The sequence below is a fragment of the Microbulbifer mixtoriginis (SeqCode) genome (genome assembly GCF_052467515.1).
The window spans coordinates 2,130,415-2,245,757 of record NZ_CP174314.1; the positions used below are offsets into that span (position 1 = coordinate 2,130,415).

Genomic DNA, 115,343 nt, shown 5'->3' on the forward strand with positions numbered 1-115,343 from the left:
TTTTGCCGATATGCGGATTGTAGAAGAACACGCATCCTTTGGAATGACCTGTCGTCGTTGGAATATTGGCTTAGCTGATGGTGGTACTCAGCGTTTGCCGCGTATTGTTGGTATGGGACGAGCGCTGGAGTTAATCATCACGGGAAAAGTTATTAATGCTGAAGAAGCTTATCGCATTGGATTGGCCAACGAAGTGGTGCCAAAGGGAGCCGCATTAGGTCGTGCCGTTGAGTTAGCACAGTATATCTCTACCCTTCCCCAGCCAGCGATTCACTCTGATAAAGAAGCCGCCATTCGTGGTTATGGAAAGGATCTTGATGAAGGTCTACGAATTGAGGCTGAGTGCTTTAACCGATTATTCAGCGACTCTGAATCCAAAGCAGAGCTGTCCGAAGGCTTGAGGCGCTTTAACGAGCGCGATCATCCTGACCGAGTGCGAGGACAAGCCAAAACGCCCGGCATTATTCGTAGCGAAATGGAGTAATTGTGATAAGCCAAAAGAAGGCTGTATTCAAGAGGATATATTGTTTAGGGGCTTAGATACCACGAATATATCTCGGATAAAGTAATGAGGCCCATAGTGGCTATATGGGCCTCATTACTTTGGTGAATCAGTGGGGTTCTTATCGTCACTTTTATGATCTGGACAGGTGCCCTCTTCCTAAGGCCCAGTTTTTATTAGACGCATGAATCGGATACTTGTTGTTTATTTGCTTTTACGCTCAACCATTCGAATCCATATCCTTACTCCAAGCCATTGGCAAAAAAGCATCATCGAGACTGACATTCAGATTGTGGGTAGAGTAATTCGAGAGTACTTTTAGGCTAGTTCCAACTATCACCTCTAGAACCGTCTCTTTCGTATAACCTGCTGCAAGAAACGCCTCAACTTCCTCTTCTGTAGCCCATCCACGTTTCTCATTGATAATGACACTGAATGCTCGGAGCGCTTCGAGTTTAGGGTCATCGAGTGTTTTACCGCTACGCAGCGCCTTGATTACATTTTCATCTACACCGGCCATTTTGCAAACGGCGGTATGCGCAGCCATACAGTAGGTGCAACCGTTTAGGCGGCTGTTTGTCATCAGGATTATCTCTCGCTCCGTTTCGCTCAAGCGAGATTTATCAAATATTCCCATAAGTGTAAGGTAGCTCTCTACCATTACAGGTGATTCGGCCATGGTTGCCATTAGATTGGGTACAAATCCCATTTTCTTTTTAGCGGCTTCTAGAGTTTGCTTAGAGGCTTCTGGTGCGGTTTCAATTGTGTAACGTGTAAAATTGACCATGAGTCTTACCATATAAGTTGGGTTTTACGGTGCTCGATATCGATTTACATTGAGTGCTTCCACCTCTTTGGCACTAGTCAGCGCTAAAGAGGTGGAGGTGTTTACATACTATGCAGTTGTAGACTGACTCAGCTTTTCAAGTACGGGAAATAAGTCGCTGGGTTCGGGGCGACGCGTATAGTCAGGATTCACCTCCGCATATGCGATTGTTCCATCGGTATCTATGACATATCTTGCTGGCATAGGTAAGTTCCACGCGCCGTCACGATGGATGGTCGGGAGTTCGACTTTGAACACCTTGTGGAACTCAATTACATAAGGTTGTAGTGTCCAGCGGATACCAAACTTTTCAGCAAGCTTTCCACTTTGATCAGTCAGAATTGGGAAGCTTAGCTTGTTATCTCTCTGAGATTTGCGGCTTTCAGCGGGTCCTTGCATGGAAATAGCAACCAGGGTTGCGCCACGCGCTTTGATCTCTGCAGCAACTTCTTCTAACGCTTGCAGCTCAATATTGCAGTAAGGGCACCACACGCCTCGATAGAACGTTAGAATAACGGGCCCTTTAGCAAGGAGTTCTTCCAGGACAACGTCATTACCTTCTGAATCTGGCAGTGTAAAGTATGGGACTTTCTCCCCTACTTTAATCGAAAGTTCAACTTGGCCACTAGCAGCCAATTCCTTGGATGATCTGGCAAAGGCTTCAAATGCTCCTTCTGGGGCCTGTTGCTTAAATACTTCTTTGAAAGCATCTAGTTTGTCTTGAAGGGACATAACCTATTCCTCTAATGGTTTAAAGTTTGGAAGCGCGAGCTTTGGGTAAGCCTTCGGTGGGCCAAAAGGCGACTTGCCTAACTCTCTAATTGGCCTCTATGCAGGTACTTACGCCAAACTACTATTGGGAAGATTAGTTACTTTGATTTGCGCTATAAACATGCTATTTTGAAACTCATTGTATCCATTAGGGACACAATCTGTGTTTCAACAAGCCCATTTGAACGAAATAGTCGTATTTATTGCCGTAGCCGAACACGGCAGCTTTACAAAAGCGGCGGCATCATTGAACTCAACCAAATCAGGCACCGGTAAGGCAGTTAAGAAGCTTGAGGAGGAATTGGGTCTTAAGCTATTCAACAGAACCACACGAAGTATCAGGCTTACAGAAGAAGGCAAAATATTTCTAGATGCCGCAAAACATGCGTTAGAAACAATCAATGAGGCCAGGCTTTTGCTGCATGCCAGGAAGGATGAGCCTGCCGGACGATTGCGTATCAATTTGCCAATAGGCATAGGCCGAAATATTGTCAGTGCTTTGAAGGGGTTCACGCAGTTGCATCCCAAGGTTACGGTCGAGGTCTCTCTTTCAGATAGCCTGGAGGACGCTATTAAAGGTGAATGGGATGTCGTTGTTAGAATTGGCGAACTAGAGGATAGTTCTTTTATTGCAAAAACATTATGCGGATCTAGACGTATCTTGTGTGCTTCGCCTGAATATCTTTCACAGAAAGGTAAACCTAAGACTTTGGAAGAACTGAGAGAGCATGATGCTCTTGTTTTCAGAGCGCCTACTGGAAAAGTAAGAGCTTGGTCATTTCGAGAAAATGATGACTCAATTACTGAGTTCTCCCCTTCCCCGCTGGCAATTTTCAGAGATGGGCGAACACTGATAGATGCAGTAGTCGCTGGTATGGGTATTGCTCAGGTATATGATACTGCTCTCGGTTCTTCTATTCAGACTGGCGAAGTTATTGAGTTGTTTCCTGGGAAAGTAGTACCCGGTCCACCGGTTAGTGCACTGATTCCCAGTGGTAGAGCGATGCCTGCGAAAACGAGAGTTTTTATCGAATTTCTACAAAGTGTGCTGAATTAGGCTTTAGGGTGTCAGGTGAAATTGCAGGAAATTTTCATCGAGAGAACCCCCTATCTAGTTCTAGAAAGGGGGAGATTGGTTGAGGAAAACCTTCTGCTTGTTAAGTCTAGGCCTTTCGCTAGGCTATGCTTTTAAGAGTTGGTTTGTCCTTTTCTAGCTGTGGTGCTGAGTCTGCAAAAACATGCAGGAAAGTCGTAGGATTTGGGCGTCTGCGATAATTGTCGGTCTCGTCTCCGAATAGAACCTTGCCACCTTCATCCAATGCTATCACCGTGGCCATAACGGTATCCTCAGGGTACCCAGGCATTCCTGCAGGGGAACCGCCAATATCTTCAATGCCTAGAGCTTTAGCACCCATTAGGTTGTCATCTTGAAGAATTTCAAAATGACCAGGAAGGTCAAGCTTGTCGGCTAACTTCCTTGAGTTATCGTAGCCTTGGTTAGAGATAAACTTCACCTTCACATCATATTGCTTAAGTGCCTCAGCATATTTCTTCACTTCTTTTAACTGGTTCATACAAAATGGGCACCAGTTGGCTCTAAAGAACACTAATAGTGTTTTAGATTCGTCAAAAGAAGTGGAGGACACACCCGATTTATCTAATCGATTAAAGTTCATTTCAGGCAGTTTTTGGCCTTTTGATATGGCTTTGCTCTTTTTACGGTTGTAGACGGAGAATGACCAGATATACCAGTGAAGGGATAGGAAGCCCAGAGCAGCAGCTGCAATAGGAATGTATAGAGACAAGGACATTGGAGCCTGGTTCGAATAAGTTGAATAAGCAACCAATGCAACTCCTATAAAGTTAACGGCTTGAATAACTGGTAATCTTTCTGACGTTCTTGAAATGCTGAACACATTTGTCAAGACCATCAAGAAAAATGGTAAAGGCAAGGTCGCTAAAAGTGCGCCGACCCAAACCGGATCGCCGCCAGACATATAGATCATGATGCCGGACCCTACTCCGCCAAGCATGTTTAATAGAATCATTGGTAAAATAAGTTTTGCTTTCATTTCAAGCTCCTGAAGTGTTGGGTTAATGTCCAAAACTTGCGATCTATCCTAGTACATCACATTGACTCAATAATTAGTTCAAATAGAGAAACAATGTTGCGAAAATGGATACAATCGGATTTATTTTATCGATCTATTAGTAGTGGCTGACATGAGTAACTTACACCCAGTTCTAGCAGGAATTTAGTATTTCTTAACAAATAAGGGAGCGAATAAGCTGGAGGAAGGTGTAAAGATGTGGACTAAATCAGACCAAATCTGACAGATCGTCTTGAATAAGAAGGGTTTACCGGTTTTGATGAAAGTGCCTAAAGCTAAAAGCAAAACCAAGGATAAACCCCATGATCCATACTAATGATCGCATCATCAAACATTAACTGCTAGGTGATTTCGATTGCAATACCACTCCAAACGTAACTATGCGCCCCACCGTTTTGATAACGCAACGTTCGCCATCCAACATCATTTCTCCAAACTGGTTGAGCTTCATTCGGGTTATAATATTTGACTGTGGTCCCATCCTTGGCAACCAGGATATTATGGAAACCTATTTCTGCAGTAGACACAGGGGAAGGGCCTTGAAACATCATAAAAGCGCAATTGTAATAGGTGTCGGTAAGTAAGTTTCTCGGCATTACCCCATCACTATTTGGCTGAATGAGATTTGTAAACAACGCATTATAATCAGCTGTATTGGTCGCCTGTGCGAGTTGAAGGCATACGTTTTTCTGCTGTGCGTCATATAGAATCCGACTATTTCGTCCAGGGCACTGGTTATTCACATAGGCTCGCACACGCATCGGCGAGCTATTGTTGTCCGCCACTAAGGGATGGTCACCACCGTTTGGCATAGGAGGTAGGTCCGCATTCTGCCATTTGATGGCGGGCCACAGAGTGTCTTCCACAAAACTCTGTGGCCTTGGCGCACGGATATCAAATCCTGATACTGCGATCTCGGTGCAGTGAGCGGCGCAAGAATTGCCGTTCTGACTCGGTAAAGTTTTAAGATTCAACATCAAAATTTCCTTTTTTGTTGTGTCTGATGGTGAGAGTAGTGAATCCAGTGTACCAATTTGATAGGCATAATATATATAACGGAGTGGAAAAGAATAATACGAGTTATTACGTAATCCTCTCCTCGATAATGCTGATTGGCTGTAACAAAATTGAATTGATTACGGCGATGCTGATCGTTGTAACAGCTAACGAATTTCTGTGCTCAGGCCCTGGCATTTCGTACATTTTTGCTTGTAGTGCATTACCTGCATTACCCGGCAGAGCAACCTCACTTGAAAGCTGCCTTGCTGAACCTTAATAATGCTGTACTTTATTTCATTTGTTTCACAAAGAAAGCGCCGGCCTTTTTTAAGATTTCCTTCTCTATCCGTAACTGCTTACTTTCTCGTCGTAATCGATATAATTTCGAAAATTTCACTCAGAGTGCAGTCAAACTAAAGTAACTCATTCTTGAGTAAGTAGCGGCTGCGATGGATTGAGGCGATGATTCCTTGCGGAAGATCTATGTTTACAAAACAAGGGTTTTCATCGTTATTTTGAAAAATGAGCTTAATTAAGCTTCTGGATGTTTAATGTAATAAGGGAGCAATCCAAAGGCCATCTGGTGCTGGCTATGTTGTTTGATCCAAAGGTTCCTGGAAGTCAGTAAAGCTCAGTTATACAACTTAATCCTTAACAGACGAGTCTATATTTTTATTGGATTCTAAGCTTCAACATTATTCTCTATTATATGTCGTATTAACTAATATATCGTTGAGCCCAGGCTCCAATAACATTGCCGACATATTCAGCATCTGATTTCTTCATAAGTAAGTGATCGGCTTTATCTAAGGAAATAAAACTTTTTGGATGGTGCGCAGCGCTAAATATTTTTGCAGCATGATCAATGGAAACAGTGCTGTCTAGTGGTGAATGCATAACTAGTAAAGCTTTCCTTAATTCCTTAAGGTTAACCAAGATGTCTGCTTCATTTATATCGTCGATAAACTGCTTTTTAAGTGTAAACTCTCGGCCAGCAAGCACCACTTTTGCCTGTCCTGTTTTATTGATGTTATCGAGCTCATCTTTAAACATATGTTGGATATGTTTAACATCACTTGGAGCGGCTATAGTAACAACAGCTTTAGCTGTCTTTAGCATACCAGCGGCTTTTAATACGGCAGCACCACCAAAACTATGCCCAATTAGCAATTTTGGTGCTTCAAAGCGGTTTTCAATTTCATTGTAAGCACTAAGCAAGTCTTCAACATTAGATGAAAAGTTAGTATTGGAAAAATCTCCATCACTGTTACCTAACCCAGTGAAATCAAATCTTAATACTGATATTCCTTTGCTAGTCAATGATTTGCTAATAGCGCTCGCAGCAATGATATCTTTTGAGCATGTGAAACAATGTGCAAAAATTGCATAGGCCTTTGGGTTCCCGGTGGAATTCTCTAATTTACCCTTTAATTCTACATCGTCACGATTTTGGAAATTAAATTCCATAATATTATCCAATATATATTGATGGATCACTTCAACTTTTCAGCACACTTCTTCACTTCTTTTAACTGGTTCATATTGAGGTAAAGACGCCCCATTGTCCGCTCCAGTTACTTCAACCATTGCATGGACCTACAAAGCCGCATTCGACTTTGCCAAAGTAATTAATGCTCGTATCGCCTTCTATCCGAATCAAGTGGTAACCGAAAAGGTTGAGGCCGTATCATGACATTATAAAAATTGGTGATTACACCGGTATAAGATAGATGGCTATTTGAACTATATCAATCAATCCATATGACTGCTTGAATATAGGAATTCCACGGATTTCCGTGAAGGCCTAATGCCCTTAAAGAAAATAGAAACTTTGCGATTTGTTATACTTCTCCACCTTTCTGCAAGCACTTGTAGCGAAGGATCACCCCGCCCGATTTAAGGGCGTCCGCCCGCATGAGTTCGAAATTCTTCTGGATGGCGTCAGCTTTGAAGAGAGGTGAGCCTGCTCCAAGCACGATGGGTGCAAGGCATATCCTGTATTCGTCTACCAAGCCCCTTGCGAGCAGAGTATCTACAAGGTCTGCGCTTCCGAAAACGAAGATATCTCTCTTCCCTGTCTCCCTCTTCAGCGCGCGAACATGTTCGCCGGCCTCGCCTTTTAAAAGGCGAGTGTTTGACCAATCGGCGCTTTCAAGTGTGCGCGTGATGACAGCTTTCTCAAGTGAGTTCATCATGTCCGCAACCGCCCCCGTTTCATTCCTCCAATGACTGGCCATCCCCTCATAGGTGCAGCGTCCAAACAACAAGGTGCCGATTTCATCGCCCTGCTGAAGAGAGAAAGCTTCTAACTCGTCGCCCCACACTGTTCCGTGATGGTCCAACGCCCAGGGCGCAGTGCCTTCAAAGTACCCGTCCAACGTCATCACATTCCAAACAACTAAACGCCTCATATCCTGTTTCTCCTAAACAAGCGATTGAGTAGATGAATTCTTCCCTTTGTAGCTGGATGATGTGTGGCAGGCACCCGTATTAGCCATATTCGTTGTGTCTACGCCACCAATGATATGGCTGTGTCTGCTGAGTGCCGTCGGGAGCCGCTTCCCAGTTTTCCTGGCGGCCGAGCGGTGTGATATCCAAAAGAGTCCACACCGTGCCAAGTGTTTCGACACCTCGACCGTTAGTGAAATAGGTTCGATAGAGGTCCTCTCCATCGCGATAGAAAACGTTGATGCCAAATCCGGTAGCCACATCGAAATCAGCGTTGAAGCTGTCCTTGGTTTCATACCAGGGGATGGCCCAACCCATACGTTTCTGGAATGCCTCTATCTCAACGATCGGCGCTTTTGACACAAAGACGAGAGAGGTGTCTCGGGCATGTAGATGGGCAAGATGAGGAATCTGATCGGCGACCATGCAGCAGCCTTCGCACGGGCTGGGATCAGCGGGCTTCAACATATGGTGGTAAACGATGAGTTGTGAATGGTCATCGAACAAGTCAGCCAGAGTCGCAGTGCCTCCTGGACCCGTAAAGGCATAATTTTGTTCGATCTTCACCCAACCCGAATACCGTCGTTTCTCTGCCAGCCGGTCGTGCGCTCGGGTCAGCTCCTTTTCTGCTTTGCGGAGTTCAGCGAGTTCATCCTTCCAGGCCTCCGGTGACAGGATCTGCCGGACTACTCCGGAGATCTCCTTAGTTTTCCTGCTCTGAATTAAAGCCATAATCAGCTCCAGATTTTGAGTTAAGTTGAGGAGAGTAATTCCCCATGAACTCATACTTCCTCGGCGGCTGCCTCTATCGTGGCGATATCGATCTTACTCATGGACATCATCGCCCTAAAGGCACGCTTCGCTTTGTCACGATCAGAGTTCGTTGTCAGATCCAGAAGCTGTCTTGGTGTAATTTGCCACGAGTGGCCCCAGTGATCCTTGCACCAACCACAGGCGCTTTCTTGTCCACCATTACTGATGATCGCCTCCCAGTAGCGGTCGGTTTCTTCCTGATTCTCGGTGACAACCATGAAACTAACGGATTCATTTGGCCTGAAACTCGGGCCTCCGTTCACGCCAATAAACTTGCGCCCGAGTACGGTAAATTCGACAGTCAGTTCACTGCCTTCCTGACCGCCAGGGTAGTCGGTCACCGCTTGATTGACTCGATCGACATGACTATCTGGAAAAGTTGCGGCGTAGAATTCCGCCGCCTTCTTTGCTTCGCCATAGTCAAACCACAGGCAGTTTACGAGTTCGGTCATATGTATTCTCCTATGCATTGGACAGTATGCGGTCTCTTCACCGTCAGCTTTGAAGGTTGCTGCAATGCGCTCCATATCGTAACTGCGCCCTGGTTCAGGTTCGATAAAGACCCCTGCCCCTTCGGTATTTGTGATGAATGGCGGTCTCGGTACCCTCTCGAGGAGGATGTTCTGTTACCTCACTCAGCATGATAAATATCGTCTAGAACTGCTTAGCCAAGTCTGCGCTATGCCAAAGGTTGCTCTGGATCGATGCGAGTTGTTCATCGATACTTCGTTTTTTATCGCTCCATAGCGCCTTTGCCTGAAATTATTTTGCTGCGGAACTTGGCTATTCTCGAAACCCGTGTAGCCGGTTTCTTGGCTGAATTTAAGTTGAAGGCATAGCTTCGCTGGCGCCCTGGTGTTAATGCATGAAACGCTTCTGCAAGCTCGGGGTCGGCATCCATGGCTTTAACCAGTTCATCTGGGAGCTTGATATCGCGTTCTGTTTTTGGGGGCTTAATGCCGGCTTTGGCATATCCCTTCGCTTCCTCGATGTAAGCCCGTATAACTGATTCGAGCTTTGTCACTTGGTCGTTGGATTTCAGGGGGATCATATGTGGGTGTTGGGTATTCTCACCAAGCTTTTGAAGTAAGCCTTTGGGGTCTTTCAATAACGCCGCATCCATAAAGCTAATGAGGAATTTCTCTCGAAACGCTCCAAGGATGACAATATTTCGACCGGCGAATGTGTAGCAAGGCTGCCCCCATTTTACGTGCTCTTCCAGATCCATGCTCTGGCATATCCGGCGCAACTCATTAAGGCCGGATTTCCATTTCTGGGTCGAGCAATCAGGCGTTGCAAAGCGTTCACAACGTCCACAACCTTTCGAAAAATAATCTGCGATATCTGAAATCATTGCCATAACCGGTTGTCCCGTACGAGCAAAGTCCCTGCCACTATCAAACTATCATTTTTCCGGAGTTAGATTTTGATGTCCCCTCCCCTACGGCTTCTGCCTTTGGACCCTCGTAATTTAGCAACTATGGCGTTCCATATTTATCTGTGAGTTTTGATCAGCGTCATAATATGCCAGTTTGCGATTGGGCTGCCGGCGTTAATCTTGTTGAAGCGAGAAGTCTCCAGTGGTGATACTTCCATCCCGCATGTAAGTTACGCAAATAGCGCCACTATCTGTCGTCGTAGATTGCTGTACATGGAACCCCAAAGGGGTCACACCAGCACCGAAGAGGCGCTTTCCTTTGCCCAGAACCAAGGGAAAAATCAGCAGTTTAAACTGATCTACCAGGTCTGCTTTAAGTAGAGTCTGAATAAAATTGGCACTGCCCGGAACCAGCAAGTCAGGACCATTGATAGCCTTGATTTCACGAAGTCGTGCGACCGGATCATCGCCCAGCCATTCGCTGCCTTCCCAGGTAAATTCAGGTTTCGTGCGCGAGGCCACATACCGTATTGTACTGTCAATTTTTTGGGCCATCTGGATTTCGCCATCATCAACACCCTCAGGTGGAGGATCAACAGCTACTTTTGGCCAATGGGCAGCAAAAATTTCGTAAGTCCGATGGCCAAGCAGGAGTTCGAATGGGGCTGCGAAGACATCCCCCATAAATTTACCTACACCTTCATCGAAATAAGGTAGCACCCATCCACCATGCTCAAAGCCGCCTGAAGTGTCCTCCTCTGGATCACCGGGAGCCTGCATCACGCCATCCAGACTAACAAATGTGTTTACAATTATTTTTCGCACACAGTTCTTCCTTGGTGATTTTGTTGATCAAAATGGCGTCGCGAGTTGTGCTTAGGCTATTGCTTTCAATCACCATTGAGACTTGAAGAGATAGGTTATTGATCTTCTTTATTCGACTTCCACCCTTGTTGCCTCCAGGTAAGCGGCGAGATTAGAAAGAGCGCACTGCCATCCATTGCGTGTTCCGTCGATCATTCCCAAACCGACCAGTGAGGTGATCTGTATCGTCACCTGGAGTTCAGTCGCGCGCTTATTTTGGCTAATCGCTACTGTGATCAAAGAGGCACTCAATAAAGAGTCGTCGGTATACACACGCTCGGTAAAAAGCAGGCGATGCGGCTTACTGATGTCGTAGTAGTGTGTTTCGACTCGGAATTGCAGATCATTCTTTTGGCCGCACCGATGTACGTCAAGGCCTCCGACGCGAAAGTCGTTTTCAATAAACTCGACTGCCTCATCCTTAGAAGGTGCCCCCCATATTGAGCGGGCTTTTGGGTTTTCCCATGCTGAAAAAACCTGTTCTGCTGGTGCTTTGATTGTTTTACTGATGGATATGGTGTCGTGCGATAACTGTTGGCTCATGCTAGTCCCTTTGCTTAATGGCAGTTCCCAGGCTACCGACTAATAGTTAGCTGATTGGATAACTATAAAAAGCAATAATAGTTAGGTCAATGGATAACTTACTAGTGGCGCAAAAGAGTAAGAGAATTGACCTCTATCTGCTTAAAGTGAGGTGCAATGACATAACAACAATGATCGGCAATGTCATAAGGGGGTGAGGTAGGTGAGCCGATCACGCCCTCCAGTTTTTTAACAGAAGATCAAGTAGTCGGCTATTGGAATGGAGGGGGGACCTACAGGGTTTGTAATATGGCACCCTGTGTCTCTATCGTACTCAGTCATCCTGTCCTTCAGCGCCAAGTGCTTCGACAAAGCTCGCCATTCTTGCCATCCGGCCTTCCCACTGGGCCGTCTGTGTATTAATCCAAGTTTCTGCAGCTGTCAGTTGCTTCGGCTTGATCTCGCAGGTTCGTACGCGGCCAATTTTCTTGGAGCGGATCAAGCCCGCATCCTCCAGCACACCTATGTGCTTCATGAATGAAGGTAGTGCCATTTCAAACGGTTTAGCGAGCTCGGTGATTGATGCCGGTCCGCTGGTCAGGTGCTGAATGACAGCGCGGCGCGTTGGATCTGCTAAGGCTTGGAAGACTGTATTCAGATTTTCGTGATTGTTACCCATTTGACTAAGTATATAGGTGTAAAATCGTTAGGCAATGGCCGCGGTTTGCTAATGCCCGTAAAAAACACCCTAACAAAAGTGCTTCATCTCCTCCCTAAAAGATATGTTTTAGTGTTAACAGAAAGCAGGAAACCTCCTGATAAAAAGAACAAGGTGCAATAGTGATCGATTTTTCCTATCAAGCGGACGTTCAAACCAAGCCTATCTCCTACACCGTCAGGGCAACACCGGAAGAAGTCTTTACAGCCTGGGTTACGCCGAGCATGGTTGCAAAATGGTGGGGGCCTGACGGTTTCACTACGCGTGTGCTCAATCTCACGGCAGAGGTTGGCAGGAGCTTTGCTTTTGAGATGACAGCTCCAGACGGCAGCTCTTGCGTAATGTCTGGAGTATATCGTCGTGTCGACAGACCGAAGTTCCTAAGTTTTGAGGTCCATAAACATTGCAATCTCAGCTTGCCAAACGGCACCGAACCGCAAAAGAATTCGTCATTGGTCGAAGTTGTGTTCAAAAGCAGTGAACTTGGCACTGTTGTTTCGCTTACGCATACACTTCTAAACCCTGACTACGCAGAGCTGGCGGCGATTAGTTGGGCCCAATCACTTCGATGTATGGATGATCTATTTTCTGGATCGGCAAATCTGATCTGAGGGTGATTGATTAAAGTCGTGATTTTAATCTCACTGGTTAAGAATGTTTATTTCAGGAGCCTCAGGTCTTGGATCCTTGGCACAACAGTTTGGGGGGCATGATCCCTGGTCAACTGAGCGCAAGCTCAGCTGTGTCGGCCTCGCTTTCCGAATCGATGCCGGCTGGGTCGTTCTCGGTTGGATCAAAACTGTCGGCACGTGCCATACGCCAGGCCCGGGCATAGAAGCCCCCCTCGTTATGCGCCCTGAGCAATTCGCCAGGCTTGAGGTAGACGTGGATTTGCGAAAATAGCTGAACTTCTGTGCCACCGGTACGACGTACTAGGTGTTTTCCTTCTAGCTGTGATGGATGCTCTAATCCGGCGGCGGCTAACATCTCGGCCAGGGTACTAAGGGTGTTGTGGTGGAAATTATGTACCCTGTCGGCTTTCTCTGGCACCACCAGGGCTCGCTGTCGCAGCTTGTCTTGGGTGGCCACGCCCGTGGGGCACTGGTTAGTGTGGCAGGATTGGGATTGGATACAGCCGATTGCAAACATAAAGCCGCGTGCCGAGTTGGCCCAGTCGGCCCCTATAGCCAGCACGCTGGCAATATCGAACGCCGAGATTATCTTGCCGCTGGCACCTATCTTGATCTTGTCTCGCAGGTTCAGGCCGACCAGGGTATTGTGGATAAACAGTAGGCCTTCGCGCAGGGGCACGCCGATATGATTGGTGAATTCCAACGGTGCTGCTCCAGTACCCCCTTCCTTGCCATCTACCACGATAAAATCTGGCAATATGTCACTTTGGAGCATGGCCTTTGCGATGCCCATAAATTCCCAGGGGTGTCCGAGGGCCAGCTTAAAACCCACTGGTTTACCGCCGCTAAGTTCCCTCAGTTGTTTGATAAAAGCCAGCAACTCAAGGGGGGTAGAAAAGCTGCTGTGGCTCGAAGGTGAGATGCAGTCCTCGCCCTCAGGTACGCCGCGGGTGGATGCTATCTCCGCAGTCACTTTGTGCCCGGGTAGGATGCCGCCATGGCCGGGCTTGGCGCCCTGGCTGAGTTTTAGCTCAATCATTTTAATTTGCGGGTTACAAGCCTGTGCCTTGAAGCGGTCTGGATCGAAGCTGCCGTCCTGGGCTCGACAACCAAAGTAACCCGAGCCTATTTCCCAAATCAGATCGCCGCCGAACTCGCGATGATAGGGGCTGATGCTGCCCTCCCCTGTATCATGGGCAAAGTCCCCCAGCTTGGCGCCCTTGTTCAGGGCCCTGATGGCGTTGGCACTAAGGGACCCAAAGCTCATGGCGGAGATATTGAAGATCGAGGCCGAATAAGGCTGGCTGCACTGAGGTCCCCCTATGAGCACCCTGAAGCTCTTGTGCTCTCTGACCTCCTTGGGGCGTATGGAGTGATTGATAAACTCAAAACCAGGTTCGTAGACGTCAATCAAGGTACCAAAGGGTTTGGATGCATTCTCATTCTTGGCCCGGGCATAGACCAGGGAGCGTTGGGCCCGGGAAAAAGGCAGCTCGTCTTCTTCTCCTTCTAACAGGTATTGGCGTAGCTCTGGGCGAACACGTTCCATGAGATAGCGAATATTGCCCAATATGGGGTAGTTACGGCGCACCGCATGGGTTTTTTGAATCAGATCGTAAATTCCTAGGAGACTCAGAAGGCTGCTGATTGCGGCAATAGGCCAGAGCCAGGAGTAAGAGTCCAACAGAGGCAGGCTGACGATAGTCGTGAGAACACAACAGCCAAAAAACGTATAGCGATTGAGCAGGAATAGTTTCATCATTGTATTTCGTACAGGCTATTGCTGTTTTCTCTCCTTGAAGGATGTATTTTCTACCAGCTCGGGGTCAATCGCATTTACGTGGATATTCTATGTAGTTACTTCACTAACTCACGTCTTGATCAATCTCGCCAAGAAAAAGCTAGTGTATCAATTAATACATAACCATCAATAAACTGCATATCATCGATATAAAAAGTCTCACAATAAGTTTCAGTTTTGGGGGTTATATATAATCCACTACGTCAAAAGACTGCCCAGTTTCATTGGTTAAAACTGCATGACGATACGCTTTTGCAGTGTCCGACGCTGAGGTGCCGCTAGAACTATCCATACCCATCATATCCATGGTTTCTTTCACAAAATGTGGACTAACAGCATTCAAACGAAGCTTATGGTCGAGCTCTAACGCTGTGGCTTTCACAAAGGATTCAATGGCCCCATTTACCAGGCTGAGTGCAGAACCGCCCCGCATAGGATGTTGAGCCAAAACACCTGAAGTTAAAGTGATACTGCCACCCTCTCGAATATAGTCACGGCCAATCTGGAAAATACTAATTTGCCCTAACAACTTACTGTTGATAGCTGCTTTAATTTGATCAAATGTCAGTTCCTCAACTGGCGCAAAAACTGCATTTCCTGTGGCTGAAACTACGGCGTCAACTTGGCCGACTTCCTCAAACATGGCCTTGATAGATGCCCTGTCCTCAATATCAACTCTGTAGTCGCCTTTGCTGTGACCTACTTTTACAACTTCATGGTCATTAAGTTCAGCCACAACTGATTTACCAATGGTTCCGTTAGCGCCAATCACTACAATTTTCATACTTCTATTCCCAAAACGATTCCTCAATAGCTAAGTATGGTAGCTGTGAATAGTTGAGCTAAATATCATTTCATTTGTGAGAGGTTCTTTATGAGTAAGAGAATGCTTGTGGGAGATTAAGTTTAGCTAAACTACGAACTATCAAATTTATAATGGGCAGAGCCCGCTCGCTTATTCTTCGTCTAGATGAGGTTACTAATGGCTACTGTACGAGCCACAATTAAGGGCCAATTAATACCCTGCTAAGGCTTGTGCAATTTTGCGTCCTTCAAGATAATCCTACGAAGCATTTATACCTTCAAATAGACTGGTAACGGCAAACTCGGCTGCTTGCTTTGTGCTGATTTTCCTCTGGCTGATCAGCCACCAAGCCGAGTAAATCTGGGCATCAATCATTGAGGTTATCCACTCCACTGGCAGATCTTTACGAATATCTCCATCTCCCTGTGCTTGTCGTATTAGAGCCGATAGATCTTCCATCTGCTGACCATAATATGCCAGCACCCCCGGATCATTTTCGGCAATATTCCACAGGGATAGGAGAAAGTGATAACTGTCAGCCAAGGGCATCAAGGCCACAACCCCTTGGTGGATCTTTTCTCGCGCTGAGAGCTGTGGATCTGTATGAATTGGTTCCAGAGCCTGGCTGGTCAGCATAAAGCACTCTCTGGCTATTACTAGGATCAACTCCTCCCGGGTTTCAAAATGACGATATAGCGTTGCCCTTCCCACACCGGCTATCGCCGCAACTTCTTTAAGGCTGGCTTTTGGGTTGTTCACCAGTAGTTCCTTTCCAGCTTCAATGAGGCTGGTTCTGGAGCGAGTAGCTCTAGAGTCAGTGGTATTCATAGTTCTCCGCTTAAATGAGACACTCTTGTCTCACTGTCAAAATGCCCATATGATACATACATGTCTCACAAAAATGCCAGTAATGAGAATAGTCGTATGAATACTCATGAGAGAGATCTGTTATCTGACTATCAACGAACGGCTGAATCCCAGCTCCCCGATGCTCGTTGCCTGCCCTTCGGGGCTTATACAAGCGAGGCCATCTTTCAGCGAGAAATGGAGCAAATCTTTGAGGACGGTTGGGTTTTTATTACAGCTGAATCCAGTCTGGCCAAACAAGGTGATTACTTTGCCTTAAATATCGGTCGTACCCCCGTAGCTCTAGTCCGTGGTGCTGATGGACAATTACGCGCTCTATCTAATACTTGTCGACACAGAGGCACGCCATTATTAGATGCTGGTTTTGGCAATGCTAGCAAACGGCTAGTCTGCCCATATCATGCCTGGAGCTACAGCTTGGAGGGTTCTTTGCAGGGGGCACCGTTCACCGGCAAGGAGGAGGTAGATAAAGCTAAGCACTGTCTACCGGTTTATCGGCTAGAAATCTGGTGTGGCCTGGTGTTTGTTGATATCAGTGGTCAAGCGCCTCCTCTTTCAATGCAACTTGCGGGCTTACCGGATTATTTACCAGCCAATCAGATTAATGTCTTTGATGAATTCGAGCCTGGGAAAACTGAGCGCTGGGCCGCCAACTGGAAGGTTGTGATGGAAAACGCAATGGAGAGTTATCACCTGTTTAAAGTTCACCGGAAAACCCTGGAAACGGTTACGCCAACTAAAGATGCTTATTACTCTGCCGGCTGCCTTAGGTGGACACTGACCGGAGGTGCAATTAAATCCTACCTTGGCTTCGGTAAGTCAGAACACTATCAATTATTGATGCTACCCCCTAATTTTACCGCCATTATCGACTCAGGCTCTTTAAGCTGGCTGGCTGTTATACCCTGCCATGCCGGTGAAACAGAAGTGTTATCCGGTTCGCTAGTTTACAGAGGTTATGGCAGCAACCGTTCTGCACGGAAATTCGCTGATAAATTTTTTGCAGAGGACCAATGGATTTGTGAGCGGGTTCAACGAGGTATGAACTCACCCTCTGGAAAAGGCGGTACACTGGTTGAAGCGGAGCGTATCATTGTTAATTTTCATCATTTCCTGGCTTCACGTTTATTTGATCGCAATGACAGAGCTAAAACTCAAAATGCTGTAAAGCAAGGAGAATGAAAATTGAAACTTAGATATGCCTTATTACTGTCGGGTGTTATTACGGGTACAGTAACTTTCCTGGCTTGGGCCCAACCATTGGCTCCACAGGCGAGAGCTCCCATAGCAAATGAGGCCACTGCACCTTCAATTACGTCAAAACCTATAGTTAAGTCTGTAACGCAAACACAAACACAAACGGAGGTGTTGCCAGAGAAAATCTACGGTATGACCCGTACAGCGGCCTTGGAGGAGTCTGGTAATCTAGTAGAGGTATTGTTGCAGAACAAGGATATTCTCAATCGGCTGAAACCGGGTTCACATAAGGTATTTATTATTTATCGGGGGTTCTCAGAGAATTATCAAGAGGCTCAAATAACGGTAGGACTGCCAAAGGAAAGTTTCTTTCTGTACGATGGTGCTAGTGAGGCGATGCCAGCAGGTGAAGTTATCCGTATTGGAGGTGGCACGGACATTACCTCGACTGGGTTAGAAGAACATTGGAAGAAGGTTTCTTTTGGTTCAACCCTGCAAGCTGTCGTAGAGAGATATACCCTGTCGGAAGTTGGGGCAGTTCAATTTGTCGATGTTTATCAGATAAACCGAGAAATAATAAAGTGAGCTTTCTAACAACAGTTTTTACACAAGAAGAAATTAATTATTTTGAAAGCTGGGTGAATGAGGGGTTCTTTCTGCTGGCCATGGGTTTGTTTGTGTTGGAAATGGTGCGCTATGCGTTTAAGCGTAAATTAACTCTAAGTATGCTGGGTGATTCAGTTAGCAACTTTATCACCCTATTCGCTTTTATAGTAATCACTTCATTAATTGCTGCAGTGTTTTATGTGGCAACATTTTTCTATGTTTTTGAAAATTTTAGTATTGTCCAAATACCTATTACAGGTTGGAGCATATTGGCCTGCCTTATCTTGGCGGATTTGGCATATTACTGGGAGCATCGCTTTGCTCATAGTGTCAATATAGCTTGGGCTTCCCATACTGTACACCATAGCTCGCCCTACTTTAACATTTCTGTGGCCTATCGATTTGGGCCTTTAGATGGACTATTCCCGTTATTTTTCTACTTACCATTAGCTATGCTTGGTTTTGATCCGTTCCTTATCTTCTTCTGTGAAGTAGTCGTACAGGTTTACCAAACACTACTTCATACAGAATCTGTGAAAAAACTGCCGAGGCCAATCGAATGGATTATGAATACCCCATCTCACCATAGAGTACATCACGCTACCAATCGTGAATACTTGGATAAAAATTATGCAGGCATTCTAATTATCTGGGACCGTATGTTTGGTACCTTTGCAGAGGAGAAAGCAACTGTGCGCTATGGAGTTTTTCCCCGTATTAAGAGTTTTAACCCTATCATTATCTTCTGTCATGGTTATGTCAAATTGACCCAGCAAATCTGGCGGGCTGATGGGTGGAAGGAGCGTTGGCAGCTACTGATAAAGCCTCCTGGATGGCTGTGGGAGCGTAATCAGAAGCATGGAAGATGACAAGTTAGCCTTTGCTAAATTTTCAGTGAAATTATGTTAGGTTTTAGGATGGGGAGACTTTAATAATTCAGGGAGGAGTTTCTTGTTAAGAGTAAAATAGTCCAGCTAGAAATAACAAACGGAGCGGTTAAAATAATAAGGTCAATACCCATGAGAGCTATTGCGATAGGAACAGTTAATACACTTCCTGAAAGTGGAACAAACCATAGCTTACTTCTACTTGTTAAGGCAATAGCACAAAGTGATGCATTGTAGCCAAAGATTCCGGCAAGAATGAGTGTTGTCGATAAAGATATAAGCTCAGCCAATAATGTAGCAAATAGCCCACCAATGATGCCCCAAAGGGCATGTAACTTATTGGAAATGAAAATCCCAAGCAAAAAACAAGCCCCCGTAATGGCATTATTTTGGAAGATAATCTGTCCTATACCTTCGAATATCCCCCAAGTTGAGATTTTTTCACTCATCGATGTTGTAGCTGGCTCTAGATTGAGTGCCGGAGCCATGGCCCAGATAACCCATATCACCATAATGTATGGTGCGGTATAAGCAGGAAGAGGAAAGTGAATCATCATTAAGCGCATTATTAAAACGGTTAGAGCGCTTCCAGCAATAATTAAGAAAACGGTGAGTGATGATGGTGCATATAAAGAGAAAATGACTACACCAATCAATGCGCCATTGTACCCAAATAGCCCCTCTTCAATATCATTCACCGGGTAATGTTTAATATGTGCAAAAATTGTTGAGGAGATAACACCAACTAGGACTCCAATAGCCATAGTGATGGAGTTAACTGCCACACCAAACAAAAAAAAAGCTCCACTCAATGCGTTCTTCTGTAGGATGACTTGGCTAATTCCCCTGAGTAGGCTGACAAGGAAACAACAGACCTTTGTGGATATCGATTTCTTCATAAGTCGCTCAATCTAATTCACTCCTTTGTACTCATTGACAATATGACGAATGAAATACTGAAACTTCTGTAGATATTGGTAGTCGATACTCTTTCAGCAATTTGATTGTTTTAAATTAACTATTGGTTAGGTATTGTAAACGTATATTGATTTTCCTGACTGACTTCTTCAATAGGTACTGATCGCCATGGATCGACGTGATTTTTCTAAAGTTTTTTTGGGGGCTGCCATCGCATATACCCTGCCCCAGCCACTCTTTGCGTTAGACGCTTTATCAAATAATACAGCGAAAGGTGTAGACGAGCTTCAACGTCTTGTACGTCATCGTATTCTTAAGCAGCATGGGGCACATGCCGCGGTTACAGGCACCCTGAAGCCCTCTGGTCGTCGCATCATTACCGTTCGGGACCCTGAAGCCAAGGATGACTACCAGCTAGGCGGTGATACCATTTTTGAAGTTGCCTCGCTAACTAAGATTTTTACCGCCCTGCTATTAGCTGTTGAAGTCGTACATAAGCGCGTAAGGCTCGACGACCCACTTCAGGATTACGTACCAGACGGAGTAAAGGCTCCAACTTTTAAAGGACGACAAATCACCCTCACCGACCTGGCTACACATGGTGCTGCATTGCCGCTTAGGCCTAACAACCTTGCTACATCGGTACCCGATGCGCCGAATAAATATGCAGGTTATTCCTTTGAACAGCTCTATGGCAGCTTACCAAGCTACCATCTGCAAACTAGTCCAGGCTCTCAATTTAACTATTCAAACCTGGCTTTTGGACTTTTAGGCCAGGGCATTGCTTTGAAGTCAGGCCGCTCTTTTGCAGAGATACTGCGAGAGCGTGTAACAGAGCCACTGGGGTTGAGTGACACTACTTTAGAGGATGACCCGAGAAAGGCAGCTCGACGCGCTCAAGGCCATGACTTTTACCTCAGCCCGATTGGCCCCACTAGTGATGGTGTGCTCGCACCGGCTGGTGGTTTGCGCTCTACTGCCAACGATCTCCTCACTCTTCTCGACTTGTTCACCAACGGCCAGGGCCCTAAGGATTTGGTGGCTGCCTCACGTTTGATGTTGTCGGTCGATAGGCCTGGAGGCAATGATATCACTCGTATGGCCCTGGGTTGGCGCAGAACGACGACTCATGGAGAAACCTATTATTGGTCTAACGGCAGCAGCGATGGATCACGCACATTTATGGGCTTTAACCCAGCACGGAGAGCCGGTGTTGTTGCCTTGGCAGATGCTGCGAGTGGCGAAGGATTAGACGATATCGGCCACCATTTTTTGAACCCCCAGCATACGGTATCTACTAAGATCGTCCCTACCCCAGATTTCATTACTTTACCTGAGAAAATTCTTTTAAGGGGGATCGGACGCTATGAGCAGGCTAAGGACGATGTCATCGAGATTAGTCGTGGCTATACGGGCCTTATTGTTTCAGCGGGATACGGAGAGTTCGTCATTCGACCGCAATCATCCACACTATATGCATCTAAGATGGTACCAGGGCTAACTATCGAATTTGAGGGAGCCGATGTGGGCCCTGTTGTTTCGCTGACTCTCCGCCAAGATGATAAAACCTATATCTACAAGCGTGTACCTTAACTTGGAAGTCCAGAGAAGAGCTCAAACTCTTCTCTCTTCTCTTTATTATTAAGAAGGCCCCTACCCACTCAACGTACAGTAAGAACACATAGTTTTTATACTTCGTGACTGGGATGGAATTGACAAGAACGAATTACATAGCGGCCGGCGATCACCAATTGTTAACATAATCCAACATTAGCAAAAGACAGTTCAAGTTTTTGTGGTTTCAGCGGGCCACATGGGAAATAGTTGAAAACCCCAGCGCAAAATCATCTGGGCTCAATTTAGGGGGTAAGTTTATCTCTTAAAATGGGTAACTTGGTGTTTTCATTTTGATCTTAGAAATTTAATTAGATCAATACCTCCTGGTGAGATGCATGCTGAATCGATTGAATTTATTTATGTATACGCTTGGGGTTTCTCAATAAGTTTTGAGGGGTATTTCTGAGAGGTTTTTCCGCCTTTGTGTTGAGATTACTTGCAGAAATTCATTTCTCTACTAATTACATACCTTATCCCTACGTCGTTAAGGATGCTCAGAATTTACTCATTATTGGGGATTTTGATAATAATTTCGATACTAATTTTGGAGAGTTTATATGAAGATGTCCTACCGGTGGCTTAAATATACCCTCGCCACACTTGTCAGTTTCACAGCGGCTTCACAGATGGTAATTGCGGGCAATAAAGATAATCTAATTACTAATCCGGCGGCACTTGAAGCCATGGGTTTTGATAGGGCGGCGTCTAATGTATATGTAGCTGAAGGGCTTGACCCAGAAAGTCCATTTGATTTTTCCTTATATGCATCGGGTAATCCTGATTCCCAAGAGGGGCTATTCCCCACAGGGAGCACAGACTATTCACCAATTATGCCGAAGTCATTTATTGGGCGGCAGGATACTACTGGGTCGGAATGGTTATATTCCGTAGGAGGTGGCACTGAGCTGAGCCGGCTTGGCACTGAGCGGTTTGCCGATGCCCAATTTTGGGATCTACCTAATGGTGGAACCTTGGAGTTTTTTCGGTGGTGGTGGTCTGATAATGACCCCAATTCTGCGATGGCAGCTATGCTATTTGAGGTTTGTCAACCGGCCTTCGGCGCTGGTGCAATAACATTCACACTTGTAGTCAATAGTACGAGCACTGATGCAGCTAATGGATCAACCGCAATTAACATCCCTAGCCGCCCGATTAATACACAAAGCTGTTATTACCTTGCAAGGGTAAGGTTTGATGCTGCTACCAACCTTCTAAGACTGCAAAAAGTTCGGCTCCAATTTATTCACCCATGAGACTGCTCAAACGCTAGTTGGTATTCTTATGTGAGGTCTCCTCTGTATGGACGAGGCCTTGCTCATACTATTCATCACAATTGATTGTGGGTCTAAGGTATACCATATTTTTCAGCGAGGCGATCAATATCCGCTTGGGATCTAGAGTTCTTGGGGCATTTGGCTCTAAACCAGGGGTTCAGATCGCTATCACTGCCAGCCGGTAAATCTTTCAGGTTAAAGCATTTACCGCTGAGTTGAACAAAGGTTCCTGTCGCTGTTGTGTAGAGGGTATCTTTTGTTTGAAGCTGGCGAACTTTGTTGTTCTCTCGATCCAAAGCTCTCTTTAACCTCGGATCAAAAACCACCGCTTTGCTTTTTGCTCCAGATTCAGCGGGAACCGTTAAAGTAACAGCTTTTTGAGACGATAAGTTTTCGGGCTGAGTAGTATTTGCTAGGTCTCTATGTTCACTGGTTGTCACTCTAATCGGGGCTTCATGTTTTTGCTGAATTCCTGATGAGGGCGGTTTTGCAGTAGCTGAAGCTGCAGGCAATACTTCATTCTGCCCTACTTTCGGTTTTGTAGTGGTTACAGACCTTTTGGGCCTACCTGCACTGTCTGGGCTGTTTATTGGCGAGCTCGCAGTCGGTTTTTTATGTTTTAAGATAAACCTAATTGTAGATTGTTTGTTCAACTGATTATCTGGTGGCACGGAAACTGGAATTGTCAATAAAACCATATGCAAACTCAGTGCTATCGCCAGGGAAACCCAAAGGCGCCATGAAATTGATGTTTCGTTATCTTTATATACTAAGGGGGGAGGCTGGAGTTCCATCTGACTTAAATACCACTTCCGTAGAATGCCTCGGCAAGCACCCAAAAAGAAAAGATCTGACCTGTTGGCTTGCGAGGTTCCAGATCTGACTAGATTTCAGCCAAAAAGTTCTTTGTAAGTAATCCCCTGGTTTATATGGCGAAGTCCAACCCATGCTTTAAATATGAAGAGCTACCTAGATTGCTAACATAAGTGACACACGTCTGCTCGCCAAAAAAACCAGCGGACTCAAGTAATTTAACACCTTCCTTGGGCGAGTATTGATTCGGAACACTGGATCATCAATGCGTCTTTTGGGTATCTTGCCAATTTCTAAACTCGCAAGGAAAGAAAAATCACTACTGAGGAGATTGGCGCTTCATCATGACACTAAGAGCATGAGTGGTATTCAGACAGCGAAGTTCAGTAAATTTTCAAAGAAAGGCTTGGTGCTACCAATGAAAAAGCGAAAACCGCTAGACCCGGTCAGAACTGGGATAAGTTCAATAATGCTTTCTTTTCAATGGGGGCAATCATAATAATCCCATGATGGTTGCGAAAAGCCACCCTTTCCCAAAATATCTGGCCTCCCCTTGTACATGGAGTAGACTTTTAGAATTTGCTGAAAAGCTACATATACATAGTCGGGAGATTTAATAAACCTATCTTCCCTGAGGCTCCAATAATACATGGCATCACTATTATAAATAGCAAAGTGGTAATTTCGTTTTCTTGCGCTGGCTAATCCACTTCCAACTTCCTGTGAAGGCAAGTATAACTTGAAGTATACAGCCTGCTTTATAACCTCCTTCAAATTTACATGTTTAAAGTTGGTGATAAAATATGCAGCCTCCGATCTTTTATGTGGGGCAATAATACAGTAGTTAGCTATTCCCAGAAGTCGGTCCGCATCAGATTTTGCCCTGTTTGAGAAATCACTACCAATAAACCAGTAAATCACTGTCGTTATTATGGTGGGGGTAACCAAAATAAGTAGAACGCTAAAAGCTATCGTGAGAAAAAATTTTGTATTGATCGTATTTGAAGCCATATAAGGCAACCTGCTGACCACACTGAAAAATTTAATAGTGAAGTATTTCGTTGTTATTTGGGGGGATTAAAAACAGGCTTGAATACTAAAGCTACCTGATGCTCCTGGCCGCTGTCTTTTAACGGAATGACTCCTGAAGTGAGTCTTTCTCCATCCAGCGTCAGTGATTCAATCTCTCGCGGACAGCCACCGCAATTACTGATGTCAATTTCATAACGACTGCTGCCAAAGCGCAATGATAAGTGGTAGTTATGCCAGTTTTGCGGTAGGCAGGGTTCGATCACCAAGTGATCGCCATCAAGAATTTTTGCCCCGAGCAATGCCTCTAGTGCACTGCGATACAGCCAGCCGGACGCTCCGGAATACCACGTCCAGCCACCGCGCCCCACATGGGGGGCCACGCCGTAGACATCGCCGGCTAATACATAGGGCTCTGTGCGATAGCGCTTTACGCCTTCAAGGGTATCGGTGTGGGTAATTGGGTTTAACAAATTAAAGTAATGCCAAGCCCGCTCGCTCTGGCCGAGTCCGGCGGCGGCCCAGACGGCCCATGTGGCGGCGTGGGTGTATTGGCCACCGTTTTCACGAATTCCCGGTGGATAACCTTTGATATAGCCGGGGTCCTTCTTGGTTTTGTTAAACGGTGGCTTAAGCAACAGTATTTGCCGAGCGCACTCGTTTACCAGGTGCTGGTCGGCCGATTCCATCGCTTTGCGGGATCGCTCAGTGGGTTCCTGCTGGGATAGCACCGACCAGGTTTGTGCAATCAGGTCAATTTTGCATTCATCGCTGTCCTTAGAACCAATCGGCGTGCCGTCATCGTAATAAGCGCGCCGATACCAGGCACCGTCCCAGCCGCTGTCTTCTACCTGTTGACGGAAATTTTCTCCCAGCTGACGGTAATATTCCGCCAGTGCAGAATCGCCGATGTAGTCGCACAGGGGCGCCATATCCCGACAAACTTGCAGCAAAAACCAGCCCATCCACACACTCTCACCGCGGCCGGTGGTACTGATACGGCTGAAACCGTCGTTCCAGTCGCCGTTGCCGATTACTGGTAACCCATGAGGCCCTACGGCGCCGGCGCGCTCAATTGCGCGGCAGCAGTGCTCGTAAAGAGACCCGGATTCATCGCTGCTTTCAAACTCGGCGTAGCGCTCATGCTCATCTTTGCCCAGTGGTGCCCCAGCAAGATAGCTGACCGGTTCATCCAGAATTTGGTAATCACCCGTGGTGCGAATGTATTGGGCCGTGACAAATGGCAGCCACAGTAAGTCGTCGGAGCAGCGGGTGCGCACACCGCGTAAGGGATTTTCATGCCACCAGTGCAGTACATCTCCATCCTGGAACTGGCGTGAGGCAGTGCGCAAAATATGTTGGCGGGTCCAATCGGGGTGGGTCCACAGCAGTGCCTGTACATCCTGAAGCTGATCACGGAAACCAAAGGCACCACTGGATTGATAGAAGCCGCTGCGGCCCCAGAGGCGGCAGGCCAGGGTTTGATAAGGTAGCCAGCGGTTTACCATCAGCTCGGTGGCCTTATCGGGCACTCGCACCTGAACAGAGCCCAGATAATTCTCCCAAAACTGTTCGAACTCGGCCTGGGAGTTTGCGGCTCGTTGTGGATCCCGGAATTCACCGGCCAAATCCAATGCCTGGGCACGATCAATCCCCTCCCCCATCACAAAATAAATGTGTTGGGTTTCGCCGATAGCCAGATCAATATGAACTTGATAAGCGGCGCAAGGGTCGCCGCCAGACTGCACCCTCCCGGAGAGGCCAATCCGAAACAGTGCCTCCGGTGCCTGTGGGCTCCCGGTACTGCCAATAAACTCATGCCGATCTGTGGTCAGACCGTGAGGTGGCAGGCTGGCAGTCAGGAAGGCGACACCGGGTTTGGCATCCGGGACAAAGGCGTTGCGGGCCAATAACGTATTGCTTTCTGGTATGAACTCGCTGACCTGATGAGCCCAACTGTTGCCGCGGGTCAGTCCCATTACCCACTCCACGTAGTAGGTGGCCGTTAAGCGGCGTGGCCTGTTCCAGCCATTTTTCAATGTCAGCCGGCCAATTTTCACCGGAGCAGTGCGATCGACCGTGATACGCCAGGACTGCTCAAGGCCGTGGCTGTTATGGCGATACTCGGTGTAACCTGCCCCGTGTCTTACCTGATAGTCGGTCTCAGCGGGCCGCGGGGCCGGGGTTGGCGACCAAACCTGGGCGCTCTCTTCATCGCGTAGGTAAAGGGTTTCACCACTGGGGTCGCGGACCGGATCGTTATTCCAGGCGGTCAGCCGGTGTTCACCACTGTTGCCGCTCCAGGTACAGCAGGAGCCCCCTTCGGATACCAGACAACCGAAGTTGGGATTAGCGATGATATTTACCCAGGGTGCTGGAGGGCGCTGGCCTGGTTCTTCCGTCTTGCCTGCTTGTAGATGCAGGATGTACTCGCGCCCATCCGCTGAAAAACCGCCCAGGCCATTATCAAATATAAGATCATTTGGGCGTTGCAGGGCTGGTGTTGGTAACTGGACATAACCTGCAGATTGCACCGGTACAAAAGGAGGCAGTGGCTGCATCTGAGCCTGTAGTGCGGTGGCACTATTCTCCAGCTGTGTGGCCACTGGCCCTGCTGAGGAATCGAGTAATACCCGTGCTGCAGCCAAAAGGCCCATACGATCAGACTCTGGCAGCTCCTGGCCTGGCACCATCACCACAGAGCCGTTTAGTTTGCGCATAGTACGACCGCGAATATCGGCGATCATCTCCTGTAACCTGTCACGGGTCTGCTGGGAATAACCGGCGGAATCCTCATCAACAATAACCAGGTCTATAGCCAGGCCGCGGCCGCTCCAGAGAGTGTGGGCTTGCAGAATGGGCTCGGCAAAATCAATGCCCTGCTCACTGCGCACCTGCAGTAACAGGATTGGGTTATCTCCGGAGATGCCACGGCTCCACAGGCAACGCTGAATATGATGACTGCGGGCCAATACTCGGGAAGAGGCGCGCAGCCCGCCGGAGGGAGCTAGCACAGCGGAGAGCAACTCCATCATCCAGTAGACGTCTGCCGCGGGGATACGCAGGTTGTGTAATTCCTGTTCAGACTGCATTCGCGCCAGGTCGTATACCCAACGTGCCTTGGGCCGCGAGCGATAAGAGCGCAATACAGCCAACAACTCCCGGCGTGATTTACTGGCGCCAGTCAGGTAGATCACTTCGACTTCAGAATGAGGCGAAATAGAAATTTCTTGGGCTGAGGCAATTACCGGGTCTAATACAGGGCCAGTGGTTCCCGTGAAGCCTTCCAGGCCTCGTTGCAGAGCCAGAGGCCTTGCCGGGGACCCGCCGCGGCCGAGGAAACGTACCCGATCGGTTTCCCAGCCCTGCTGGTGACTTACATCGGCAGAAACCAATGCGCAGTGGGCTAGATATATCGGTTTTTCCTCGCCGCTGCGAGGCCGCCTTCGATAGAGCATCACCTGCTCATCGGGCAGGTACTGGCTCTCCACAAACAGTTTGGCAAAGGCGGGATGACGCTGGTAATCGCGTTCTGGCGCTAGCACCACCTCGGCATAATCCGCCAGCAGCAGGTGGCGGCTGCGATTGCTCTCATTTTTGATTACCAGTCGGCGAGCTTCTAAGTCATGCTGGGAACTGAGGGCAATGTGTAAGCGGCAGAATAACTCCGCTTCACGGCGCTGGAACTCTACTTCCTGTGGTGAGAAGTTGGCCATACAGTGGCCGGAGTCTCCGCCACAGGGGGCCAGCCCCACAGAAAATAGTTCGCCGCTATCCAGATCGCGGACATAATTCCAGTGCCCGCCCTGGTGTTGGGTCGGATCTGGCTGCCAGCGTGTCAGGGCAAGATTGTGCCAATAGCTGCCACCTGAACCATCTGCTCCCAGCAGCAGGGTGTGGTGGCCGTTAGAGAGCAGGTTGTATTGCGGATAGGGTCTCCCCGGAAGAGCAGACCAGCTCTGCAGGGCTCCCTCTGCGTGGAAACTGCGCTGTAACCCCGGCTGCTGCCAGGGTCTTAGGGCCGGCCGCGCGGTGGGCAGGCGCTCGTGCAGTAGCGGCGTCAGGCCGGCAATGCGCACATCGCTGTGGAAGCGTTGTTGCATTATGTCGTCGTGGAGGTAGTTATTAATGGCCAGCAGGATCATGCCCTGGTGGTGGCTCATATAGGAGCGCACAGTGCGTGCGCGTCGAGGTATAGCTTTGGCCGTACGGCCGTAGTCAATCGCTTCATACAAACCGAACTGGCCGTAACCACCTTCGGCGCGAAGCTGGCGCAGGTTCTCCATAACCCCTGCGGCATCGAATGGTAGTGCCATCATGGAAGCATAAGGCGCTATAACCAGGCGTTCACCGAGGTCGCGACGAAAACCGATGCCGGGCACTCCAAAGGCACGGTATTGGTAGTGCAATTGGCTGTCCAGTTCGTAGTAACCGGATTCGGCGATACCCCAGGGCAGTTCGAAACGGCCGGTAAACTTGCGATGCACTTCAATGGCATTGCGACAGGCCCGCCCTATCAAACTGTGCTCTGGCGTTTCCATAAACAGCCGCGGCATTAAATATTCAAACAGGGTCGCACTCCAAGACATCAACACCACCCGGCGATGAAGGTGCCGAAATGGTCGCTCAAGGTGGCGCCAGTGGCGCGCCGGTACATCGCCTTTGGCAATAGCGAGGAAGCCGGTCAGGCGCGATTCTGAGGCGAGTAAATCGTAGTGGTTGGCGTCTAGTGCAGCATCGGTAATGTTGTAACCGATATGAAATAGATGCTGATCGCGATCGTAGAGGAAGGCGAAATCCATCTCTTCCACCCAGTTGAGTGCCCTGGTGGAAAGGCTGGTAATGTCTCGGCAATAACTGGCGGCATTTTCCCGTGCGCTTTCCAGTGCGTTGTGCATTTTTTCACACCAAGAGGCGGCTTCATCGTGCCCTTGTGGTTCTGCAGCGAGGTGATTTTGCAGTTGCAGCAGTTGTTGTTCCGCGGCATCGCAAAAGTCTGGCATGGTCGATAGGGAAACCGGGATTTTCAAAGTGTCTGCGAGGGAGAGGTAAGCTTTTCTGACATGCTCCACACCCTCCCGGCAGACTTTGGGTGGTACCTGCATAAGTCGCAGCCAGGGTTCGAGCGCCTCCTGATAGCGCCTCGCTGCCACCGCATGGCGGTGCAGTTCATCGAGCCATTGGCGTAGTCGACCGAGATCCTCTGCGCTGAAATTTTTTTCGTCACCCTCGATCAGCGCCAGCATCTGCTTCTGTAGCCAGGGTACATCTCTCTCATAGATATCGTCGATGGTTTGCCACCAGCGATTGTGCTCCGCGCCGGCTTGTAAACGTTGGCGAAACTGCGCTAGCTGCGCGTTGATCTCACGGATTTCATTGGGGGCGGAGTCCGTATCGACCGGCTGCAGGGTTTCTGCCATGGCATCGAGGGTATCGGTGATGCCCAGTACCAGCTGGCGTCCACTCAGTGGTTCAGTTTTCAGGGATTCCAGGCCGGAGGCCAGGGTTAGTAGGCTGCCGGCCAGGTTGCCGCTATCCACGGTGGAGACATAGCGGGGGTTGAGCGGGTGTAGTTCGCGGGTTTCATACCAGTTGAGGAAGTGTCCGCGATAGCGCTCCAGTCCGCGCATACGGTCGAAGCTGTTGTTGAGTCGAGCTAATAGCAGGCTGAGATCAACGTAACCAAAATCGTAGGCGCTGAGAATAGAGAGCAAGCCCAGCCCGATATTGGTGGGGGATGTACGCCGGGCCAGGACCGCCAGGGGTTCTTCCTGATAATTATCTGGCGGCAGCCAGTGATCGTCAGGCCCCATAAAGTGTTCGAAGAAAAACCAGGTTCGCCGGCTTAGCAAACGCAACTCGCGCTTGTCCTCTTCTGATAGAACTGATGGCTCCAGCTCTCGCGGTAAATTGATATGGTGAAGAAGTTGGGGTGCAAAGAGCCAGGCCAACAAAAACGGTGCTGCAGGTAAGAGACTGGCGGGAACCCAATAAGCCAAGCCTGCAGTTACCAATAGAGCGATCAGTGGGGAAACCCACATCGCACGCCAACTGCCAAACGCAGTCAGTGCACTGCTGACAGAGCGATTCACATGTGCCGCTGATGTCCATTGCAACAAATGGCGGTGGGAAACGCGCAGCCGATAGAGTGTGCGTACGATCGCATCCAACGCGTTAATCGCTTGCACCGGGAGCAGAACCAGCGATAGCAGCCAGTGTAAAAAGCGCTGCTGTAGAACCGCCGGCCCTCCTCGGAAATGAAGATGGGCGCGGCTGGGATCAGCGATGCTGCGCCAGACCATTGATAGTAATTCCTGCCATACCGATGCGGAAGACAACAAAAGTAGCGCCGAAGTCCAAGCCCAGGCATGGCCTGGTAGCCAACCGCTCCAGGACAGCAGAAAAAGTGCCAACAGGCAGGGGGCCTCCAGGCTGCGTCGCAGATTATCGACGATTTGCCAGCGCTGAATTGTCGGTAAAGGGTTGTCGACTCGTTCACCGCTATCGACCGGTACACGTTTGCCCAGCCAGGAAAGTATCTGCCAATCACCGCGAATCCAGCGGTGCGAGCGGCGCAGCATGGCGAAAACATTAGGTGGGTATTGTTCATAGAAGACTGCATCCGACAGCAGCCCTACACCACCGATGGCACCTTCGATTAAATCGTGGCTGAGGATGGCATTTTCTGGAAGATGCCCGGCCAGGGTCTGGGAGAAAACCTCCGGATCGTAAATTCCTTTACCGGTAAATATCGCCTCGCCGAACAGGTCCTGGTAGGCATCCGAGACGGCGTGGGTGTAGAGGTCTACGGTGCGATCACCGGCAAAAATCTGGCTGAATAGGGTTCCATCAGAGCTAGCCGGGTCGGTTTCCACCCGGGGCTGTAAAAATCCATAACCTGCTACCACTCTTTGTGTGCTGCTGTTGACCACTGCGCGATTGAGTGGGTGCGCTATGGCACCAACGAGGCGTCGTGCGGTGTCTGGTGGCATCTGGCTGTCGGCATCGAGAGTGATGACATAGCGAATGCCTTGCAGCTGTTTGTGATCGCCAAAACAAGTGGTAAAACTGTGCTCCTCATTACCCGACAATAGTCGGTTGAATTCGATCAATTTGCCGCGCTTGCGCTCCCAGCCCATCCAGCAGTTTTCCAACGTATTCCAGCGACGCTCACGGTGTAATAGTAAAAACGGTGATCTGCCCTCATCGACCCTGTGGCGTTCGTTCAGGGCTTCAATAGATGCTTTGGCGATTTCTAATAGCGCTGTGTCCTCACTGGTACTTTGCGTATCGGCGTCTGCAAAATCACTTAAAACTGCGTAAACAAGATTCTCATCTCCGTTGTTGAGGAAATTGATTTCCAGGCACTCGAGAATCCTTTGCATATCCTCCGCATCGGCAAACAGTACCGGCATAACCACAACCGTGCGGTATTCACTGGATATGCCCTTATCAAAATCCAGTTTTGCCAGCAGGCGCGGGGGCAAGCAGTGGGTAATCAAGCCGTTGACCAGAGTCAGGGCCATACCGACCACTGGCACTGCGGTAACCAGCAGTACCAATAACGTCAAAATGATAGAAGCACCGCTCCAGAGTAGATAAACAGCTAGGGCAAGTAGCGGTGGAATCGAGAAAAGTGCCAATCCGGAAAAGAATATCCTGGATGCCTTGTGCAATAGCTGCCAATGAAGGCGTTGCAGAAAGCCTGGGCGATATTCCAGCAGGGTTTCCAGCTGTGGACGCCCTTCATCTATCAGGTAGTATCCCACATGCCGGGTGCGCTTATCGGTTTCTTGCTCACCGCTCAGTTCCACCACACACTGGGCAACCTGCTGTTCAGTTTTGCCACTGCCACGCGCCAGCTTTTCTATCACATCCCGGTATCTATCGCGGGTTTCAAAATCCATTCGGCGGTAGGCGCCTGCAGGGTCTTTCCGCAATATATGTTCTACACGGCTGAGGGACTCAACAAAATCCCGCCAGTTACAACTGCGCAGTTCTCGCAGGCTAATGATACCGCTGGCAATGCCAACGCTGAGTTCCTCTTCTGTAGCGGTATGTCCTCCCAAGGCATCCTCGGCCAGCTGCGCCAAGTGCTCCAATAGGCAAAGGCGTAAAAGTGCGGGCAGTGCCCAGAGTTCGCCGGTGGTTAAAACAGCATCCTCCTGGTAGTGCTCAACCAACAGGTGAATGGATTGAATATCTACGGGTTGGGAGAAGTCGGTGATCAATGCATCGGCAAGGACATGCAAACGCAGGTCGACACTGCCGTCTTCAGCAGAAACTTGTGGCAACTGCTTTAAGTAGTTCACCGGCAGGGACTCACATACCAACTGCAGGGCTTCCTGGACCACATGGCGGTTATCTAGTAGCCACTCTTCACTGCGAGTACTTTTTTCGCCCGCCTCTACCCGAGTGGCGAGATGTCGATAGATTTTCTCGAAATGTTTTTCTAACTGGCGCAAGTGCAGTCGCAAGCGGTAGCCACCACCGGTACCGACAGGGTTTGCGTGGTGCTTGGCCAGCGCGGCTATGTCTTCCAGGCGCTGCTGTTCATTATCCCGGTTCGAATTGTTACCAATCCCGTGGGCGGTACTCCCAGATTGAGTACCGCTTTGCTCGGACTTTGCATGTACAAAGAACTTGTACCCCTGGCGAGCGCCCTGCTTTTTCCAAAACCGCAATTTCATCGATGCGCTTCATTTCTTACCGGAAGAGTTGAGTGGCGAATTTGGCAGGCTATGTTGTCAGCGCGCAGAGCCTGTAATTGGGATTCCTGCAAATCCTGGAATACCAGAACCGGCAGGTTACTGTGGGATATAACGGAGTGGCAGACGGTACCCGTTACGTGTTGCTCACCGGTTTGCCAGTCGTGCGCGCTCATGGCAATCAGATCGACATCCTCTTCCGCAGCAGTGGCATAAATACACTCGGCGACATTCTGTGCAACCAGCAGCAAGGGCCGCACTTTGATGCCGTTTTCCAATTGGCGAGCCATCTCCTCCAAGTAGACTTCACCCGCGCGTCGATTGCATTCGACAAACTTTTCCCGTGTGGCGTGTTCTTCGCGGGTGATCGGCATTTTGCGGGGCATATCTGGCACAGCAATCACTTGCAGCAGAATCATTTCCATCTCTTGCCCACGCATCATTGATGCCGCCTGGCAAGCAACCCACTCGGAATGAGAGGAACCATCCATGGAAACCAAGATACGGCGGTAAGCCATATTTTCCTGGGCCGGAGGTTTTAAACCCGGGTGCACTATGATGAAGGACCGCCCAGAGCCACTAAAAATCTTTTGGGCGGTGCTGCCGAAGTCGAAACGGCTGACGCCACCCTTGCCGTATGCAGTGAGTACAATCAGATCGATATCGACCTCATCGCAGTACTCTACAATCTGCTCTGCTGGGCGTCCCTCCACCACAGACTGGCTTACAGTAATACCCTGCTCCGAAATGGGCTCAGCCAAACGGTTGAGGTAGCTACGCAGCTCTACTCTGCGCAGCCGCCAGTCCACCGGATCTATGCTCTGCTCTTCAGAATTTTGTACATGAAGAAGGTGTATTTTTGCACCGCTGTTCTGGGCCAGCATAACTCCATGGGCGATGGCCTCTTCAGCGATAGCTGAGCCATCAAGAGGAAGTAGGATTTGTTTAAACGGCATCTCATCACTCCCTACCGGGGCCCGGCCTGGATCTTCACTAAATGTCATAAGGTTTTTTGGCGGAAAGTTTTACTTGCTCGCTACACTGCTGTTCCGGGTTTTAACCTTGTGTTAAACGCGATCCCTGAAAAGCTCTCTAGCACGGTTAAGCTCAAGAGTATTGCAAAGTGTCTATGACGGTGTTGCCCCTGCTGCCAACCTGCAAAAATGTACTCTATGTCACTGAAAGTTTCAGTTTTGGTAGAGATGCGCTGGCTTTCAACACACATTGAGAGCATCTGATCACTAGTAATAAGAATAAACCCATAAAGAGGCAGCAAATTGCGAGCCAATTAAAGCGGGGCTTAGGCTGTAGGGTTGGTCAGGCTGAGAACAGGTCAAGGTACGGAATTAAGAATTTTCCCTGGCAGTGAAGCTTTGTGTCTGGCGGGAAAGGCGTATACGCATCTGTTTTTCGATCTCGATAATGGCAAACAGCGCTACGCCAATCGTAACAATCAGAATGCCATCAAAAAGTGGCACTGCCTCAGTAGCAAAGACTTCCTGCAGGAGTGGGACATAGGTAATGGCAAATTGCCCCAAAGTGACCATGATGACTGCCATCCACACCACTTTGGTGCCGCGCACTGCCTTCCAGGTGAGAGAGGTGCCATACATATTGCGAATAAAAAACAGGTGGAAAATTTCCATTACCACCAATGTATTCATGGCCATGGTTCGCGCCAATTCCAATGAGTAGTGCTGCTGAATGGCGTAGGTATATATTCCGAATACGCCACACAGGAATAAGGTACTAACTAATGTGATATGCCATACCAGTACACTGGTAAGGAGCGGTTGGTCGCGCAACCGGGGTGGGCGATGCATGGTATTTTCTTCTGTGGGCTCAAAGGCGAGCGCAATACCGAGCGTAACAGCGGTAATCAGGTTTACCCAAAGTATTTGGATCGGTGTTATCGGCAGTACCATACCAAAGAGCAGCGCCACAATAATGGTTGAGGCTTCCCCTGCGTTGGTAGGCAGCGTCCAGCTAATCACTTTCTTTATATTGTCATAAACCGTGCGCCCCTCACGGACCGCAGCGCCGATGGAAGCGAAATTATCATCGGCTAGAACCAGCTCGGAGGCCTCTTTGGCTGCCTCTGTCCCCCCCCGGCCCATGGCAATACCCACATCGGCGCGTTTTAAAGCGGGGGCATCGTTTACGCCATCGCCAGTCATTGCCACAGTCATATCGTGGGCCTGCAATGCGGTTACCAGCCGCAATTTATGCTCAGGCCTGTTGCGGGCGAAGATATCCACCTTCAGGACTTCTGCCGCTAATGCCGCGTCATTCAGGTTGTCGATGTCCACTCCCGTTAGGGCTTTGTTAGGCCGCTGCAAGCCTATCTGTTGACCGATGGCTTTTGCGGTCGCGACATGATCGCCGGTAATCATCTTCACTCGAATACCCGCGCCCCTACACTCCGCAACTGAGGTTATAGCCTCTTGACGGGGTGGATCGATCAATCCCACCAAGCCGAGAAGAGTCATAGTTCCCTTCACGTCTGAGTGCTCCAGCACCGTGTGCTCTGGCTTTACCTCTTTTGTGGCGAGCGCCAAGACACGCTGTCCCAATGCCGCCACCTCCTCGGTCTTTTGTCGCCAGTAAGTCTCCATCAGCGGTTCGCAGCCTCCATCCTCGCTGCGATAGGTTTTGCACATTGCCAAAACCTGTTCCGGCGCCCCTTTAACGGCGATCAGTGCATGATTCTCATGGTTGTGGTTTAGGCTGGCCATAAACTTATGCTGGGCATCAAAGGGGATAATATCGGTACGGGTCCACTGCTTGCGCACCTCCCCGCTATTCATTCCCGCCTTTGCTGCGAAGGCCAGTAAGGCCCCCTCCATGGGATCACCCTCGACGAGCCAGTTGTCATCCTCTTTTCTGAGCTCGGCGTCATTGCAAAGAACCGCGACACGGGCTAACTCCTGCAATGGGTATGGGGCTGACATCGCTACCGGCGCGCCGCCGAGCATGACTTCACCCCGCGGTTCATAGCCTTCACCCTTTACTTCATAACGTTGTGCACCTGTAACTACTGTGGCGACGCACATCTCGTTGCGGGTGAGCGTCCCGGTTTTATCGGTACAGATTACCGATACTGATCCCAGGGTTTCGATAGACGGCAGGCGCCTGACAATGGCGTTGCGCCGCGCCATCGCCTGGGCTCCGACCGCTAATGTGATGGTTAGAACTGCCGGTAAGCCCGCGGGAATGGCCGCTACCGAAAGTCCAACAATGGCCATAAACAGTTCATTAAAATTGTGCTGCAATACAAACAGCCCAAAGGCAAAGATCAACGCAGCAACGGCCAGAATAAAAAGGGCCAGCCATTTGGCGAAGAAACCCATCTGTTCAACCAACGGAGTGGTTAAAGTTTCAACACTGGCGAGCATGCCACTGATATGACCGATCTCAGTCTCTGCTGCGGTGGCCACTACTACCCCCACTCCCTGCCCATTGGTGACAGTGGTTCCGCTATAGGCTAAGCAACTACGGTCCCCCAAGGGGGTATCGGTGTTAACCGGATCGGTATGTTTTTCTACCGGGATGGATTCCCCGGTCAGGATGGCCTCTTGTACCTGCAGACCGTGCGTTTTTAACAGCCGCAAATCGGCAGGCACTTTGTCGCCGGCCTCAATGAGCACAATATCGCCGGGTACCAGCTTCTCTCCTTCCACAGTGAGCCGCTGATTGTTGCGGAGGACTGCGGCACGTGGAGCCAGCATATGGCGGATAGCATCCATGGCCCTTTCCGCTTTACCCTCCTGAGCAAAGCCGATAATCGCATTGACGATAACCACCGCCAGGATGACCCCGGTATCTACCCAGTGTTGTAGTAGGCCTGTGATAAGCGCCGCCCCGAGCAGGACGTAGATCAGGAGGTTGTTGAAATGGGAGAAGAAGCGCCGCAGAAACCCTTTGCGAGCTGGTGCTGGCAGGCAGTTAGGCCCGTAGGTTCGCAGTCTTAGCGCAGCTTCGTCCTCACTGATTCCGGCCATACTGGTCTTCAGCTCGGAGAACACAGTATCTGCGGACATTGAGTGCCAGTTTTTCTCAGGCCTTGTCTGAAGCACGGTTCACCTTTATCGGATTACCTTTCACAGTTTTCGACTGAGCTTAGCAATGAATAGTCATGCATTTAGACTGGGAAGCTTAGTAAAAATGAAGCCAGCCGCTTGCTGTGACAAAACGCCACTGCCAACTTATAGCGCTCTAGCACTTAGTTTAATTGGAACCTTACCCGATACTGCGGAGCGGGAATCAGGGCGATGCATGACATTAAAATGAACAAGGCCAGGGAGGTTGAGGCTGCTATCAATGTTTCGGCAGGATGTTTATAAATTCTATTGGCTAACAAATTCTTGGCAATTGTTCTCCTGGCAAGCGCTGTAACAGGCGATCACACCCCAGACTGTTTTTCAGAATAACCTGGACACTGGGCTTGCCAGTGACTTTCCCAATAATTGCACAGGATGCCCCTACCCGTTCCTCTCTTAGGATAGCGCTGGCCTGATCTGCGCACTCTGCGGGAATAACAGCAACGAAACGCCCCTCGTTGGCCACGTAAAGGGGATCTAGGCCCAGCATTTCGCAGGCTCCGTAGACTGATTCGCAGACTGGGATCTGCGCTTCATCCAGTTCGAAGGCCTGCCCACTGGTTTCGGCCAGTTCCACCAGGGCCGTCGCGAGACCACCGCGAGTGAGATCCCGCAAACAGTGAAGCGGAATACCGCCCTGGAGCAATGCTGAAACTGCGGCATTGAGCGGGGCGCAGTCACTGGTGAGTGCAGTTTCGAATTCCAATCCCTCACGGCTTGCCATAACGGTAATGCCGTGTCGGCCAATATCCCCGGACAATAGAATTCTGTCACCGGGGCGGATATAACTGGGGTCTATTGGATGATTACTCAGTAAGCTACCCACTCCACTGGTATTGATATAAATACCATCGCCCTTGCCTCTCTCCACGACCTTGGTGTCCCCGGTAACCAGCTTTACACCGGTTTCCTCGGCTGCGGCAGCCATGGATTGCAGCACTCTTATTAATGTGTTGAACGGCAACCCTTCTTCCAGTATCAAGCTGCAACTCAAGAATTTTGCCTCAGCACCGCCCATGGCCAAGTCATTGACGGTTCCGTAAACGGCCAATTTGCCGATATCCCCACCGGGGAAAAACAATGGGGTAATTACGAATGAGTCGGTGGTGAACACCAGACGATCAGAATCCCAAGGCAAGGTAGCGCTGTCATGGGCTTGATCGATCCAGGTATTGTTAAACAACGGTTGGATAAACTCCTTCAGAAGCTGTTGTGTCATCTCGCCACCACTGCCATGCCCCAGGCGGATGCTGCCCTTATTGGTTGTTGGGAGAGGACATTGAAGATTCACGGGTTTTTACCTGTTGGCTATAGCGGTGGTAGGCGGAGCAGGCACCCTCGGAGGAAACCATGGGGGCGCCCAGGGGGTGGTCTGGGCGGCAGGTTGTGCCGAAATGGGGACAGTCGCCAGGCTTTTTAAGGCCGAGCATAATGGCACCACTAATACACTGGTGTTGCTCTCGGGGTTTGATCTCTGGTAATGCAAATTTCTTTGTTGCATCGAGATCTGAAAACTCTTCAGCAAGTGCCAAGCCACTCGCTGGAATTTCACCCAGGCCCCGCCAACACTGAGCAGAAACGCTAAATACATTGTTCATTAACACTTGTGCCGGGCGGTTGCCGGTTCGCTCTACCGCTCTTAGATACTGGTTTTCCACCTGATAACTGCCCTGCTCTAATTGGCGCAGGCACATCAACAAACCTTCAAGAATATCCAGGGGTTCAAAGCCGGTAACGACAATCGGCACCTGATACTTTTCGGCAAGGGGCAGATAGCTTTCGTAACCGGTTATTGAGCACACATGACCAGCGGCAAGAAATCCCTGCACACGCGTATCCTTGGCGGCGCATATAGAAGCGATGGCTGGTGTCACCAAAAACTGGGAAACCAACAGGGAAAAATTCTTAAGCGACTTTTGTTTGGCTTGGGTGGCAGCCATGGCATTCGCGGCTGCGGTTGTTTCAAATCCTACAGCAAAAAAGACCACCTGCTTTGTGGGGTGGTCCTCGGCAATCTTTACCGCCTGCAGGGGGGAATAGATAATGCGAATGTCGCCACCATTGGCTTTCACATCGAGCAGGCTGTGTTCTGACCCGGGTACTCGCAACATATCGCCAAAGGAACAGAAAATCACTCCCGGTAATGCAGCGATGGCAATGGCCCGATCAATGGTCTCCAGGGGGGTCACACAAACCGGGCAGCCTGGTCCATGAACCAACTCTATTGCTTGCGGTAGTAACTGGTCGAGGCGATTCTTAACGATGGCGTGAGTCTGCCCACCGCACACTTCCATAATCGTCCAGGGGCGCGTGGTTTCTTTGCGAATTTCTGTGGCTATCTTTTGGATAGTTTCGCTCTGGCGGTATTCATTGACAAATTTCACGGCATCACTCCTGGCCGCTCGGCCCGCTCAGGGATTCCAGGTCGCGAAAAACACGTTCGGCTTCTTCTTCCCGTATCTGACTGATGGCGATACCCACATGGACTACCACATAATCGCCAACGCTGGCATCTGGCACCAGGGATAAGTTGACTTGCCGGGCTATGCCGCCAAAACGTACCTTGCCCAGGCGTTCCAGGGGGGAATTGTCTGTGATCTCTTCAATAAGGCCGGGAATACCTAAGCACATGCCCACTTAATCCCCCGCAAGTTGTCCGGCTGCAGCCATGCAGTGGGCATAGTGGAGTTGCCCAAGGGCGATGCCGCCATCGTTGGGGGGAACCTGGCTGTGGCAATGCACGGTAAATCCCCGCTCACGCAGCAGTGTCGCGGTGCGTTCCGTTAGTCTTCGGTTTTGGAAAACACCGCCGGAGAGAAAGACCTGACGCTCCCCGATCTCACTGACCACTGCCAGAATCATATTTGCCAAGGTATTGTGGAAAGCCGCAGCCCGCTGCGGCAGGGACTTACCTTCATCGTGTATCAAGGCGCTAATACAGGGGGCCCAATCCAGCTCCCACTTGCTTTGACGCTGATACAGGTCGAATGGATAGCTGTCACTGCTCTGAATTCCTCGGGCACTATGTTCCAGCACCATGGCGGCCTGCCCCTCATAGCTCGACTGGCTACACAGCCCCAATAGTGCGGCCACTGCATCAAACAGGCGCCCGGCACTGCTGCATAGAGGGCTGTTGACCTCACCTTCGAGCATGGTGACCAGGTTACGGCGTTCACTGCGGGTAAAGCAGCGCTTGAGCAGCTGGTGTTGCAGTGCCATGTATCCTGAAATTTCATATAGCAGGCCCGCCGCAGCCCGCCGTGGTTCGCGCACAGCCTTTTCACCACCTGGCAGGGGAAATGTGCGCAGGCTGGCGACGTGTTCTACTTGCGATTTACCGTCCCAGAGGAGGAACTCCCCGCCCCTCACTATGCCGCTGCTGTCATAGCCAGTGCCGTCCCAGCAGACGCCGAGTGCGGCACCACTGTGACCGTGTTCGGCCATACAGGAAAATAGATGGGCAACATGGTGTTGTACCCCCAAGCGTGGTGCCTGCTGTTGCATTGCCCAGCGGTGAGAGCTATAGCCTGGGTGCTGGTCGTGGATCAGCGTTTGTGGTCGGCGCTGTTGTAAGCCAGTGAGGTCCGCAATTGTGCGGTCAAAGTGCTCAATTGCGGTGGCGCTACTCAGATCGCCAATATGTTGGCTCTGATAAATCCAACCATTGTGGGACAACGCCACGGAATTTTTTAAATCTGCCCCCAGGGCTAAATAGGATTGCGTGAGTGCCTGTTGTGACAGTTTTGCCTGGGTAATGGGTAGTGGGGCATAGCCGCGAGCACGGCGTAACATCAAGGGGCGGTCTTCTACTACCCGCAGTACTGAGTCATCCAATGGCCTCACTATGCGGCGGTTATGCAGTAAAAAAAAATCGGCAATTTTGCCAAGGCGCCGCAAAGCCTCCGTATTTTCAATGCAAATTGGCTCTTCAGCCAAATTGCCGCTGGTGGCGACAAGGGGGGCCGCATACTCTTCGGCAAGTAGTAGGTGCAGTGGTGAGGCTGGCAACATCACCCCCAGATCTGGTGAACCCAGCGCTACCAGCTCGTGTACCCTGGCATTCGCTTCCGGTTTTGCTTCCAGTAGTACGATGGGGCGTGCCGGTGAAGTAAGCAGTTTTGCCTCCAACTCAGAAATCCGGCAATCACGTCGCGCTGCCGATAAAGAGCTATACAACAGGGCAAAAGGTTTGTGTGGGCGCTGCTTGCGTTTGCGTAATGTCTGTAATGCCTGGCTATTGCCGGCATCTACCAATAGTTGGAACCCCCCTACACCTTTCAACGCAACAACTTTTCCACTGGCCAGGTTGGCGAACGTCTCATTCAAGGCTGCCAGGCCGGTGAGAAGCACCTTGCCTTTGCTATCACAGAGCTGCAGCTGTGGGCCACATTCTGGACAGGCATTGGGTTCGGCGTGAAAACGGCGGTCTTCGGGATTGGTGTATTCAGCTTGGCATTTGGCGCATTGAGGAAACTGCTGCATTGCAGTGTTGGCGCGATCATAGGGCATCTTATCAATGATGCTGAAGCGCGGGCCGCAGTGCGTGCAGTTGATGAATGGGTATTTGTGCCGGCGGTTACGGGAATCCTGCAACTCGGCCTGGCAGGAGTTACAGGGAGCTATATCTGGCAGCACCAGGGTAGATTGTGCGGCGGCAACGGTGCTTTCTCGAATCTCAAAATCGCTGTCACCCTCGGCAGGAATTACCTCACTATCAATACTGAGTATCAGGCTGTGCGGCGGCTTTTCCAGAGGCAAACGCTGCAGGAATTTCTCGATGCCTGTGCTTTTTCCCTCAACCTCCAACTGTAATCCACCACTATGGTTGGCAACCCAGCCGGTCAGTTGGCAATCCCGCGCTAAGCGATAAATATAGGGTCGAAACCCTACGCCCTGTACCAGGCCTTTAATCGATAGCCGGCGGCGCTCATTGTCCATCACTGGCCTCAAATTGCAGATTTTCCAGGATAATGTCCTGGGCTTCGGCATGGTGAATATCGGTGAGCTCTTCAATTTCCAGTTGCAATCCTTCCAGGCTGGTTCCGAAGGTTGCCTGTTCGAAGTGTTCCCTTAGATGTGGGGCGGATATATGAGCCAGGGCACCTAGGCGCAGCTTGGCACCCACTACCCTGGCGCCTTCGTTCTCGGCAAGCTGCTGTATTTTTTCGATCAGATTGCTGATCAAGGACTGTTCATGCATCACTGGTCTCCGTTGTCAGCTTTGTCCGTTATCGCCTTGTAGAAATGCAAGTAGCTCCTGCTCGGCACGCTCCGCGCCTAACTTCACTGCGGCAGTGAGACGATCACAGGAGCTGATGTTCTCGGCACAGATGGAAAAAATTTCCAGCCTGCGAGGCAATGCTCCCAGCACTCTGCCCAAGTCGATCGCTTCTCTGAGGTTAAAGCCGTGGCTGGAAGTCGTGCAGTTACTGGGCGCGATAATATCGGCCAGACCATCAGCTCGGATTAGTTCGCCCGATTTTCGCTCATCGGACAAAATCGCATCTACCAAGCAGACCTGACGATCTTTCCAATGCCCCACAAGGGTTACCATGTCGTTGCCGCTCTCCAGAAAATCTGCGCTTCCTTTTAATTGGCTGCGCAGCTTGTCGAGCAGATAGGGCCCCACACCATCGTCTCCCCGGAAGCGATTGCCAAGGCTGACCAACAGCCAGCGCTCAGGAGATTCTTTTTGGCTCATGTTGCAAATGTAGCTGCAGGAAATGGGTTGAGCAGGAAATACAGGGGTCATAATTGCGAATGGCGCGCTCACATAAACCCTGTAATTGTCGCTCGGGCAGGTGCATGAATTTTGGCAGCATCAGGCGTAGATCATCTTCGATAGTTTTTTGATTTTGAGAGGTGGGAGCGACGATCTTGGCAAAAGTAATTTTGCCTTGCTCATTCATGGCGTAGCGGTGATAGAGCAGTCCGCGGGGGGCCTCGGTAGCGGCACAGCCACTAGCCGCTCTAGGTTCTACAGCCAGGTAGGGCTCATCGGGGGGTTGAAACGCATCGATAAGGCGCAGTGCCTCCTCCAGGGCGTAGAGTACTTCCAGGCAGCGCACCACAATACTTTTGAAGGGATTATTGCAGGGGGCTCGGAAACCCAACGCCTCGGCAAGGCTTCTCACTTCTCCTGAGAGTTGGGAGTAGTTGAGGTTGTAGCGCGCCATGGGCCCAACAAGGTAGGCGCCCCGCTCGATCAATAGACTGTGCAATGCCGTACTGTGCGGTACCTGCTGTTCGCGAAAATGTTTTTCGTAGTCCTTTACCGAAATATCCAGCCCGCGATTGGAAACAATACGCCCCTCATTCATGGGGTATTCACTGGGGTTGGACAGGGCGACGCATTCATAGGATTGCTCACAATGGGGAAATGGCAGACCCGCCGCCCAACGCGTCATGAGTTCTGCCAGGGTATGGGCTTCTAACAATTGGGGGCGCAGTGCTTGAAAGGACTCCAAGCCGGGCACTCGATAAAAGCCCCCTACGCGCACGTTGATTGGGTGGACCTCCCTACCCCCAAGCAGACGCACCAACGCATTTCCAGTTTTTTTGATTTCCAACGCTCGCTGTACAACCTCTGGGTGGTCTTTGGCCATGGCCACGGCATTGGGATAGCCGAGAAAGTCCGGTGCATGCAACATGCTGATATGCAGCATATGGCTTTCGATCCACTCTCCACAGTAGAGCAAGCGACGCAGATTTCTCAGGGGTTCAGTAGGAACCAGACCCAGCGCGTTCTCCATGGCGTGCAGCGCGCTCATTTGATAGGCCACTGGGCAAATGCCGCAAATACGGGCGGTGATATCCGGTGCTTCTGTGTAATCGCGCCCCCGCAAAAAGGCTTCAAAGAAGCGTGGGGGCTCAAAGATCTTTAACTGCACTTCGTGCACGCCATGATCGTCGTAGCGTATATAGAGCGCACCCTCGCCTTCAACGCGTGCCAAATAATCGACTTTGATGGTTTTACTTTTACCGGCCATTAGTTGCTCTACCCGTTAGGATTTTCCCTTTTGGCGATGCTCTCTATCTTGACTAATTTCTTTAAAATGAGGTGATAAGCTATTGAAATTACGTAGATTTTCAATGACGGTTGATCTGTCTGCTCCTAAATTTTGTTCCCACCAGTAACACAGGGATTCACCATTAGGGTTCTCCTTCGGGCCATAGCAGGCATAGCAACCGCGGTTGTAACTAGGGCAAAGCGCGCCACAACCAGCGTGGGTTACCGGTCCCATGCAGGGGGTGCCATGAGCCACCCACACACAGACATTGTTCTTAAGTTTGCATTCGATACACACTGAATGGCTGGAAACCTGAGGTGCACGAGAGTTCAGGAAAGCACTGATGACCTCTAACAGTTGCAGTTTGTTGATCGGGCAGCCCTGCAGCTCGAAGTCCACTGGCACATGGGCGGCAATGGGGGTGGACTCTTTTAGGGTATGGATATAAGAGGGCTCGGCGTAAACCACAGAAGTAAACTCGACGACATCGGCAAAATTACGCAGTGCCTGGATACCGCCGGCAGTGGCACAGGCGCCAATACTTACCAGGAACTTTGACTGACGCCGCACCTCCTGAATTCTCAACAGGTCAGCGGGTGTCGTAATGGAGCCCTCCACCAGGGAGATATCGTAGGGCCCCTCCTCTACCTTGCTGGAGGCCTCCATAAAATAGGCGATCTCCACTTCCTGCCCCAACAGTAACAGCTCATCCTCACAGTCCAACAAGCTAAGTTGGCAGCCATCACAGGAGGTGAATTTCCAGACCGCCAGTTTGGGTTTGTGGGGCTGCCGGCTTATAAGCTGCGAATCTGCAGCCATGGGCGAATATCCTCATAGCAAAAAACAGGGCCATCTTTACAAATAAAGTTTGGACCCCACTGGCAGTGTCCGCAGAGACCGATGGCGCATTTCATATTGCGCTCCATCGAAAGATAGATAGAGGACTCTGGTACACCTTTGCGCACCAAAACCTGGATACAAAAGCGCATCATAATTTCAGGGCCGCACAGAAACGCCACCGAGTTGGCGCCATCTATTTGTGCGGCATGCAGAGGATCGGTAATCACACCAATATGCCCAGGCCAGGAGCCATCACCGTGATCTACCGAAGTCTCAAGCTTGAGCTGGGTGCTCCACTGAGCTAGCTCCTCTCTATAAAGCAATTCACTTGGGCGTCTGGCACCATAAAAGAGACGCACCTCGCGTGCGGTAAGTCGCTCCCGCCGCGCCGCATAGATTACTGGGCGCAACGGCGCCAGGCCGAGACCGCCGGCAATAATCAAAAGATCTTTGCCGGCGGCAGTATCTAGAGGCCAGCCGATGCCGAAAGGCCCCCTTACCCCTAAAGTGTCTCCCTCCTGTAGGCGCTCTAGGGCCCGGGTGACATTCCCCTGGGCGCGAATGGTATGGATGAGCTTGCCGTCCTCGCTCCCCAGCCCACTAAAGGAAATGGCGGATTCTCCGGTACCAAAGGCGTACAACATATTGAACTGACCGGGAGCAAAATTCATCGGTGGCTTATCCGGCCTACCGTTCTTAGCTTCCAGCTGTAATGTGAAAGTCCCCGGATATTCCACGCGCCGCTGGCACACCCGGTAAACGGAGGGAATCATGCTGGCTGGCCCCGGTGATCTGGGCCGTAAATGTCCAGCAACTGAATACGTGCGGACTGCAGCCGTTCAGTAGCAATTCGCGCAAAGCGCTTCATCAGCTCAAAACCCAGTTTAGGTTCCTGTTCGCATTTATTGCGCAAGCATTCCCCGCCCAAACGCAGGCTGCGAACATCTTCCATGGCGCGGGCATCAAAAGCAGAGATATAGGGAGGAAACAGCCAGGACCACCCGAAAATATCACCGCCATGGAGTGTGAGCAGACACAGGGGGCCGCGATTGGGAACAAAAGTCTCTACTGCTACCCGGCCACTGCGAATCAGGAAAAAGTGGTTTGCCTGACTATTTTCCCGCGCCAGGTAGTCGCCCTTGTGATAAATGCAGTTCTCACCGCAGGAAGCCAGAAACTGCAGATCACCCTCTGCCAAACCTTGAAAGAAAGGGTGCTCGTGAAGAAGATCGGCGATGGTCTTCATGGTGACTCCTGGCTGGGCGCCTGTTTTTGATCCAGGGCTCGGATATTTCGGACCTCTTCGGTGAGGTCGATACCCACAGGGCACCAGGTGATGCAGCGACCACAGCCCACACAACCAGAGCTGTCAAATTGGTCGTGCCAGCTGGCCAGTTTGTGAGTCATCCATTGCCGGTAGCGTGACCGGGTATCGGCGCGTACTGAGCCGCCGGTAATATGACTGAGATCTGCAGTAAAGCAGGAATCCCAGCGCTCCCAGCGCTCCCAGCGCTCAGCATGTTCGCCACTGAGATCGGTGGTGTCCTCAACGGTGGAGCAAAAACAGGTTGGACAGGCCATGGTACAGTTGGCACAAGATAGACAGCGATCAGCGACCTTATCCCAGTTGGGGCTATCCAGGTTTCTATAGAGCAGCTCTTTCAGATCTGAGCTATCGAAGTGGCGTGGTCCACGCCGCATTTCCCCCTCAAGGCGCTTCACCTTACCTTTAGCCAGTTTACGTTCCCCCTCACTTGCTGGAAGCAAGGGGAGTTGCTCCATAATTTCCTTACCGGCATCCGAGCCACTGCTGATCAGAAAAAAGTGCTCCCCGGCTTCAATCACCTCTGTCAAGGTGAGATCACTGGGCAAAGTGACTTCTGGACCGGTATTCATCGAAGTACAAAAGCAGGTATCCGCTGCCGAGGTGCAATTCACCGCAACGGTAAACAACTGTGTCCGTCTTTGGTGGTAACTCTCACTGGGATATTCCCCCTGGCACAGGATGCGATCCTGGATAGCAATGGCGTGCAGCTCACAACTTCGTACTCCCAGGAATGCCTGCTTTGGGGCTGACTCCTGAGTCTCAACGATTTCTATGGTTTGATGCTGCTTGGAGACCTTCCATATGGGCCGGCGGGGTAATTGCAGATATTTCTTCCAGGAGTGAGGCCCTACGGCATAGCCAAAGTAAGCTTCATCTTCCCGGCGCTTAACTCGGTACTGCCCAGCTTGCTGCTCATCGGTCCAGCCCTGAGGCAGATTTGAGAGTGAGTGAACTTCACCGAATGTGATGGCTCCATCGGTCAATCTGGGCCCGTACAGCAGGAATCCTCTATCGCGGATTGCTTGTATAAGGCACTCCAGATCGGGCGCTTGTAGCCGATAATCCATAGTGCTTAATGCTCAATATTAAAACATGCAGATTGGTAGCCGAGAGCGGCTTTGTTAATCAGTGTAGTGTTAAAGCAGAAGAGTTTTTCAACACTGGGTTACAGGCATAAGGGAAGAAAGTCGTATTGTTATTTTCTTCTGCTTAAGAGCATTGATGACGACAGTTTTTAGGCGGTACTTTTTATCATGCTGGACATTACAGATTATTAATAAAAGTATGAAGACGCGCCCCTGTAGCACATTAGAAAACAATAATGGTTGCCTTTGTAACAATCTTGCCGGCCCCACAACTGTATATTGAGAGCCAAGCTCCGCAGTAAGAATGCAAGTTGCAGGTGTCACTCATTAGTGCCTCTTTGATATAGTGAGCAGATAGCTGCTAATAGCCATTGTTTTATCTGTTTAACGGATTTTAAAACTGGAGATTCAGGTTGAGTCAACATAATGAAGAAGTGCCTGATATGGAAACCCCTCCGTTAGCCAAAGGATGGATGCGATGGCTATGGGGGGCCGTGGCTTGTTTCTTTATGCTTGTCGGAATTATTGGTGCCATCCTGCCTGGGTTACCCTCTGCCGTATTTATTGTTGTTGGTGCCTGGGCGGCCTCTAAAAGCTCTGAACGGCTGCATCAATGGATTGAGGAACATCACTTATTTGGCCACCTATTAAGAACCTGGCGTAGTGGTTACATCAGTAGGAGAACCAAACTACTGGCTACGCTGACCATGGCACTTTCTATGGCTCTTGCCGTTCATCACATTTCCAATCTGTATTTACTTTTTTTCGCAGTTGGCGGCATCGGTTGTGGCCTAATCTGGATTTGGAGTCGGCCTGAGCCAACGGGGTGATGGTCAAGGTGGCCTTTAGTATTTAATAAACGGGCGACAAAAAAGAATGATTCCGTGAAGTGTAAATGTATAAAACCTGTAACTAATGTCACCAAAGGTTAAAACCTGACTTTGCGTTTATCGTCACAGTAATTTACCACCTAATAGGTATTGCCCAGATTTTTCCTCGGTTTTTCTGTATTCAAACAGTATGAATTTGACTAAAAACAAAAGTTTTCAGGTTGATTTCGCATTGTTATAAAAATGGGGATTGAATTAGTTGACTTTGCCTGGGATCAGAATATCCTCTGCGCCCTCTCGTTGATTGAGGCGCCCACTAATAGGCTCCTTCTTCGGGAAGCTTCAAGGATCTTGTGTTAGTAACATAAGCTTTATTGAACTGCAAAGTAATAACAATAGGGATGTTTCATGCAGGAACTCTACCGGGCCCCAGAGAGTGCTCTTGGTAATGAATCTTTAATCTACAAGCCAAGTGTACTCTGGAAGGTATTGTTTTTTCTTCTGGTTCCGATAGAAGTGATCTCTCAGTATGAAGCCTTTGCTTACAATGAATACAATCAGTCGATCTGGTGGTTGATAGCAAGCCTGATCATCTATACCACTTATTTTGTGGGTTTCTTTGGGTTGGCTTTTGCCAAAAAAATTGGCAGCACGAGGTTTTGGGCGTTTTTCCTTCCTGTGATCATTGCCACCGATATCTATGAATTGGGGACTGTGATCATCACAATGAATATGGCGGTATTAAAAAACCAAATGGCTGTATTAATGATTACACCATTAGCCCTGTTTCTTTGGTTTATTATTTTTCGATATCGTAAAGTTTTTCGGTATATTAAATAAGAGATAGACGATTTCTTCTATTTGCTTGCCTGCAAAATCATAGCCCTGGATGCCTTGGTGGAATTTACTTTAGTTTTGCAGCCTTTAAGACGGCCAATTGTTGCCGGCGCAATGCCAGGCTGTTGATCAAAGAAAGCTTTATATGGCATGCCATACTGCCCCCAGTAAAAATTTTGGCGTTATTATTCTCGCAACTATTGCCCATCTAATATTTAAGGGTTGATCTCAACTTTTATGGCCCCAATACTCCGCTTGTGCACCAAGAGGTGCACAGTGAGCAGGGATCTTAGGGTAAAGCCCAGAACATATATCTCGTGTTTTTTGATTTGCTATTGTTTTGCTTCCCCTCTTCTCATGCTTTCGTTTTTAAAAATAGGCGGTACCCACTTGCAGTCATTAATTTTTTAATGATATTTCTGAAGAAAAGGATTAATCATGTCAAATATTGGTCATGTTGAAGGTTGGGATACAGATAAGCCATTTATTTCTGATAGTCTTGAGGCTACCAGTTTTCACTGGGCTGCATGGACTGGTATCGAGGACTCTACAGAAGGAAGTTATATTCAGGGGCTTATAGAACTCAAAAATACTGGAAAATTTCCTATCCTCGACGCCAAAGTATTCTTGGATCTCGATGACAATGGTATGACCTGGGATGCATACCTGTGTAATTCAGTAGGTACTCCAATAGAAGATGGTTTTGTAAGCTACGGCCACCCCATCGCCCCAGGCGAAACCGTTAAAATAAAATACTGGTGGGGCCTGAAGCATGTTGCTGGTCCTACTAAGTGTGATTTTACTGTTACCGTAAATATGTTCCCAGAATATAGAGTACAGGTTCCCAGATCGAGCGCGCATCAAAGTAAAACCTCAATTCAAGCTTCTTGAGTTTTACATAGCTTTTTAGCTGAATAGGGGGGGCTATTTTCCCCTCCTATTAACAAACATATTTACAAGACTATTTCCATACCCATCGGTAAAATCGTTGAGTGTCTCAACTCACCTATTTAAGTTTATTCCTTATTGGCTCTCACTCCTTCTCAAAAACACTCCTTCTGTTATAGCTTGATCGATAGTCTCTTGAAGTATTGATACTTTAACCAACGAAGAAGCTACTCAGAATCATTCAAAGCTTACTGCTGCTGTGTTTCTTATATGTCCGTAAAGTCAGCCTATGGTTTTGTCTCCAGAAATGATATGCTGTATAACCATACAGCTCTTATATCAATATTACCCACCACGATTTATTGTTGACACATTATTGCCCGTATCATGGCCGCCACTATCGAGCTAGCACCTGACTACTATTTGACCAACTTCCGAGCCTTGGTTGATTTTGTAGTGTCCCGCTACAAGCAGCTGCTTTCCCCTGCTGAGATTAACTTTTATTGTGAGTTCTGCGAGCTCGATGCTGACAGTCAGCGCCTTTATGTTCGGCTGCTGTCCCGTAAGGGTGCTCCATCATCTTTGGGGGCACTGTTTAGAGAGGGGAAACTGTCTTACAGCGAAATTGACGATCTTGGTGAGGCCATTGACTCTCTTTGCTCTGCTGGTTTTTTAAAAAGGAATCCACCCCTGGCAGACCGCGAACTTATAGCGCTGTTTACCAAGGCGAAACTGTTCTCAGCGGGGCCTGCTGGCCTACGCAAGTCCCTTAAACGGGGAGAGTTAGAGGAAGCTTTATTGGCGGCCTCCTTTGAATGGCGAGAACGGTTAATGGCCGATGAGGCATTGCTTGCAGTTCAAAGGGCCGAGTGCTTTCAAACCTTTCAGCTTTGTTTTTTTGGCAATCTGAACCAGAGCCTTACGGAATATGTACTGAAGGACCTGGGGTTATACCGATATGAGCCCTACCCATTAGATAGTCACCAGCTGCCCTTCCAGAGTCGAGAGCAGATTGAACAGTACTTACTCTATTACAGCTGCCTTGAACAAGCTGAGGAGGTACTCTCTGGTGATGCTGGTGGAATCCACAAACTGACTGGTCAACTACCCACTGGCATTCCTGGAGATTTGACTCTGGCTAGGCGAGTGGATCGTCTACGCCTGAAGATGGCGCGACAACTGGAAAGACTGGATCAGTTTGAAGCTGCAGAGAGACTCTATCAGGATTGTGCGCAGCCGCCTGCCCGTGAACGCCGGACGAGAATTGCCGCAAAGCGTGGTAATTTCGATCAGGCGCTCTCCCTATGCCGTGAAATTCTCGAATCTCCCCTCAATGAAGCCGAACGATGTTTTGCCGAGAGTTTTGGGTATCGCACGGCCAAGCGTATGGACTGTGCTCAAACCTGGAAGAACCCCCAGCCTTATCAGCCACCGCAAGAAATGTTTACCCTACCCCAGGCCCCAGAGAGAGTAGAAATTCTGGCAGCTGCGGAAGTGGCAAGGCAGGAAGAAGGTGTTTGCCACTATGTAGAGAACAGTCTATTCAATGGAGTACTGGGCCTCTATATCTGGGACATTCTCTTTGCTTCAGTGCCAGGTGCCTTTTATAACCCCTTCCAAATAGCCCCCAGTGATTTCCGTAGCCCAAATTTTTACTCATCACGCCAGAGCTTACTTGAATCGCGACTGTCAGAGCTTTGTCAAAGCTCGCTAAAGCTGCGGGTTATGCAAACCTACCGTGGAAAACAGGGTATTGCCAATCCTCTGGTAGCCTGGGAAGCACTATCCCAGGAACTGCTGGAGCTGACCCTGGATCGTATTCCTGCAGAACATTGGCACGTACTATTTCAACGTTTACTCAGTGATATCAATCATCACCGCAATGGCCTGCCAGATCTGATTCTGTTTCCTAAAAAAGGAAGTTATGAGTTGTTGGAGGTCAAGGGCCCCGGTGATCGTCTCCAGCAAAACCAGCAGCGCTGGCTGACGTTCTTTGCCGCTCACAATATTCCCCACCGGGTGATACATGTGGAATGGTTACAGCCTTGAGGGGTAAGCCTACAGTTGCAGGGCTACTGGCGGAGCCTACTGAGGAGCATGACACCTCCGCAAGCGCCTCTCCCCTAAAGTTATCTGTGGGTGAATTAGTGGCTTTCTCTTGCCGCAGAGGGGATTTGACCCATACCGGCGGGCCAGGCCCAACCGCCCAGGAGGGCATTCGCGCTCACCAAAAGCTGCAAAAACGTCGCCCTAAAGGTGCAGAAGCGGAATACCGTTTACAGGTTCAGCTGGAGTGCGCAGGCCAGGATATCCTATTGGAAGGACGGGTTGACATCCTCCACCCGCAAGCTGGTTTACACCAGCCGGCACAACTGGATGAAATCAAAACCACCTATTGCCATCCAGATAAACTGCCCGAGAACACTCTCCTGTTACATTGGGCCCAGCTTAAAATTTACGGTTTCTGCTATTTGCTACAGCAGCGCCAAAAAGGGGGCTCGGTTGAAGAGGTCTCCCTGCAGATGGTCTGGTACAACCTCAAAGAGAAAAAGTCCTACTCGGAGCAAAGCCTGTTCAACTGGGAGGATTTGGAGAAGTTTGCTGGAGATGCCCTCAGTCTGTATATCCATTGGCATAGGGCCTGGCAGGCGCATCGGCAACAAGTGATTCAAACAGCAAAAAGCCTCCCATTCCCCTTCCCTGATTACAGACCCGGTCAGCGCCAGCTGGCGGTTTCCGCTTATCGCTGCCTTAGGGATGCAGGGCAACTGGTTGTGGAGGCGCCCACCGGTATTGGCAAAACCATTAGTACGCTGTTCCCCGCTATCAAAGCCCTTGGTGAGGAAAAGCTGGATCAGCTGCTATACCTCACGGCGAAAAACTCTGGCAGGCAGGTGGTGCGAGAGACTATCGCTAAGCTACATGGAGTTGGGCTAAAGCTTTCACTATTGGAGCTGCGTGCGCGTGATACGACCTGCGCTTGCAAACTGGGATTGTGTAGCCGCGATGATGAAGGCACCTGTCCTCGCACACAGGGCTTTTACGACCGCCTGCCGCAAGCGCGCAAACAACTGCTGGGGCAACCCTGGATCACACCGGAAGCGCTCGCGAAGGTTGCAGATCAGTGGCATCTCTGCCCTTTTGAGTTGTCCTTGCAAATGCTGCCCTGGGCGGATTTGGTGGTCTGTGACTTTAATTACGTCTTTGATCCTTTGGTGCGTATTTCCACATTACAAGATCCGCGTTACAGGCGCGCACTATTGGTAGATGAAGCGCACAACTTAAGCGAGCGCGCACGGGAAATGTACAGCGCTAGTTTGAGCCGCAGGGATAGTCGCCGCGCGGCCCTGGCCTGTAAAAGCAACCACCCACAGTTGTACCGGCGTATCCAATCCCTGGTACGCGCACTTGCTCAATGGAGCAAACGGTTTCAAGAACAAAACCTCTATAAGGAAATACGCTCAAGCCAAAATGTACAAGCCTGGTGTAGCCCGCTGAATTCCGAAGAGGATCGCCCTACAACTGTATCTCGCGCTATCCAGAAGGTACTAGATGCACTGAGTGAATTATCTGAACAGGAAAAATTCCCCCCTGAAGAGATCGGGGAATGGTTGAAAAGTCTTTATCGATACGCCTGCATAGAACAAATTCTTTCTGGTCAACACCAGGCCCTGACCCGTGTGATCGATCAGGACGCCCCCTGGCAGGAACACCAACTAAAGCTGATGTGTATGAATGCCGCGGGTTTCCTACAGGAATCTTGCGCCCAGTTTCATGGAGCTCTTTTCTTCTCAGCCACCTTACGACCCACACAGTTTGTCACTGCACAGCTTGGAATTGAGCCAGAAACGCCTTACTTGATGCTGCCATCACCTTTTGAGGCTTCCCACCAGGGAGTTTTTCTTTGTCCTTTTGTGGATACCCGCTATCAGGCCCGGCAAAGTGCACTCCCAGCACTAGTGGACTTGATTGCCCGAGTTTATTTCAGCCGTCCTGGCAATTACCTGGTGTTTTTCCCCTCTTACCGCTTTCTGCAAATGGTCGTAGAGCATTTCCAGAAGGATTATCCGGAAATACAGCCGCTACAACAGACGCCAGGCGCCAGTGATGGCGAAAGAGAAGCCTTCCTGGCCTCGTTTAGTGAGGGTGCACAGAGCCTGGGTTTTGCCATTATGGGCGGCGTTTTTGCTGAGGGCATTGATTTTGTAGGGGAGAAATTGATTGGCACAATTATCGTAGGTACGGGTCTTCCCCAAGTAAATGAAGAGCAAGAACTGCTACGACAGTCGGCGGAGCACCCACAGACCCCCTCAGCGGTCAATGGGTTTGATATTGCCTACCGCTATCCCGGCATGACTCGGGTATTGCAGACAGCGGGAAGAGTGATTCGCACTGAGTCAGATCGGGGCGTGATTATTTTGGCTGACTACCGTTTTGCGGATATGTTTTATCAAAACCTTTATCCCAAACATTGGCAAATTCAAACAAGTAAGAGTGGTGAACAACTTTCACAGCAATTAGGTTGTTTTTGGAATCGACAATACTTAAACGAGTGTACTGTAGAATAAATATATCGTTTGAATTTAAAAGTGTATCTAACTAATGCCATTATAAGCGAAGTTAAATATTGGATGGTTATATCGAATTGACGCCGCCACTAGCAATGTCCTTCCATTCCACATCGTACTTAATATTGGTTTTTACTTGCCCATAAAGCCTACCCTACCCTTTTCACAAAAATTTTATAGGGAAGTTATTTTCTATTTCCGTCAAATCAAGCTCGCTACTTGGTAATATTCCCGCTGCTATTTTGAAGACTATCGGTAAAGCAGATTTGGCAAATTAAATATAGTTAGTATTAACAAAGCGGCTATGAAACGGTTATCAATTCCTGCGGCAAGTGTTAAAAGGCAAAGTGAATTCAATCATAGCAATGGATAAATTACGCCCCGATCCTTCAAGCTATCCGATGTGTAGGCTATGATATGCATTGTCTACTAGTTATTTGAACATTAGCGCGAAAGGGATAATAGTGCAGTGCGAGAGAGTTTGTTTACTACTAATCGTTTAATATTTAGAAAATGGAAAGATTCAGATCTCTCTATGATTCAAAAGGTATATGGCGATAGTGAGGCAATGCGATGGGTTGGGGATGGAAATACATTAAGTTATGAGGAATCCAAGGCATGGATGAAAGTCACCCATAAAAACTATATGAGCCGTGGCTATGGTATGTTCGCTGTAGGATTAAAAAATACTTTAGAGGTTGTTGGTTTCTGCGGTATTGTACACCCTAATGACCAAGTTGATCCCGAAATTAAATATGCATTTTCCCGGGAGTACTGGGGGCAAGGCATAGCGACTGAAGCAGTGGTTGGGTTGATCGACTACGCTACAATAGCTTCTGGCATTGACAAATTCATTGCGACTATTGCGCCTGAAAATATTGCTTCAGAACGCGTTTTACTAAAAGCGGGAATGCTGCCGGGGGGTATATGTTATGACGATGAGGGTATTCCAACAAAGTGCTTTTATTTAAATACTCAGCCCTCTGTCTAAAGTGACTTGCCTGGTGAACAATACCTATAAAAATTTCACTAAAAACCTCTTTAAAGCCCCTGTGGTTCACAGGGGCAATAGGAATGGTTAACTGCTCAGTTAAAGTGACGTATCAACTTCTGATTCACAAACTCTTTGATGCCCAGCTCGCCCAGTTCACGGCCGTAACCGGATTTTTTTACACCACCCATCGGCATGCTCGCATAGCTTGAGGCCACATGATTGACGAAGGCAGTTCCACATTCGAGTTTTTCAGCTACACGCTGCCCCCTCTCGTGATCCTTGGTATAGACCGAGCCTCCCAGGCCAAAGCGACTATCGTTAGCCATCTCAATAGCTGCCTCCTCATCTTTTACCACCCAGACGCAAGCGATGGGTCCAAAGAGTTCCTCCTCGGCCGCAGGTGAGCCTGCCGGTATATCGGTTAGAATACCCGGCTCAATAAACGCTCCGTTGCGCTTCCCGCCTACCAGCAAATGAGCCCCGGCTTTCACTGACTCACTGACCTGCTCTTCCAGTTGCTCCGCAGCTTTTTCGGTGCACAAGGGCCCGTAATCTGTGGCGTCCTCAAGGGGATCACCCGGTTTCAATTGTTCAAACAGTTTGGTGACTCGCCCTAGGAATTCATCGGCAATAGGCTCCGTCAGGATGATTCTCTTTGCCGCCAAGCAGATTTGGCCACAGTTTCCAAGCTTACCTTCCACAAATCGCTCAACGGTCAAATCCATATCTGCATCTTCGAGTACGATAAATGGGTCCACACCACCGAGTTCCATCACGGTTTTCTTCACGTTGCGCCCAGCCTGCTCAGCAACCTTCGCGCCCGCTGCATTGCTGCCTGTAAAAGATATCCCTTTTACCCGATCATCATCGATAATTGGTGCGGCACCTGCGGAAGTAATTGGCAAGTTGGTGTAGACCCCCTTGGGCACACCGGCATCGAATAACAGTTGCTCAAATGCCTCAGCACACTGGGGAACATTTGAGGCGTGTTTCGTTAGAACTACATTGCCGGCGATTAAGTTGGCTGCGGTAAAGCGGGAAGGCTGGTAGAAAGGAAAGTTCCACGGTTGGATACCATAGACAACACCGAGGGGCTGAAATACCAGCGTGCCCTCCCCCTCCCGAGTAGAAAGGTGTTGCGGAGCCAAAATCTTCTCACCTTCATCGGCATAATAAGCAAAAATCTCTGCGCAGAGCGCTAATTCGCCCAGCCCATCGTTAACCTTCTTGCCCATCTCCTGCGCCATTAATTTGGCGAGTTCATCGGCGCGCTCCTCGAAAAGCTGTCCAGCGCGCTTGAGAATTATTGCTCGCTCACCAAAGCTTCGTTTACTCCACTCCACAAAAGCGTTATCCGCTCGGCCAATAGCTTTATCGAGCTCATCTGGAGTCATCTCATGAAATGTCTTTAAGGTTTCACCGTTTAATGGATTGATAGAGATCAGAGGGCGCTTGGATTTGGGCATAGTTAGACTCCCTGTGAATTACTGGTTTTGACAGGCAAGTTAAAACTGCTACAGGCAGAAGTAGGTGTAAAAGCTCTAAGTGGCTCTTGATTCGATTTTCCACAATAAGCAACTTCAGGGCATTTAGAGTCACCAAAGGCTTAGCAAAAGGAGCTTTTAGGTGCCTGGCCAAAGTGTAGCCGTTTATTCGGGGGCCCGATCAGGTAACCCTCTTGTGGAGCAGGTCGAGCTTGTAATAGTATCCCGGGCGAATTCCACTCATCCGTTCTCACCTAAGCTAGCTATGGTAGCAACCCGAAAATTTTATCGCCGTGGACCGGATATGCGCGGTAGTGAGCAGGTATCCTTTGTCGATGTTCGCAGGCGTTTTGGCTTTAGATCCATAGCCATTGGTTGCTGGGTGACTGAGGAGGAGCGCGATCGCGCAGCAGGGTTGTTTTATGATGCGCTTTCCGACTTAATGGTCATACTGCAGGGGCCCGAAACATTGATTTCCCTGCGCGGGAACCTCTCTTTTCAATACGGTATTGGTGGCCGCCCTGGAGTCTCCGCATTTTATGACCCTTCAGCCAAGTCGTTTTCCCTGGCTAAAAATGCCGGTCCAGGAGCTATTGCCCATGAGTGGTTTCATGCACTGGATCACTATCTTGCGCAAAAAGCATTTAGCGACACTTCTAGTAGCATGTATGCCTCTGAGGCCTGGCTACGCGATGCAACCCCGGTACCCCACCCTCTGAATGACCTACTTTTTGCATGCTTTAAAACGGTGATGCTGGATGAAGATGGCAATAACCCAAGTGAATTGGTGAAAGCTTCTGTTAACGCCGATAAAGTAAATGGCTCTATTTATTACAGCCAGCCAGTAGAGCTTTGTGCCAGGGCTTTTGAGGCCTTTATTCAGGATTCCAGTATCAATAATAATTTTTTGGTTGCAGGCTCTAAAGCCAGCCTGGAGGCAAAGCTAGGCTTATATCCACAGGGTCAGCAGCGTCTAAGAATCAATCGGGCTTTTACGGCTTATTTTTCCTGCTTGGGAAATAGCCTCTGGTCATTAATGCGAGCCAATCAGTAATATTGACTTGCTTGTATTAACTAGAAGATTCGTCGTCCTTACTTTAAGAGTTTGATTTTATCTTCCAGTTGCGTTTTGAATCGATACAAATGAATGGCGTCAAGAAAGCAATGATTTACCTCAGTATGTAATGAGGTCATAAGTCGGTTGGCTTGTTGTTGGTACTTACCCCAGGCAATAAAAGGTATCCCTGGATCACAGTTTTCTTGTTGGACCGGTTTCACTTGCATGCTTGAAAAGTCACCCCAGGGGTAGCAGGTGATATTCAAAATATCGTAGCGATCCATAAATGTATTTACCGGGAGGTATTCTGATTGATCTTTTGAGAGTTGCTTTGCTTTTTTGACGAAGTCAATGAGGTGCGTTTCCATTTCAGCCATGACAAGCTTAAAGAGATCATCATCTTTATTCAAATCAGTGAATAGCGGATGCAATATATCGAACTCGAAGGGTTGGCCATCAACTACCCTATGCCTAAATCCGGCTATCTCATTTGCGGTTTGAGTAACAAGAAAAATAAGGCTGTAATAAAAAGATATTGTATTTTTCTTACAAAAAAAGGCTAACTCCGTAACATCTAGAGGCTGGGTTAAACTTAAACGGGTCGACCCAGCACTACTCATAAAGAATTTAAAGTGGTCCCCTCTATTCCAGCTTTCAATATCTATAGGTGTGGCGGGCATCTTCATTCCTGGTAATCATTGTGTCTCAATATTCAAGAGAATGTTAATACTCTATCTTGACTTCTCATTCGCTCAAGGGGAGTGAAATCAGCTATAGGTTGCTCACAATTAGAGTTTGCGATTGATTAAATCGCAGTCCATTGCTTCATAAAGGCCCGATGGATGGAAGGGATTGAGGAGATTGCTTTAAACGATAACCATAAAAGGGATTTTGCCATGGGATTTGCGGAAGAAATTAAATGCCGTGCCAACTCAGTTTTCTTCACCACAGCTTTACCTGCTGCATGACGTAACCGTGAGTATTCATCAACGCTCCCGTTAGTGATTGCCATTGCTGCAGCAATCGCATCCGCCATACCAAGATTCATACCCTTCCCACCAACAGGAGAATGACAATGAGCAGCATCCCCTGCCAGTAAAATCCGGCCCTTACGGTAAGATTCGGCCTGCCGTATTGAGATTTTGAAGGCTGCTGTTCGTCGAACGTTGGTGATATCCAAGGGCAGTCTTATCGCTGACAGAGCATCTTCTGTGGATGATGCGATACGCGCGCGGTGCTTCTCGATTGGCAATATCAGGGAAAACTGGTTATCAGGCCCATAGAGATCCAAAGTGATCTCTTCTGGATCGAAGTCACCCGCCAAATCCACATCTGCGATGGACCATTTGCTGGGTAAGTCTATTCCCGGATAGGGGATTTTCAACTGTTCGCGGGTTGCTGATTGGATGCCATCGGCAGCAATCACCCAGTCGAATGAGTCGCTGGTATTATTGGAAAAACTAACCAATGCGCTGTCTTGCGTGGTACTTATACCGGTAACTGAGAGCCCATACTCAACCTCAACACCTTTGCCGGATAGCACATCACGCAGGATTCCCTCGGTGCGGTTTTGCGGCAAACCGAGCGGCACCCTCTTCCTGAATTCATTGCCACTGTTATCCAGATAAACGAGGGTCCTCTCATCGCGTAAAATATGCATTTTCTTGAGGGGCAAGGCTTCAGCAAGGAGTGGATCTGCAGCACCCAGCTGGCCCAAAGCATCTATCGTCGCAGGCATAATGCCAACCGCTCGGGAGAGTTCCGAGGGCGCATTTTTACGCTCAACAATACGACAATTCATCCCCTTGTAGGCTAAAGCGTTTGCAGCAGTTAACCCGGTGGGGCCGGCACCAATAACCAGAATGTCCATATTCACCACTTACAATCTATGAAGAGGTGCTCGAGGCAGCAGTACATGCTAGCGCCTCCGCTCAACTACAAAGAGCAATTGCTGCAAGCTTAGACAACTTTGACATGGGGCTCAGCAACCTGGGGTAGAACCGGTTGCTGATATCCACAAAGGGGGGGGGGTACTAGGGTGTTTCTCTCCCAGCCTTTTCCGCTGAATCAGCTACTTCGCCATACCCCAAGGAAGAGCTTGACTTATCCATAGCTGCTCCCTGCCTATCTAAAACACCGATATCCAGAACAGGTGAGGCATCAATATGCTGGGCATCCATCATCTGGGCTACACGCTGGAGCGAAGCAATGATCATACTCTGCTCCCAATCCTTCAGATCACCAAATTGGCGGGCGAATTGATCTTGGAGCGGGATAGGTGCATCTCTCAGTGTTTCTGCAGCTTGATCTGTGAGGTAAGCATGCACTTTACGCTTGTCTGATTGAGAGCGCTGGCGATAGACAAGCCCCCTTTTCTCAAGGCGATCCAAGATGTTGGTCACTGTAGCTTGACTGAGGCTCACTTCGTTGGCCAGTTCACCGATGGTGACTTCGCCCTTATTTCTAATGGCCTGTAACAATAACACCTGGGGAGCGGTCAGGCCTGTTGTTTTGGCCAGGTGCTTGGAGTGTAAATCTGTGGCTCTTATTACACGCCGAAGGGCCACTAGCACTTGTTCAATACTGTTCAAAGCTACCTCTCAATCTAAGAATCAGGGCGATTGGGCGGATTATATAACCCTATATCCCAATTACTAAACGCTTATGGTTCTTCCAGGAAAATATCTACAGCACTAAACAATTGCCAAGAACATACCCCTTCGTTTGGAACCCTGAATTACGAAAATCCACCATTCATAGGCGCTTCTGCCCATTTCCAGGGCTTTTACCCAATAAATTTGCCCATTTTTAGGGCGGATATTGTGATCAGATTCTCTTCACCCACTAGATTTTATATTTAGTTTGTGTACGATATTTAGCGTTCTAAGTATTTAGTTGTGGTTTTTTACGAAAAAAAACCAAAATAAGTATAAATAATGATCCATCTGTACATTTATCACTCACCAAAATACTTAGAGGTGAAACTATGGGTTGTCGTATAGGAAGTTATTTTGTCTAGTCCAGAAAATATTTTTTTGAGGCCACCATCCCTGGAGGATGGCATGGCTGTTCACAAATTAATCGACAGCTGCCCACCCTTGGATGCCAACTCAAGCTATTGCAACCTCCTCCAGTGCAGTCACTTTGCCGATACTTCAGTGATCGCAGAAGAAGGTGATGAGAAGTTGGGGTTTATCTCCGGATACTTGATTCCAGATCGTACAGACACTCTGTTTATTTGGCAGGTTGCCGTGGCGGAAAAGGCAAGAGGGCTGGGGCTAGCCTCTATCATGCTCAGAAATATCATCGAACGCCCCCAATGCAGGTCGGTGAGATTTATCGAGACAACGATCACTGAACACAACCTTCCCTCCTGGGCCCTCTTCCAGAGCGCTGCAGAGAAGCTCTCCGCAGGCCTCCAATCCTCCCCTTGGATGGACTCCCAGACTCACTTTGATGGTCTGCATGACTCCGAAACCTGTGTGCGTATCGGGCCTATTGCTCAAACAACAATTTAAAAAAAGAGAGAAGAATGAAAATCTTTGATGAGATTGAATCTGAAGTACAAAGTTATGCCCGCTCCTTTCCGCGAGTGTTCAATCGTGCAAAAGGCGAACTCATGTGGGATGAGGAGGGAAATCAATATCTGGATTTTCTGGCAGGCGCTGGCACTCTCAATTATGGACACAACAACCCGCTGTTTAAGCAAGTTCTGCAGGATTACATTCAGAGTGATGGCATTACCCATGGTTTGGATATGCACACCAAAGCCAAGGGCGAGTTCCTGCAAGCGCTTAACGATAAGATTCTCAAGCCACGCAATATGGAATACGTGGTTCAGTTTACTGGTCCAACCGGGACAAATGCGGTTGAAGCTGCAATGAAAATTGCCCGCAATGTCACCGGGCAGCAAAACATTGTGACCTTTACCAATGGTTTTCACGGTGTGAGTTTGGGCTCCCTGGCAGCTACGGGCAACTCTCATCACAGGGATGCTGCTGGGGTTAGCTTGAATGGCACTCATCGCATGCCCTATGACAGCTATCTTGGCAAAAATATTGATACTACAGAGTATCTCGACAAGGTGCTTACAGACTCCAGCAGCGGAATCAATTCTCCCGCGGCGATTATCGTCGAAACCGTTCAGGGTGAAGGAGGCATTAATGCGGCCAGTATCGAGTGGTTGAGAAACCTACAAGCTGTGTGTAAAAAACACGGGCTGCTCTTTATCGTCGATGATATTCAGGCTGGCTGTGGCCGCACTGGAAATTTTTTCAGTTTCGAAGAAGCCGGTATCGAGCCTGACATTATTACCCTTTCCAAGTCACTCAGTGGCTACGGGCTGCCCTTTGCCCTGGTTTTAATGAAGCCCGAATTAGACCAATGGAAACCTGGTGAGCACAACGGCACATTTCGTGGTAACAATCTGGCTTTTGTTACGGCCAAAGCGGCAATTGATCACTATTGGTCAGATGATAACTTTTCGCGGGAAATCAAACGTAAAGGGAAGTACATCTCCGAGCGGTTGGGAAGTATTGTCAGTCAATATGGTGAGGGTAACTTCACCACTAAAGGCCGCGGCATGTTCCAAGGTATTGATTGTGTGAGTGGCGAACTTGCAGAAAAGATTACCAAGCTCGCCTTCAAGCAGGGGCTAATCATTGAAACTAGTGGCGCAGATGATCAAATCGTTAAGCTACTCTGCCCTCTGGTCATCACTGACCAGAACCTTAAGAAAGGTATCGACATTATTGAATCAGCAATTCGAGAAGTTTGTGCTGGAGAGCAGGATATCCCTGAAGAAAGAGTCTATTTCGAGGCCTGCTAGACCCAATTGTATCCAAAACTCAATGATCCAGCTGGAAAGCTAAGCCTGCTGATAACCAGGCTATATAGTTACACATACAACATAACGGAATATTCATGATTGTTAGAAATCTACAAGAAGCCAAAAAAACAAACCGAAGAATTGTCTCGCCGGATGGCAATTGGGAGAGTACACGCCTACTTTTAAAGGATGATGGCGTTGGTTTTTCCTTCCACATCACCACCATATACACCGGTGCTGACTTCCAAATGCACTATCAAAACCACCTGGAAGCAGTTTACTGCGTTTCCGGGAGAGGAGAGGTGGAGACGATGGATGATGGGAAAAAGCACCCTATCGAGCCTGGAACCATCTATGTCCTCGACAAACATGATCGGCACACTTTGAGGGCATTTGAAGAAATGACCATGGCCTGTGTGTTTAACCCTCCTTTAAATGGAAAGGAGGTACACAATTCTGAGGGCGCATATGAACTAGAAGCCGACCCCATTGAATAGGTAGTCAATTACAGGGCAGCAGCTGAAATGAAGTACCTGCTAGAACGCATCCATTCGCTCAGAAATGATATGTACCCCTCTAGAAAACGAGGAGTCGCAGGTCGAGTAACACGGCGTAGAGATCCAGTTGTTTATGGTGGACCCAATCCCCCTCCCCCGCTGGATCTTGAGCAGGTGGACGCCTATAGGCAGCAGGGATATATCGTTCTTGAAAATGTATTTTCTGAGAGGGAGGTTCAGGTCTTTCAAAAAGAGCTGGAAACCCTCAAAGAAGACAATGACCTCCGCAGCTCTGATGAACTCATTACGGAGTTAGAAAGTGAAGAGGTGCGCTCGATATTTCGAATTCATGAACGCAGCAGCCTATTCAGGAAGCTTTCAAGGGATAACCGGATATCAAATATTGCAAGATATATTTTGGATGATGAGGTTTATATCCATCAATCTCGGGCGAACTATAAACCTGGATTTCGTGGTAAGGATTTCTATTGGCATTCTGACTTTGAAACTTGGCATGTCGAGGATGGAATGCCGCGAATGCGCGCACTCAGTGTATCCGTAATCTTAACCGAGAGCCGAAATTACAACGGCCCATTAATGCTCATTCCGAAGTCCCATCACCACTACATCGGCTGTGATGGTGAAACCCCTGAGGGGCATTATTTAAGTTCTTTGAAAAAACAAGAGCTCGGAATTCCATCAGATGATCATCTATGCAGGCTGGTATCTGAAGGGGGCATAAAATCTGTTACAGGCAAACCCGGTAGTTTAGTCGTATTTGATTGCAACCTGATGCACGGCTCCAGCAGCAATATTAGCCCATACCCGAGATCCAACTTGTTTTTTGTCTTTAATGCATTGAGCAATAAGGTAGAAGACCCATTTTGTAGCCTCCCACCACGGCCAGAACATATCTGCACGAGGAAATCGATTTCTGTTATCTGATATGAAACTCAATCCAGTGGCATTCACCCATTGGATACGCCGTTATCAAGGGAAAGAAAGGACCAGTAAGAGACAATGCATACGATAGAAAAGATTGGTGGCACCTCAATGTCGGACTATGAATCTGTCCGGGACAACATTATTAAAGGTGACTCCAAAAGGCTCTACAATCGTGTTTTTGTAGTTTCAGCTTATGGTGGTATCACCGATCTACTTCTAGAGCATAAAAAGAGTGGCCAGCCTGGTATTTATGGCCTCTTTTCCAGCAGTATTGAGGATGATAGCTGGCTGGTGAAGTTTGGTGAGCTTCGCACACAACTGCGACAGATCAACGATCGTCTATTTGGTGACACTGACTTACTCAAGGAGGCCAACCTCTTCTTGGATGAGCGCTTGGAAGGGGCTAAAAAGTGCCTTCGAGACTTACAAAGTCTCTGCCAGCATGGCCACTTCTCTCTAGATGCCCACCTGGGAACAGTAAGAGAAATGCTTGCCAGCCTTGGCGAGGCACACAGCGCTTGGAATACATCAAAACTGCTGCAGCGGGATGGAGTCAATGCGTGCTTTGTAGATCTAACGGGCTGGCGTACCAGTAAGCACATACCGCTGGATGAGCGCATTCGTGATGCCTTCGCCAACATCGACTTGAATCAACAGTTACCGATTGTTACTGGTTACGCCCACAGCGATAAGGGTCTGCTTATTTCCTTTGACCGGGGTTATAGTGAAATGACCTTTAGCCGCCTTGCCGTACTCACAGGAGCCAAAGAGGCGGTGATCCACAAAGAGTTCCACTTGAGCAGTGCGGACCCTCGCTTAGTTGGGCCAGATAACGCTGTGCCTATCGGTCGTACAAATTACGATGTGGCCGATCAACTGGCCAATCTGGGTATGGAGGCAATTCATCCCAAGGCGGCAAAGGGTTTACGCCAGAAGAATATCCCCCTCCGGGTAAAGAATACCTTTGAGCCAGAGCACTCCGGAACATTAATCACCCGTGACTATGTGAGCGATTCGCCCTGTGTGGAGATTATTGCTGGTTGTAAAGGTGTCTATGCGCTGGAACTTTTTGATCAGGATATGGCAGGCACGATCCACGATTATGATCGGGAAGTGCTTACGGTAATTAAAAGGTACAAGGCGCATATTGTGTCTAAAAATACCAACGCCAATACCCTAACCCACTTTTTGGCGACTAATCTGAAAACCATCAAGCGTATACAGGCATCTCTGGAAGAACGTTTCCCGGAAGCAGAATTGAACCAAAGGAAAGTGGCTATTGTTTCCGCCATTGGGAGCGATATGCAAATCCCCGGCGTGCTGGCAAAAGCGGTTCAATCACTGGCTTCCAACGATATTTCAGTACTCGCCATGCACCACTCTATGCGGCATGTGGACATGCAGTTTGTTGTTAGTGAACCAGATTATGACACTGCCATTAGAACACTTCATGAGGCACTGGTTGAGGTTTATGATCATGGGACCGCAATATGCCTCGCCTCCTAAACACCTGTTTTTTGACTTTTCTTTTGCTTTCCCCGGCTTCCGTTTCCCAGGAAACGGAAGCCGATAATGAAGACAGTGCGCAGAAAGAGGTGGAATCTTTACAGAAGCCGCTCTATACACCATTTATAGAGCGGTATGTGCTGGATGAAATCAAACAGTTGCGTATCGACCAAGCCAAAGCTAAACAAGAGTTGATCCAGCAGATTGTCGACCGGGAGCATAATTCCGTGGACCGAGCGGTTGCTTATGCAACCGATACGGTCACCTACTTCTTTTACCTCATAGCCGCCGCCACTTCCATATTGGTCTTAGTGGGTTGGCGATCGCTACAAGATATTAAAGAGCGTGTGCACTCCCTAGCGGATGAGGAGATATCAAAGCTGGTTCAAGAATATGAAAAACGTCTGGAGGTCATAGAGAGTCAATTACAACAAAAGACCCAGCACATTGAAGAGAATCGCGAGGAAATTGAGCTGACTCAAGAAGTACAATCTCTCTGGCTACGTGCTCAGCAGGAATCCTCAATCGCCAACAAAATCGCGATCTATGATGAGATTCTGCGTCTTCGTCATGAAGATGTTGAAGCATTGACATATAAAGCTGATGCAGTGCTGGAGTTGAACGAGCCCCAATGGGCTGCAAATCTTTGTCAGCAAGCCCTAGGTATTGATCCAGATAACAGCCATGCCTTCTACCAGCTAGCTTGTGCCTATACGGCTATGGAGCAGTTTGATGAAGCGCTACGGTATCTGGCTGAGGCCATTAAGAGGCGAGAAAGTTATCGGGATGAAATTCTCAGTGACAATGCCTTACAGCCACTGGCGGTAAGTGACGTTTTCAAGGATCTAGACAAGGTTATTGCTCAAACCCCGCCGCCACATAGCCGCGAAAAAGATACTTAGCAAGCTGTCACCTTGGCATTTTAAAGCTATAAGACTATGTGAGCTCAAGTATCAATACGCGGATCAATAAAGCCATGAGTGAATCAAGCCTTGATGAAAGCCGCCGTGGCTTTCTAAGAGCCATGACCGCAGCTACAGGCGCCTTACTAGCCCCCTCTGCAAGTGTTGCTCTTACTCCCCCATCAACGTCCAAATTGCCAAGTGGAGTTAACCCCAAAAATTTCATTATTCATGGGGTTAACCCACTGACAATAGAAACCCGTCGGTCTTTGATGGGCATGAGCGCTATCACCCCTGAGGCCCGGTTTTTTGTGCGCAACAATTTGCCATTGCCCTCCCCCCAGATTGTTGAACGACCGGATACCTGGATGCTTGAAGTCAAAGGCGTAAAGCAGCCCACTGCTATCTCTGTAGCAGAGCTGAAAGGGCTGGGTTTAGATGCCGTCGGTGCAGTTATTCAATGTACAGGCAACGGCCGCGCTTTTTTCGAGCATGAACCGGCAGGCTCTAAATGGGGAGTTGGCGCAGCCGGCTGCGCTATCTGGACAGGCGTTCGGCTGAAAACCCTGTTCGATCATTTTGGCGGTGTGGATGCGGGTATGAACTTTTTGACCGCCACTGGAGGCGAGATCATTCCTGAGGAGATGGAGCGCAATGATCTGGTCGTAGAGCGATCAATCCCTATCAAGAAGGCATTGGACGATACTATATTGGCTTGGGAAATGAATGGCGCACCAATACCGCTACTGCATGGTGGCCCCTTACGGCTCATCGTTCCAGGTTATTTCGGCTGTAACAACATTAAGTACGTTAAGACTCTCATCTGCGCACCGCAAGAATCCGAGGCCAAAATCCAAAAAACGGGTTACCGCCTTAGACCCATTGGCGCTCCCCCTGGCCCAGACTACCCAAGCATGTGGCGTATGCCTGTAAAGTCTTGGGTAAATGGCCCGGGTGCGGACAATACCCCAGCTCTAGCTGGGGAAGTGACTTTCTACGGTGTTGCGCTTTCTGGTGAACGCGGCGTGAAGAAAGTAGAAGTCTCGCTCGATATGGGCAAAACCTGGCAGGATGCAGCGCTAGAGGATTTGGACCTCGGCCCCAACGCTTGGCGAGTTTTTTCTTATACCGTGAATTTACCAAAGGGCCCGCACACCATCGTCTCGCGCGCCACAGATACCCAAGGGGATATCCAACCTAAAGAACGTGTAGAGAACGAACGTGGCTATGCACACAACGGCTGGCTGGATGCAGCACTTACGGTAAACCTGTTGGGTGAGTTACCCAAGGAGAAAGTTGCAGCAACCGATCAACATATGGTGAAAGAAGAAAGCACCCCCCCAGAGCGCGAATCGGTCTCTTTATCTGCAGAGGGTCAAGCCGGAAAGCAAGTCTATCTCGAGTCTCAACCTTCTTGTGGAGCTTGTCATACCCTGAAGGATGCTGGCTCAGAAGGCCTTATTGGTCCCAACCTTAATGAATTGAAACCCAATGCAGAAAGCGTGAAAAACGCTGTTACCAATGGCGTTGGCGCTATGCCAGCATACAATGACTTGATGACGAAAGAGCAGATTAATTCTTTGGCGACTTATATTGAAGAGGCTACAAAATAGTGAGGTGGTCAAATTTATCCCGAGCACATTGTTTATATGATGTAACTAATTGATGTGTTAAATAAAACAACAAAAGCTAGAGCGTAAATACGCACGAAATTTGTGTTTCAAAAATAAAAACAAAAATTGCTGAAATAAGGAATATCATTGGTTTATTCATTTGTTGGGTTTTTATTATTATTCGTACTGGTAGGTGTATTCTCAGCGCTTTTTAGTCGCAACACCAAGGCCGATTATTATCTGGCTAGCAGTGGAGTTCCCCCCTGGTTAGTGGGCCTGTCGGCAGTGGCGACTAACAATAGCGGTTATATGTTCATCGGGGTTATTGGTTATACCTACATGACCGGGTTCGCTTCTGTCTGGTTAATGGTGGGCTGGATCGCTGGTGACTTTATTGCTTCACTTTATGTACACAAAAGAATAAGAACTGCCACTGACTCAAGTGGTGAAGTCAGCTATGCCGGCGTGCTTAGCAATTGGTATGGGCAAAATCACTCTGCCCTACAGCGGATTATAGGTATCATATCTTTACTATTCTTGCTCACCTATGCATCAGCACAGATGGTTGCCGGCAGTAAGGCGCTACATGTACTACTGGACTGGCCTCTCTGGTCTGGCGCTGTGGTTGGGGCGTTGCTGGTATGTCTTTATTGCCTGGCCGGCGGCATACGCGCTTCCATTTGGACTGATGCTGCACAGTCGATTGTTATGATCGTCGCTATGGGCACACTTCTAGCCGTAGCCCTTACCAGCCTGGGAGGTGTCTCAAGTGCAATGGGGCAAATGCAAGCCGTCGAGGGATTTACGAACTGGTTTCCCCAAGATCTGACCTTTTCTGGTTGGGGCGGGCTCGTTATTTTTGTCATCAGTTGGGGGATTGCGGGGCTATCTGTGATTGGCCAGCCCCACATAATGGTCCGCTTCATGACTCTGAGTGATCCCGGCAAAATGCGCACGGCGCGGGGCTGGTACTACCTGTGGTTTGTTCTCTTTTACTCCATGGCCACAGGGGTCGGCTTGCTATCCAGGGTTTTCATCGCCGATTCCGGCAGCTTTGATGCTGAGCTAGCATTGCCGACCATGGCCATAGAATTGCTGCCACCAATCGTAGTTGGGCTGATCCTGGCTGGCATCTTTGCTGCAACCATGTCCACTGCGGACTCATTACTTCTCAGCTGTTCGGCAGCTATTACCCACGACATACTGCCACATAAGATTGAAAAGACCTGGCTTTTAAAGGTCGCCACTGTGTGCATCACCGCTGTGGCTCTAACCCTAGCATTAACTAACAATCAAAGCGTCTTCAGCTTGGTGATATTCTCTTGGTCCGGACTTGCCAGTGCATTTGGTCCTCTATTATTGGTGCTGTGCCTTGGCGAGAGACCCTCCCAAGCTATCTCTGTAACAGCAGTTATCTCCGGATTTATGGCCGCGATTATCTGGCGAATGCTAGGGCTTCAGGGCATACTCTATGAAGGGCTGCCTGGAATTATCGTTGGACTTATGGTTTTTTATCTGGCAAAGCTTATTCCCCGGCCACTGGCTTTAGCTGAGTCGAACCATCCCACTAGCTAGCAGCACTTTCTGTACCTAATTTTTTTTGGAGCTTTTTGGAAGTTCCAAACTGCTTTTCTCCATTTTAGGTGTAAGGGTGTCGACAAGAAAAAGGGTGACCTGGATACATTCAAGCAGGCCCACCTTAGTACTTGTATGCACCAGAAGAGACTTGCCCCAACGTTATAGTAGACACAACTTCAAAGAGCGGTTATAAAGCCGGGCAGCGCTCACTATTGCAAGCAAGCAATTTGCTGAAGACTAAATTTAGTGAGCAACTTGACCTAACTCTCCAAGACTAGAAGCAAGGAAATTGGTCCGTTTTTCGAGAGTCTCAACCACATAACAATCTGTTGACTCCAAGTGGTTGATGTCTGTTTTTTTAGTAAAGCTACATCCATTGCATCAAACAGATCACATAAGCGTAATTTTAAAAATATGAAAATAGCGATCTTATCGAGAAACCCAAAACTTTACTCTACCCGACGCCTGGTTGAGGCAGCAAGTGCGCGCGGTCATGAAGCACAAGTGATTGATCATGTTCGATGTTTTATGGATATGGGAACTGAAAACCCCTCCATTCACTATGGCAATAAAGAGTTTATACCTGGTGATTTCGATGCGGTGATTCCACGGATTGGTTCATCTGTCACTTTCTATGGCACTTCAGTTGTTCGCCAATTTGAGATGATGGGAACCTACTGTGTTAACGAGTCTGTCGCCATATCTCGCTCACGAGACAAACTCCGCTCTATTCAGCTTTTATCGCGAAAAGGCGTGGGGATTCCCATTACCGCCTTCGCTAACTCACCGGATGATATAGAGGGCTTAATTAGAGAAGTAGGTGGTGCTCCTCTGGTCATCAAAGTACTGGAGGGCACTCAGGGCATTGGTGTCGTTCTCGCTGAGACAAAAAAAGCAGCAGAGAGCGTTATCCAGGCTTTCATGGGGGTAAAAAGTAATATTCTTATCCAAGAGTTCATAGAGGAAGCTGGTGGTAGTGATATACGCTGCTTTGTAGTTGGTGGCAAGGTCATTGCTGCTATGCAGAGGACAGCTCCAGAGGGTGAATTTAGATCAAACCTTCACAGGGGTGGAACAGCCAAGCTTGTTAAGCTGTCTCCCGCTGAGAGAGCTAGCGCAGTAAAGGCTGCGAGTATCATGGGGCTAAATGTGTGTGGTGTAGACCTTCTTCGCTCAAGTCGAGGACCATTAATTATGGAGGTAAACTCCTCTCCGGGGTTAAAGGGTATTGAAGAGGCTACTAACAAAGATGTTGCAGGGATGATTATCGAATTCATCGAAAATAACGCAAGACCCAACAAAACAAGGACTCGCGGTAAGGGATAATATTGATAAAAATGCCAACAGCAAACCAACCAATAACAATCAATGGTGTTACTGTACTCCCTGGGGAGTCTCGAGTAATCGACCTCCCTATTGCCAAACTGTACACCCATACGGATATCAACATTCCTGTACAGGTGATGTGTGGCAAAAAAGCTGGGCCGCGGCTGTTTATTAGTGCGGCTATCCATGGAGATGAACTTAACGGTGTAGAAATTGTACGGCGCTTACTCAGAACAAGTGCAATAAAACGCTTAAGAGGAACCTTAATTGTTATTCCCGTTGTCAATGTATTTGGGATTATACAACACTCTCGATACCTGCCTGATCGGCGTGATCTAAATCGTTCATTTCCCGGGTCAAAACGCGGCTCCCTCGCAGCTCGACTTGCTCACATCTTCTTGCAAGAGATTGTTTCTCAATGTGATTACGGTATTGATCTGCATACTGGGGCATTACACCGCTCCAACCTACCGCAAGTACGAGCCGACTTAGATGATCCGGAAACAAAAACTCTCGCAGAAGCTTTTTCTGTTCCAGTAATACTTAACTCAAACTTGCGTGACGGCTCTTTGCGTCAAGCAGCTAAAGAGCATGGTGTTAAAATATTGCTGTATGAGGCAGGAGAGGCATTGCGATTTGATGAGTTATCCATAAGCGCGGGCGTTCGAGGTATTTTGTCCGTAATGCGCAAGTTATCTATGCTAGCGGCAGGTAAAAATATCCGCAAACAGTCGGAACCATTTGTAGCTCGTTCTAGTAGCTGGGAGAGAGCACCGGAAAGTGGCCTGCTACGCTCTACAGCCCCACTTGGAGCTCATGTTAACAAGGGGGATATCTTAGGTATAATTTCTGACCCATCAGATTTATTTACACCTAAAGAATATGAGGTTAAATCTCAGTTTTCAGGCCTCATCATTGGGAAGACCAATATCCCACTGGTTAATGCCGGCGACGCCCTCTTTCACATAGCCCGTTTTGAAGATATTAAGGAAGCTGCGGCATCGGTAGAGGTTTTCCAAAGCGTACTGGAGTACTCAGAAAGTACATTGCTGTAGATTGCCCAATCTCTTAATTTATACCTGGACTTTCATTGAAGTAAAGCCAAGAAGAGTACGTATATCTTCTTGGCTTATTCACATCGAGTTTACTTAACGATCTTGATCCAAGATATAAGCTCTTCTATCTCAATGATCATCCACCATCTGTTTCTCACGCTGATAAACCAATATAGAGGAAATACGAAGCACTCCAAGCACGAGTATAAAAGCAGAGAACGCATAAAGCATCTCAGCTTTAACATCATGCTTAAATAGGGAGATAAGTATTTCGCGCAAAACAAAAACAATTGCCGCGTCAACAATGAAAGTTAGTCTCAGCTTGTGAGTGTTGAAATACTCAACTAGAGAGCGGGATAATTCGATCAAGACATAAAGAGTTAAAACGTCAGTAATTATCCCTATGTAATGCCCAGTTATACCTTCAAAATTTAACAGTTTCCATGTCGTAGTGAATAATTGTATCGTACCTATGGCAATTCCAATAATGATAAACATAAGGATAACAGCAAAAACTAAGTCAACTGCTTTATCAAAGTATTGTTTTATTTTTTCGCTTTTCATTTTTGTAGCCAACACAATTAATTTTAGAATGGTAGGCGGGTATAATCGAGCCCCCTACCGGCCAGGCATTAGGCTACGCTTGCTTGGTACCATCAAGCGAATCTTAACTAGCATAACGACGTTTAATTATTTCGTAACTATGCCAATTGGTTGCTATAGCTGGCAGCGTTGGAAGCAAAAATTCTGCACAAAAAATCAAATTGGTATTATCTTTGGGTGAACACCTCCATCGACAATTCGCTACCATCCAATTGACCCGTACTCATAACTTAAGACATTTCTCATTTTAAGCTTGAAAATTTCTAAACTGGAGCAGTGTTGCTGGTACCCACCAATCACTAAAGAGTCTTTTGTTGGGTTCACATTGCAGAAGCATCTTGCCCACTCTTGCTATTTCTTGGTGAAGGCCTAATCAAGCTATCCGTATGACTGAAGTTACCGTTGAGGGTTAAGATCGTATAAACCGGGGCTTGTCGACTTTCACTGAATTATTAGCACCGACGATTATATTTTGTGCAACATATCGAAAGGATCGTTTTTTGACCAATTTCGTAAACGACCAATATGCGGCTAATTGACCCAACATCCGATAAGCGGTCACTTATCGTTCATTAACTAATGCTTATATCCCTTGCAGCCAAAAAAGTACGGGGCCAGTTAGCAGCAAAAGGCAATCATTACTCGCTTACCTGCGCCCCCTGTTAGGCTCTGCCAGTTTTATATTTTTCGTTCCGGCCACCCCTCTCTTAACTCTCATACCTTTGCAAGCCATTTCCTGTGCTGGTTGATATTTGATCGCTCGCATATCTGTGATTTTGATAGAGTTCGAATGAGATTTTTAAGCTATATGAATCAATTTTCTGCGTATGACTCACCTGTAAGTCGATCATATACTGGAAAATCAACCTCACAATTTATCCCGTTGTGCAGTGCATTGAATTCGAACAATTAGAGTTCAAACTAATAATATGTTACATTTTGCGTCATAAAGCTTGGTACTTAGGTGCTAAGGCGTAGGGGTTCCATCATATTCGCCACTGAAATCCGGCAGGTGAGACCCCTAGTGATTGTTATGAAATACAACGATGACCAGTGGTTCAAAGTTTGCGGCTAACAGGCCGCCCACCCTACTTCATCGACTTAGAAACAACCTATTGACTCTCTGTTAGAGCAGTATGGAGAAACAGATGTCATTGGAAAAAAAACAAAGCTTTGTTGATGGCCGCTACCTGGCAAACGAAAGCGGTGATTGTTTTGACGTGTTCAACCCTGCGACCAACGAGGTCAGCTATCAGGTTGAGGTTGCTGACGAAAAGGTACTGGCAGAAACCATCGAGAGCGCCAAGCGCGGTTTTGCCCAGTGGTCAGCGATGATGCCGGTCGAGCGCAGTCGCATCCTGCTGAAAGCAGTAGCACTGTTGCGCGAGCGCAACGACGAACTGGCAGCTATCGAAGTTGCCGATACTGGTAAGCCCTGGCAGGAAGCCAGTGTTGTGGATGTGGTGACTGGGGCTGACTCTATCGAATTCTTTGCCGGCCTGGCTGCAGGCATTGAAGGCAATCAGCAGCAAGTCGGTGAGGACTTCTACTACACCCGCCGCGAGCCCCTGGGCATCTGCGCCGGAATCGGTGCCTGGAACTACCCCTTACAAATCGCTTGCTGGAAAGCCGCCCCGGCCCTGGCCTGCGGTAACGCCATGATCTTCAAACCTTCCGAAGAGACCCCCCAAGGCGCTCTGAAGTTGGCTGAAATCTTTATTGAAGCGGGCATGCCCCCGGGTGTTTTCAACGTAATCCAGGGCGATGGCGCCGTGGGTGCCTGGCTGACTAACCACCCGGATATCGCCAAGGTTTCCTTTACCGGCGAAGTGGGTACCGGCAAGAAAGTGATGGCCGCAGCGGCTTCCAACCTGAAAGAAGTCACCATGGAGCTGGGAGGCAAGTCCCCGCTGGTGATCTTTGATGATGCCGACCTGGAGCAAGCCGTTTCTGCTGCCATGCTGGGCAACTTCTACACCCAGGGTGAAATCTGCACCAACGGTACCCGGGTATTTGTACACCGCAGCATCCACGATCAGTTCCTCGCTCGCCTGAAAGAGCGTGTTGAGCAAAATATTATTGCCGGTGATCCGATGAATCCGGACACTAACTTCGGCGCCCTGATTTCTGCCAAGCACCAGCAACTGGTGATGGACTACATCAGCAAGGGGAAAGAGGAAGGCGCGACCTTGTTCTGTGGCGGCCACACCCTTTCACCAGAAAATTCACCTAACGGTTACTTCGTTGCTCCCACCGTATTCACCGACTGTCATGACGATATGACCATTTGCCGCGAAGAGATCTTCGGCCCGGTAATGTCGGTACTGGTCTTTGATGATGAAGACGAAGTGATCCGCCGCGCTAACGATACCCGTTTGGGCCTCGCCGCCGGCGTATTTACCCGTGATATCACTCGCGCCCACCGCGTGATCCACCAGATGCAAGCGGGTATCTGCTGGATCAATGCCTACGGCGCTTCCCCGGCAGAAATGCCGGTGGGCGGATACAAGTTATCCGGAATCGGACGCGAAAATGGACTTGCGACCCTGAACCACTATACCCAGCTAAAAGCGGTGTATGTGGGCCTGGCACCACTGGAAAGTCCATTTTAAGCGGTACCCTGTATGAGTGAGTTTGACTACATCATTGTCGGCGCCGGCTCTGCCGGTTGCGTTCTGGCCAACCGCCTGTCTGCCCAGGAAGATAAAAAAGTCCTCCTGGTAGAGACCGGCGGTAGCGATCGCAGCATCTTTATCCAGATGCCCACCGCACTATCTATTCCCATGAATACCGACAAGTACGCCTGGCAGTTTATGACTGAGCCAGAGCCGTACCTGGACAACCGCAGCATGCATTGCCCCAGAGGCAAGGTGCTCGGTGGCTCTTCCTCGATTAACGGGATGGTTTACGTGCGCGGGCACGCCAAAGACTTTGATGAGTGGGCACAGCACGGCGCCGAAGGCTGGGACTACGCCCACTGTCTGCCCTACTTCAAACGCTCTGAGACCTGGGCTTTCGGCGGTGACGATTACCGTGGCGACGAAGGTCCTCTGGGGGTCAATAACGGCAATGAAATGGCCAACCCCCTTTATGGAGCCTTTATCGAAGCCGGTAAAGAAGCTGGCTACGACTACACCGCAGATTACAACGGCGAGCAGCAAGAGGGCTTTGGCCCTATGCATATGACGGTAAAAGATGGGAAACGCTGGTCAACCGCCAACGCCTACCTGAAACCGGCCATGCAGCGCCCCAATTTGACGGTATTGACCCACGCCACTGTGCATAAGGTGATTCTGGAAGGTAAACGGGCAGTCGGAATCAAACTTGAACGCAAGGGAAAGATCCTGGAATTCAAAGCGCAACAGGAAGTCATCCTCAGCGCAGGTCCCATCGGCTCCCCTCACCTTCTTCAGCTCTCCGGAATCGGAGATCCCGACACACTGGCAGAAGCCGGTATCGAACTCCAACACGAACTTCCCGGCGTTGGCCAAAACTTGCAGGACCACCTGGAGTTCTATTTCCAGTTCCGCTGCAATCAGCCGATTTCCCTGAATGGCAAGCTCGACCCCTGGAATAAATTCCTGATCGGTGCTCGTTGGATACTGAAGAAGGACGGCCTCGGAGCCACCAACCATTTCGAGTCCTGCGGTTTTATTCGCTCCAAAGAAAACGTGGAGTGGCCGGACCTGCAATACCACTTCCTGCCGGCAGCCATGCGCTATGACGGCCGCGAAGCTTTCGATGGCCACGGCTTCCAGGTGCATATCGGGCACAACAAGCCCAAGAGTCGCGGCAGGGTCAAAGTAGTGAGCAGTGATCCCAAGCAATCCCCTTCTATCCTGTTTAATTATTTGCAGGAGAAAGAGGATATTGAGGGTTTCCGCGCTTGTGTGCGACTGACTCGCGAGATTATCAATCAGCCGGCTTTCGACGAATACCGAGGCGATGAAATCCAGCCCGGTACCGATATCCAGACTGATGAACAAATTGACGCCTTCGTACGGGAATCCGTCGAGAGTGCTTACCATCCATCCTGCTCCTGCAAGATGGGTACCGATCCAATGGCAGTGGTAGACCCGGAAACCCGTGTACACGGTTTGCAGGGTTTGAGAGTTGTAGATTCCTCCATCTTTCCGACCATTCCCAACGGCAACCTGAATGCGCCCACCATTATGGTGGCGGAGCGGGCTGCTGACCTGATTTTAGGGCGCCCCGTATTGGCGCCCTCCGAGGCACCGGTAGCGACCAAGGCTACCAGCACTCAGCGACCTGGCCGCCCTGCGCGCGCTCAGTGAGCTGAATTTACGCCGGCGCTCTGGCAGAGATTTGACTGCCCCCTTCAAACGCGACGGGGATATTCAAATCTCGCACAGCAATGCCCTCTGGGGGCGCCGGCATACCAATAACTAGCTGGAGACTCAGCATGACAGCTTGGCTTTCCGCGGGATTATTGTTTACCTTCACGGCAATAATTTTCTCGCTGATTAAATGGGGAAATGTGAAGATGGTCGGGGTAACCCCGGTCAAAACCTTCACTTTTATAGCGATCCTTTTCACTTCCGGCCTCGATGTAGGCCTGATCATGTTCCCCCTCACCGAGTTCGGTGGCTACGCAGACTTAGCCAATAGCCCGGAATATGGTTTCACCAACCCACTCGCGATTGAGTTTGGTTTTTGGGCCTTCCTGATCTGGGGCTTCTACTTCCTCACCTGTTTTTACTTCTGCATTATCGAACCCAAAGTTAAATTCTTTGAGTTGAGACCAGTAAAACTAATCAACAATGTGGTGATTATCGGAACCTGCGCCTTTACCGCTTACTTGCTGCTCAGCAACTTGCCCTGGTATCTGCCGCAAGTTGGCGATGGTGAAACCATTGTGGGTACCTTCTACCTGATCGTATTTGCAGTGATCGCCGCAGCGGTCTACTCATCTACCAGCTTGCGCTATGTGCGCTTCCTCAGCCTGGCAACCACCTGGATGTTTATTGGTCTGATTGCGGTTATGTGGGTAGGCGCCTTTACCGGTGAAAACGGTAGCGTTGGCGACTTCGCCTCCACTTTTGCGATGCTCGGCGGTTACTTTGGCAACATCCACCAGTTCGTGCTGCCGTTAAATGACTATCACGAGTTTTACCTGTTCTGGTGGTTTGCCTGGAGCATTATGATCGGCCAGTTTACCTCCCGCTTTGTGGGCGGCCTGCGCACTTACCAAGTGCTGGCGGCGATGCTGATTTTCCCATCCATCCCCATCGCACTCTGGTTCACCGTGCTCTACTACTACTCCAGCCAAGGCCTGGATACCAGTGGCTTCTACAACCTGGCTATGGTGATTGTGGGTATTACCTTCGTGATCAACTCGCTGGATTCCCTGATTCGCCTGTACACCGACAATCTGGGCATGACCGTTGCGCGCCTGGGCAAGTGGAAGTACTTCGTGCTGAACCTAGCTGCAATGAGCCTGCTCACCCTGTTGTTCAAGCTGGACTTCCTGCAAATCCAGTGGATCGGCGCTCTGGTGATTGGCATCTTCTTCTGCTGCCTGGGTTACATCCTGGTGAAGCGCTTCAGAGCGGTAGCAGCTATCGACTCCTCGCCTAAAGAAAACAAAATCGACTTTAACAAGATCGAACTGGCGAGCTAACTGTTGAAATCCCCCACCCTCTTAGGTGGGGGCTACAAAATATAAATAAGCGGTAATTTAACAATGAAATCGACGCTGAAACTTTCTGCACTCACTTGTGCTTCCCTGCTGGTACTTGCTCAGCAATCCCAAGCAGAGCTGTCTTCTACTGTAAATCTGACCACCGACTACACCTTTAACGGTGTTAGCCAGACCCAGAATGACCCAGCACTGCAGGCAAGCCTGGACTACGGCTTTGATAACGGTTGGTATGTTGGTACCTGGGCTTCCAATGTGGACTTTGGCAAAGGTGATGACACCAACCTGGAGTGGGACTTCTACGCAGGTAAGTTCATGCAACTTACCGACAAAGTGAGCCTGGATACAGGTATTGCTTACTACACCTACCACGGTGATAAGGCTTCTGATGACGGAAATTATCCAGAGGCTTACGCTAAGTTAGGTTACAGCTCCGATCTGGGTGAGTCCGAAGTGAATGGCTGGTACAGCTGGGACTACTTTGGCGGAGGCGGCAGCCACTACATTATGATGCTGGCGCATACCTTTGAGTTTGCCGAGGGGCATAATGTTCGCTTCAGTGTCGACCGTTCTACCTCCACTAATTTGGACAACTGGGACTGGGACACTAAAAAATCCTACAACCACTACCGTGTAGAATACATGACTTCTCTTAACGGTTTTGATTTCAATATTGCCGCCGAGAATACCAATCTGGATTGGGACACGGCTGACGAGCGTATCGTCTTCTCTGTCGCTCGCACTTTCAGCCTGTAAGGCTAGAAGTTATACCGGGGCCTGTGCCCCGGTATTCTCACTCTTAAAATCCTAAGACCTCTCCCCCGCACTTCCCTGTTTAGCGTTTCCAGAACCCCCTAAAGTGGCTCCATCTTGCTCGCCCGCCTCTTCTTGGCTCCATGGCCCCTTTGCGGATAGCTTTTCAAGAACTATTTCCTTTTCAATTAGAGTTGGGTGGGAGCCCAAGTCATGCCGTGCAACTTTAACGATTGAGAGACAAAGTAATAGAGCAACTAATAATAGGGGGATGCCTGCAATAATGCTCGCTGCCAATAACGCTTCGAATCCACCCAGTATCATTAAGGCAATCGGCAGTAATGCCAAGGCAAATGCCCAAAAAATTCGGTTCCAGCGAAGAGGCTCTGTGTCTACCTCTTTTTGTACAACTGAGGCGAGGATATGGGAAATGGAATCAAAGGTAATAGCAGTAAAAACCAGTGCAATCAATGTATACACCAGTACCACCCACTGACCTGCAGGCAAAGTCTTCAGTATGGCGAAAATAGTGGCATTAGCTCCCTGGTTGTTTAGGAGCTGCACCAGATCCAGCTTTCCAGAAAACTGCAGGTATACCCCATAGTTGCCGAGCACCATATAGAAAAGAAAACAACCGAGGGTCCCAAAAAATATAGAACCAATGATCATCTCTTTTATTGTCCGCCCCCGAGAGATATGGGCGATAAAAAGGCCAACGCTTGGTGCGAAGACTAACCACCAAGCCCAATAGAAAACGGTCCACTGTTGAGGGAAGCGAAAGTAGGAAAGTTGCTCAAAATAAGAGAAGGATTCAGTCCAGGTAGCCATTCGCAGGAAGCTGTGTAACATCCGCCCTAATGTCTCCAGCCCATTATTGAGTATAAATAGAGTTGGCCCTGCAATAAGAACAAAGAGCAATAATAATAGGGCAAGCCACATCGTAAAGTTGGAAAAGATTTTGATCCCACGCTTTAAACCAACAAAAGCGCTGTAACCAAACAATAGGGCGCAGAGTATAAGTACAGCTATTTGCGTCTCAAGTCTAATAGGTAACCCTAGCAATTCATGAAACCCCTGGGTGATTAAGGGTGCAGCTATACCCAACCGGGTAGCGACGCCACCCAACATACCGAATACCAAAGAGATATCGATAAGCTTTCCAGTAGCACCCTTGGCCCTGCGTTCACCCAGCACCGGGACAAGAGCCTGGCTAAATTTTAATACCCTACTTCTGCGCACATAGTAAAAGTAAGCGATTGGCAGCGCCGGGATTAGGTAGATGGACCAAGCCAGGGGACCCCAGTGGAATATGCCATAGGCGACTGCCCAGCGGGCCGCTTCCGGTGTATTTGCTTCAACCTGAAATGGCGGTTGTTGATAATAGTAAACCCATTCAACCATTGACCAATACAGAATGGAGGCGCCGATGCCACAGCTTAGCAACATGGCAACCCAAGAAACTGTCGAGAACTCAGGGGATTCCTTCTTGCTTCCAAGCTTGATGCGGCCTATATCACTAAAAGCGATATAAGCCATAAACAGAATCGACCCTATTCCCAGTAAAAGGTAGAGAATACCAAAACGTTCTGTTACAAACTCCTTTGCCGCCAAAATCCACAGTGAGCCCAAATCTGGGAACAAGATCAACGGCACTGTCGTTATCAGTAACAATAAGATTGCCCCAAAAAAAGTGGGCTTATCAATCAGATCTCTTGACCCCTTACTCAACGACTATCTCCATTCCGAAGAGCAACAACTTAGGTTTTGGGTGTGGTTAAATTACGCCAATAATGAGAACGACACTTCTAATAACCAATTGGGCGTCAATCATCCACTAGAACGGCACATATCTCCCTGCACGGATATATTTTTAAAAATCAGCCACAATCCAGTATATCTGAACTTATACGTGTAATGATCGTGAAGAACGGGCGTCGGAAACGACATGCTATTGATGTTGAGGTTAGTTAAACATGTCCCACTACATAATTTTTGTTTTGATTGTCTTTGGCCTAACTGCCTGTGGCAAAGACTCTTTGAGAGATATCACGGAGCAAGATTTTCAACCAGGGACTGAAATAGGCATATTTAATGTATCTCAGAGCGAGTGCGAATTAATGATGTATCGAAAAATAATAACAAAGGAATCCCCGGTTGGTTGCGAAAGATTAAAAAAAGTAGTTTTTGATTTTTATCCTCTACCCGAGGATTCAGATATTGCTGGCGCACTGAACAGTGAGCATGATTTAAAAAATAAAAACGATACAAATAGACAAAAAGGAGCGATTATAGTTCTTGATGTTGTTGCCGATAATGTTCTAGCTCTATTTGGAGAACTCTATCAACGGCAGTTCCCTATTAAGTCTGCTATCCCAATAGAATACTTCAGTAAAAAGGAGCGAAAAACAGAGGATATGAACAATTCTCTGGCATTTGATTCTCGACCCATTACCGATGGCAGCAAATGGTCTGAACATGCTTATGGGGTTGCGATTGATGTTAATCCAATGCAGAACCCTTATCTTTATATTGATAAATCCTCTAAACCAATCTTGATACCAAAAAACACGAAGGAAGGTTACTTAAATCGAGCAAAGTATCGAGCAGGAAAACCGGTCCGTGCCGGGATGTCTGAAGATGTAACCTCTCTATTTGCCATGTATGGTTTCGCCGTTTGGGGCGGAGATTGGGATGTGCCTATTGATTACATGCACTTCCAGGTGGGATCTCGCCACTTTATAGAACATCTAGTAGCTCTGCCTATTGAGCAGGCAAGGCTACTGTTTGAAAATTACACGAGCCAATTGAGGCAGTGCTTTGAGCATGGGAAAAGTATTAGCGACGCTAACTTCCTTAGAAAGTACTGTGTAGACAAGGTAAGTGCAGCTTTTGAGCCGCGCCAAGATAAAGTAAAGGGCACCAGTAATATATAGTACCCTTCTGCTCCCGCTGTCTATACTCCTAGCCTAAACCTCCCATAGGTTTCAGCCGTTTGTTATCGTTTATAAACGAGACGGATGACTACCTGGGTCCCCTTCGATATGTGGTTTGTCGTCATGAGATACCCCATGGGGGGAAGAAGCCGGTAACTCCCAATCCCCATCTTTACTCCAGGGGTCATCCTTAGGGAAGTCTTCAATGTAAATTTCTTTTTCTTCGTAACTGGGCTGGTAGCGTAAATCATAGTGAGCCGCTTTAACGATTGAGATGCATAATAGAAGCGCAACAATCAGAAGTGGGACACCTCCAATAACACTGGCTGTTTGTAAGGTATCCAGCCCACCAAGAAACATCAGTGTTACGGGCATAATGGACAGGGCAAATGCCCAAAAGACCCGATTCCAGCGCACTGGTTCCTCATCTACTTCTTTCTGTACTACTGCGGCAAGAATATAGGAAATAGAATCAAAGGTAGTGGCCGTGAAGATCAGTGCAAGAATGGTATAAACCAATATTACGAACTTACTCGCTGGCAGAGTCTGTAAAACGGCAAATATTGCTGCAGTTGCTCCCTGCTGGTTCAATACCTGCACCACATCCAATTCACCTGAAAACTGTAAGTAGACCCCATAGTTCCCCAGAACCATAAAGAACAAGAAACAGCCGAGAGTACCAAAGAAAATCGAGCCGACTACCATTGCCTTTATGGTGCGGCCTCGGGATATTCTGGCAATGAACAAGCCTACGCTTGGTGCGAAAACCAGCCACCATGCCCAGTAGAATATGGTCCAATCTTGAGGAAAATGAGTATCAGGAAACTGTTCAAATTGTGCGAAAGGTTCAGTCCAGGAAGCCATATGGAAGATGTTGTCAAGTACCCTGCCCAAAGCATCCAGGCCGGTATTCAACATAAACAGGGTGGGACCAACAAGAAACACGAATACCAACAATAATACTGAAAGCCACATATTAATGTTGGAGAGGGCTCGGATACCGTTCTTTAGACCCACAAAAGCACTGTAACCAAAAATAAGTGTACAGATCATAAGCACAATAACCTGTGTACCCAAGTCTCTTGGTACTCCCAATAGCTCATGTGCGCCTTCAGTAATCAGTGGGGCGGCAATACCCAATGTAGTGGCCCCTCCTCCCAGCATGCCAAAGATAAATAGCACATCAATTAACTTGCCAATACCACCCTTCGCGCGTTCTTCACCTAGCACGGGCATTAGCGCTTCACTAATCTTCAGCACACTGTGGTTTCTGACATAGTAAAAATAAGCAATCGGCAGAGCGGGAATCAGGTAAATCGCCCAAGCTAATGGCCCCCAGTGAAAAATGCCATAGGCAACGGCCCAGCGCGCAGCCTCAGGTGTTCCCCCCTCAATTTGGAAGGGTGGAGTTTGATAGTAGTAAATCCATTCCACCATCGACCAGTAGAGGATTGAAGCTCCAATACCAGAGCAAAACAACATGGATGCCCAGGACACTGTAGAAAACTCCGGATCTTCTTCCGAATTACCGAGCTTTATCTGGCCTATATCGCTAAATACGATATAAACCATAAAGAGGATGGCCCCTACCCCCAGTAATAGATAAAAGACGCCGAGCTGGTCGGTAACAAAATCCTTTGCGACTTTAACCCATACTGATCCGACTTCAGGGAAAACAATCAGTGGAACTGTAACTAGCAAAAGTAGTGCAAGTGATCCGAAGAATGTTGGCTTATCGATAATTTCTCTAAAACTCTTAGTCAATGCACTTCTCCGAGCAGTGTACAAAGCCGACAAAATAAAAGTGGGTTCGATCTCCGAAAGGAAATGAAGACAGATGGTAGAATGGAATAACTTTTATAGAGACGGAATACGATTGGTTAGATATGATTATTATTTGGTCCGCAATTTTAACAGGAAGGCTATTAATTTCAATAACAGGCTGTTTTTAGTGTTCAAAAGCAAAACAATCTGGCCATCAAACAAGGGCTTAGAAGATAAGATATAAGACACTAAGCTCTGTAGCCTACAGCTTTTATAACCTCTTTATGAGTACATCCTGACTACGTATCATTCCCAAATAGATCAGAATGTATGCAGACTCTGGAATTCAAGCGTAAAGCCTATATGCGCACTCATAGGTATTTTATAGTGGGCTCATATACCCTTCTCACTGAATTGTCCCCTAAGACTGAGGGTATATAAGCCTTTAAAGATCCTTTTTTCTGGAAGCTTCTTTACTACCACCTTTCTTTACAGAGCTACAAGCCGCCCCCCAATCGCCCTCTTCACTCCAGGGGGTATCTTCTGGCGGGTGTTTGATATAGATTTCCTTTTCCTCGTAGCTCGGCTGGTGACGTAAATCATAGTGAGCAGCCTTTACAATCGATATGCAAAGCAATATTGCAACAAGTAGCAACGGAACACCACCGACAATACTTGCTGTTTGTAGGGCCTCCAGCCCACCCAAAAAGAGAAGCGTAATAGGCATCACCGATAATGCAAACGCCCAAAACAAACGATTCCAGCGAGCTGGCTCATCATTCACTTCCTTTTGAACAACGGCAGCGAGTATATAGGATATAGAATCAAATGTAGTGGCTGTGAAAATTATCGCGAGTAAAGTGAAAACAATAATGACCAAATTACTCATAGGGAGTGTTTGCAAGATGGCGAATATAGTTGCAGTACCCCCCTGTTGGTTGAGAAGCTGTACTACATTCAGTTCACCTGAGAACTGTAGGTAAACCCCATAGTTTCCCAGTGATAGGAAAAATAAGAAGCAGCCCAGGGTGCCATAAAATATTGCGCCAACAACCATAGCTTTTATGGTTCTCCCGCGTGATATGCGAGCAATAAACAATCCAACACTTGGGGCGAACACCAACCACCAAGCCCAATAGAAGATGGTCCAGTCTTGAGAGACGTAGGTTTGAGGGAATTCTCTGAATCGACCAAAGGGCTCAGTCCATGTGGCCATATGAAGAATACTGTTAAGCATTTTCCCCAAAGAATCCAATCCCGCATTAAGCATAAATAAAGTAGGGCCAGCAATAAGGACGAAAGCCAATAAAAACATTGCAAGCCACATATTCAGGTTTGATAAAGTCTTAATTCCCCTTTTAAGCCCGGCATACACACTGCAGCCAAATATTGCAGTACAGAGCATCAGAATAAAAATTTGTGTAGTCAGTCCTGTAGGCGCACCCAATAGTTCATGTGCACCCTCAGAAATCAAGGGCGCAGCAATTCCTAATGTCGTTGCCCCACCACCTAACATACCAAAAACAAAACAAACATCTATCAACTTGCCAATAGACCCTTTTGCCCGCTGCTCACCTAAAACAGGCATAAGCGCCTCACTTACTTTTAAGACATTGCGGTGCCTTACATAGTAAAAGTAAGCAATTGGTAGAGCTGGAATCAGGTAAATCGACCAGGCAATAGGACCCCAATGGAATATACCAAAAGCGATTGCCCAGCGGGCAGCCTCCGGAGTAAGCCCTTTTAACTCAAATGGCGGCGTTTGGTAATAATAGATCCACTCCACCATTGACCAGTACAAAATAGATGCCCCAATGCCTGTACAAAAAAGCATGGAGGCCCAGGACAAGGTGCTAAATTCTGGCTCTTCTTCAGGTTTTCCAAGTTTGATTTGACCGATATCACTAAAAATGATGTAGGTCATAAACAGTAATGCACCAACTCCCAGCAACAGATAAAAAACACCCAAGTCATCCGTTACAAAGTTCTTCGCATTCAGAATCCACTTCGCACCCAGTTTTGGATAAATAATGAGCGGAAGGGTAACCATGAGAAGCAAGCCAAGCGCCCCAAAGAAAGTTGGCTTATCGATGATCCGCTGAAAGTTTCCTGCCAATACTTCTCTCCAGGATACTCAAAGAACTGATCAGGCCAATTAAAAGAAACGTGCTTGTCAGCCTGGAGTTAAAATGTGGGGCTGAATCCGTTTGTTTGGGGTAGAGGCAAACTGAGTGGCTTGCTAGCAAGTTTAGCTGCCTACGAATTAGTCAGCCAAGGCGATAAGTTCATTTTAGAGGCAGCTTGGGGCGAGACTGCCTGGACACACTGCCGCAAACAGCTATTTGCGGTCTAACAGATTCAAAGTAAGGGCTGGAAATTTAGTAAAAGGGAGGCTATTTGCCCTGAATCGCTCAATTAGAGCTTCATCTAGAAGTATAGCCAGCCCAAGACTTGTCTAGGGTTTTAGAGAGTTCTCCAGCTGAGAAAACTGCCCCTGAATCACCGCTTTCTCCTGAATCAGGGTGCGGTTCTCATCGGCGAGTTGTTCGAGGCGATCTTTTGTAGTGGTAAGCTCCAACTCTAATCTGTTTAGGGCACTCTGTTGTAGTTGCACTTCCTTCTGAGCCGAAGAACCTTCACGTTGCAGCTTAGAAATTTGCTCGCGCAAGCTAGCCACCTCTGCCTGCCTGTCTTTCAGCTCACACGCCTGCTCTTCTGCCTGCTCCCTTAGGTTTGCAGCCTCTGTACTGGCCACCCCAACCTGTTCGCTAAGCTGCTGCTTCTCTCGATTGATTTCAGCAATCAGAGCCTGTCCCTGCTTGTAAAGCAACTCCTGCTCGTTGAATCTACGCTCTGAGAGGGTCAGCTGTTCAGTAAGTACTGCGATCTGCCCCTTCAGTTGCTCCGCAGCTGAGCGATACTGGTCTCTCTCATATTGCCGGTCATTGGCAGTACGCTGTTGAAAGTGCTCAAAGTGTTCGCGGACATCCCTATTTTCCTGCTTTACTTCCTCAATCATCACTTTTTGCTCCGCAATACGCTGCATAGCTTCCTGCTTCTGGTACTCACTTTTTTCCAGGGCAGTCTGGGTCTCTTGTAAAGACTGCTTGAATCTACGCTTTTCCGCCTCGGTCGACGAAAGCCTATGCTCAAGATCACGAATACTGGCGGCCTGCTGGTTACTAGTGGCTCTCAACTCCTCTAACTGTGAAGTGATCTCTTTTTCCTGCACGAGGAACTCCTGCTGAAGCTCCTCTACCTGCTTGCTTGCCGCTTCCTGGATCCTTTGATGTAGGCCTTTCAGTGCATCCACCAGGTCTCGTGGGAGCCCACTACTATCCGTATTGCTCGCAGATTCACTGCGCCATCTTTTAAGCAGAGGGGCAATAGTGCTTTTGCTGCCGGTTCCCAACTGGGCCCTCACTCGATCAACGGTGGGCTCTTCTCCACGGGCCTTGATGGCCTTGGCGGCCTGAACAATATCCAGATACGTGACCCCAGTGCGTGCCATAAGCTTCACCTTAGATTATTTCGTTACAAATTACATAATACGTAATATTACATTATTTTATAATTTTTCATACCTGAAAAATTCCGCTGTATAACCTTCGATAATGACTATTATCGCAGGTTATATTTCTATAAGATTCCCGTAATAACGTACCTCCAGTACAAACAGGAGGCTTCCCAGCAGTTCGAGCATCATGAAACATCACAAATCTCTCGCCGCCAAAAAGCACCTCGAAAAGAAAACTCCCAGTACACTTGGGGGCACTGGTGAATTGTTGACCGATAAGGACATTCAGAAATACCTGAGTGCCGCCACATCCGATAACACCCGCAGGGCTTATCGCTCGGCAATTCGTCAGTTTGAAAAATGGGGAGGGCGGCTACCCACAGATGGCAGCACTCTGGTGCGCTACGTCCTCGGCCGTGCTGAGGAGCTTAATCCTCGCACTCTAGACCTTCACCTCACTGCAATCGGGCAATGGCATCAATACCAGGGAATGCTAAACCCCGTCACAGATCCATTGGTTCAGAAAACCATGCGTGGTGTCCGTCGCACTCACGGCAAACCTAAAGAGAAATCAAAAGCCCTCAGCCTGCAGCATATTGCTAGCATGACCCGATATTTACGCACTCAACCCCAGACGAGGAAGAGCACACGTGATCTGGCTCTTATCCTGGTAGGGTTCTTTGGTGCCTTTCGTCGCAGTGAGCTAGTGGCTATTCAGGTGGAAAACTTGGTATGGGAGGAGGAAGGCGTGATCGTAAGGCTTCCCAAGTCAAAAACAGACCAAAGTGGCGAAGGAATGATGCGCGCCCTGCCCTTTGGCGCTCCTGAGGCTTGCCCTGCAAGAGCTCTGAAAACCTGGCTCAAGGTCAGCGGCATTGAAAGTGGGCCCGTATTTCGAGCGGTGAACCGGTGGGATACGGTGCAAAGCAGGCAGCTAAACCCAGCAGCAATTAATGACTTACTAAAAAACTTGGGTGCCTCCTGCGGATTTGATTTTGTTGACGAGTTAAGCAGCCACAGCTTTCGCCGTGGCTTATCGACCTCTGCGGCTCGTGAAAAGATTGGCTTTGAGCTTATCAAGAAGCAAGGTGGCTGGAAGAGCGACGCCACCGTGTGGGAGTATATTGAAGAGGGGCAGCAGTTTAGTGAGAACGCCTCGGCCATCCTAATAAAGAAAATGGCAGAGCTTCTCTAAGCCGCAACCCTCCCTTTGCTAAATTGTTTCTTGGTGATTCTTTGCGTCTTTCGCTCTTTTTCGAAAGACGCGGCTATTTCCTTTTGCTGGGAGGGCCAACACTTATTGCTTCTTATGTGTCGCCTGGAAGACGGTCTCCCACTCCTGATCAAATTTTGCTGCTGCTGGTATAGGGCCTGGAGCCCTCTTGAAAGTCAAAATTCCCACATGCGCTTCGTGAACTTGAGCATCAGAAGTCACCTCCTCGGTAAACCCCTGCATTATTCCGCTACTGTCGAGAGTAAAGTTGCCCACGCTTTCATCTGAAACGTCGACAGTCACTATACGAGTGGTATCACCGGAGTTCGAAAAGACAAAGATACCGACATCCTTACTGGTAGTCGCTCCATTTTTTGTCTCTTCGTGACCGCCCAATTTATGCTTAAAGTCAGCAGGCTTCTTGAAGCTGTCAATGAAGCGGCCACCCCCACCGGTTTTAGTTTTCTTAAGGACTTTGAAAGTTCGACAATAAATATCCTTACCTACATCCAAAGCGTCTTTTTGGCTTTCATATAAAATAAACGACTCCCCGTCGACAGCACACCAAGTGCCATCTAAAGTATTTTTCATGTCAGGATTTGCACTCAATGGAGCAGAGTAAAGAGCTGTCAGAATGAAAAGGGCCGATAAAAATCTATGAGTCAGAGGTAGATTTGCCTTCATGGTGCACCTCGGTAAGTCGCTTGTGAACTTTAAGTAAATAAAGTAGTGGAATAACCCAGGTACCTCCTAAAATTTTCAGACTTTTAGTAGAAGAGAAGCGCCAATTCAAATTTCAACCGGCAGGCCTGTAACTCCCTACCCATTTCGCTCTCATTATCAATCGTTGAGATTCACCACTGGGATCTATGGCAGCGAGAACAGCAGTCGCGCTAATCTCATGCCTTTAGCCATTGGTTGTTGGAACCAACCGACAGCTTTAATAGCTCCCTGGCTGCTATACCTGTATGCAAATCTCGTCACTTGCTCAATAGTTGATGCAAAAGGAGCTCTGAGATGCCTCTCAACAATCAACAAATCAAAGAGTGCGAATCCAGCCACTGGGATTTCTCAGATCTGAAAGCACTGTTCCTAAACTGTACCCTCAAGCCAACGCCAGAACTCTCCCATACCGACGGACTAATTCGTATTTCACGAGAGATTATGGAAAGAAATGGCATATCGGTAAGCCTGCTCAGGCCCGTTGACCATGATATCGCCTTCGGTGTCTATCCAGATATGACCGAGCACGGTTGGGAAAACGATGACTGGCCAAAAATTTATCATCAGGTTAACGAGGCAGATATTCTCGTCATCACAACCCCTATATGGCTCGGTGAGAAATCCTCTATCTGCACACAAGCCATAGAGCGCCTCTACGCCAACTCGTCAAACCTTAATGATCAGGGGCAGTATGCCTATTATGGAAAAGTCGGCGGCTGCCTGATAACAGGTAACGAAGATGGCGCTAAACACTGTGCGATGAATATCCTTTATTCCCTGCAACACTTGGGTTATGTCATTCCACCACAAGCAGATGCCGCCTGGGTTGGCGAAGCCGGCCCAGGCCCCTCTTACCTCGACCCCGGTTCTGGCGGGCCACAAAATGATTTTACCAACCGGAATACCTCCTTCATGACCTGGAACCTAATGCATATGGCCCGAATGATAAAAGATGCGGGGGGTATACCCGCCCACGGGAACCGGCGCTCTGCTTGGGATGCAGGTTGCAAGCCTGACTTCTCCAATCCCGATTACCGATAACAACGCTCGGAGCAGGCAGTAATGGGGTGAAATAGCCAATCAAGGCTGTAATTTACTCTGCCCATTTACAAAATGGGCCACCTAAAGATACATTGCGCACCTTCCTTCTTATTACAGCCCACTGATGTCGCCTTCAACTGGCCCAGTGCTCTCAATGCACCTACCTAAACAGATGGGCTTATAAGGCTACAACCTAAGAAACAACCAAAAAAAACTGAGGTCTACCACCCCGAATGAATCCCGAGTTACTGGAACAGATTTTCCACAGCAAACTCTTTATTACTCTCTGTGTAGTTGCCGTCATTCTTTTAGTCCGCGGCTTACTGACCCTTGCCATTGCTCGCAGTAACTGGGCAAAAGCCGATAAGCGTCGTAGGATCAACACCGTACACAACATCGGCAACCTGCTATTGGTCATCGGTGTAATTGCTGTTTGGGTGACAGAATTACGAGATTTCGCCCTCTCTATTGCCGCCTTTTCTGTAGCGATTGTCCTCGCTCTGCGTGAGGCTGTACAGTGCTTGGTGGGTGGCCTATACCAAGCCAATATGCGCTCCTTTACAGTTGGCGATTGGATTAAAGTGGGCGACCAATTTGGCGAGGTTACTGATAGTGACTGGTTAAGCACCACGCTTTTGGAGATTGATCCCCATGGCCTCGGCAATGGTTATACCGGAACCACTCTCTATATTCCCAATAATGCTTTTTTTACTCAGCCGGTAAAGAACCTGAATTTTATGCGCCGTTATATCGAGCACACTTTCTCGATAACCCGTGAGCGCAGTGAGATTAACCCCTTTGAAGCCAAGAAGTTTATTGCCGAACGACTGAAAGAGCACTGCGAATCTTTTCGGGAAGTTGCCGAGCGCTACTGCAAGCTGATTGAGAATCGGATGGGTGTAGAGCTCTCAGGCCCTGACGCAAAAGTAAGCGTGACCACTAATGATCTTGGCCATGATGTCATCACCGCGACCGTATTTTGTCCCCGTGAAGAGGCAACCAATATCGAGCAGCTGGTAACAGAAGATTTTTATGCTTTCTGGTTTGAAAAAACCAAGCAACTAAAAGACAGCGCCTAACGCCTTATCACGCACTAATATGTAAGCTTTCAAGTCGTTGGCGGATTATCTCCGCCAACCGGCGCGCTGCGGGCGATATGTCATCGCGATTAGGAAAAATAAGATACAGAGGCTGCCACCTTTCTTGCCCTCCTTTTAAGGGGAGAGGTTTGAGTGTTCCATCGGCCAGCTCCCCAAGAATCTTATCCTGCGGCAACCAAGAAAACCCATAGCCCCTACAAGTTGCCCCGATTACCGTTGCCATATTGCTCAGCGTCCATCGCTTGGCAACTTCAACTGTTAGGGTTTCACTATCGCTTTGGGGGTTTGAATCTCTAACGATCAGGTGCCGATGACTGCGCAGATCCTTCAGGGTTAGTTCGCGTTCCAGTTGATGTAATGGGTGACTGGGGTGGGCCACTGGGATAATGCGCGCCGGTGCTGGCAGTAACTCGCCACTGAAACCGGGAGGAATTCTCGGATCAATCGCAAAGTCCACCTTCCCCTCAGTAAGGGCATCGAGGGCACCGCTAATCACCACTTCGTAAACCTCTACCCGGGTATGTGGGCTCTCTTGGCCAAATACCTCCAGGCAATCTAGCAATAGCCAAGTTGGAAACAGCACTTCCACAGAAATTGACACCAGCGACCCCCAACCCACAGAAGCACGCCGGGCAGCCATTTCCATTGCCGAAGCATCTTCCAGTAATTGTTTGGCATGGCGATATAACATTTGCCCAGCAGCCGTAAGTGCCGCTTTGCGACCAGTGATTGTAAATGCCTTTACATCGAGGATGGATTCTAGCTTTTGTACCGCATAGCTCACGGAAGACTGACTCTTGTGTAGGAGTTCCGACGCCTGTACATACCCTCCCCCTTCAACAACCGCAACTAAACAACGCCATTGCTCCAGAGTGATCTTTGGGCTTAAAGCCGGGTTCGCTAACTGATCAGTCATGTATCGGATTTTTAGATGGATTTCAGCAAAATTTTCTAATTTTTTATCTAATTAATCAATGATTCAATAGTGCTCAAGTTAAATGATTCATAAGGAACCCGTCATGACAAAGTTGCTCAATATCCAATCCAGCATGTTTCAAGCCGGTGGCCAGACCTCCCAGTTGGCGGCAAAGTATATTGAGCGCTGGAAGGCGAATAATCCGGAGGGCGAAGTTGTTCAGCGTAATCTGGCAGCAGATCCGGTACCCCATTTATCCTTGGATCGCTTCCAGGCCTTCAATACCCCGGCTGATCAGCGCACTCCAGATCAGCAGGCGATTGTCGATTTTTCAGACAAACTGATCGAAGAGATCTCTTCAGCAGATGCCTTGGTCCTCGGCGTACCTATGTACAACTTTACAATCCCCTCTACCCTGCACACCTATTTTGACCATATCGCCCGAGCCGGCATCACCTTCCGCTACACGGCAAATGGGCCAGAAGGGTTACTGAAAAATAAAAAAGCGATCATCTTTGTTGCTCGGGGGGGCTACTACGGTGACAACCATGCACAGAGCACATTTTTGCGGCAGTTCCTCGGTTTTGTGGGCATCACTGATGTTGAGTTTGTTTACTCCGAAGGGCTTGCCACTGGTGAAGAGGCAAAAGAGAAAGCCACCACTGCGGCAAATGAACGTATTGCTGAACTTGCTTAAACGAAGAATTATTCCTGAATTAAAAAAGCCAGGCTCTATTCTCAAGCCTGGCTTATACAGCGTAATTTCTGCGAAGTGGCCTTACTATGTGTCAATGTCAGCAATTCTCGGCATGGAGCTTACAGGCAGGCCAGCTATCCATAAGAAACCTGTAATGGAAACTCAAGCGGGCGGTATCTACTTCACAAATACAAACTTGTCTTCACTCAAGACCTGTTCACCATCAAAACGATAAGCAACCAGTTTGCCGTTACCCGCCACGGAATAATCGAGACAAGCAACTTTCTCGGTTAGAGGTGCTGGCACACCTTTAAGCCAATAGTGACCGATAAAGCAGGGCTTATCTGCTTTAGGGTAATAAGGAATACCCCTAGGCACAGGCAAGCTAGCGGCGGAACCGATATCAACACCACGCGGTAACGCTATCTCCCCCAGCGCTTTTGCAGAAGCGTTCCACCATTGAACGCGGACAGCAGAGCGGCGATTACCATCCTTATCCAGAAAACTCACTCCTTGAGGCAGTTCAATTTCACACCCTTTGAGCAAAGTTTCCACCGCTTTGAAGGCATCACTGCCCGGGGAGCTAGCTTGCAGCAAAAGCTCAGACGTTAACCTGCCGCTATCGGTTCTCGATGCTAAAAAATTAACTTTCTCTTCGTCCCAGCAAGCGTGTACCGCACGCAGAGGGCCAAGATCAAGCCACAGAGGCAATGATCTGAAGAAATCCAATACCTGAGATTTTTCTGGATCGTTATCCGGGTACTCATTCAAAAAAGCCTGGTGCTGTTTTGTATTTTTATCGGTATGTGGGCGCAGGGGCTTGCCATTGACTTCGGTATGATAAGCCAGGGCGTTAAACTCGTGATTGCCCATAATTGCTTTGGCATGATCATTATTTACCATGCTCATAACTACCTTTAGGAGTTTGCGATGCTCCACCAGGTGCTCACCGCGGTCGATAAAATCTCCAAGAAAGATTACTTTGCGTTCTGGGTGCGCATAACCGCTGCTTGTTTCCCTATAACCCAGAACATCGAGCAGCTCAATCAATGCGCCGGCGTGACCATGGATATCGCCAATAATGTCGTACTTGCAGTGTTCCATCCTGCTCCTGCCTCTAAAATACAAGAAAGCTTCAGTATCAAAATCCCGCTTTTTTTGTATCAAGGATTACTCTGTTCATTTTATGAAATGAACACATTTCTCAGAAGCAGGGCATGGGGCGAAGAAAATAGCCGAAGCTACTGCCAGCCTGGGAAATACTGAGTTCACTTACATTTATGGTGTGCCCTATCAAAGAGCGAATACAAAAAAGCCAGGCCGGAAAATGCGGCCTGGCTTTTCTCTGGCTTGAGACTTACAAAGCTTCCGCAGCTTCTGTCTTTTTACTGGCAAGAACTTGATCCTGCCCAGTATCAGTACTGCTAGCTTTGCGCCCAAACAGTCTCTGCACCACTACAAAGAACAGCGGTATAAAGAAGATTCCCAGCAGTGTGCCCACAACCATTCCCCCCAGTACCCCGGTTCCAATTGCCCGTTGTGCGCCGGAACCTGCACCAGTGGCTATCGCCAGAGGAAGAACCCCCAAGCCAAAAGCCAAAGAGGTCATCAAAATTGGGCGCAGCCGATCACGGACTGCACGCATGGTCGCCTGCACCAGCTCCATTCCGTTTTCCAGATTTTGCTTGGCAAACTCCACAATCAGAATGGCGTTCTTACTGGTCAAGCCGACAGTGGTCAGCATAGCCACCTGGAAGTAGATATCCCTCTCCATGCCGCGCAAACTGTTGGCAAGCACGGCACCGAGAATACCGAGCGGTGCCATCAACAATACGGCGGTCGGTACTGTCCAGCTCTCATAAAGAGCCGCGAGGCACAAGAATACAATCAATAATGACAGGGTATAGAGCAGTGGTGTTTGTGCACCGGCGGCGCGCTCCTGATAGGAAAGACCGCTCCATTCAATGCCAACCCCCGCCGGCAATTGCGCTACCAAGCTCTCCACTTCTGCCATGGCCTCACCAGAACTGACCCCCGCTGCGGCCTGGCCATTGATCTGCATGGAGGGCACACCGTTATAGCGTTCCAAGCGGGGAGATCCATACTCCCAGGAAAAACTGGCAAAGGAAGATAGAGGCACCATATCGCCTTTATCATTGCGCACAGACCAAAGCTGGAAGTCTTCCGGCACCATGCGATATGGCGCATCCGCCTGCATATAAACCCGCTTGACCCGGCCGCGATCGATAAAATCATCGATATAGGAACCACCCCAGGCGGTACTCAGTGCGCTGTTAATATCGGCAATAGACAAGCCGAGGGCCGCAGCCTTGGCGTTGTCGATTTTCACCCGAAACTGCGGCGTATCCTCCTGGCCGTTGGGACGTACGTTAGAGAGTAATTTACTCTGCCCGGCCATCCCCAAGAATTGGTTGCGGGCAGCGATCAGTGCTTCGTGCCCCAGATTGCCGTTATCTTTTAAGTAAAAGTTAAAGCCACCAGAAGAACCCAACTCTGGCAGAGGCGGCGGCGCAAAGGCAAAAGCCATAGCATCTTTAATTTGCATCAGCGCGCCCATAGCACGCATGGCTACTGCGCCAGCACTTTGCGACTCTTCTTCCCGCTCAGACCAGTCTTCCATATTCACAAAGGCGATACCGGTATTCTGGCCGCTACCGGCAAAGCTAAAGCCCTGCACCGAAAATACTGATTTCACGGTGCCCTGCTCATTATCCAGGAATTGATCTTCTACTTTGCGGATAGATTCCATGGTGCGTTCCTGGGTCGCGCCCACGGGTGCCTGCACCATAGAGAAGAGCACGCCCTGGTCTTCATCGGGCAGGAAGGAGCTGGGTAAACGCAGGAATAAGAAGGCCATCACAGCGGAAAGGGCCACAAACAAGAGCATAAAGCGGCCGCTACGTTTTAGGATGCCCTGCACTCCGCCCTGGTAGCGCCGACTGCCGCGCTCAAAGTTGCGATTGAACCAACCGAAGAAGCCTTTCTCACCGTGGCTTTCCCCTTTTGAAAGTGGTTTCAGCAAGGTGGCACAAAGTGCGGGGGTCAGGATAATCGCCACTAATACAGACAAGGCCATGGCAGCAACAATAGTTGCTGAGAACTGCCGGTAGATTACGCCAGTGGCGCCATCCATAAATGCCATTGGCACAAACACCGCCGACAGCACGACACCAATTCCGATCAATGCCGGGGTAATCTGGTGCATGGATTTTTTAGTGGCTTCCTTCGGCGATAAGCCCTCTTCGCGCATCACCCGTTCTACGTTTTCCACCACCACAATAGCGTCATCCACTAGCAGGCCAATGGCCAATACCATAGCGAACATGGTAAGCATATTGACCGAGAAGCCCAGTGCCGCGAGTACGGCAAAAGTGCCCAGCAACACGACAGGTACAGCGATTGTAGGGATCAGGGTTGCACGGAAATTCTGCAGGAACAGATACATCACCAGGAAGACCAGCACAATTGCTTCAATCAATGTGCTGATCACACCTTTAATGGAGACCTCGACAAAGGGCGTGGTATCAAATGGTACGACCGAAGTAAGCCCCCGAGGGAAGAAAGGCTCCAGCTCTTTAAGCTTCGCTTTCACGCCTTCGGCGGTTTCCAGTGCGTTGGCACCGGTGGCCAGGTTAATTGCGATACCGGTAGCCGGCTGACGATTGTAGCGGGAGATAAATTCGTAATTCTCTGCCCCCAATTCAACGCGGGCGACATCGCCAAGCCGCAGTATGGAGCCATCATCATTGGCTCGTACCACGATTTCCCGGAACTGTTGCGGGGTTTGCAGGCGCTCCTGGGAGGTAATAGAAGCATTGAGTTGCTGCCCTGGCACAGCCGGTGCGCCACCAAGGCTGCCCACTGTGACCTGGGCATTTTGGGCCCGGACCGCCGCGGCTACATCATTCGGCGTTAAATCGTAGGTCGTCAGTTTGTTGGGATCGAGCCAGATACGCATTGCATATTTGGAGCCGAACACCTGCACATTACCGACACCTGGCACCCGGCTAACCGGGTCCACAATCGCTGAGTTGATGTAATCGGCAATGTCGTTGCGGTTCATACTGCCGTCTTCGGAGACAAAACCTGCAACCATCAAGAAGCCACCACGGGACTTACTGACATTGACCCCTTGTAACTGCACCTCTTGGGGCAACAGCGGCATTGCCAGCTGCACCTTGTTTTGGACTTGCACCTGTGCGGTATCCGGGTCGGTACCATTCTCAAACGTAAGGGAGACAGACACACCACCGTTAGATTGACTGACAGCAGACATATAGAGAAGGCCATCGAGCCCTTTCATATTCCGCTCCAGAATCTGCGTCACCGAATCTTCCACCACTTTGGCGGAGGCGCCGGGGTAACTGGCCTCAATATTAATAGAGGGTGGTGCGATATTCGGATAGCGCTCCACCGCCAACTTGCTGATGGACAATGCGCCTGCCAGCATGGTGATAATTGCCAGAACCCAGGCAAAGATGGGCCGGTTGATAAAAAAGCTCGCCATAACCCCTACCCTCAGGAACCCTGCTCAGCAGCAGCGTTGTCGTCACCAGCTGCTGCAGGCACCTGTTTATCCTCACGTTCACTAGGCTGCACCGGCGCACCGGGGCGAATTTTCTGCAATCCAGCCACTACGACACGGTCACCGGGCTCCAGCCCTTCTTCTACCAACCAGCGGTTACCGACTGTGCGACTGACCCGAACAGAGCGTTGGGCAACAATATTCTCTTCATTGACCACCATTGCCGAAGTGTTACCTTTCGGGTCCCTTGCAATACCTTGTTGAGGCACCAGAATGGCATGTTCCCGTACACCGCTACCCACTATCGCGCGCACGTACATGCCTGGCAGCAGCATATTGTCTGGATTGGGGACAACGACTCGCAGCAACACACTGCCAGTAGAGGGATCGACACTGGCTTCGGCAAACTCGAGCTTGCCTTGATGTTCAAACTCACTGCCATCTTCCAGCAAAATCTTAACTGGCAGATTTGTGGCATCTGCCAATGTACCCGCCTGGAGGGCCCGACGCAGGCTGACCAGCTCTGCTGCGGACTGGGTAACATCCACATAGATGGGGTCCAGCTGTTGCACAGTGGCCAAAGTTGCGGCCTGATTGGCCGCTACCAAGGCGCCCTGGGTAACACTGGATTTACCAATACGGCCAGTAATCGGCGAGGTAATCTGAGCGTAGTCCAGCTGGATCTCGGCTCGGTGTAACTCCGCCCTGGCAGCTGCAACAGTGGCGCGGGCTTCCTGTAAGTCTGCCTCCGCGACATCATTCTCCTGCTTGCTGACAGCGCCACTCTTAACAAGGCCTGCGGTGCGCTCGGCCTTAAGGCGTGCGATATTCATTGCCGCATTTGCACCCTGTAATTTAGCGCGCGCACTATCCACATCCGCTTGGTAAATGGCGTCATCCAGCTGATAAAGTGGCTGATTTGCATCGACACGCCCACCTTCACGGAACAATTGCTGTTTTATGATGCCATTTACCTGTGGACGAACTTCCGCCACCTTGAAAGGTGAAGTGCGACCAGGTAGCTCTCTGGTAAGCGTAACCGGCTCGGATTCCAGCGTAACCACAGTCACCTGTGGCGCGGGCATCGGTGGCGCAGCGGTTCTTTCATCACAAGCGGCAAGCAATGCACTAGTGATCAAAAGACTGATAAACGCTTTTTTATTGAGCATGGTTACCTCGATCAGGGCTGACGGCCTGGATACTGCGGTCAGTTCGGGAGAAAAAGAGATGGTGACAGGAAGGTCTAACTCCAGTGGCCACGCATTTTATGTGTAGTGATGAAATCCGATCAACTATTCATCAGCGCATGAATATCGACTAACATGCACTTTTACCCAGTGTTTTCAAGGGTTTGCACTAAAGTCTCATTTGCTTTCATGCGGCGAACAGCCGTGAATATGCGGTCAAATGAGGCGATTACGATAATGAAGAAGCTGCATTGCCCATGGCTAAATATAGAGAAGAGCAAATACTTAACACCCGAGAGCGTATCTTAGACGCCGCGATTCGTGTTTTTCACGAATCTGGCGTCACCCACGCCTCCCTAACGGCAGTCGCAGAGCTTGCCGGAGTCACTCGTGACTCCCTGCATAGCCATTTCCGCGACAGAGTTGGGCTACTCAACGCTCTAACCGAGCGCATGCGCCTGCCCGGTGAAGACCTCTGCGCGGCGGCCGGTGATGAGTTGAAGAGAGACCCTCTAGGCACCCTGCGTACCCGCTGGATATGGCTATTCGATGAGATTGCCTGCAATGATGAATGGCAGCGCTTACTGGAGATTATCTTCCTGCCATGTGACCCAATCAGTGAAGTATGCGAGTCCACTCACCGTATTAAGCAAGGCCGCACAGAGCGGCTGGAGCGAATGGGAGAATTGTTGGAGATTGCACTATCAGTCGGTCAATTACCTGCTGACTTGGATTTGAAACTGGCCCAACAAATGCTTCACGGAGGCCTTTTTGGTGTACTGGAAGACTGGCTTCTTTCTCCTCGCTTTGTAGACCTTGGCGACTTAGGCGAACATTATTTTGATGCTCTCCTAGATATGATTCGCTTCTCCCCAGAACTGCGTCTAAACAGGCAGCAAGCACGAACTTTGCACTGAGCAGTGTATTGAGCAAATTCGAATTTTCTTCCTATTGGGGCAAGTCAGCTAACTGCTGCTTGCTCCAAGAAGAAAATCAGCCGAGTTTACTTTTCGAGTCGACTAATTGTGCACCGCTCGCATCTCTTACGGCATAATTAAAACCCGGGTGAATACAGTGAGCACCGTAATTACCGACTTTGTCTAAAGCCAGGAAACCCACCTGAAACTTCTTATAGTCCCCCAGCTTGCGCGCAATACGCTCCACCGCCTCACGACAGGCTTCCTCCGGTGTGTAGCCATGACGCATCAGCTCCACTACTTGATGGCAACCGACAGTCTTGATCATTAGCTCGCCCATACCCGTGGCAGTAGCCGCACCCACTTCATTATCGACATAGAGTCCGGCGCCGATAATCGGTGAGTCCCCTACCCGCCCGTGCATCTTGAAAGCCGCGCCACTGGTGGTGCAGGCACCTGAGAGGTTGCCGTCCTGGTCCAAAGCTAAGATGCCGATAGTATCGTGGTTTTCTATATTGATTACCGGCTGGTAACGGGACTCGCGCTTCCACTCACGCCAGGCGGCTTCAGCTTTTGGAGTTAACAGGTTCTCAATGTCAAACCCCTGCTCAACTGCAAAACGCTGTGCGCCCTCGCCGACCAACATTACATGTGGAGTTTCCTCCATCACCTTTCGCGCAACCGAGATGGGGTGTTTGATACCCTGTAAAAAAGCCACTGAACCACAATTTTGTTTGTCATCCATAATGCAGGCATCAAGGGTCACTACACCATCGCGATCGGGAAAACCGCCATAGCCAACACTGGTTACCTGAGGATCAGCTTCCGGCACCCGAGCACCTGCCTCTACGGCATCCAAAGCCCTGCCACCTTCGCTGAGAACCTGCCAAGCTGCCTCATTGGCTGGGCCCCCATGGTTCCAGGTTGATATGACTATGGGCTTTTTTCCCTTCTTCGTATAACGCCTTGCCATAGCTGCCACTGAAGGTGTTGCCAGGGCGCCAGCAGTGCCCAGGAAGGAATATTTCAGGAATTTTCTTTTGCTGATCACAATGATTTGTCTCAAATGGAAAGCGCACAGAGACATTACTGTATCTGTGCGCCGAAGTTATGGCGGGATCAGAAGCTGTAAGTCAGCCCCATATAGGCGCGGCGACCTGAGTAGGAGGAACCCAAGACTCTGTTTTCTTCACCCCAATATCTATCCACCTTCTCTTCGGTGAGATTAATAATGGAGGCAGTGAGAGTAAGGTTTTCCATCAAACTATAAGAAGCATTTACATCAAGCTGATCATACTCATCAGTAAACGTATTCACACCGTTGCTATAGCCATCCGCATAGGCGCTGCGATAGTTGTAAGAGGCTCTCACACTGAAAAGGTCATTCTCGTAGTACACCGATAGGTTGTATTGATCTTTAGAGGTACCCGCAATTTCTGTTTTGATTGTTTCACCGCTTTCGAGGTCAAGATTGGCCAGCTCTGTGTCCGTATAGGTGTAGTTGGCAAAAACCCCAAAACCGTTATCAAAGGCATATTGCACAAACAGCTCGGCACCCTGAGCGGTGGCATCGGTGCCATTAACAGGCATCGACATGTTTACATTCCAAATGTCACCATCTATTTCCCTGGTTACCAGGGAACTGCCGTTAATGACGAATGATGCAATATCCTTCCTGAACAGGGTTACTCCCATTGCGGAAGCATCGTCGAAGTACCATTCCAGACCCAAATCAAACTGATCCGCTTTATAGGGTTCCAATTCGGAGTTCCCCGCAAACCCATCTCTTACAGTCGCTCCTGGCAGTGGGGCGTGTATTGATTCAGAACCACCGAGGTCATCATAATTAACTCGGGCAACAACCCTTGCGAGGGCTGCACGCATTACTAAATCATCGTTAATATCCCAAGCGATATTGGCGCTTGGCAGAAAATCGGTGTTACTGCTATCGCGAATATTGGGCTCATCTTGCAAAACCCCGTCAATATTGTCATATGTTCGGGCATATTGCTTGGTCTGCACCGCGCGAACACCAAAATTACCGCGCAAAGTGGCAGAAGCAAAATTCTGCTGTACATAGGCCGCCGTAACTTCCTCACCGATGCGATAGTCCTGGTCCCGTTCTACGGTTACTGTAGGATCACCATAAGTCTCATAGAGAAACTCTTTTAGCTTCTCAAACTCCAGGTGGGCAAAGTTGGGCACTTTTACACCACCAATAATATTATCGAGTGGGCCACTGGAAAGGATATCAATCGTATCCGGAACGCCATTAGGGTCGGTGTGGAAAGAATCGTCCGGCCACCAGGGATAACAAAGACCATCTTTACCGTCTTCATTCGGCCAGTTAATTGTCGGACACGGCGGGTTATCATCATCCCAAGCTTGTTTAGTAATGCGTCGGTTAATTTCGTGGTCGCGGTATTTAAGTCCTACATCAAGGGAAGTCAGCCAACCGTAATCCATATCGATAGATACATCTAGCTGGTAGTAGTTTTCATCATCCTCACTACTGGTCCAGTGCGAAGAAAACCAATCGTATAAGGGGTAAGTATTGGGGTCTCCCAGATCGGCACTGGTATCAATCTCTGCAGTACCACTGCTTAGGTCCCAGCTCCAGTCAGTCACAGTGCCATAGCGAGAGTTTACTGAGGCAAACAATTTCTCCGAAGGTCCGCCTTCCGCACTGGTGCTGCCCACAACCAATCGCACGCTATATCCATCTCCTTGGTAAATAGCATTAAAATCCAAGGTATCTGACACATATTCAGCTCGCGTGTAGTCACCAGCGACTTGAGGAGACTGCAATTCGGCCTGGCCTCTGTCCAACATGCCAATACCGAGTAAGGTATCGCCATCCTCATCAAATTTAAGGCTGCCGGGTGCAACTGCATCACCATAGTTCCACTCTGGAAATACAATACGGTAATTCTCTGAGTTGCCACCCTGCTCAAAGCGAAAATAATTGACACCTAGCTCAAGTTGTTCAACCGGACGCCACTGAGCACTGAGCTGAATTCCCTCGCGGGTACGCTCCTCTTCAAAAACGCTACCCACTACGGCTCTGGGGGCATAGAAATCCCGGTACTCATTACCATCGATATCTACCATAGCCCCCCTGGCCTCTACACCATCATGGGGCTTTTCATCACCTTGCCATCCCCAGTTTTCTGTGGTGGTGCTAATCACCCGATTCTGACGGTCTTGCTTGGAATAACCAACTAATACACCAAAGGTTTCCTGATCATTTTTCCATGAGTAAAAACCCGTGTATTGTGGCTCATACTTCTCAGTGACATCCGCGTAGGTTGTTTCAACCGATAGCATGCCCTCTCCCGCGTCCAGATCCAGAGGTTTGCGGGTATGCAAAATGACAGTACCACCGATTCCGCCTTCATCCAGCTTTGCCTCAGGGCTCTTATAAACATCTGTACGGGCAATCATTGTTGCGGGCAACAAGGAATAATCTAGCGAGCGTGACGGCTCATCGCCCGGAGTAGCAATATAGTTACCGTTCAGCTGGGTAAAGGTAAGCTCCGGAGCAGTACCGCGGATACTCACTTCCGCACCTTCACCACCACTACGTACGATAGAGACTCCTGGCACCCTCTGTAAGGCATCGGCTACGTTTTTATCGGGGAACTTACCAATATCTTCAGCGGTAATTGAGTCCACCACCGCATTGGAAAAACGCTTTACATCGAGGTTTTTCTCCATGCTCTGTCGAATGCCCAATACCTCTACTTCTTCAAGAGCCAAGTTTTCTTTTTGGGCTTCCTCTGTATTTTGCGCCTGTGCCATGCCGACGACACTGCATAACACCAGTGCACTGGCGGATGTGCGAAGTAACTCCGCCCTGCGGTTTTCTTTTTGGGTTTTCTCTTTCATAGATAAGCATCACTTTTATTATAATTTTTGAGCCTTCCGTGCACCCTCTAAACTCGGCATACCCTCATACCAAGTTTTCGGAATAAGCCCGGTTTCAGATCTATCCATCCCTGGCTTACTTTTATAGGCAACCCCTTTCCCAGGGGGTTGCCTTACACGGTTATCAGCTTTCTAAGCCGAGTCGTTTTAATACTTCAGGCGGTGCGCCAGGGAAGCTGGCCATAGGCCTATTACCTACGTAGCCAATATCCGCCATGCCTTCCTCTGTGGTGTAGAATGCGGTAGATACAAGAACTCTTACCTTGGCAAAGAAACGTGCACCGGCTTGGAATTCTGGCTTCGCGTTACGAGTCCATTTGATGTCCTCGCAGATTGCATTTTTTTGAGATTCATTCAGCTCAACAAATGGGCCTTGGTACCTGCGCCTGGACTCTCCATCTAGCCAGACTACCCCTCCGCGAATAGTGACAAGGTCCGCCTTATTATTGGAATAAGGTGCGCTGACATATTCATTGATGTAATGGTGTGCACCTACTGAAGAAGCGCTCGGTGAAATTTCATCTGCAGGTATAATCACATCGCAAAGCGCTGCGAGTACCGCCAACTCACGCGCATCTAATTGCATTTCCCATGGTACGACGGGGTTAAGCAGATCAGGATCTGTTGGTGTACCCCTGGCTAAAGTTTGTTTGGGTGCGTCAAGATTCTTAACCGCTGGTTTTGTAGCTGCTTTATCTTCCTTCAACTCAACTTTTGGTGCTGCTTTCTCAGAACAACCGATTACTGGGACCGCAGCCGCAGTAGTAGCAATCAAACGCAGGGCATTACGGCGGCTCAGGTTTGTTTTATCCTTGCTCATATCAAATGTTCCTCTTTTTAAACTGTTCCACGATGTAGTCACAGGTACGCCAAGCCAGCGCCATAATGGTCAGGGTTGGGTTTTTATCGGCATTGGAAACAAAGGGAGCGCCGTCGGTTAAAAAGAGGTTCGGAACCTCCCAAGACTGGCAGTAAGGGTTGAGCACAGAGTCTTTTGGGTTGGAACCCATTCGCGCGGTGCCAACTTCATGAATAATCGCACCACCGTTGATAATGGCCTTGGCACCATCGGTCTGTACTGTTGTGGTCACATTGCCGCCCATACCCTCGATAATTTCGGCGAAGGTTTTGTGCATGTGGGCAGCCTGATTTAGCTCCTGGTCGCTCCACTTCCAGTGGAATTTCAGAACCGGGATACCCCACTGGTCAACTTGATTCTTGTCAATTTCACAGTAACTATCATCATTAGGGATCATTTCCCCACGACCATCGAACCAAACAAAGGAGCCGTAATAGCGTCGGCAGGCCTTTTTCAAATCTTTACCATAGGCACCTTCGGTAAAGTCACCCATACCCCCGAAGGCACCTGCTCCAGGCATACTGCGGCCACCACCGAATTCAATGTGATAACCGCGAGCAAAATTCAGGTCTCCGCGCAACTGCTCTTTATATAGCCACCAGGGCATATACATATGCATTGCCGACGCGCCGTCTTCGTTGTGGGCGGGCATATTTTCCAGGGCTGGAATTTGGCCACCGACTCCGGCACCCACAGTATCCATCAGGTATTTACCTACAACACCACTGCCGTTGGCGAGACCGTCTGGGAATAAGGTACTTTTTGAATTGAGAAGAATACGCGATGTCTCGGCGGCACTGGCCGCGACGACAACGGCGCGGGCACTGGCAAACTTTTCCTGACGGGTATCTTTATCAATGTAAACAACCCCGTTGGCTTTGCCTTTCTTATCAACGGTAACTTCGCGCACCATCGCGTCAGTGATGATGTCTAGGTTGCCTGTAGCCAACGCAGGAGGCAGTAGTACTGTGGTGGACTGGAAATTTGCCTTGATGGAACAACCGCGACCACAGGGTGTGGCCCAAAAACAGGCAGCGCGGGATTTCATCGATTCGCGGGTTACATCCTGGGCAAGCTTATTATCGGGGAACAGTTTCTGCGGAATATTTTCATGGTCGAGGCGCTCACTGAGAATCGCCAAGTGTGAGGGGATCACGGGGATACCCAGCTTATCACAAGCTTTTTTCGCTAGCAGTTCATAAGCACGGGGGCTAGGGGGCGGCAATAATACGCCGTCGGAAGAGTCCGGAGTATTTTCCAACCCCTCATTGGTGCCGTAGACACCAATAAGCATCTCGGTTTTATCGTAGTAGGGTGCCAGGTCTTGGTAGCTGATGGGCCAGTCAAAGCCGAGCCCATCCCTTGAGTAGGGCTTAAAGTCGTATTCACCCATACGCAGGGAAATACGCCCCCAATGGTTCGTGCGGCCACCCAGCATACGCGCTCGCCACCAGTCAAAACGTCGACCTTTCTCTTGAGATCCCTGGGTATAGGGCTCGCCGGGTACCTGCCAGCCACCATCCACTGTCGCATCGTAAAAACCGAACGGTTTTTCTGGCGTACTACCACCGCGCAGGGGTGCGTCTTTGGGCAAGTTAAACATAGGGGTTTCTTTGACCGGGTCGTAGGATCGTCCCGCTTCAAGCAGCAGTACCTTTAAACCGGCTGTGGCCAGCACATAGGCAGCCATGCCGCCCCCAGCACCAGAGCCGACTATTAAGGCGTCGTACTCTTTATTCTCGATATCTTCACTCGCCATAACATCTCTCCTACATGATCATTTATTTTTCTTCTGACCGGATAAATTCTATCAGCTAGAAATATTTTCCTGTAACCGGTTACATTTTTGGAAAATTTTTCTGCTTTTTTCCGCGCTTATAAAGTCTAGATTTAAAATTTTTAGCGTTGGAGTCTGATTTCTTAAAGAAAACAGACATTAAAGTACATATTTTTACGTCTGGAGAAATTAAAAATATGTAACCGGTTACATGCGAAACTAAATTTTATCAATTTTTTTCATTTAGTTGCGCGGGCAGCTCCACCTTCCTGCCAAGCTGCTCAAGCAGCTGCTTAGTTGCCAGGATTCCATGGTCCTCATCTCCCGGCCCTTCAAACTCAATGCCGATATAGCCTCGATAACCCGCATCGCGAATGATCCGTAACATCCGAGCAAAATCCGTATTGATTTCAATTCCCGCTGAATCGAACTCAAAGCTTTTGGCACTAACACCCTGGGCGAACGGCATCAGTTGCTGAACCCCCAAATAGCGATCGTAATCTCCGAAGTTTCCAAAATCCGGCAAGCTGCCACAGTTGGACATATCTACACGCTGAAGGACTTGTGACAACCACTCCCCGTTCGATGAATAGCCACCATGATTCTCAACAATCACGTTAATATTGAAATCCTGGGCGAATTCCGAAAGCGCACGCAGCCCCTCAACAGCAGCCTTACCGACTTCTTCGCGACTCCCCTGCCCTGCGGCATTGACACGCACAGAGTGACAATTGAGGTACTTAGCCGCTTCGACCCATTTGTAATGGTTCTCTATGGCCTGCTTTCTCTTGCCTTTATCGGGGTCGCCTAGGTCGCCTTCGCCATCAACCATAATCAACAGACTGCGAACATTATGGTCTTCTGCTCTAGCCTTCATTGCAGCGAGAAACTTCAAGTCCTTTGCCTGATCCTTAAAGAACTGATTGACATACTCAACCGCTTCAATGCCAAAGACTTTGCGTGTTTTTACTGGAAAGTCCAGAACTTTAAGAGCTCCACTTCGCAGTTGCCGATGCAGGGACCACTGGGCTAAAGAGATTTTGAAAAAGCGTTCACTTGCAGTGCTGTGGCTAAGACGACTAAACCCAATAAGGGGAGCAGCAAGCCCCAAAGCTGCCAGCCTTGCACTATTTGCCAAAAACCGCCTTCTATTGATAGTCATTGCCGCCCTCCTATTTGGGAAACCTCAGCAGCAGATTTTGAGGGAGATTCAGCAGAGAAGCCTTCTTCTCCGTTATCCTTTAAAGAGCGGCGAAAGCCACTGATTGCTCCCCCCAGGTCTTCTCCCATACGACGAATCTTGCCGCTGCCAAACAGTAAAACTGCAAGCACCAGTACTATCAGGATTTGCCAGAGACTGATTCCTGAAATACCCATGAGCTTATAGCTCCCGAATTTTTATATTGCGATACCAGACCTTGTCACCATGATCCTGCAAAGCGATATAGCCGCTTTCAGAGCGTGCGAAATCTGGATAATTCGAAAACTTGCTGCCCGCCAAACGCTTGCCCCAATCCTCTGACCAAAGCTCGTAGCTAACAATCTTGTTGCCGTTCAACCAATGTTCGACCTTTCCGTTCTCTACGCGTATACGAGTTTGGTTAAACTGCCCCGCAGGTTTGACACTCTCTTCACTGGGCGCATACATATCAAACACTGAGCCGGCGCTGTGGCTTGGCTTTTCCAGATTGGGAAACGCAGCATTGTCCAACACCTGGTATTCCATGCCACTCATCCAAACTGGCGCATCTCCATCAGCGACACGATAAATAATGCCACTGTTGCCACCCTCAGAAATTTTCCACTCCAGCTGCAATTCAAAATCCTCGAATTGTTCAGCTGTTACCAGGTCCCCAGCACCCCCGGCAGTTAAGACCAGATTGCCATTAACAACCTGCCAGGCCTCTCCAATTTGCGAGCCATTTGTGCCAGTCCAGCCCTGTAACGTTTCTCCATCAAACAGGTAACGCCACTCTCCGTCCACTTGTTGGGCATTCGACACGGGCACCCGCTCGCAACCTGCAGCACCCAGCATCACTGCTGCTGCAATCGCTACGGATAGTTTGGATCTGGCTTTAGTAAGGTTTTTCATCATTATTATCTCCACACCTAACGCTGTTATCTAATCAATGCCGCTCTTTTTAGGGCAACAGTCCATGGGAATCTGCGGCTCTCACTTGTCCGAACAAGGACCTGTGCTCTCCCGTTCCACCAGCTCAAATGGCAAAATAGTCCGGCTGGATTTCAATGGCTTGCCATCGATGATCAATCGCAGCGTTTCCATTGCGTAACGGCCTAACTCCTCTGCGGGCTGGTTGATCGTAGTCAAAGGCGGATCTGTGAATTGTGAGAATTCAATGTTATCGAACCCTGTAACAGACACATCTTCCGGCACCCTGAGGCCCATTCTCTTCACTTGGTGCACAGCACCAATTGCCATCTCATCGTTCATACAAAAAATGGCCGTCGGCCGATGAGGGGTCGATAGCAAAGTCTCTGCGCCTTTCTGCCCAGAGGTCATCGTGAATTCCCCGTGAACAACCATTTCAGGATCAAGTTCTAACCCACGTTTTTTTAGCGCCTCGGAAAATCCGGACAGCCTATCTCGCACTATGGGGCTCTGCGAGGGCCCGGTAATAACCCCGATGCGACGGTGTCCCATCTTCATCAAGTGCCGCGCAACTTCCTGGGCCGCACCATGGTTATCCAACTCCACCACCGGATAACGATCATCTTCTACTATGCGCTCACAGGCATTCACCAAAGGAACAGATGCAGCCAGGTTTGCGTCCTTCTCTGCGAATGGATAGCGACTACCAAGCTGGATAACGCCGTCCGCTTGATTGGTTAGCGCCATACCTGCATAAAATTGCTCATTGCTGGAATCCCCTTTTGTGTCCCCCAGCAGCACTGAATAGCCTTGATCCTGTGCAGCTTTCTCAATCCCGCGAATGACCCGGGAAAAAAATGGATTAGCTATATTGGGAACCAAAACCATCACTGCGTATGACTTGCCCGAACTGAAGTTCCGCGCAAGGAGGTTCGGCCGGTAGCCGGCCTCCTCTACAGCCTTTAGCACCCGTTCTCTGGTTCGCGGAGAGACCATCTGCGGATCTTTCAGTGTCCGGGATACGGTCGCGACCGATACGCCGGAGCGGCGTGCAACCTCGCGAATGTTTGACATAATTTCCTGCTAATTACTTATTAGAAGCGGGTTATTTTCGCACAGACGGATACCATCTACGGATTCCCCACTGAAACGGCGGCTTCTGATTTGCTAGCTGCTTGCCTTCGATCCCAAAGCCAAATAAAGGCAAAAATGGGGAGCAGGATAAGTGGCACTACAGCCAGTGACTGGAATGACTCAACAGAAGCGGTGGCTAATACCGCATCCAGCTCATCCCCACTCAGCTTTTCAAAGGCCTCCAAGCCCCCCGCTGCCTCAATCTTGGCATTGTCAAAAATAGCGCCAAGCTTTGGCAGAACAAATTGGATAGACATACCACCGGCAAAACCCAGCAATCCCAGAAACAATGCCCCACCGCGCACAAAACGCTCGGAGACTGTGGCCAGCATAGTGGGCCACATATAACAAACACCAATGCCCCAGACAGTCGCCGCCAAAAATGCAGTTACTGGCGTCCTAGCCATACCCAGGCAATAGAGCCCAATTGCGGCAAGGAGACTGCTTAACCATAGAAGTCCGATAGAGGACAGTTTCTTTGCCAGCCGTCCGGCAAAGTGGCGCATCACAAACATCAACATGCTGACATAAACAAGAATAAGAATCCCCTTCATGCCAACAACACGTGACAGGGTCAGGTCTACCCACTGCCCAGGGGCCAGCTCGGTTGCGGCGGTCAGCCACATACACACCCACAGCAGGATAAACATCGGCTGCTTGAATACCTCTTTAAACATTTCGCCATAACTGATACCTGAAGAAACCCGTTCAGTAACTGGGAAATCTGTTTTAGCCACAAGCCAAGCCATAACAACAGCCGGCAGTGCCAACACGACAAGGTTCAACTGCCAGGGAAGCTCGAGGGCAGAGATTGACAACCCCAGTAATCCTCCAACCACAATGCCCGCAGGCCACCAGGCATGTAGTACGTTTAAACGTTGCGTTTTATTTTCTGGGTCGACTGCAGCAACCATAGGATTACTGGCTGCCTCCACGGCACCCCAGCCCAAGCCTGTCAGTAACAGGCCGGCTAGCACCAGGTTCTCTACCCCCTCCCCTGGAGCCACAAAAGACGCAGCAATAATAAGCAAACTGCCCAATACATAGCCTATAGATGAGAGCATCAGCATTCGCTTGATACCGACCAAGTCCACAAGTGCGCTTCCAAATAACAAGGTGAGAGCAAAACCTGTGAAAGTGAAACCCAGGGCTTCACCAAGCATGGCGGTAGAGTTGGCAAGATCAATAGGATCGTAAATGTCGCTTTGGAGATCACCGGCGATTGAAGCCCTTACAGCAAATCCGAGGCCAATCATGAAAATCGAGAGGTTCCCCACAAGAAAGACATTCTTATGCAGGGATTTTGTCTGTGTACTCATCTATCCAGTCTCCGCATGATTTATTGTTATTGGTTATTCACTTGGTTTGGAAAAATTTAATCCAATCCTAAAATCCGACGATTTCGCGCGCGATCTGTTTCTGCACCAGCAAAATCATCAAAAGCCTTGCCTGCCACGGTAATCAGGTGATCCCGAATAAATGGTGCCCCCTCACTGGCCCCCTGTTGTTGATCCTTAATGCAACACTCCCATTCGAGTACCGCCCAGCGGTCGTAACCGTATTGGGTTAAGCGGCTGAAAATCCCGCGGAAGTCCACTTGACCATCGCCCAGGGAACGGAAGCGGCCAGGTCTATCAACCCAAGGGGCATAACCGCCATAAACTCCGGCCCTACCACTCGGATGGAATTCAGCATCTTTCACGTGAAACGCCTTGATTCGCTCGTGATAGATATCGATAAAAGCCAGGTAGTCCATCTGCTGCAAAAGCAGGTGGCTGGGGTCATAGAGGATATTCGCTCTTGGGTGGTCCTCCACTTCGTAAAGAAAACGTTCAAAGGTCAGCCCATCGTGCAGGTCTTCACCGGGATGAAGCTCATAACAAACATCAACCCCAGCACTGTCAAACGCATCCAATATAGGGCGCCACAGCCGGCCCAGTTCGCGAAAGCCCTCTTCCACTAACATTGCGGGGCGTTGGGGCCAGGGATAAAAAGTATGCCAAAGTAGTGCGCCAGAAAATGTTGCGTGCGATTTAAGCTTTAGATTGGCACTGGCACGAGCAGCCAACATCAGTTGATTGCTCGCCCACTCAGCGCGGGCTGGCAAGTTGCCTCGCACTTCCTCTGGGGAAAAAATATCCAGCATCTCTTTATATGCTGGATGCGCTGCGACCAGCTGGCCCTGCAAATGCGTGGACAGTTCTGAGATTTCAACTCCCGCCTTCTCACAGATTCCCAAAACATCGTCACAGTAAGCCTGGCTACTGCTGGCTAATTCCAGATCAAAGATGCGCTTGTCCCAAGTGGGAACCTGAATGCCTTTATAACCCAGATCCGATGCCCAGCAGGCCATAGACTCCAGTGAAGCCGGTTGGTCGCTCGGAGGGAGGAACTGGGCGAGAAATATCCCGGGCCCCTGAATTCTGGGTGCCTTCATTTATTCTTATCCTTTTTACTGCTGTACTTATTTACCTCTGCAAGCAATCAATCCTTCCTGGGTGATCAGCTTGCTTCTTTTGAAAAGCACAATGCTGTCTTTCCAAAAGCGGACTGGCACTGGGCCGACATCGACACCTCCCTGTGCCGTACTAACTGCCGGACTTCCACCCTGCCAGAGGTTCCTAAATTATTTGAAAATGAATCAATACGATTTAGCTGCTTATTCCCAATATGGCGACAGCGCCACCCAAGAAGAACTCGCACGGCTGCTTTCCAATGCACCGCGCACAAATGCCATAGCACGGACACCCGCATCAATATCCCCCACGACAGAACTTTCTTTAATGGGTTGTTCTTGCCGGCGGCATCTAACCTGGGCAGCAAAGTCGCGGTAAATATTCGCAAAGGCCTCTATATAACCTTCAGGATGCCCCTGCGGGGTTCGACAAAGAGCTCGGACCTCGTCATCCAAGTATCCACAGTCTGCACCAGCCTTCAAAAGGGCCACTGGCTCCCCTCTGCGCTTTAACTGCAATTGATTGGGAGATTCCTGCTCCCAGAACAGCGAGCCATGTTCGCAATAAACGCTGATATTCAGGTTATTCCCTTCCCCACCACAGACTTGGCTGGCTGTCAGGGTGCCGCGCGCACCCTGATCTAATTTAAATAGCGCCGCACCATCATCATCCAGAGCCCTTTGGTCGACTACTGATTGCAAGTCCGCACAGACCTCAGAGATACGCTGACCGGTAAAGAATTCGACCAAGTGGTGGGCATGGGTACCAATGTCGGCAAAACAGCCGCTTTCTCCCGAGCGTGTGGGATCTGTCCGCCAACTGGCTTGTTTACTTCCGCTGGAGTCGCCAGCCAATGCCAGCCAGCCTTGTGGATAAGCAACAGTCACTCGGCGAACTTTCCCTAACTCTCCCCTGGCTAAGATTGCCCTGGCCTGTGTTGCAAGTGGATAAGCCGCATAGGTATGAGTCAAACCATAGAGATGGCCGCTCCGTACGACTTCGTTTTTGAGCGCAAGGGTTTCCTCAAGTGTGCAAGCGGCTGGCTTATCAGAAAGAACATGAAACCCCGCTCGCAGTGCGGCAATAGAAACTGGGAGATGTAAATCATTGGGAGTTACTACAGAGACAAACTCTATGCGCTCATCAACAGGACGCTGGGATTCCTCCAGGAACATCTGCTCATAACTCTGGTAAACGCGCTCTGGGTTGAGGCCCAACTTCTCTCCACTGCTACGGCCACGCTCAGGATTACTGCTAAAACATCCCGCCACTAGCTCTATCTCACCGTCGAGGGAAGCTGCCATACGATGGATAGCACCAATAAAGGCACCCTCTCCACCACCGACCATGCCCATTCTTATTTTGTTTCCCATACCGCTTCCCGTATAGCTGCCTCTGGCAACCAGGTTCTTATTGTTTTCGCTTTCCATCCGGCCAAGTATCTTGCATCGCTACTGGTCCATTTCTTCTTTCACAGACCCCTGCAGCAAAATGTAACCGGTTACATTTGTTTTTAAGATACAGAAAAAACTCACCGTTGCAAGCAACAGTTTCATTGCAAGACGTTTATTTTGCTTCTTAGAGCGATGTATTTATATCCACAGCGAACAGAAACCAATCAAATTGATTAACCCGAAGAGGTTAAAGTTAACGGTGATAGCCTACTTTTCGAGCGAAATCTTCCCAGCACAGCCAATTGAGTTTGTCGCTCTGCCACTTATTTTCTATGGGATGGCCAACCCCCGAGTCTGGAGGCAATCCACTATCGGCGCCCGGCTGGGGATGACGGCTTTTGAGCTTGGAACGCACCCAGTTTCCAGCATCATCGGCGACATTAGCAGCCAAGCCCCAATGGTTTGGCCACACCGCGAGAAAATTTTTCACGCCATAATCATCCAGTTGGTATGGAGTGGGATAATCCAAGTGCACTAATAGATCACCATCTGGTCCCGGTGCATCTGTTTTCCAGCCGGCATATACCGACCACTGGCAGCCCTGCGCCCAAGCCTCAAAAGCCACCATCGCGCTGGAAAGGCGCTTAAAAGATGCACAAAGTAGATCATTCTCTATTTCTGGCGGGATACACATATCGACAACACCCGCCTTGAACTTGGGAACTTCTGGGTTAAGCGTAAGAATCCAGAGCCCTTCCCCACCCTCCAGCGGGTGGTACATCACTACCAAGTCGATCAACAAAGCTGAAACTGGCGGGATATTGGGGCCACGGGCCAAGAGCATATGAAGAGGTCTTACTAACTGGGCATTTTGTATCTGCTCCTCTGCCACACCCAAGTGCCGAATTACTTCAGCATTCCCCGCACCACAGGCAGAAATCACCAGCTCTGGTTTTAACTCACACGAGCGACCATCCATATCCAGAGTTACTTGCTCAATCCCTGCCCCCCCAAGCTGAAACGAGACCAACCTCCCACGATAGATTTGCTTCCTCAAGGGTTCGCTGACACTGCGATAGGCTGCAGCTCCATCAAAAATAAGATCATCAGGAAATCTGAACCTGCGATTTGATGGCAAATTATCCGGATCAAAGATCTCGGGCAACTCAACTTCCTCAAAGGGAATAGCCGCTCTGGCCCAGTTATCTTCAACAGTGTTTAGAAAGTCTGGGGGCAGCGCTGCATGGAAATCTGTTATGCGACTGTTCACGCCGCTAGTCGCAAGTTCTTTGTGCCAGCGCTGCGCGGCACATCGGTAAATTTCAGCAGCTTGGGGGTTAGCCGCATTCCAGCCGGAAGAGAAATAACCGTGGAAATGTAGAGACTCGGCGTCACCGAACTCATCGTCGACCAGTACCACCGAGTACTCTGGTATCAGCTCTCTCATCAGGGTTACCCCCTGAATACCACCTCCTAGGATCAGTACATCAACGGGAATTTCCTGTGACATAGGATGGCCTGCTTAATGGTTTGGCATGATTGGAGTAGTTATCAGCCTTAGTTGCCACAATGAATTTGCGACGATGCCGGAAAAACAACCTCAATCTATCTCGTTTGATACCTGCTTGTTGCTGTTTTTTTATTCAACTATTTTCAATTTCCGGAGATTTGGGGCGCCGTAACCTCGCGAGAAGAGCCACCAAAATGCAAGAACATAAGACAAAAACCCACCCACGATACA

At 49.0% G+C, this 115,343-nt stretch carries 93 protein-coding genes and 1 pseudogene (1 of these 94 running past the window's edge); 35 read left to right on the plus strand and 59 right to left on the minus strand.

The features are described 5' to 3' along the window. A protein-coding gene (locus ACJJIT_RS09075; protein ID WP_444900735.1) for an enoyl-CoA hydratase-related protein crosses the window boundary here: on the plus strand, positions 1-484 show its 3' portion. The gene continues 410 nt to the left of window position 1, outside the view; only the last 484 of its 894 coding nucleotides appear in the window; its start codon lies beyond the left edge, outside the window; it ends in the stop codon at positions 482-484. 238 nt (positions 485-722) lie between these two features. Here ACJJIT_RS09075 and ACJJIT_RS09080 read toward each other — a convergent pair whose 3' ends face one another. Together ACJJIT_RS09080 and ACJJIT_RS09085 are read right to left on the minus strand one after the other, a co-directional pair. Next, positions 723-1,289, minus strand: a complete 567-nt coding sequence (locus ACJJIT_RS09080) for a carboxymuconolactone decarboxylase family protein (protein WP_444900736.1) — start codon at positions 1,287-1,289, stop codon at positions 723-725. A 108-nt stretch (positions 1,290-1,397) separates the two neighbouring features. Continuing rightward, positions 1,398-2,060, minus strand: coding sequence for a peroxiredoxin-like family protein (locus tag ACJJIT_RS09085; RefSeq protein WP_444900737.1), 663 nt, complete (start codon positions 2,058-2,060; stop codon positions 1,398-1,400). A gap of 202 nt (positions 2,061-2,262) precedes the next feature. On the opposite strand from ACJJIT_RS09085, the gene ACJJIT_RS09090 reads away from it, so the two are divergent. Beyond that, entirely contained in the window at positions 2,263-3,156 is an 894-nt protein-coding gene (locus tag ACJJIT_RS09090) for a LysR family transcriptional regulator (protein ID WP_444900738.1), read from the plus strand. A gap of 118 nt (positions 3,157-3,274) precedes the next feature. On the opposite strand, the gene ACJJIT_RS09095 is transcribed toward ACJJIT_RS09090, so the two are convergent. The 11 genes and pseudogenes from ACJJIT_RS09095 to ACJJIT_RS09145 all read right to left on the minus strand — a co-directional run bounded on the left by ACJJIT_RS09095 (position 3,275) and on the right by ACJJIT_RS09145 (position 11,913). Continuing rightward, complete coding sequence (locus tag ACJJIT_RS09095; RefSeq protein ID WP_444900739.1) at positions 3,275-4,171, minus strand: TlpA family protein disulfide reductase; 897 nt, start codon at positions 4,169-4,171, stop codon at positions 3,275-3,277. 380 nt (positions 4,172-4,551) lie between these two features. After that, positions 4,552-5,187 (minus strand): hypothetical protein, encoded by a 636-nt coding sequence (locus ACJJIT_RS09100; RefSeq protein WP_252081681.1) that lies wholly within the window; start codon positions 5,185-5,187, stop codon positions 4,552-4,554. Positions 5,188-5,430: 243 nt separating this feature from the next. After that, positions 5,431-5,594: pseudogene (locus ACJJIT_RS09105) on the minus strand (IS3 family transposase); the annotation flags it as partial. Between the two features lie 332 nt (positions 5,595-5,926). Continuing rightward, a complete protein-coding gene (locus tag ACJJIT_RS09110) occupies positions 5,927-6,676 on the minus strand; it encodes an alpha/beta hydrolase family protein (RefSeq protein WP_444900740.1) in 750 nt (249 codons plus the stop codon). Positions 6,677-7,050: 374 nt separating this feature from the next. Then, the gene (locus ACJJIT_RS09115; RefSeq protein ID WP_444900741.1) at positions 7,051-7,620 is read right to left on the minus strand and encodes a dihydrofolate reductase family protein; all 570 of its coding nucleotides are present in this window, start codon (positions 7,618-7,620) and stop codon (positions 7,051-7,053) included. Between the two features lie 79 nt (positions 7,621-7,699). Next, positions 7,700-8,389, minus strand: a complete 690-nt coding sequence (locus tag ACJJIT_RS09120; RefSeq protein ID WP_444900742.1) for a DUF899 domain-containing protein — start codon at positions 8,387-8,389, stop codon at positions 7,700-7,702. 50 nt (positions 8,390-8,439) lie between these two features. Then, entirely contained in the window at positions 8,440-8,922 is a 483-nt protein-coding gene (locus ACJJIT_RS09125) for a VOC family protein (RefSeq protein ID WP_444900743.1), read from the minus strand. Between the two features lie 281 nt (positions 8,923-9,203). Next, complete coding sequence (locus ACJJIT_RS09130; protein ID WP_444900744.1) at positions 9,204-9,830, minus strand: YdeI/OmpD-associated family protein; 627 nt, start codon at positions 9,828-9,830, stop codon at positions 9,204-9,206. 192 nt (positions 9,831-10,022) lie between these two features. After that, positions 10,023-10,673 (minus strand): dihydrofolate reductase family protein, encoded by a 651-nt coding sequence (locus tag ACJJIT_RS09135; RefSeq protein ID WP_444900745.1) that lies wholly within the window; start codon positions 10,671-10,673, stop codon positions 10,023-10,025. A gap of 108 nt (positions 10,674-10,781) precedes the next feature. Continuing rightward, a complete protein-coding gene (locus ACJJIT_RS09140) occupies positions 10,782-11,255 on the minus strand; it encodes an SRPBCC family protein (RefSeq protein ID WP_444890283.1) in 474 nt (157 codons plus the stop codon). Positions 11,256-11,568: 313 nt separating this feature from the next. Then, positions 11,569-11,913 carry an ArsR/SmtB family transcription factor gene (locus ACJJIT_RS09145; RefSeq protein ID WP_444884880.1) on the minus strand — a complete coding sequence of 115 codons (345 nt, stop codon included), beginning with the start codon at positions 11,911-11,913 and terminating at the stop codon, positions 11,569-11,571. Between the two features lie 161 nt (positions 11,914-12,074). Between ACJJIT_RS09145 and ACJJIT_RS09150 the strand changes: the two genes are divergently transcribed. Then, positions 12,075-12,563, plus strand: coding sequence for an SRPBCC family protein (locus ACJJIT_RS09150; RefSeq protein WP_444900746.1), 489 nt, complete (start codon positions 12,075-12,077; stop codon positions 12,561-12,563). 109 nt (positions 12,564-12,672) lie between these two features. Here ACJJIT_RS09150 and ACJJIT_RS09155 read toward each other — a convergent pair whose 3' ends face one another. From ACJJIT_RS09155 to ACJJIT_RS09165, 3 genes are all read right to left on the minus strand, one after another. After that, the gene (locus ACJJIT_RS09155) at positions 12,673-14,346 is read right to left on the minus strand and encodes an FMN-binding glutamate synthase family protein (RefSeq protein WP_444900747.1); all 1,674 of its coding nucleotides are present in this window, start codon (positions 14,344-14,346) and stop codon (positions 12,673-12,675) included. A gap of 223 nt (positions 14,347-14,569) precedes the next feature. Next, positions 14,570-15,169, minus strand: a complete 600-nt coding sequence (locus ACJJIT_RS09160) for a short chain dehydrogenase (protein ID WP_444900748.1) — start codon at positions 15,167-15,169, stop codon at positions 14,570-14,572. Between the two features lie 279 nt (positions 15,170-15,448). Beyond that, on the minus strand, positions 15,449-16,018 hold the full coding sequence (locus tag ACJJIT_RS09165) for a TetR/AcrR family transcriptional regulator (RefSeq protein ID WP_444900749.1): 570 nt from the start codon (positions 16,016-16,018) through the stop codon (positions 15,449-15,451). 60 nt (positions 16,019-16,078) lie between these two features. Between ACJJIT_RS09165 and ACJJIT_RS09170 the strand changes: the two genes are divergently transcribed. From ACJJIT_RS09170 to ACJJIT_RS09180, 3 genes are read left to right on the plus strand one after another with little or no spacing between them, the layout of a single operon-like run. After that, a complete protein-coding gene (locus ACJJIT_RS09170) occupies positions 16,079-17,239 on the plus strand; it encodes an aromatic ring-hydroxylating oxygenase subunit alpha (RefSeq protein ID WP_444900750.1) in 1,161 nt (386 codons plus the stop codon). 3 nt (positions 17,240-17,242) lie between these two features. Beyond that, positions 17,243-17,839, plus strand: coding sequence for a hypothetical protein (locus tag ACJJIT_RS09175; protein WP_444900751.1), 597 nt, complete (start codon positions 17,243-17,245; stop codon positions 17,837-17,839). Continuing rightward, entirely contained in the window at positions 17,836-18,729 is an 894-nt protein-coding gene (locus ACJJIT_RS09180) for a sterol desaturase family protein (RefSeq protein ID WP_444900752.1), read from the plus strand. The genes ACJJIT_RS09175 and ACJJIT_RS09180 overlap by 4 nt, the downstream gene beginning before the upstream one ends. A gap of 59 nt (positions 18,730-18,788) precedes the next feature. Here ACJJIT_RS09180 and ACJJIT_RS09185 read toward each other — a convergent pair whose 3' ends face one another. After that, complete coding sequence (locus ACJJIT_RS09185) at positions 18,789-19,646, minus strand: urea transporter (protein ID WP_444900753.1); 858 nt, start codon at positions 19,644-19,646, stop codon at positions 18,789-18,791. A 187-nt stretch (positions 19,647-19,833) separates the two neighbouring features. Between ACJJIT_RS09185 and ACJJIT_RS09190 the strand changes: the two genes are divergently transcribed. Together ACJJIT_RS09190 and ACJJIT_RS09195 are read left to right on the plus strand one after the other, a co-directional pair. Next, positions 19,834-21,258 (plus strand): serine hydrolase domain-containing protein, encoded by a 1,425-nt coding sequence (locus ACJJIT_RS09190; RefSeq protein WP_444900754.1) that lies wholly within the window; start codon positions 19,834-19,836, stop codon positions 21,256-21,258. Between the two features lie 581 nt (positions 21,259-21,839). Further along, positions 21,840-22,535 carry a hypothetical protein gene (locus ACJJIT_RS09195; protein WP_444900755.1) on the plus strand — a complete coding sequence of 232 codons (696 nt, stop codon included), beginning with the start codon at positions 21,840-21,842 and terminating at the stop codon, positions 22,533-22,535. 92 nt (positions 22,536-22,627) lie between these two features. Here ACJJIT_RS09195 and ACJJIT_RS09200 read toward each other — a convergent pair whose 3' ends face one another. From ACJJIT_RS09200 to ACJJIT_RS09275, 16 genes are all read right to left on the minus strand, one after another. After that, complete coding sequence (locus ACJJIT_RS09200) at positions 22,628-23,350, minus strand: hypothetical protein (protein WP_444900756.1); 723 nt, start codon at positions 23,348-23,350, stop codon at positions 22,628-22,630. A 499-nt stretch (positions 23,351-23,849) separates the two neighbouring features. Then, positions 23,850-24,380: a hypothetical protein gene (locus tag ACJJIT_RS09205; protein WP_444900757.1), complete on the minus strand. Its 531-nt coding sequence runs from the start codon at positions 24,378-24,380 to the stop codon at positions 23,850-23,852. A gap of 53 nt (positions 24,381-24,433) precedes the next feature. Then, positions 24,434-33,088: a GH36-type glycosyl hydrolase domain-containing protein gene (locus ACJJIT_RS09210; protein ID WP_444900758.1), complete on the minus strand. Its 8,655-nt coding sequence runs from the start codon at positions 33,086-33,088 to the stop codon at positions 24,434-24,436. After that, positions 33,085-34,062, minus strand: coding sequence for a universal stress protein (locus ACJJIT_RS09215; protein ID WP_444884900.1), 978 nt, complete (start codon positions 34,060-34,062; stop codon positions 33,085-33,087). The genes ACJJIT_RS09210 and ACJJIT_RS09215 overlap by 4 nt, the downstream gene beginning before the upstream one ends. A gap of 390 nt (positions 34,063-34,452) precedes the next feature. Further along, positions 34,453-37,146, minus strand: coding sequence for a cation-transporting P-type ATPase (locus tag ACJJIT_RS09220; protein WP_444900759.1), 2,694 nt, complete (start codon positions 37,144-37,146; stop codon positions 34,453-34,455). Between the two features lie 313 nt (positions 37,147-37,459). Continuing rightward, entirely contained in the window at positions 37,460-38,497 is a 1,038-nt protein-coding gene (hypE, locus tag ACJJIT_RS09225) for a hydrogenase expression/formation protein HypE (RefSeq protein ID WP_444900760.1), read from the minus strand. Continuing rightward, complete coding sequence (gene hypD / locus ACJJIT_RS09230) at positions 38,463-39,590, minus strand: hydrogenase formation protein HypD (RefSeq protein ID WP_444900761.1); 1,128 nt, start codon at positions 39,588-39,590, stop codon at positions 38,463-38,465. Before hypD ends, hypE begins: the two co-directional genes overlap by 35 nt. Before the next feature lie 4 nt (positions 39,591-39,594). Further along, positions 39,595-39,837: a HypC/HybG/HupF family hydrogenase formation chaperone gene (locus tag ACJJIT_RS09235; protein ID WP_444885911.1), complete on the minus strand. Its 243-nt coding sequence runs from the start codon at positions 39,835-39,837 to the stop codon at positions 39,595-39,597. Between the two features lie 6 nt (positions 39,838-39,843). Then, a complete protein-coding gene (gene hypF / locus ACJJIT_RS09240; protein WP_444900762.1) occupies positions 39,844-42,144 on the minus strand; it encodes a carbamoyltransferase HypF in 2,301 nt (766 codons plus the stop codon). Then, positions 42,134-42,406: a hydrogenase/urease maturation nickel metallochaperone HypA gene (locus ACJJIT_RS09245; RefSeq protein WP_444884905.1), complete on the minus strand. Its 273-nt coding sequence runs from the start codon at positions 42,404-42,406 to the stop codon at positions 42,134-42,136. The genes hypF and ACJJIT_RS09245 overlap by 11 nt, the downstream gene beginning before the upstream one ends. Before the next feature lie 15 nt (positions 42,407-42,421). Next, entirely contained in the window at positions 42,422-42,907 is a 486-nt protein-coding gene (locus tag ACJJIT_RS09250; RefSeq protein WP_444900763.1) for a hydrogenase maturation protease, read from the minus strand. After that, positions 42,885-44,195 carry a Ni/Fe hydrogenase subunit alpha gene (locus ACJJIT_RS09255; protein WP_444900764.1) on the minus strand — a complete coding sequence of 437 codons (1,311 nt, stop codon included), beginning with the start codon at positions 44,193-44,195 and terminating at the stop codon, positions 42,885-42,887. The genes ACJJIT_RS09250 and ACJJIT_RS09255 overlap by 23 nt, the downstream gene beginning before the upstream one ends. 15 nt (positions 44,196-44,210) lie before the next feature. Then, positions 44,211-45,035, minus strand: coding sequence for an oxidoreductase (locus tag ACJJIT_RS09260; protein WP_444900765.1), 825 nt, complete (start codon positions 45,033-45,035; stop codon positions 44,211-44,213). Further along, the gene (locus ACJJIT_RS09265; RefSeq protein ID WP_444900766.1) at positions 45,011-45,829 is read right to left on the minus strand and encodes an FAD/NAD(P)-binding protein; all 819 of its coding nucleotides are present in this window, start codon (positions 45,827-45,829) and stop codon (positions 45,011-45,013) included. Before ACJJIT_RS09265 ends, ACJJIT_RS09260 begins: the two co-directional genes overlap by 25 nt. Next, entirely contained in the window at positions 45,826-46,302 is a 477-nt protein-coding gene (locus ACJJIT_RS09270; RefSeq protein WP_444900767.1) for a cyclic nucleotide-binding domain-containing protein, read from the minus strand. The genes ACJJIT_RS09265 and ACJJIT_RS09270 overlap by 4 nt, the downstream gene beginning before the upstream one ends. Beyond that, on the minus strand, positions 46,299-47,450 hold the full coding sequence (locus ACJJIT_RS09275; RefSeq protein ID WP_444900768.1) for a 4Fe-4S dicluster domain-containing protein: 1,152 nt from the start codon (positions 47,448-47,450) through the stop codon (positions 46,299-46,301). Before ACJJIT_RS09275 ends, ACJJIT_RS09270 begins: the two co-directional genes overlap by 4 nt. A 431-nt stretch (positions 47,451-47,881) precedes the next feature. On the opposite strand from ACJJIT_RS09275, the gene ACJJIT_RS09280 reads away from it, so the two are divergent. The 6 genes from ACJJIT_RS09280 to ACJJIT_RS09305 all read left to right on the plus strand — a co-directional run bounded on the left by ACJJIT_RS09280 (position 47,882) and on the right by ACJJIT_RS09305 (position 55,582). Further along, a complete protein-coding gene (locus ACJJIT_RS09280) occupies positions 47,882-48,298 on the plus strand; it encodes a YbaN family protein (RefSeq protein ID WP_444886180.1) in 417 nt (138 codons plus the stop codon). A gap of 408 nt (positions 48,299-48,706) precedes the next feature. Next, a complete protein-coding gene (locus tag ACJJIT_RS09285; RefSeq protein WP_444900769.1) occupies positions 48,707-49,138 on the plus strand; it encodes a hypothetical protein in 432 nt (143 codons plus the stop codon). Between the two features lie 435 nt (positions 49,139-49,573). Then, positions 49,574-50,026, plus strand: coding sequence for a hypothetical protein (locus ACJJIT_RS09290; RefSeq protein ID WP_252085917.1), 453 nt, complete (start codon positions 49,574-49,576; stop codon positions 50,024-50,026). Between the two features lie 384 nt (positions 50,027-50,410). Beyond that, positions 50,411-52,072 carry a VRR-NUC domain-containing protein gene (locus tag ACJJIT_RS09295; RefSeq protein WP_444900770.1) on the plus strand — a complete coding sequence of 554 codons (1,662 nt, stop codon included), beginning with the start codon at positions 50,411-50,413 and terminating at the stop codon, positions 52,070-52,072. Then, entirely contained in the window at positions 52,057-54,591 is a 2,535-nt protein-coding gene (locus ACJJIT_RS09300) for an ATP-dependent DNA helicase (protein ID WP_444900771.1), read from the plus strand. The genes ACJJIT_RS09295 and ACJJIT_RS09300 overlap by 16 nt, the downstream gene beginning before the upstream one ends. Positions 54,592-55,060: 469 nt before the next feature. After that, entirely contained in the window at positions 55,061-55,582 is a 522-nt protein-coding gene (locus ACJJIT_RS09305; RefSeq protein ID WP_252085914.1) for a GNAT family N-acetyltransferase, read from the plus strand. Between the two features lie 95 nt (positions 55,583-55,677). Here the strand turns inward: ACJJIT_RS09305 and ACJJIT_RS09310 are convergent, their stop codons facing one another. After that, positions 55,678-57,051, minus strand: a complete 1,374-nt coding sequence (locus ACJJIT_RS09310) for an NAD-dependent succinate-semialdehyde dehydrogenase (RefSeq protein ID WP_444900772.1) — start codon at positions 57,049-57,051, stop codon at positions 55,678-55,680. 283 nt (positions 57,052-57,334) lie between these two features. Here ACJJIT_RS09310 and ACJJIT_RS09315 point away from each other — a divergent pair, with 283 nt between their 5' ends. Next, positions 57,335-58,123 carry a CLCA_X family protein gene (locus tag ACJJIT_RS09315; RefSeq protein WP_444900773.1) on the plus strand — a complete coding sequence of 263 codons (789 nt, stop codon included), beginning with the start codon at positions 57,335-57,337 and terminating at the stop codon, positions 58,121-58,123. 38 nt (positions 58,124-58,161) lie between these two features. On the opposite strand, the gene ACJJIT_RS09320 is transcribed toward ACJJIT_RS09315, so the two are convergent. The 3 genes from ACJJIT_RS09320 to ACJJIT_RS09330 all read right to left on the minus strand — a co-directional run bounded on the left by ACJJIT_RS09320 (position 58,162) and on the right by ACJJIT_RS09330 (position 60,717). Continuing rightward, positions 58,162-58,806: a CatA-like O-acetyltransferase gene (locus tag ACJJIT_RS09320; RefSeq protein ID WP_444900774.1), complete on the minus strand. Its 645-nt coding sequence runs from the start codon at positions 58,804-58,806 to the stop codon at positions 58,162-58,164. Positions 58,807-58,931: 125 nt separating this feature from the next. Then, positions 58,932-59,996: an FAD-dependent oxidoreductase gene (locus ACJJIT_RS09325; RefSeq protein ID WP_444900775.1), complete on the minus strand. Its 1,065-nt coding sequence runs from the start codon at positions 59,994-59,996 to the stop codon at positions 58,932-58,934. A 163-nt stretch (positions 59,997-60,159) separates the two neighbouring features. Further along, on the minus strand, positions 60,160-60,717 hold the full coding sequence (locus ACJJIT_RS09330; RefSeq protein ID WP_444900776.1) for a MarR family winged helix-turn-helix transcriptional regulator: 558 nt from the start codon (positions 60,715-60,717) through the stop codon (positions 60,160-60,162). A 444-nt stretch (positions 60,718-61,161) separates the two neighbouring features. Here ACJJIT_RS09330 and ectA point away from each other — a divergent pair, with 444 nt between their 5' ends. From ectA to ACJJIT_RS09380, 10 genes are all read left to right on the plus strand, one after another. Continuing rightward, positions 61,162-61,644, plus strand: coding sequence for a diaminobutyrate acetyltransferase (ectA, locus tag ACJJIT_RS09335; protein WP_444900910.1), 483 nt, complete (start codon positions 61,162-61,164; stop codon positions 61,642-61,644). A gap of 14 nt (positions 61,645-61,658) precedes the next feature. Continuing rightward, positions 61,659-62,954 (plus strand): diaminobutyrate--2-oxoglutarate transaminase, encoded by a 1,296-nt coding sequence (gene ectB, locus ACJJIT_RS09340; RefSeq protein WP_444900777.1) that lies wholly within the window; start codon positions 61,659-61,661, stop codon positions 62,952-62,954. A 95-nt stretch (positions 62,955-63,049) separates the two neighbouring features. Further along, a complete protein-coding gene (locus ACJJIT_RS09345) occupies positions 63,050-63,451 on the plus strand; it encodes an ectoine synthase (RefSeq protein WP_444900778.1) in 402 nt (133 codons plus the stop codon). Positions 63,452-63,478: 27 nt separating this feature from the next. Further along, positions 63,479-64,396, plus strand: a complete 918-nt coding sequence (gene thpD / locus ACJJIT_RS09350; RefSeq protein WP_444900779.1) for an ectoine hydroxylase — start codon at positions 63,479-63,481, stop codon at positions 64,394-64,396. A gap of 75 nt (positions 64,397-64,471) precedes the next feature. Further along, the gene (locus tag ACJJIT_RS09355) at positions 64,472-65,902 is read left to right on the plus strand and encodes an aspartate kinase (RefSeq protein ID WP_444900780.1); all 1,431 of its coding nucleotides are present in this window, start codon (positions 64,472-64,474) and stop codon (positions 65,900-65,902) included. Further along, positions 65,887-66,804 (plus strand): TPR end-of-group domain-containing protein, encoded by a 918-nt coding sequence (locus ACJJIT_RS09360; RefSeq protein WP_444886169.1) that lies wholly within the window; start codon positions 65,887-65,889, stop codon positions 66,802-66,804. Before ACJJIT_RS09355 ends, ACJJIT_RS09360 begins: the two co-directional genes overlap by 16 nt. A gap of 74 nt (positions 66,805-66,878) precedes the next feature. After that, positions 66,879-68,417, plus strand: coding sequence for a molybdopterin-dependent oxidoreductase (locus ACJJIT_RS09365; RefSeq protein ID WP_444900781.1), 1,539 nt, complete (start codon positions 66,879-66,881; stop codon positions 68,415-68,417). A gap of 147 nt (positions 68,418-68,564) precedes the next feature. Beyond that, entirely contained in the window at positions 68,565-69,992 is a 1,428-nt protein-coding gene (locus ACJJIT_RS09370) for a sodium/proline symporter (RefSeq protein WP_444900782.1), read from the plus strand. A 417-nt stretch (positions 69,993-70,409) separates the two neighbouring features. Beyond that, entirely contained in the window at positions 70,410-71,321 is a 912-nt protein-coding gene (gene rimK / locus ACJJIT_RS09375; protein ID WP_444888929.1) for a 30S ribosomal protein S6--L-glutamate ligase, read from the plus strand. A gap of 11 nt (positions 71,322-71,332) precedes the next feature. Continuing rightward, entirely contained in the window at positions 71,333-72,376 is a 1,044-nt protein-coding gene (locus ACJJIT_RS09380) for a succinylglutamate desuccinylase/aspartoacylase family protein (RefSeq protein ID WP_444886166.1), read from the plus strand. A 129-nt stretch (positions 72,377-72,505) separates the two neighbouring features. Here the strand turns inward: ACJJIT_RS09380 and ACJJIT_RS09385 are convergent, their stop codons facing one another. Then, positions 72,506-72,940, minus strand: a complete 435-nt coding sequence (locus ACJJIT_RS09385) for a phosphate-starvation-inducible PsiE family protein (RefSeq protein ID WP_444900783.1) — start codon at positions 72,938-72,940, stop codon at positions 72,506-72,508. A 1,187-nt stretch (positions 72,941-74,127) separates the two neighbouring features. On the opposite strand from ACJJIT_RS09385, the gene betB reads away from it, so the two are divergent. The 4 genes from betB (at position 74,128) to ACJJIT_RS09405 (ending at position 79,394) form a co-directional block, all read left to right on the plus strand. Then, on the plus strand, positions 74,128-75,591 hold the full coding sequence (gene betB, locus ACJJIT_RS09390) for a betaine-aldehyde dehydrogenase (RefSeq protein ID WP_444900784.1): 1,464 nt from the start codon (positions 74,128-74,130) through the stop codon (positions 75,589-75,591). Positions 75,592-75,603: 12 nt separating this feature from the next. Next, entirely contained in the window at positions 75,604-77,274 is a 1,671-nt protein-coding gene (betA, locus tag ACJJIT_RS09395) for a choline dehydrogenase (protein WP_444900785.1), read from the plus strand. A gap of 128 nt (positions 77,275-77,402) precedes the next feature. Beyond that, positions 77,403-78,620 (plus strand): BCCT family transporter, encoded by a 1,218-nt coding sequence (locus ACJJIT_RS09400; protein WP_252085898.1) that lies wholly within the window; start codon positions 77,403-77,405, stop codon positions 78,618-78,620. A 63-nt stretch (positions 78,621-78,683) separates the two neighbouring features. Further along, positions 78,684-79,394 (plus strand): TorF family putative porin, encoded by a 711-nt coding sequence (locus ACJJIT_RS09405; RefSeq protein WP_444900786.1) that lies wholly within the window; start codon positions 78,684-78,686, stop codon positions 79,392-79,394. 51 nt (positions 79,395-79,445) lie between these two features. On the opposite strand, the gene ACJJIT_RS09410 is transcribed toward ACJJIT_RS09405, so the two are convergent. Then, positions 79,446-81,119 carry a BCCT family transporter gene (locus ACJJIT_RS09410; protein WP_444900787.1) on the minus strand — a complete coding sequence of 558 codons (1,674 nt, stop codon included), beginning with the start codon at positions 81,117-81,119 and terminating at the stop codon, positions 79,446-79,448. 245 nt (positions 81,120-81,364) lie between these two features. Between ACJJIT_RS09410 and ACJJIT_RS09415 the strand changes: the two genes are divergently transcribed. Next, positions 81,365-82,324: a M15 family metallopeptidase gene (locus tag ACJJIT_RS09415; protein ID WP_444900788.1), complete on the plus strand. Its 960-nt coding sequence runs from the start codon at positions 81,365-81,367 to the stop codon at positions 82,322-82,324. Between the two features lie 69 nt (positions 82,325-82,393). Here ACJJIT_RS09415 and ACJJIT_RS09420 read toward each other — a convergent pair whose 3' ends face one another. The 3 genes from ACJJIT_RS09420 to ACJJIT_RS09430 form a co-directional block, all read right to left on the minus strand. After that, entirely contained in the window at positions 82,394-84,088 is a 1,695-nt protein-coding gene (locus tag ACJJIT_RS09420; protein ID WP_444884933.1) for a BCCT family transporter, read from the minus strand. 445 nt (positions 84,089-84,533) lie between these two features. Then, a complete protein-coding gene (locus tag ACJJIT_RS09425) occupies positions 84,534-86,204 on the minus strand; it encodes a BCCT family transporter (protein WP_444900789.1) in 1,671 nt (556 codons plus the stop codon). A gap of 339 nt (positions 86,205-86,543) precedes the next feature. After that, a complete protein-coding gene (locus ACJJIT_RS09430) occupies positions 86,544-87,599 on the minus strand; it encodes a DNA-binding protein (RefSeq protein WP_252085892.1) in 1,056 nt (351 codons plus the stop codon). 193 nt (positions 87,600-87,792) lie between these two features. On the opposite strand from ACJJIT_RS09430, the gene ACJJIT_RS09435 reads away from it, so the two are divergent. Then, entirely contained in the window at positions 87,793-88,800 is a 1,008-nt protein-coding gene (locus ACJJIT_RS09435) for a site-specific integrase (protein ID WP_444900790.1), read from the plus strand. Between the two features lie 102 nt (positions 88,801-88,902). On the opposite strand, the gene ACJJIT_RS09440 is transcribed toward ACJJIT_RS09435, so the two are convergent. Next, entirely contained in the window at positions 88,903-89,502 is a 600-nt protein-coding gene (locus ACJJIT_RS09440) for a hypothetical protein (protein ID WP_444900791.1), read from the minus strand. Positions 89,503-89,835: 333 nt separating this feature from the next. Here ACJJIT_RS09440 and ACJJIT_RS09445 point away from each other — a divergent pair, with 333 nt between their 5' ends. After that, positions 89,836-90,582, plus strand: a complete 747-nt coding sequence (locus ACJJIT_RS09445; protein ID WP_444900792.1) for a flavodoxin family protein — start codon at positions 89,836-89,838, stop codon at positions 90,580-90,582. Positions 90,583-90,815: 233 nt separating this feature from the next. Then, the gene (locus ACJJIT_RS09450; RefSeq protein WP_252085888.1) at positions 90,816-91,661 is read left to right on the plus strand and encodes a mechanosensitive ion channel family protein; all 846 of its coding nucleotides are present in this window, start codon (positions 90,816-90,818) and stop codon (positions 91,659-91,661) included. Between the two features lie 7 nt (positions 91,662-91,668). Here ACJJIT_RS09450 and ACJJIT_RS09455 read toward each other — a convergent pair whose 3' ends face one another. Further along, complete coding sequence (locus ACJJIT_RS09455) at positions 91,669-92,598, minus strand: LysR family transcriptional regulator (RefSeq protein WP_444900793.1); 930 nt, start codon at positions 92,596-92,598, stop codon at positions 91,669-91,671. Positions 92,599-92,701: 103 nt separating this feature from the next. Here ACJJIT_RS09455 and ACJJIT_RS09460 point away from each other — a divergent pair, with 103 nt between their 5' ends. Continuing rightward, positions 92,702-93,295: an FMN-dependent NADH-azoreductase gene (locus tag ACJJIT_RS09460; protein ID WP_444900794.1), complete on the plus strand. Its 594-nt coding sequence runs from the start codon at positions 92,702-92,704 to the stop codon at positions 93,293-93,295. A gap of 177 nt (positions 93,296-93,472) precedes the next feature. Here ACJJIT_RS09460 and ACJJIT_RS09465 read toward each other — a convergent pair whose 3' ends face one another. From ACJJIT_RS09465 to ACJJIT_RS09475, 3 genes are all read right to left on the minus strand, one after another. Then, the gene (locus ACJJIT_RS09465) at positions 93,473-94,399 is read right to left on the minus strand and encodes a metallophosphoesterase (protein ID WP_444900795.1); all 927 of its coding nucleotides are present in this window, start codon (positions 94,397-94,399) and stop codon (positions 93,473-93,475) included. 253 nt (positions 94,400-94,652) lie between these two features. Then, entirely contained in the window at positions 94,653-97,823 is a 3,171-nt protein-coding gene (locus tag ACJJIT_RS09470; RefSeq protein ID WP_444900796.1) for an efflux RND transporter permease subunit, read from the minus strand. 11 nt (positions 97,824-97,834) lie between these two features. Beyond that, on the minus strand, positions 97,835-99,010 hold the full coding sequence (locus tag ACJJIT_RS09475) for an efflux RND transporter periplasmic adaptor subunit (RefSeq protein WP_444900797.1): 1,176 nt from the start codon (positions 99,008-99,010) through the stop codon (positions 97,835-97,837). A gap of 275 nt (positions 99,011-99,285) precedes the next feature. On the opposite strand from ACJJIT_RS09475, the gene ACJJIT_RS09480 reads away from it, so the two are divergent. Beyond that, positions 99,286-99,945 carry a TetR family transcriptional regulator gene (locus ACJJIT_RS09480; RefSeq protein ID WP_444884944.1) on the plus strand — a complete coding sequence of 220 codons (660 nt, stop codon included), beginning with the start codon at positions 99,286-99,288 and terminating at the stop codon, positions 99,943-99,945. A gap of 76 nt (positions 99,946-100,021) precedes the next feature. Here ACJJIT_RS09480 and ACJJIT_RS09485 read toward each other — a convergent pair whose 3' ends face one another. From ACJJIT_RS09485 to ACJJIT_RS09540, 12 genes are all read right to left on the minus strand, one after another. Continuing rightward, a complete protein-coding gene (locus tag ACJJIT_RS09485; protein ID WP_444900798.1) occupies positions 100,022-100,996 on the minus strand; it encodes an isoaspartyl peptidase/L-asparaginase family protein in 975 nt (324 codons plus the stop codon). 68 nt (positions 100,997-101,064) lie between these two features. Then, complete coding sequence (locus ACJJIT_RS09490) at positions 101,065-103,833, minus strand: TonB-dependent receptor (protein WP_444886147.1); 2,769 nt, start codon at positions 103,831-103,833, stop codon at positions 101,065-101,067. Between the two features lie 163 nt (positions 103,834-103,996). Continuing rightward, the gene (locus ACJJIT_RS09495; protein WP_252085880.1) at positions 103,997-104,692 is read right to left on the minus strand and encodes a gluconate 2-dehydrogenase subunit 3 family protein; all 696 of its coding nucleotides are present in this window, start codon (positions 104,690-104,692) and stop codon (positions 103,997-103,999) included. Between the two features lies 1 nt (position 104,693). Next, complete coding sequence (locus tag ACJJIT_RS09500) at positions 104,694-106,490, minus strand: GMC oxidoreductase (protein WP_444886146.1); 1,797 nt, start codon at positions 106,488-106,490, stop codon at positions 104,694-104,696. Between the two features lie 247 nt (positions 106,491-106,737). Continuing rightward, positions 106,738-107,670 (minus strand): sugar phosphate isomerase/epimerase family protein, encoded by a 933-nt coding sequence (locus tag ACJJIT_RS09505; protein WP_444886145.1) that lies wholly within the window; start codon positions 107,668-107,670, stop codon positions 106,738-106,740. Further along, on the minus strand, positions 107,667-107,885 hold the full coding sequence (gene tatA, locus ACJJIT_RS09510; protein WP_152453619.1) for a twin-arginine translocase TatA/TatE family subunit: 219 nt from the start codon (positions 107,883-107,885) through the stop codon (positions 107,667-107,669). The genes ACJJIT_RS09505 and tatA overlap by 4 nt, the downstream gene beginning before the upstream one ends. A 4-nt stretch (positions 107,886-107,889) precedes the next feature. Continuing rightward, positions 107,890-108,603: a 3-keto-disaccharide hydrolase gene (locus ACJJIT_RS09515; protein WP_444900799.1), complete on the minus strand. Its 714-nt coding sequence runs from the start codon at positions 108,601-108,603 to the stop codon at positions 107,890-107,892. Between the two features lie 78 nt (positions 108,604-108,681). Continuing rightward, positions 108,682-109,692, minus strand: a complete 1,011-nt coding sequence (locus ACJJIT_RS09520; protein ID WP_444900800.1) for a LacI family DNA-binding transcriptional regulator — start codon at positions 109,690-109,692, stop codon at positions 108,682-108,684. 56 nt (positions 109,693-109,748) lie between these two features. Beyond that, entirely contained in the window at positions 109,749-111,071 is a 1,323-nt protein-coding gene (locus ACJJIT_RS09525) for an MFS transporter (protein WP_444900801.1), read from the minus strand. 56 nt (positions 111,072-111,127) lie between these two features. Next, positions 111,128-112,189, minus strand: coding sequence for a sugar phosphate isomerase/epimerase family protein (locus ACJJIT_RS09530; RefSeq protein WP_444900802.1), 1,062 nt, complete (start codon positions 112,187-112,189; stop codon positions 111,128-111,130). A 222-nt stretch (positions 112,190-112,411) separates the two neighbouring features. After that, a complete protein-coding gene (locus ACJJIT_RS09535; protein ID WP_444900803.1) occupies positions 112,412-113,581 on the minus strand; it encodes a Gfo/Idh/MocA family protein in 1,170 nt (389 codons plus the stop codon). A 274-nt stretch (positions 113,582-113,855) separates the two neighbouring features. Further along, on the minus strand, positions 113,856-115,112 hold the full coding sequence (locus ACJJIT_RS09540) for an FAD-dependent oxidoreductase (RefSeq protein ID WP_444900804.1): 1,257 nt from the start codon (positions 115,110-115,112) through the stop codon (positions 113,856-113,858). Positions 115,113-115,343: the final 231 nt, after the last annotated feature.

Excerpts from the sequence above, each read along its gene's own strand:
- ACJJIT_RS09495 (WP_252085880.1), bottom strand. The coding sequence starts at position 104,692 with ATGAGCAAGGATAAAACAAACCTGAGCCGCCGTAATGCCCTGCGTTTG.
- ACJJIT_RS09535 (WP_444900803.1), bottom strand. The coding sequence starts at position 113,581 with ATGGGAAACAAAATAAGAATGGGCATGGTCGGTGGTGGAGAGGGTGCC.
- ACJJIT_RS09085 (WP_444900737.1), bottom strand. The coding sequence starts at position 2,060 with ATGTCCCTTCAAGACAAACTAGATGCTTTCAAAGAAGTATTTAAGCAA.
- ACJJIT_RS09365 (WP_444900781.1), top strand. The coding sequence starts at position 66,879 with ATGAGTGAATCAAGCCTTGATGAAAGCCGCCGTGGCTTTCTAAGAGCC.
- ACJJIT_RS09260 (WP_444900765.1), bottom strand. The coding sequence starts at position 45,035 with ATGGCTGCAGATTCGCAGCTTATAAGCCGGCAGCCCCACAAACCCAAA.
- ACJJIT_RS09140 (WP_444890283.1), bottom strand. The coding sequence starts at position 11,255 with ATGAGCCAACAGTTATCGCACGACACCATATCCATCAGTAAAACAATC.
- ACJJIT_RS09255 (WP_444900764.1), bottom strand. The coding sequence starts at position 44,195 with ATGGCCGGTAAAAGTAAAACCATCAAAGTCGATTATTTGGCACGCGTT.
- ACJJIT_RS09345 (WP_444900778.1), top strand. The coding sequence starts at position 63,050 with ATGATTGTTAGAAATCTACAAGAAGCCAAAAAAACAAACCGAAGAATT.
- ACJJIT_RS09155 (WP_444900747.1), bottom strand. The coding sequence starts at position 14,346 with ATGATGAAACTATTCCTGCTCAATCGCTATACGTTTTTTGGCTGTTGT.
- ACJJIT_RS09435 (WP_444900790.1), top strand. The coding sequence starts at position 87,793 with ATGAAACATCACAAATCTCTCGCCGCCAAAAAGCACCTCGAAAAGAAA.
- ACJJIT_RS09220 (WP_444900759.1), bottom strand. The coding sequence starts at position 37,146 with ATGTCCGCAGATACTGTGTTCTCCGAGCTGAAGACCAGTATGGCCGGA.
- ACJJIT_RS09160 (WP_444900748.1), bottom strand. The coding sequence starts at position 15,169 with ATGAAAATTGTAGTGATTGGCGCTAACGGAACCATTGGTAAATCAGTT.
- tatA (WP_152453619.1), bottom strand. The coding sequence starts at position 107,885 with ATGGGTATTTCAGGAATCAGTCTCTGGCAAATCCTGATAGTACTGGTG.
- ACJJIT_RS09320 (WP_444900774.1), bottom strand. The coding sequence starts at position 58,806 with ATGCCCGCCACACCTATAGATATTGAAAGCTGGAATAGAGGGGACCAC.
- ACJJIT_RS09520 (WP_444900800.1), bottom strand. The coding sequence starts at position 109,692 with ATGTCAAACATTCGCGAGGTTGCACGCCGCTCCGGCGTATCGGTCGCG.
- ACJJIT_RS09515 (WP_444900799.1), bottom strand. The coding sequence starts at position 108,603 with ATGATGAAAAACCTTACTAAAGCCAGATCCAAACTATCCGTAGCGATT.
- betB (WP_444900784.1), top strand. The coding sequence starts at position 74,128 with ATGTCATTGGAAAAAAAACAAAGCTTTGTTGATGGCCGCTACCTGGCA.
- ACJJIT_RS09235 (WP_444885911.1), bottom strand. The coding sequence starts at position 39,837 with ATGTGCTTAGGTATTCCCGGCCTTATTGAAGAGATCACAGACAATTCC.
- ACJJIT_RS09505 (WP_444886145.1), bottom strand. The coding sequence starts at position 107,670 with ATGACTATCAATAGAAGGCGGTTTTTGGCAAATAGTGCAAGGCTGGCA.
- ACJJIT_RS09530 (WP_444900802.1), bottom strand. The coding sequence starts at position 112,189 with ATGAAGGCACCCAGAATTCAGGGGCCCGGGATATTTCTCGCCCAGTTC.
- ACJJIT_RS09450 (WP_252085888.1), top strand. The coding sequence starts at position 90,816 with ATGAATCCCGAGTTACTGGAACAGATTTTCCACAGCAAACTCTTTATT.
- ACJJIT_RS09400 (WP_252085898.1), top strand. The coding sequence starts at position 77,403 with ATGACAGCTTGGCTTTCCGCGGGATTATTGTTTACCTTCACGGCAATA.
- ACJJIT_RS09455 (WP_444900793.1), bottom strand. The coding sequence starts at position 92,598 with ATGACTGATCAGTTAGCGAACCCGGCTTTAAGCCCAAAGATCACTCTG.
- ACJJIT_RS09325 (WP_444900775.1), bottom strand. The coding sequence starts at position 59,996 with ATGGACATTCTGGTTATTGGTGCCGGCCCCACCGGGTTAACTGCTGCA.
- ACJJIT_RS09525 (WP_444900801.1), bottom strand. The coding sequence starts at position 111,071 with ATGAGTACACAGACAAAATCCCTGCATAAGAATGTCTTTCTTGTGGGG.
- ACJJIT_RS09315 (WP_444900773.1), top strand. The coding sequence starts at position 57,335 with ATGGTAGCAACCCGAAAATTTTATCGCCGTGGACCGGATATGCGCGGT.
- ACJJIT_RS09440 (WP_444900791.1), bottom strand. The coding sequence starts at position 89,502 with ATGAAGGCAAATCTACCTCTGACTCATAGATTTTTATCGGCCCTTTTC.
- ACJJIT_RS09445 (WP_444900792.1), top strand. The coding sequence starts at position 89,836 with ATGCCTCTCAACAATCAACAAATCAAAGAGTGCGAATCCAGCCACTGG.
- thpD (WP_444900779.1), top strand. The coding sequence starts at position 63,479 with ATGAAGTACCTGCTAGAACGCATCCATTCGCTCAGAAATGATATGTAC.
- rimK (WP_444888929.1), top strand. The coding sequence starts at position 70,410 with ATGAAAATAGCGATCTTATCGAGAAACCCAAAACTTTACTCTACCCGA.
- ACJJIT_RS09080 (WP_444900736.1), bottom strand. The coding sequence starts at position 1,289 with ATGGTCAATTTTACACGTTACACAATTGAAACCGCACCAGAAGCCTCT.
- ACJJIT_RS09470 (WP_444900796.1), bottom strand. The coding sequence starts at position 97,823 with ATGGCGAGCTTTTTTATCAACCGGCCCATCTTTGCCTGGGTTCTGGCA.
- ACJJIT_RS09275 (WP_444900768.1), bottom strand. The coding sequence starts at position 47,450 with ATGGATTATCGGCTACAAGCGCCCGATCTGGAGTGCCTTATACAAGCA.
- ACJJIT_RS09120 (WP_444900742.1), bottom strand. The coding sequence starts at position 8,389 with ATGGCTTTAATTCAGAGCAGGAAAACTAAGGAGATCTCCGGAGTAGTC.
- ACJJIT_RS09265 (WP_444900766.1), bottom strand. The coding sequence starts at position 45,829 with ATGATTCCCTCCGTTTACCGGGTGTGCCAGCGGCGCGTGGAATATCCG.
- ACJJIT_RS09465 (WP_444900795.1), bottom strand. The coding sequence starts at position 94,399 with ATGGAACACTGCAAGTACGACATTATTGGCGATATCCATGGTCACGCC.
- ACJJIT_RS09380 (WP_444886166.1), top strand. The coding sequence starts at position 71,333 with ATGCCAACAGCAAACCAACCAATAACAATCAATGGTGTTACTGTACTC.
- ACJJIT_RS09295 (WP_444900770.1), top strand. The coding sequence starts at position 50,411 with ATGGCCGCCACTATCGAGCTAGCACCTGACTACTATTTGACCAACTTC.
- ACJJIT_RS09245 (WP_444884905.1), bottom strand. The coding sequence starts at position 42,406 with ATGCATGAACAGTCCTTGATCAGCAATCTGATCGAAAAAATACAGCAG.
- ACJJIT_RS09430 (WP_252085892.1), bottom strand. The coding sequence starts at position 87,599 with ATGGCACGCACTGGGGTCACGTATCTGGATATTGTTCAGGCCGCCAAG.
- ACJJIT_RS09165 (WP_444900749.1), bottom strand. The coding sequence starts at position 16,018 with ATGAATACCACTGACTCTAGAGCTACTCGCTCCAGAACCAGCCTCATT.
- ACJJIT_RS09270 (WP_444900767.1), bottom strand. The coding sequence starts at position 46,302 with ATGAAGACCATCGCCGATCTTCTTCACGAGCACCCTTTCTTTCAAGGT.
- ACJJIT_RS09310 (WP_444900772.1), bottom strand. The coding sequence starts at position 57,051 with ATGCCCAAATCCAAGCGCCCTCTGATCTCTATCAATCCATTAAACGGT.
- ACJJIT_RS09500 (WP_444886146.1), bottom strand. The coding sequence starts at position 106,490 with ATGGCGAGTGAAGATATCGAGAATAAAGAGTACGACGCCTTAATAGTC.
- betA (WP_444900785.1), top strand. The coding sequence starts at position 75,604 with ATGAGTGAGTTTGACTACATCATTGTCGGCGCCGGCTCTGCCGGTTGC.
- ACJJIT_RS09100 (WP_252081681.1), bottom strand. The coding sequence starts at position 5,187 with ATGTTGAATCTTAAAACTTTACCGAGTCAGAACGGCAATTCTTGCGCC.
- ACJJIT_RS09540 (WP_444900804.1), bottom strand. The coding sequence starts at position 115,112 with ATGTCACAGGAAATTCCCGTTGATGTACTGATCCTAGGAGGTGGTATT.
- ACJJIT_RS09145 (WP_444884880.1), bottom strand. The coding sequence starts at position 11,913 with ATGGGTAACAATCACGAAAATCTGAATACAGTCTTCCAAGCCTTAGCA.
- ACJJIT_RS09170 (WP_444900750.1), top strand. The coding sequence starts at position 16,079 with ATGTCTCACAAAAATGCCAGTAATGAGAATAGTCGTATGAATACTCAT.
- ACJJIT_RS09130 (WP_444900744.1), bottom strand. The coding sequence starts at position 9,830 with ATGGCAATGATTTCAGATATCGCAGATTATTTTTCGAAAGGTTGTGGA.
- ACJJIT_RS09115 (WP_444900741.1), bottom strand. The coding sequence starts at position 7,620 with ATGAGGCGTTTAGTTGTTTGGAATGTGATGACGTTGGACGGGTACTTT.
- ACJJIT_RS09385 (WP_444900783.1), bottom strand. The coding sequence starts at position 72,940 with ATGAAAAGCGAAAAAATAAAACAATACTTTGATAAAGCAGTTGACTTA.
- ACJJIT_RS09200 (WP_444900756.1), bottom strand. The coding sequence starts at position 23,350 with ATGGAACTCCAGCCTCCCCCCTTAGTATATAAAGATAACGAAACATCA.
- ACJJIT_RS09125 (WP_444900743.1), bottom strand. The coding sequence starts at position 8,922 with ATGACCGAACTCGTAAACTGCCTGTGGTTTGACTATGGCGAAGCAAAG.
- ACJJIT_RS09460 (WP_444900794.1), top strand. The coding sequence starts at position 92,702 with ATGACAAAGTTGCTCAATATCCAATCCAGCATGTTTCAAGCCGGTGGC.
- ACJJIT_RS09215 (WP_444884900.1), bottom strand. The coding sequence starts at position 34,062 with ATGCCGTTTAAACAAATCCTACTTCCTCTTGATGGCTCAGCTATCGCT.
- ACJJIT_RS09185 (WP_444900753.1), bottom strand. The coding sequence starts at position 19,646 with ATGAAGAAATCGATATCCACAAAGGTCTGTTGTTTCCTTGTCAGCCTA.
- ACJJIT_RS09475 (WP_444900797.1), bottom strand. The coding sequence starts at position 99,010 with ATGCTCAATAAAAAAGCGTTTATCAGTCTTTTGATCACTAGTGCATTG.
- hypF (WP_444900762.1), bottom strand. The coding sequence starts at position 42,144 with ATGGACAATGAGCGCCGCCGGCTATCGATTAAAGGCCTGGTACAGGGC.
- ACJJIT_RS09195 (WP_444900755.1), top strand. The coding sequence starts at position 21,840 with ATGAAGATGTCCTACCGGTGGCTTAAATATACCCTCGCCACACTTGTC.
- ACJJIT_RS09355 (WP_444900780.1), top strand. The coding sequence starts at position 64,472 with ATGCATACGATAGAAAAGATTGGTGGCACCTCAATGTCGGACTATGAA.
- ACJJIT_RS09480 (WP_444884944.1), top strand. The coding sequence starts at position 99,286 with ATGGCTAAATATAGAGAAGAGCAAATACTTAACACCCGAGAGCGTATC.
- ACJJIT_RS09285 (WP_444900769.1), top strand. The coding sequence starts at position 48,707 with ATGCAGGAACTCTACCGGGCCCCAGAGAGTGCTCTTGGTAATGAATCT.
- ACJJIT_RS09095 (WP_444900739.1), bottom strand. The coding sequence starts at position 4,171 with ATGAAAGCAAAACTTATTTTACCAATGATTCTATTAAACATGCTTGGC.
- ACJJIT_RS09405 (WP_444900786.1), top strand. The coding sequence starts at position 78,684 with ATGAAATCGACGCTGAAACTTTCTGCACTCACTTGTGCTTCCCTGCTG.
- ACJJIT_RS09190 (WP_444900754.1), top strand. The coding sequence starts at position 19,834 with ATGGATCGACGTGATTTTTCTAAAGTTTTTTTGGGGGCTGCCATCGCA.
- ACJJIT_RS09250 (WP_444900763.1), bottom strand. The coding sequence starts at position 42,907 with ATGAGCCAAAAAGAATCTCCTGAGCGCTGGCTGTTGGTCAGCCTTGGC.
- ACJJIT_RS09210 (WP_444900758.1), bottom strand. The coding sequence starts at position 33,088 with ATGAAATTGCGGTTTTGGAAAAAGCAGGGCGCTCGCCAGGGGTACAAG.
- ACJJIT_RS09110 (WP_444900740.1), bottom strand. The coding sequence starts at position 6,676 with ATGGAATTTAATTTCCAAAATCGTGACGATGTAGAATTAAAGGGTAAA.
- ectB (WP_444900777.1), top strand. The coding sequence starts at position 61,659 with ATGAAAATCTTTGATGAGATTGAATCTGAAGTACAAAGTTATGCCCGC.
- ACJJIT_RS09415 (WP_444900788.1), top strand. The coding sequence starts at position 81,365 with ATGTCCCACTACATAATTTTTGTTTTGATTGTCTTTGGCCTAACTGCC.
- ACJJIT_RS09490 (WP_444886147.1), bottom strand. The coding sequence starts at position 103,833 with ATGAAAGAGAAAACCCAAAAAGAAAACCGCAGGGCGGAGTTACTTCGC.
- ACJJIT_RS09360 (WP_444886169.1), top strand. The coding sequence starts at position 65,887 with ATGCCTCGCCTCCTAAACACCTGTTTTTTGACTTTTCTTTTGCTTTCC.
- ACJJIT_RS09300 (WP_444900771.1), top strand. The coding sequence starts at position 52,057 with ATGGTTACAGCCTTGAGGGGTAAGCCTACAGTTGCAGGGCTACTGGCG.
- ACJJIT_RS09290 (WP_252085917.1), top strand. The coding sequence starts at position 49,574 with ATGTCAAATATTGGTCATGTTGAAGGTTGGGATACAGATAAGCCATTT.
- ACJJIT_RS09205 (WP_444900757.1), bottom strand. The coding sequence starts at position 24,380 with ATGGCTTCAAATACGATCAATACAAAATTTTTTCTCACGATAGCTTTT.